General features: G+C 39.9%; 130 protein-coding genes (2 of these 130 running past the window's edge). 55 read left to right on the forward strand and 75 right to left on the reverse strand.

Annotated features, from left to right (window positions below):
- The 3 genes from CYG50_RS18515 to CYG50_RS18525 all read left to right on the forward strand — a co-directional run.
- Positions 1-864: the 3' portion of an OmpG family monomeric porin gene (locus tag CYG50_RS18515; RefSeq protein WP_102140625.1), read on the forward strand. 81 nt of this gene lie to the left of the window's left edge; only the last 864 of its 945 coding nucleotides appear in the window; the start codon falls outside the window, past its left edge; it ends in the stop codon at positions 862-864.
- Between the two features lie 424 nt (positions 865-1,288).
- Complete coding sequence (locus CYG50_RS18520; RefSeq protein ID WP_102140631.1) at positions 1,289-3,169, forward strand: glycoside hydrolase family 3 protein; 1,881 nt, start codon at positions 1,289-1,291, stop codon at positions 3,167-3,169.
- 125 nt (positions 3,170-3,294) lie between these two features.
- Positions 3,295-4,251: an OmpG family monomeric porin gene (locus CYG50_RS18525; RefSeq protein WP_004907017.1), complete on the forward strand. Its 957-nt coding sequence runs from the start codon at positions 3,295-3,297 to the stop codon at positions 4,249-4,251.
- Between the two features lie 319 nt (positions 4,252-4,570).
- Here the strand turns inward: CYG50_RS18525 and CYG50_RS18530 are convergent, their stop codons facing one another.
- The 6 genes from CYG50_RS18530 to CYG50_RS18555 form a co-directional block, all read right to left on the reverse strand.
- A complete protein-coding gene (locus CYG50_RS18530; protein WP_102140624.1) occupies positions 4,571-5,584 on the reverse strand; it encodes a sulfate ABC transporter substrate-binding protein in 1,014 nt (337 codons plus the stop codon).
- A 183-nt stretch (positions 5,585-5,767) separates the two neighbouring features.
- The gene (pfkA, locus tag CYG50_RS18535; protein ID WP_004265237.1) at positions 5,768-6,745 is read right to left on the reverse strand and encodes a 6-phosphofructokinase; all 978 of its coding nucleotides are present in this window, start codon (positions 6,743-6,745) and stop codon (positions 5,768-5,770) included.
- Between the two features lie 405 nt (positions 6,746-7,150).
- A complete protein-coding gene (locus CYG50_RS18540; protein ID WP_102140623.1) occupies positions 7,151-8,095 on the reverse strand; it encodes a phosphatidate cytidylyltransferase in 945 nt (314 codons plus the stop codon).
- The gene (locus CYG50_RS18545) at positions 8,092-8,733 is read right to left on the reverse strand and encodes a lysophospholipid acyltransferase family protein (protein WP_102140622.1); all 642 of its coding nucleotides are present in this window, start codon (positions 8,731-8,733) and stop codon (positions 8,092-8,094) included. Before CYG50_RS18545 ends, CYG50_RS18540 begins: the two co-directional genes overlap by 4 nt.
- 237 nt (positions 8,734-8,970) lie before the next feature.
- On the reverse strand, positions 8,971-9,723 hold the full coding sequence (loiP, locus tag CYG50_RS18550) for a metalloprotease LoiP (protein WP_004907010.1): 753 nt from the start codon (positions 9,721-9,723) through the stop codon (positions 8,971-8,973).
- Between the two features lie 226 nt (positions 9,724-9,949).
- Positions 9,950-10,531 carry a HutD/Ves family protein gene (locus tag CYG50_RS18555; RefSeq protein ID WP_102140620.1) on the reverse strand — a complete coding sequence of 194 codons (582 nt, stop codon included), beginning with the start codon at positions 10,529-10,531 and terminating at the stop codon, positions 9,950-9,952.
- Between the two features lie 161 nt (positions 10,532-10,692).
- Between CYG50_RS18555 and CYG50_RS18560 the strand changes: the two genes are divergently transcribed.
- From CYG50_RS18560 to CYG50_RS18570, 3 genes are all read left to right on the forward strand, one after another.
- The gene (locus tag CYG50_RS18560; protein WP_102140619.1) at positions 10,693-10,977 is read left to right on the forward strand and encodes a type II toxin-antitoxin system RelB/DinJ family antitoxin; all 285 of its coding nucleotides are present in this window, start codon (positions 10,693-10,695) and stop codon (positions 10,975-10,977) included.
- Positions 10,958-11,239: a type II toxin-antitoxin system YafQ family toxin gene (locus CYG50_RS18565; RefSeq protein WP_102140618.1), complete on the forward strand. Its 282-nt coding sequence runs from the start codon at positions 10,958-10,960 to the stop codon at positions 11,237-11,239. Before CYG50_RS18560 ends, CYG50_RS18565 begins: the two co-directional genes overlap by 20 nt.
- A 359-nt stretch (positions 11,240-11,598) precedes the next feature.
- Complete coding sequence (locus tag CYG50_RS18570; RefSeq protein ID WP_102140617.1) at positions 11,599-12,330, forward strand: hypothetical protein; 732 nt, start codon at positions 11,599-11,601, stop codon at positions 12,328-12,330.
- A 32-nt stretch (positions 12,331-12,362) separates the two neighbouring features.
- On the opposite strand, the gene CYG50_RS18575 is transcribed toward CYG50_RS18570, so the two are convergent.
- The 25 genes from CYG50_RS18575 to CYG50_RS18695 all read right to left on the reverse strand — a co-directional run bounded on the left by CYG50_RS18575 (position 12,363) and on the right by CYG50_RS18695 (position 30,156).
- Complete coding sequence (locus tag CYG50_RS18575) at positions 12,363-12,581, reverse strand: ogr/Delta-like zinc finger family protein (RefSeq protein WP_102140616.1); 219 nt, start codon at positions 12,579-12,581, stop codon at positions 12,363-12,365.
- A gap of 71 nt (positions 12,582-12,652) precedes the next feature.
- A complete protein-coding gene (locus CYG50_RS18580; protein WP_116068830.1) occupies positions 12,653-13,750 on the reverse strand; it encodes a phage late control D family tail protein in 1,098 nt (365 codons plus the stop codon).
- Positions 13,747-14,193, reverse strand: coding sequence for a phage tail protein (locus tag CYG50_RS18585; RefSeq protein WP_102140831.1), 447 nt, complete (start codon positions 14,191-14,193; stop codon positions 13,747-13,749). The genes CYG50_RS18580 and CYG50_RS18585 overlap by 4 nt, the downstream gene beginning before the upstream one ends.
- Before the next feature lie 2 nt (positions 14,194-14,195).
- Complete coding sequence (locus tag CYG50_RS18590) at positions 14,196-16,895, reverse strand: phage tail tape measure protein (RefSeq protein ID WP_116068827.1); 2,700 nt, start codon at positions 16,893-16,895, stop codon at positions 14,196-14,198.
- A complete protein-coding gene (locus CYG50_RS18595) occupies positions 16,888-17,007 on the reverse strand; it encodes a GpE family phage tail protein (protein WP_036962273.1) in 120 nt (39 codons plus the stop codon). Before CYG50_RS18595 ends, CYG50_RS18590 begins: the two co-directional genes overlap by 8 nt.
- A 14-nt stretch (positions 17,008-17,021) precedes the next feature.
- On the reverse strand, positions 17,022-17,330 hold the full coding sequence (locus CYG50_RS18600; RefSeq protein WP_036962040.1) for a phage tail assembly protein: 309 nt from the start codon (positions 17,328-17,330) through the stop codon (positions 17,022-17,024).
- A 9-nt stretch (positions 17,331-17,339) separates the two neighbouring features.
- Positions 17,340-17,855: a phage major tail tube protein gene (locus CYG50_RS18605; protein WP_036962042.1), complete on the reverse strand. Its 516-nt coding sequence runs from the start codon at positions 17,853-17,855 to the stop codon at positions 17,340-17,342.
- A 2-nt stretch (positions 17,856-17,857) separates the two neighbouring features.
- Complete coding sequence (locus CYG50_RS18610) at positions 17,858-19,030, reverse strand: phage tail sheath protein (protein ID WP_116068825.1); 1,173 nt, start codon at positions 19,028-19,030, stop codon at positions 17,858-17,860.
- A 123-nt stretch (positions 19,031-19,153) separates the two neighbouring features.
- Complete coding sequence (locus CYG50_RS18615) at positions 19,154-19,774, reverse strand: tail fiber assembly protein (protein ID WP_102140735.1); 621 nt, start codon at positions 19,772-19,774, stop codon at positions 19,154-19,156.
- A complete protein-coding gene (locus tag CYG50_RS18620) occupies positions 19,774-21,480 on the reverse strand; it encodes a phage tail-collar fiber domain-containing protein (protein WP_238706811.1) in 1,707 nt (568 codons plus the stop codon). The genes CYG50_RS18615 and CYG50_RS18620 overlap by 1 nt, the downstream gene beginning before the upstream one ends.
- A complete protein-coding gene (locus tag CYG50_RS18625; protein WP_102140736.1) occupies positions 21,477-22,088 on the reverse strand; it encodes a phage tail protein I in 612 nt (203 codons plus the stop codon). The genes CYG50_RS18620 and CYG50_RS18625 overlap by 4 nt, the downstream gene beginning before the upstream one ends.
- Positions 22,081-22,992 (reverse strand): baseplate assembly protein, encoded by a 912-nt coding sequence (locus CYG50_RS18630; protein ID WP_102140737.1) that lies wholly within the window; start codon positions 22,990-22,992, stop codon positions 22,081-22,083. The genes CYG50_RS18625 and CYG50_RS18630 overlap by 8 nt, the downstream gene beginning before the upstream one ends.
- Positions 22,993-22,994: 2 nt before the next feature.
- Positions 22,995-23,336, reverse strand: coding sequence for a GPW/gp25 family protein (locus tag CYG50_RS18635; RefSeq protein ID WP_102140738.1), 342 nt, complete (start codon positions 23,334-23,336; stop codon positions 22,995-22,997).
- Entirely contained in the window at positions 23,333-23,956 is a 624-nt protein-coding gene (locus tag CYG50_RS18640; protein WP_102140739.1) for a phage baseplate assembly protein V, read from the reverse strand. The genes CYG50_RS18635 and CYG50_RS18640 overlap by 4 nt, the downstream gene beginning before the upstream one ends.
- Before the next feature lie 3 nt (positions 23,957-23,959).
- Entirely contained in the window at positions 23,960-24,343 is a 384-nt protein-coding gene (locus CYG50_RS18645) for a hypothetical protein (protein ID WP_116068823.1), read from the reverse strand.
- 88 nt (positions 24,344-24,431) lie between these two features.
- The gene (locus tag CYG50_RS18650; protein ID WP_102140826.1) at positions 24,432-25,049 is read right to left on the reverse strand and encodes a phage virion morphogenesis protein; all 618 of its coding nucleotides are present in this window, start codon (positions 25,047-25,049) and stop codon (positions 24,432-24,434) included.
- A complete protein-coding gene (locus CYG50_RS18655) occupies positions 25,046-25,474 on the reverse strand; it encodes a phage tail protein (protein WP_102140827.1) in 429 nt (142 codons plus the stop codon). Before CYG50_RS18655 ends, CYG50_RS18650 begins: the two co-directional genes overlap by 4 nt.
- On the reverse strand, positions 25,458-26,009 hold the full coding sequence (locus tag CYG50_RS23550; protein ID WP_116068843.1) for a DUF2570 domain-containing protein: 552 nt from the start codon (positions 26,007-26,009) through the stop codon (positions 25,458-25,460). The genes CYG50_RS18655 and CYG50_RS23550 overlap by 17 nt, the downstream gene beginning before the upstream one ends.
- A 42-nt stretch (positions 26,010-26,051) precedes the next feature.
- The gene (locus tag CYG50_RS18665) at positions 26,052-26,495 is read right to left on the reverse strand and encodes a structural protein (protein WP_116068821.1); all 444 of its coding nucleotides are present in this window, start codon (positions 26,493-26,495) and stop codon (positions 26,052-26,054) included.
- The gene (locus tag CYG50_RS18670; protein ID WP_036962068.1) at positions 26,488-26,793 is read right to left on the reverse strand and encodes a phage holin family protein; all 306 of its coding nucleotides are present in this window, start codon (positions 26,791-26,793) and stop codon (positions 26,488-26,490) included. The genes CYG50_RS18665 and CYG50_RS18670 overlap by 8 nt, the downstream gene beginning before the upstream one ends.
- Before the next feature lie 3 nt (positions 26,794-26,796).
- On the reverse strand, positions 26,797-27,000 hold the full coding sequence (locus tag CYG50_RS18675; RefSeq protein WP_071548739.1) for a tail protein X: 204 nt from the start codon (positions 26,998-27,000) through the stop codon (positions 26,797-26,799).
- Positions 26,997-27,473, reverse strand: a complete 477-nt coding sequence (locus tag CYG50_RS18680; protein ID WP_116068819.1) for a head completion/stabilization protein — start codon at positions 27,471-27,473, stop codon at positions 26,997-26,999. The genes CYG50_RS18675 and CYG50_RS18680 overlap by 4 nt, the downstream gene beginning before the upstream one ends.
- A gap of 88 nt (positions 27,474-27,561) precedes the next feature.
- Positions 27,562-28,218, reverse strand: a complete 657-nt coding sequence (gene gpM, locus CYG50_RS18685) for a phage terminase small subunit (protein WP_238706812.1) — start codon at positions 28,216-28,218, stop codon at positions 27,562-27,564.
- A gap of 3 nt (positions 28,219-28,221) precedes the next feature.
- Positions 28,222-29,316: a phage major capsid protein, P2 family gene (locus tag CYG50_RS18690; RefSeq protein ID WP_116068815.1), complete on the reverse strand. Its 1,095-nt coding sequence runs from the start codon at positions 29,314-29,316 to the stop codon at positions 28,222-28,224.
- Between the two features lie 12 nt (positions 29,317-29,328).
- Positions 29,329-30,156, reverse strand: coding sequence for a GPO family capsid scaffolding protein (locus CYG50_RS18695; protein ID WP_102140817.1), 828 nt, complete (start codon positions 30,154-30,156; stop codon positions 29,329-29,331).
- Between the two features lie 158 nt (positions 30,157-30,314).
- Between CYG50_RS18695 and CYG50_RS18700 the strand changes: the two genes are divergently transcribed.
- A complete protein-coding gene (locus tag CYG50_RS18700) occupies positions 30,315-32,072 on the forward strand; it encodes a terminase ATPase subunit family protein (RefSeq protein ID WP_116068813.1) in 1,758 nt (585 codons plus the stop codon).
- Positions 32,072-33,109, forward strand: coding sequence for a phage portal protein (locus tag CYG50_RS18705; RefSeq protein ID WP_116068811.1), 1,038 nt, complete (start codon positions 32,072-32,074; stop codon positions 33,107-33,109). The genes CYG50_RS18700 and CYG50_RS18705 overlap by 1 nt, the downstream gene beginning before the upstream one ends.
- Positions 33,110-33,627: 518 nt before the next feature.
- On the opposite strand, the gene CYG50_RS18710 is transcribed toward CYG50_RS18705, so the two are convergent.
- From CYG50_RS18710 to CYG50_RS18785, 16 genes are all read right to left on the reverse strand, one after another.
- Positions 33,628-34,104, reverse strand: coding sequence for a hypothetical protein (locus tag CYG50_RS18710; protein ID WP_102140503.1), 477 nt, complete (start codon positions 34,102-34,104; stop codon positions 33,628-33,630).
- 36 nt (positions 34,105-34,140) lie between these two features.
- Positions 34,141-34,374, reverse strand: a complete 234-nt coding sequence (locus CYG50_RS23555; RefSeq protein WP_102140502.1) for a hypothetical protein — start codon at positions 34,372-34,374, stop codon at positions 34,141-34,143.
- Between the two features lies 1 nt (position 34,375).
- Positions 34,376-35,068 carry a terminase large subunit domain-containing protein gene (locus CYG50_RS18720; protein WP_102140501.1) on the reverse strand — a complete coding sequence of 231 codons (693 nt, stop codon included), beginning with the start codon at positions 35,066-35,068 and terminating at the stop codon, positions 34,376-34,378.
- An 11-nt stretch (positions 35,069-35,079) separates the two neighbouring features.
- Entirely contained in the window at positions 35,080-35,343 is a 264-nt protein-coding gene (locus CYG50_RS18725) for a hypothetical protein (RefSeq protein ID WP_102140500.1), read from the reverse strand.
- Complete coding sequence (locus CYG50_RS18730) at positions 35,330-35,566, reverse strand: hypothetical protein (protein ID WP_102140499.1); 237 nt, start codon at positions 35,564-35,566, stop codon at positions 35,330-35,332. Before CYG50_RS18730 ends, CYG50_RS18725 begins: the two co-directional genes overlap by 14 nt.
- Positions 35,563-37,959, reverse strand: coding sequence for a replication endonuclease (locus tag CYG50_RS18735; protein ID WP_102140498.1), 2,397 nt, complete (start codon positions 37,957-37,959; stop codon positions 35,563-35,565). Before CYG50_RS18735 ends, CYG50_RS18730 begins: the two co-directional genes overlap by 4 nt.
- On the reverse strand, positions 37,952-38,275 hold the full coding sequence (locus CYG50_RS18740) for a DUF5405 family protein (protein WP_102140497.1): 324 nt from the start codon (positions 38,273-38,275) through the stop codon (positions 37,952-37,954). The genes CYG50_RS18735 and CYG50_RS18740 overlap by 8 nt, the downstream gene beginning before the upstream one ends.
- Positions 38,275-39,078, reverse strand: coding sequence for a DNA adenine methylase (locus CYG50_RS18745; protein ID WP_238706813.1), 804 nt, complete (start codon positions 39,076-39,078; stop codon positions 38,275-38,277). The genes CYG50_RS18740 and CYG50_RS18745 overlap by 1 nt, the downstream gene beginning before the upstream one ends.
- Positions 39,079-39,124: 46 nt before the next feature.
- Complete coding sequence (locus tag CYG50_RS18750) at positions 39,125-39,421, reverse strand: DUF3850 domain-containing protein (RefSeq protein ID WP_048606884.1); 297 nt, start codon at positions 39,419-39,421, stop codon at positions 39,125-39,127.
- 2 nt (positions 39,422-39,423) lie between these two features.
- Positions 39,424-39,645, reverse strand: a complete 222-nt coding sequence (locus CYG50_RS18755) for a TraR/DksA family transcriptional regulator (RefSeq protein ID WP_102140495.1) — start codon at positions 39,643-39,645, stop codon at positions 39,424-39,426.
- Positions 39,638-39,940, reverse strand: a complete 303-nt coding sequence (locus CYG50_RS18760; RefSeq protein ID WP_238706814.1) for a DUF2732 family protein — start codon at positions 39,938-39,940, stop codon at positions 39,638-39,640. Before CYG50_RS18760 ends, CYG50_RS18755 begins: the two co-directional genes overlap by 8 nt.
- 69 nt (positions 39,941-40,009) lie before the next feature.
- Positions 40,010-40,429 carry a DUF5347 family protein gene (locus tag CYG50_RS18765; RefSeq protein ID WP_102140493.1) on the reverse strand — a complete coding sequence of 140 codons (420 nt, stop codon included), beginning with the start codon at positions 40,427-40,429 and terminating at the stop codon, positions 40,010-40,012.
- 16 nt (positions 40,430-40,445) lie between these two features.
- Positions 40,446-40,757, reverse strand: a complete 312-nt coding sequence (locus CYG50_RS18770) for a hypothetical protein (RefSeq protein ID WP_102140492.1) — start codon at positions 40,755-40,757, stop codon at positions 40,446-40,448.
- A 15-nt stretch (positions 40,758-40,772) separates the two neighbouring features.
- Complete coding sequence (locus tag CYG50_RS18775; protein ID WP_102140491.1) at positions 40,773-40,934, reverse strand: TetR family transcriptional regulator; 162 nt, start codon at positions 40,932-40,934, stop codon at positions 40,773-40,775.
- Between the two features lie 4 nt (positions 40,935-40,938).
- Entirely contained in the window at positions 40,939-41,157 is a 219-nt protein-coding gene (locus CYG50_RS18780; protein ID WP_102140490.1) for a hypothetical protein, read from the reverse strand.
- A gap of 1 nt (position 41,158) precedes the next feature.
- The gene (locus CYG50_RS18785) at positions 41,159-41,449 is read right to left on the reverse strand and encodes a Cox family DNA-binding protein (protein WP_102140489.1); all 291 of its coding nucleotides are present in this window, start codon (positions 41,447-41,449) and stop codon (positions 41,159-41,161) included.
- A gap of 122 nt (positions 41,450-41,571) precedes the next feature.
- On the opposite strand from CYG50_RS18785, the gene CYG50_RS18790 reads away from it, so the two are divergent.
- Complete coding sequence (locus tag CYG50_RS18790) at positions 41,572-41,871, forward strand: helix-turn-helix transcriptional regulator (RefSeq protein ID WP_102140488.1); 300 nt, start codon at positions 41,572-41,574, stop codon at positions 41,869-41,871.
- A 66-nt stretch (positions 41,872-41,937) separates the two neighbouring features.
- The gene (locus tag CYG50_RS18795; protein ID WP_102140487.1) at positions 41,938-42,909 is read left to right on the forward strand and encodes a phage integrase; all 972 of its coding nucleotides are present in this window, start codon (positions 41,938-41,940) and stop codon (positions 42,907-42,909) included.
- Between the two features lie 270 nt (positions 42,910-43,179).
- Here CYG50_RS18795 and CYG50_RS18800 read toward each other — a convergent pair whose 3' ends face one another.
- Entirely contained in the window at positions 43,180-43,764 is a 585-nt protein-coding gene (locus tag CYG50_RS18800; RefSeq protein ID WP_102140486.1) for a Spy/CpxP family protein refolding chaperone, read from the reverse strand.
- Between the two features lie 150 nt (positions 43,765-43,914).
- Here CYG50_RS18800 and cpxR point away from each other — a divergent pair, with 150 nt between their 5' ends.
- The 21 genes from cpxR (at position 43,915) to CYG50_RS18905 (ending at position 65,348) form a co-directional block, all read left to right on the forward strand.
- A complete protein-coding gene (gene cpxR / locus CYG50_RS18805; RefSeq protein ID WP_004265224.1) occupies positions 43,915-44,613 on the forward strand; it encodes an envelope stress response regulator transcription factor CpxR in 699 nt (232 codons plus the stop codon).
- On the forward strand, positions 44,610-45,980 hold the full coding sequence (cpxA, locus tag CYG50_RS18810; protein ID WP_004906999.1) for an envelope stress sensor histidine kinase CpxA: 1,371 nt from the start codon (positions 44,610-44,612) through the stop codon (positions 45,978-45,980). The genes cpxR and cpxA overlap by 4 nt, the downstream gene beginning before the upstream one ends.
- A gap of 482 nt (positions 45,981-46,462) precedes the next feature.
- A complete protein-coding gene (locus CYG50_RS18815) occupies positions 46,463-47,902 on the forward strand; it encodes a capsule assembly Wzi family protein (protein ID WP_102140485.1) in 1,440 nt (479 codons plus the stop codon).
- Positions 47,903-48,537: 635 nt separating this feature from the next.
- A complete protein-coding gene (locus tag CYG50_RS18820) occupies positions 48,538-48,792 on the forward strand; it encodes an acyl carrier protein (RefSeq protein ID WP_102140484.1) in 255 nt (84 codons plus the stop codon).
- A 5-nt stretch (positions 48,793-48,797) separates the two neighbouring features.
- Positions 48,798-50,135 (forward strand): AMP-binding protein, encoded by a 1,338-nt coding sequence (locus CYG50_RS18825; RefSeq protein ID WP_102140483.1) that lies wholly within the window; start codon positions 48,798-48,800, stop codon positions 50,133-50,135.
- A complete protein-coding gene (locus CYG50_RS18830; RefSeq protein ID WP_102140482.1) occupies positions 50,128-50,853 on the forward strand; it encodes an SDR family NAD(P)-dependent oxidoreductase in 726 nt (241 codons plus the stop codon). The genes CYG50_RS18825 and CYG50_RS18830 overlap by 8 nt, the downstream gene beginning before the upstream one ends.
- Positions 50,854-50,897: 44 nt before the next feature.
- Positions 50,898-51,461: a hypothetical protein gene (locus CYG50_RS18835; RefSeq protein ID WP_102140481.1), complete on the forward strand. Its 564-nt coding sequence runs from the start codon at positions 50,898-50,900 to the stop codon at positions 51,459-51,461.
- A 43-nt stretch (positions 51,462-51,504) separates the two neighbouring features.
- A complete protein-coding gene (gene pseB / locus CYG50_RS18840; RefSeq protein ID WP_102140480.1) occupies positions 51,505-52,518 on the forward strand; it encodes a UDP-N-acetylglucosamine 4,6-dehydratase (inverting) in 1,014 nt (337 codons plus the stop codon).
- An 8-nt stretch (positions 52,519-52,526) separates the two neighbouring features.
- The gene (pseC, locus tag CYG50_RS18845; protein WP_102140479.1) at positions 52,527-53,687 is read left to right on the forward strand and encodes a UDP-4-amino-4,6-dideoxy-N-acetyl-beta-L-altrosamine transaminase; all 1,161 of its coding nucleotides are present in this window, start codon (positions 52,527-52,529) and stop codon (positions 53,685-53,687) included.
- A gap of 3 nt (positions 53,688-53,690) precedes the next feature.
- Positions 53,691-54,389, forward strand: a complete 699-nt coding sequence (pseF, locus tag CYG50_RS18850) for a pseudaminic acid cytidylyltransferase (protein WP_102140478.1) — start codon at positions 53,691-53,693, stop codon at positions 54,387-54,389.
- A complete protein-coding gene (gene pseG / locus CYG50_RS18855) occupies positions 54,380-55,459 on the forward strand; it encodes a UDP-2,4-diacetamido-2,4,6-trideoxy-beta-L-altropyranose hydrolase (RefSeq protein ID WP_102140477.1) in 1,080 nt (359 codons plus the stop codon). The genes pseF and pseG overlap by 10 nt, the downstream gene beginning before the upstream one ends.
- A gap of 72 nt (positions 55,460-55,531) precedes the next feature.
- Complete coding sequence (locus CYG50_RS18860) at positions 55,532-56,227, forward strand: formyl transferase (protein WP_102140476.1); 696 nt, start codon at positions 55,532-55,534, stop codon at positions 56,225-56,227.
- Between the two features lies 1 nt (position 56,228).
- The gene (pseI, locus tag CYG50_RS18865; RefSeq protein ID WP_102140475.1) at positions 56,229-57,281 is read left to right on the forward strand and encodes a pseudaminic acid synthase; all 1,053 of its coding nucleotides are present in this window, start codon (positions 56,229-56,231) and stop codon (positions 57,279-57,281) included.
- Positions 57,274-57,945, forward strand: coding sequence for a PIG-L deacetylase family protein (locus CYG50_RS18870; protein ID WP_102140474.1), 672 nt, complete (start codon positions 57,274-57,276; stop codon positions 57,943-57,945). Before pseI ends, CYG50_RS18870 begins: the two co-directional genes overlap by 8 nt.
- A 138-nt stretch (positions 57,946-58,083) precedes the next feature.
- Positions 58,084-59,358 carry a lipopolysaccharide biosynthesis protein gene (locus tag CYG50_RS18875; RefSeq protein ID WP_102140473.1) on the forward strand — a complete coding sequence of 425 codons (1,275 nt, stop codon included), beginning with the start codon at positions 58,084-58,086 and terminating at the stop codon, positions 59,356-59,358.
- A 10-nt stretch (positions 59,359-59,368) separates the two neighbouring features.
- A complete protein-coding gene (locus CYG50_RS18880; protein WP_102140472.1) occupies positions 59,369-60,316 on the forward strand; it encodes a polysialyltransferase family glycosyltransferase in 948 nt (315 codons plus the stop codon).
- A gap of 305 nt (positions 60,317-60,621) precedes the next feature.
- A complete protein-coding gene (locus CYG50_RS18885) occupies positions 60,622-61,590 on the forward strand; it encodes an O-antigen ligase family protein (RefSeq protein WP_102140471.1) in 969 nt (322 codons plus the stop codon).
- A 1-nt stretch (position 61,591) separates the two neighbouring features.
- Complete coding sequence (locus CYG50_RS18890) at positions 61,592-62,524, forward strand: glycosyltransferase family 2 protein (RefSeq protein ID WP_102140470.1); 933 nt, start codon at positions 61,592-61,594, stop codon at positions 62,522-62,524.
- 22 nt (positions 62,525-62,546) lie between these two features.
- Positions 62,547-63,584 carry a glycosyltransferase gene (locus tag CYG50_RS18895; RefSeq protein WP_102140469.1) on the forward strand — a complete coding sequence of 346 codons (1,038 nt, stop codon included), beginning with the start codon at positions 62,547-62,549 and terminating at the stop codon, positions 63,582-63,584.
- Positions 63,585-63,662: 78 nt separating this feature from the next.
- Positions 63,663-64,397 carry a glycosyltransferase family 2 protein gene (locus tag CYG50_RS18900; RefSeq protein WP_375373127.1) on the forward strand — a complete coding sequence of 245 codons (735 nt, stop codon included), beginning with the start codon at positions 63,663-63,665 and terminating at the stop codon, positions 64,395-64,397.
- A gap of 3 nt (positions 64,398-64,400) precedes the next feature.
- Positions 64,401-65,348 (forward strand): NAD-dependent epimerase/dehydratase family protein, encoded by a 948-nt coding sequence (locus tag CYG50_RS18905; RefSeq protein ID WP_116068809.1) that lies wholly within the window; start codon positions 64,401-64,403, stop codon positions 65,346-65,348.
- Here the strand turns inward: CYG50_RS18905 and CYG50_RS18910 are convergent.
- Positions 65,289-65,986 (reverse strand): IS1 family transposase gene (locus CYG50_RS18910; protein ID WP_102140845.1). Its coding sequence is split into 2 segments (ribosomal slippage): positions 65,289-65,737 and positions 65,737-65,986, totalling 699 coding nucleotides; the frame shifts between segments, so codons are not numbered across the junction. The genes CYG50_RS18905 and CYG50_RS18910 overlap by 60 nt on opposite strands.
- Before the next feature lie 207 nt (positions 65,987-66,193).
- On the opposite strand from CYG50_RS18910, the gene CYG50_RS18920 reads away from it, so the two are divergent.
- The 5 genes from CYG50_RS18920 (at position 66,194) to trmL (ending at position 71,593) form a co-directional block, all read left to right on the forward strand.
- Positions 66,194-67,339 (forward strand): polysaccharide export protein, encoded by a 1,146-nt coding sequence (locus tag CYG50_RS18920; protein ID WP_102140715.1) that lies wholly within the window; start codon positions 66,194-66,196, stop codon positions 67,337-67,339.
- 5 nt (positions 67,340-67,344) lie between these two features.
- Complete coding sequence (locus CYG50_RS18925) at positions 67,345-67,773, forward strand: arsenate reductase/protein-tyrosine-phosphatase family protein (RefSeq protein ID WP_102140714.1); 429 nt, start codon at positions 67,345-67,347, stop codon at positions 67,771-67,773.
- A gap of 35 nt (positions 67,774-67,808) precedes the next feature.
- Entirely contained in the window at positions 67,809-69,887 is a 2,079-nt protein-coding gene (locus CYG50_RS18930) for a polysaccharide biosynthesis tyrosine autokinase (RefSeq protein WP_102140713.1), read from the forward strand.
- 17 nt (positions 69,888-69,904) lie between these two features.
- Positions 69,905-70,930: a UDP-glucose 4-epimerase GalE gene (gene galE / locus CYG50_RS18935; RefSeq protein ID WP_102140712.1), complete on the forward strand. Its 1,026-nt coding sequence runs from the start codon at positions 69,905-69,907 to the stop codon at positions 70,928-70,930.
- A 159-nt stretch (positions 70,931-71,089) separates the two neighbouring features.
- Complete coding sequence (gene trmL / locus CYG50_RS18940; protein ID WP_102140711.1) at positions 71,090-71,593, forward strand: tRNA (uridine(34)/cytosine(34)/5-carboxymethylaminomethyluridine(34)-2'-O)-methyltransferase TrmL; 504 nt, start codon at positions 71,090-71,092, stop codon at positions 71,591-71,593.
- A 29-nt stretch (positions 71,594-71,622) separates the two neighbouring features.
- On the opposite strand, the gene CYG50_RS18945 is transcribed toward trmL, so the two are convergent.
- The 6 genes from CYG50_RS18945 to CYG50_RS18970 form a co-directional block, all read right to left on the reverse strand.
- Entirely contained in the window at positions 71,623-71,985 is a 363-nt protein-coding gene (locus CYG50_RS18945; protein ID WP_096863621.1) for a type II toxin-antitoxin system PemK/MazF family toxin, read from the reverse strand.
- Positions 71,982-72,281: an AbrB/MazE/SpoVT family DNA-binding domain-containing protein gene (locus tag CYG50_RS18950; protein WP_047756787.1), complete on the reverse strand. Its 300-nt coding sequence runs from the start codon at positions 72,279-72,281 to the stop codon at positions 71,982-71,984. Before CYG50_RS18950 ends, CYG50_RS18945 begins: the two co-directional genes overlap by 4 nt.
- A gap of 97 nt (positions 72,282-72,378) precedes the next feature.
- Positions 72,379-73,200 (reverse strand): serine O-acetyltransferase, encoded by an 822-nt coding sequence (gene cysE, locus CYG50_RS18955; protein ID WP_004906950.1) that lies wholly within the window; start codon positions 73,198-73,200, stop codon positions 72,379-72,381.
- Between the two features lie 23 nt (positions 73,201-73,223).
- Positions 73,224-74,252 (reverse strand): NAD(P)H-dependent glycerol-3-phosphate dehydrogenase, encoded by a 1,029-nt coding sequence (gene gpsA / locus CYG50_RS18960; protein ID WP_102140710.1) that lies wholly within the window; start codon positions 74,250-74,252, stop codon positions 73,224-73,226.
- Positions 74,252-74,728 carry a protein-export chaperone SecB gene (gene secB / locus CYG50_RS18965; protein WP_004906947.1) on the reverse strand — a complete coding sequence of 159 codons (477 nt, stop codon included), beginning with the start codon at positions 74,726-74,728 and terminating at the stop codon, positions 74,252-74,254. The genes gpsA and secB overlap by 1 nt, the downstream gene beginning before the upstream one ends.
- Before the next feature lie 371 nt (positions 74,729-75,099).
- The gene (locus tag CYG50_RS18970; RefSeq protein WP_004265159.1) at positions 75,100-75,537 is read right to left on the reverse strand and encodes a rhodanese-like domain-containing protein; all 438 of its coding nucleotides are present in this window, start codon (positions 75,535-75,537) and stop codon (positions 75,100-75,102) included.
- 406 nt (positions 75,538-75,943) lie between these two features.
- On the opposite strand from CYG50_RS18970, the gene CYG50_RS18975 reads away from it, so the two are divergent.
- The 3 genes from CYG50_RS18975 (at position 75,944) to CYG50_RS18985 (ending at position 79,144) form a co-directional block, all read left to right on the forward strand.
- A protein-coding gene (locus CYG50_RS18975) for an IS1 family transposase (protein ID WP_102140845.1) occupies positions 75,944-76,641 on the forward strand; the annotation gives its coding sequence in 2 pieces (ribosomal slippage) (positions 75,944-76,193 and positions 76,193-76,641; 699 coding nt in all).
- Positions 76,642-76,765: 124 nt separating this feature from the next.
- The gene (gene envC, locus CYG50_RS18980) at positions 76,766-78,055 is read left to right on the forward strand and encodes a murein hydrolase activator EnvC (RefSeq protein WP_102140716.1); all 1,290 of its coding nucleotides are present in this window, start codon (positions 76,766-76,768) and stop codon (positions 78,053-78,055) included.
- A 30-nt stretch (positions 78,056-78,085) separates the two neighbouring features.
- Positions 78,086-79,144 carry a divergent polysaccharide deacetylase family protein gene (locus CYG50_RS18985; RefSeq protein ID WP_102140717.1) on the forward strand — a complete coding sequence of 353 codons (1,059 nt, stop codon included), beginning with the start codon at positions 78,086-78,088 and terminating at the stop codon, positions 79,142-79,144.
- A 61-nt stretch (positions 79,145-79,205) separates the two neighbouring features.
- Here the strand turns inward: CYG50_RS18985 and tdh are convergent, their stop codons facing one another.
- Both tdh and CYG50_RS18995 read right to left on the reverse strand, forming a co-directional pair.
- Positions 79,206-80,231, reverse strand: a complete 1,026-nt coding sequence (gene tdh / locus CYG50_RS18990) for an L-threonine 3-dehydrogenase (protein ID WP_102140718.1) — start codon at positions 80,229-80,231, stop codon at positions 79,206-79,208.
- Positions 80,232-80,241: 10 nt separating this feature from the next.
- Positions 80,242-81,438 carry a glycine C-acetyltransferase gene (locus tag CYG50_RS18995; RefSeq protein ID WP_102140719.1) on the reverse strand — a complete coding sequence of 399 codons (1,197 nt, stop codon included), beginning with the start codon at positions 81,436-81,438 and terminating at the stop codon, positions 80,242-80,244.
- A gap of 229 nt (positions 81,439-81,667) precedes the next feature.
- Here CYG50_RS18995 and rfaD point away from each other — a divergent pair, with 229 nt between their 5' ends.
- The 3 genes from rfaD to rfaC are packed head-to-tail and all read left to right on the forward strand — an operon-like array spanning position 81,668 to position 84,638.
- Complete coding sequence (rfaD, locus tag CYG50_RS19000) at positions 81,668-82,606, forward strand: ADP-glyceromanno-heptose 6-epimerase (RefSeq protein ID WP_102140720.1); 939 nt, start codon at positions 81,668-81,670, stop codon at positions 82,604-82,606.
- A 23-nt stretch (positions 82,607-82,629) separates the two neighbouring features.
- Positions 82,630-83,676: an ADP-heptose--LPS heptosyltransferase RfaF gene (rfaF, locus tag CYG50_RS19005; RefSeq protein ID WP_102140721.1), complete on the forward strand. Its 1,047-nt coding sequence runs from the start codon at positions 82,630-82,632 to the stop codon at positions 83,674-83,676.
- Entirely contained in the window at positions 83,676-84,638 is a 963-nt protein-coding gene (gene rfaC, locus CYG50_RS19010; RefSeq protein ID WP_102140722.1) for a lipopolysaccharide heptosyltransferase RfaC, read from the forward strand. Before rfaF ends, rfaC begins: the two co-directional genes overlap by 1 nt.
- Positions 84,639-84,905: 267 nt before the next feature.
- On the opposite strand, the gene CYG50_RS19015 is transcribed toward rfaC, so the two are convergent.
- The 4 genes from CYG50_RS19015 to waaA all read right to left on the reverse strand — a co-directional run bounded on the left by CYG50_RS19015 (position 84,906) and on the right by waaA (position 89,906).
- Positions 84,906-86,059 (reverse strand): IS3 family transposase gene (locus CYG50_RS19015; protein WP_102140835.1). Its coding sequence is split into 2 segments (ribosomal slippage): positions 84,906-85,813 and positions 85,813-86,059, totalling 1,155 coding nucleotides; the frame shifts between segments, so codons are not numbered across the junction.
- Between the two features lie 58 nt (positions 86,060-86,117).
- Positions 86,118-86,843, reverse strand: coding sequence for a glycosyltransferase family 52 (locus CYG50_RS19020; RefSeq protein WP_102140549.1), 726 nt, complete (start codon positions 86,841-86,843; stop codon positions 86,118-86,120).
- Between the two features lie 119 nt (positions 86,844-86,962).
- Positions 86,963-88,426 carry a glycosyltransferase family 39 protein gene (locus tag CYG50_RS19025; RefSeq protein WP_102140550.1) on the reverse strand — a complete coding sequence of 488 codons (1,464 nt, stop codon included), beginning with the start codon at positions 88,424-88,426 and terminating at the stop codon, positions 86,963-86,965.
- A gap of 199 nt (positions 88,427-88,625) precedes the next feature.
- Positions 88,626-89,906, reverse strand: coding sequence for a lipid IV(A) 3-deoxy-D-manno-octulosonic acid transferase (waaA, locus tag CYG50_RS19030; protein WP_102140551.1), 1,281 nt, complete (start codon positions 89,904-89,906; stop codon positions 88,626-88,628).
- A gap of 191 nt (positions 89,907-90,097) precedes the next feature.
- Between waaA and coaD the strand changes: the two genes are divergently transcribed.
- Complete coding sequence (gene coaD, locus CYG50_RS19035; protein ID WP_004906920.1) at positions 90,098-90,583, forward strand: pantetheine-phosphate adenylyltransferase; 486 nt, start codon at positions 90,098-90,100, stop codon at positions 90,581-90,583.
- 10 nt (positions 90,584-90,593) lie between these two features.
- Here coaD and mutM read toward each other — a convergent pair whose 3' ends face one another.
- Entirely contained in the window at positions 90,594-91,403 is an 810-nt protein-coding gene (mutM, locus tag CYG50_RS19040) for a bifunctional DNA-formamidopyrimidine glycosylase/DNA-(apurinic or apyrimidinic site) lyase (protein ID WP_102140552.1), read from the reverse strand.
- Between the two features lie 217 nt (positions 91,404-91,620).
- Here mutM and CYG50_RS19045 point away from each other — a divergent pair, with 217 nt between their 5' ends.
- Both CYG50_RS19045 and CYG50_RS19050 read left to right on the forward strand, forming a co-directional pair.
- The gene (locus tag CYG50_RS19045; protein WP_168222871.1) at positions 91,621-92,577 is read left to right on the forward strand and encodes a glycosyltransferase family 2 protein; all 957 of its coding nucleotides are present in this window, start codon (positions 91,621-91,623) and stop codon (positions 92,575-92,577) included.
- Between the two features lie 4 nt (positions 92,578-92,581).
- A complete protein-coding gene (locus tag CYG50_RS19050) occupies positions 92,582-93,820 on the forward strand; it encodes an O-antigen ligase family protein (RefSeq protein ID WP_102140554.1) in 1,239 nt (412 codons plus the stop codon).
- Positions 93,821-93,875: 55 nt separating this feature from the next.
- Here CYG50_RS19050 and CYG50_RS19055 read toward each other — a convergent pair whose 3' ends face one another.
- The 7 genes from CYG50_RS19055 to radC form a co-directional block, all read right to left on the reverse strand.
- Positions 93,876-94,850, reverse strand: coding sequence for a glycosyltransferase (locus CYG50_RS19055; RefSeq protein WP_102140574.1), 975 nt, complete (start codon positions 94,848-94,850; stop codon positions 93,876-93,878).
- Between the two features lie 76 nt (positions 94,851-94,926).
- Positions 94,927-95,724 carry a lipopolysaccharide core heptose(I) kinase RfaP gene (gene rfaP, locus CYG50_RS19060; RefSeq protein WP_102140555.1) on the reverse strand — a complete coding sequence of 266 codons (798 nt, stop codon included), beginning with the start codon at positions 95,722-95,724 and terminating at the stop codon, positions 94,927-94,929.
- Entirely contained in the window at positions 95,717-96,841 is a 1,125-nt protein-coding gene (locus tag CYG50_RS19065; protein ID WP_102140556.1) for a glycosyltransferase family 4 protein, read from the reverse strand. The genes rfaP and CYG50_RS19065 overlap by 8 nt, the downstream gene beginning before the upstream one ends.
- Position 96,842: 1 nt before the next feature.
- Complete coding sequence (rfaQ, locus tag CYG50_RS19070; protein ID WP_102140557.1) at positions 96,843-97,907, reverse strand: lipopolysaccharide core heptosyltransferase RfaQ; 1,065 nt, start codon at positions 97,905-97,907, stop codon at positions 96,843-96,845.
- A gap of 198 nt (positions 97,908-98,105) precedes the next feature.
- A complete protein-coding gene (rpmG, locus tag CYG50_RS19075) occupies positions 98,106-98,273 on the reverse strand; it encodes a 50S ribosomal protein L33 (RefSeq protein ID WP_004265124.1) in 168 nt (55 codons plus the stop codon).
- Between the two features lie 11 nt (positions 98,274-98,284).
- Positions 98,285-98,521, reverse strand: a complete 237-nt coding sequence (gene rpmB / locus CYG50_RS19080; RefSeq protein WP_004265123.1) for a 50S ribosomal protein L28 — start codon at positions 98,519-98,521, stop codon at positions 98,285-98,287.
- A gap of 274 nt (positions 98,522-98,795) precedes the next feature.
- Entirely contained in the window at positions 98,796-99,464 is a 669-nt protein-coding gene (gene radC / locus CYG50_RS19090; RefSeq protein ID WP_004906900.1) for a RadC family protein, read from the reverse strand.
- Positions 99,465-99,644: 180 nt separating this feature from the next.
- On the opposite strand from radC, the gene coaBC reads away from it, so the two are divergent.
- The 3 genes from coaBC (at position 99,645) to slmA (ending at position 102,115) form a co-directional block, all read left to right on the forward strand.
- Positions 99,645-100,856, forward strand: a complete 1,212-nt coding sequence (coaBC, locus tag CYG50_RS19095; RefSeq protein WP_102140558.1) for a bifunctional phosphopantothenoylcysteine decarboxylase/phosphopantothenate--cysteine ligase CoaBC — start codon at positions 99,645-99,647, stop codon at positions 100,854-100,856.
- On the forward strand, positions 100,843-101,298 hold the full coding sequence (gene dut, locus CYG50_RS19100) for a dUTP diphosphatase (RefSeq protein WP_102140559.1): 456 nt from the start codon (positions 100,843-100,845) through the stop codon (positions 101,296-101,298). Before coaBC ends, dut begins: the two co-directional genes overlap by 14 nt.
- Positions 101,299-101,515: 217 nt before the next feature.
- Positions 101,516-102,115, forward strand: a complete 600-nt coding sequence (gene slmA / locus CYG50_RS19105) for a nucleoid occlusion factor SlmA (RefSeq protein ID WP_004906897.1) — start codon at positions 101,516-101,518, stop codon at positions 102,113-102,115.
- Between the two features lie 50 nt (positions 102,116-102,165).
- On the opposite strand, the gene pyrE is transcribed toward slmA, so the two are convergent.
- Together pyrE and rph are read right to left on the reverse strand one after the other, a co-directional pair.
- A complete protein-coding gene (pyrE, locus tag CYG50_RS19110) occupies positions 102,166-102,810 on the reverse strand; it encodes an orotate phosphoribosyltransferase (protein ID WP_102140560.1) in 645 nt (214 codons plus the stop codon).
- A 112-nt stretch (positions 102,811-102,922) separates the two neighbouring features.
- Positions 102,923-103,636: a ribonuclease PH gene (rph, locus tag CYG50_RS19115; RefSeq protein WP_102140561.1), complete on the reverse strand. Its 714-nt coding sequence runs from the start codon at positions 103,634-103,636 to the stop codon at positions 102,923-102,925.
- A 123-nt stretch (positions 103,637-103,759) separates the two neighbouring features.
- Here rph and CYG50_RS19120 point away from each other — a divergent pair, with 123 nt between their 5' ends.
- The 5 genes from CYG50_RS19120 (at position 103,760) to CYG50_RS19140 (ending at position 108,668) form a co-directional block, all read left to right on the forward strand.
- Positions 103,760-104,623: a YicC/YloC family endoribonuclease gene (locus CYG50_RS19120; protein WP_102140562.1), complete on the forward strand. Its 864-nt coding sequence runs from the start codon at positions 103,760-103,762 to the stop codon at positions 104,621-104,623.
- 456 nt (positions 104,624-105,079) lie between these two features.
- Entirely contained in the window at positions 105,080-106,390 is a 1,311-nt protein-coding gene (locus CYG50_RS19125) for an MFS transporter (protein WP_102140563.1), read from the forward strand.
- Positions 106,391-106,434: 44 nt separating this feature from the next.
- Positions 106,435-107,082, forward strand: a complete 648-nt coding sequence (locus tag CYG50_RS19130) for an RraA family protein (RefSeq protein ID WP_102140564.1) — start codon at positions 106,435-106,437, stop codon at positions 107,080-107,082.
- A 9-nt stretch (positions 107,083-107,091) separates the two neighbouring features.
- On the forward strand, positions 107,092-107,883 hold the full coding sequence (locus CYG50_RS19135) for a carbon-nitrogen hydrolase family protein (RefSeq protein WP_102140565.1): 792 nt from the start codon (positions 107,092-107,094) through the stop codon (positions 107,881-107,883).
- A gap of 161 nt (positions 107,884-108,044) precedes the next feature.
- The gene (locus CYG50_RS19140) at positions 108,045-108,668 is read left to right on the forward strand and encodes a GntR family transcriptional regulator (RefSeq protein ID WP_102140566.1); all 624 of its coding nucleotides are present in this window, start codon (positions 108,045-108,047) and stop codon (positions 108,666-108,668) included.
- 75 nt (positions 108,669-108,743) lie between these two features.
- Here the strand turns inward: CYG50_RS19140 and CYG50_RS19145 are convergent, their stop codons facing one another.
- From CYG50_RS19145 to CYG50_RS19155, 3 genes are all read right to left on the reverse strand, one after another.
- On the reverse strand, positions 108,744-110,000 hold the full coding sequence (locus CYG50_RS19145) for a nucleoside permease (protein WP_102140567.1): 1,257 nt from the start codon (positions 109,998-110,000) through the stop codon (positions 108,744-108,746).
- Positions 109,997-110,914 carry a DMT family transporter gene (locus CYG50_RS23560; RefSeq protein ID WP_102140568.1) on the reverse strand — a complete coding sequence of 306 codons (918 nt, stop codon included), beginning with the start codon at positions 110,912-110,914 and terminating at the stop codon, positions 109,997-109,999. Before CYG50_RS23560 ends, CYG50_RS19145 begins: the two co-directional genes overlap by 4 nt.
- Before the next feature lie 68 nt (positions 110,915-110,982).
- Positions 110,983-111,801, reverse strand: a complete 819-nt coding sequence (locus CYG50_RS19155; protein WP_102140569.1) for a purine-nucleoside phosphorylase — start codon at positions 111,799-111,801, stop codon at positions 110,983-110,985.
- 297 nt (positions 111,802-112,098) lie between these two features.
- Between CYG50_RS19155 and CYG50_RS19160 the strand changes: the two genes are divergently transcribed.
- Both CYG50_RS19160 and thiM read left to right on the forward strand, forming a co-directional pair.
- A complete protein-coding gene (locus CYG50_RS19160) occupies positions 112,099-113,193 on the forward strand; it encodes an ROK family protein (protein WP_229597494.1) in 1,095 nt (364 codons plus the stop codon).
- Between the two features lie 77 nt (positions 113,194-113,270).
- Positions 113,271-114,041, forward strand: coding sequence for a hydroxyethylthiazole kinase (gene thiM / locus CYG50_RS19165; RefSeq protein ID WP_102140571.1), 771 nt, complete (start codon positions 113,271-113,273; stop codon positions 114,039-114,041).
- Between the two features lie 67 nt (positions 114,042-114,108).
- On the opposite strand, the gene CYG50_RS19170 is transcribed toward thiM, so the two are convergent.
- Positions 114,109-114,604, reverse strand: partial view of a lipopolysaccharide core heptose(II) kinase RfaY gene (locus CYG50_RS19170; protein WP_102140572.1) — the 3' portion only. The gene runs 209 nt beyond the window's last position; only the last 496 of its 705 coding nucleotides appear in the window; the start codon falls outside the window, past its right edge; the stop codon is at positions 114,109-114,111.

Here is a 114,604-nt window from a genome sequence, read left to right on the forward strand (position 1 = left end):
TGGCGAGTTAATACTAATATTTATTTGGAAATAGAAGAATACCAAGGTCAACGTGATTCATTTAAAAATAAAGTCTACGATAAAATCAGTACAGTTGGGCAATTAAAGCTATACAACCCTAAATCTGACTGGCGCTTCATCCTAGATCATCGTGAATCCTTAAGAAATCATGGCCGTAATTTTACAACTTCACGGGATTCTTATATTCGAAACCGCACACAAATTGATGCTATCAAAAAAATTCTCAACACCTCAAAATCAGACTTAGAACTTGGTTTTCGTTACAGAAAAGAGTCAAACGATGTCGAACCCAACACCAAAGCGCGCTCATCGAATCGCTTATATGGCTTAACCCCAGCCGGTGAATACCGCTTCAACGATGATTGGTCTTTTAATTTTTGGCTTTCTTATTTTTATTACAGTAATTATTTCAATGACAGTAGCCATGAAGCAGAAACCGAATATGGCGTGACCTATAAATACTCAGATGCACTAAAAGCAAAACTCACTGTTTATATTGATAACCAATGGGATAAAAATTTCAGTACCCGCTTTTTACAATCACAAGTTCGCGCTTACTTACCCATTACCATTAAGCCTAACTGGAAAATTACACCATATGTACGTTATTTCTTACAAGAAAATACCTATGACAAAAATAATTATTTAACACAGGAAATTAAAAATGGCTTCCGCATTGGCTCCCGCGTGGAATACAAAGCTACGCCATCCCTGACTTTATGGAGTGAACTCGCCTACGAGCCTTCAACATGGAGATCACCAAAAAAGAATGGGATCACGTCAGGGTATGATAATAAACAAACGCTATACCTCGGTAAAATTGGCGTAAAATACCAATGGTAACCTTTAATTTTCAATCAACTTATTTCTCATAAAAAAACAAGCCATATGGAATATCATGTGGCTTATATATTTTAAATCACAAAATCATTTAAATATAAGAATAAAACATTTCGAAAAGCAAATAATCAGTTTAAATATTCACTTTTAACGTTACATTGTCGATTTAAATATCATTTAATTATAATTTATACTTACGTCACATAACAAAATAATATCAAACTGAAATTATTCTAGGTTAAAATCAATTATTCTCAAAAATTTACTATTTAATATCAATTAGATAAATAAAAACCATCTCAGTATTTATTTGTACTCTATTCCTCTTACTCTAAAAGAGAGAATACTATCAACTGTGAGCACTCTCACATCATAAATATATCCAGCCACTTATTATTTTTCGAAAAATAACCTAGAGAAAATGAAAATGAAGAAATTCACTTTACTTAGTGCTTGTATTTTCAGTGCGTTTTCAATGGCTAACCCAATAACACAAGCCCAATTGAATGAATTATGGCAAGACAAACAAAAGTCTGCTCAAGAAATAGTGGATAATATGTCCGAGGCTGAGAAAATTGGTCAGCTATTCATGCTGGATTTTAGATATTGGAATAAAGACAGTAATGGGGAACCCGCACCATTTTTGGCTATGAATGATGAGGTTTCTAAGGTTATCAATCAATACCATCTCGGATCAGTGATCCTATTTAGAGAAAATCTGATTGATACACCACAAACTGTGGAGTTAATTAATAAACTTCAATCTTCCCGCAGTAACCTTCCATTATTTATTGGCACCGACCAAGAAGGCGGCTATGTCACCCGCTTACGCGTAGGCACCGAAATGCCTGGTAATATGGCTCTAGGCGCAACACGTAACCCAGCCCTTGCAGAGCTAACAGGGATGATCCACGGATATGAGCTATCCAGTCTTGGTTTTAATATCAATTTTGGTCCAGTTGTTGATGTTAATAACAATCAAAATAACCCAGTGATTGGGGTACGTTCATACTCAGATGATAAAAATTTAGTTGGAACTCTGGCCACCAGCTATATTCAAGGTATTCATAAATATAATTTATTGACGTCACTTAAACATTTCCCTGGTCACGGAAATGTTTCTGCTGACTCTCATGTTGATTTACCCGTTGTTAATTCTGACGCAAAAACATGGCGAGATACTGAACTCGTCCCATTCAAATACGCGTTATCTCATGGTGCTGATGCCGTCATGACCGCACATATTATTGTACCAGCACTGGATGACCATAAGATCACCACACTTGCCGGTAAACAAGTTGGCACCCCAGCGACGCTTTCCAAACCTATTTTGCATGATATTTTACGTGATGAGCTCAACTATGACGGCTTGATAGTGACAGATGCCATGGATATGGGGGCTATTGCAGACAATTTCGATATTAATTGGGCGGTAGAAACCTCGCTACTTGCTGGCTCAGATATTATTCTTATGCCAATCAAAATGTGGGACTCCCAAGCGGTTTCTCGTTTAGATAACATGTACCGCTATTTAGAAACACAAGCAGAAAAAAATCCAGAACTGAAGAAACGTATTGATGAATCCGCAAAACGTGTGGTGCTGAAAAAGCTTCAGCAAGAAATTACGGCACAACCTGTAGACATAGTGAAAGCGGAACAAGTCGTCGCATCAAAAGGCCATAAAGATATTGAAAATATGGTTTCTGAGCAGGCTATCACATTAATTAAGAATGAGAATGTACTGCCTTATCAATTAAAACCACTCAATCGAATTTTCACTATTTCTGATGAAAAACCACGTAATTCTTTAATTCAAAAACAGTTAAATGATATCGCACAAGAAACGGGAGTTGCGATTATTACAGGTGAAAGTGTCGTTAAATTAAATGAAAACACACTAACTCAAGATGAAGCAAAAAAACTGGTGCAAAACCAAGATTTGGTATTACTGACGACCTATAACTTAAAGGATACACCAACGAATGCTCAGCTTATCATTGATGCTGCAAACCAACTTAAAACCCCGATTGTTGTTATCTCTTCACGTAACCCCTATGACATTGCATACCTAAATAATGTCAGCGCAAATATTGCTATCTACGGTATCACTGGATTTGATATCACCAATAATAACCGCAATTCATTAGAAACCAATATTCGTAGCGGGTTACGGACATTATTTGCTAACACTCATGGCCTGCCGCTAAACCCACCTCAAGGGGTGCTACCCGTTAATATCAAAAACCCACAAGGTAACAAAGTCCTGTTCCCTTATGGTCATGGCGAAACTTACTCCACAGTCAATTAATTACACAACCTATTAATTACTTAGCAATCATTCCGCCTTTATACCTCCACGGTATAAAGGCCAGACACTAACGCCTTAAATAAAGGCATAAAAAATAAAATACATATAAAAATTAAAGGGTTAAAATGAAAACTTCACTGAATGGTTTACTTTTTGTTACGCTCACAGGATTGGCAACATCCGTTTTCGCAGCCGATCAAGTCAATAATGATTACTGGCGCGTTTCTTCCAACGTCTATATGGAACTCGAAAAATTTGAAGGGCATCATAATACCAGCGGTCGTAAGGTCTACGACAAAACCACGATGGTTGGGCAGCTATTTTTAGTGAATCCTGAATCAAAATGGAGCTTTTTTCTGGAACATAAGGAATCATTAAGAAGCTACAACCATAATTTTTCAACATCCAAAGACTCTTTTATTCGTAATCGTACACAAATTGGCGCTACTCGGAAAATGTATGCCAGCGAGATTGGCCAGTTCAATTTAAATGTCACCTATCGCAAAGAATCCAATGACTCCGCACCAGGTACACAAGCGCGCCCATCGAATACGATGTTTTGGTTAATGCCTAGCGGGACATACAATTTCAATGATAAGTGGGCGTTTAACTTTTGGGATGCGGTTTATCACTACGACAATTTCCACGCCCCCAACAGTTATGAGTGGGAATCCGAGCACGGGCTTGTTTACAAGGTCAATGATTCCGCAACCGCCAAAGTCTATCTATACACCGATTGGACATGGGATAAAGACTTTAATAAGACATGGGAACAAAACCAAATTCGCGGTTATTTTCCTATCACGTTAAACCAGGATTGGAGCGTAATGCCTTATTTTCGCTATTATTTAAATGAACATAACTACGATAGCAACAAACGTACAACTCAGAAAGTTAAAGACGGCTACCGTGTCGGAACACAGGTTTTTTATAACTTAACACCAAAACTAACGCTATGGGGCGGCTTCGCGGTTGAACCTAGTACTTGGGAAAATCCCAAAAATGCAGGTATCACCTCTGGTGGCAATAACCGTCAAACATTTTATCTTGGCCAGTTAGGTGTCAAATACCAGTGGCAATAAATTAACCTCATTCCTAGTCTGCCCCTCACAGGCTAGGAATAATACCCCATTTTAATCCTGTTTTTATTATCCCCGCCCTTAACTATCATTACTCAAAATATTTATTACACCTAAGATAATACTCTAAATAGTTCAAATTGTAGGTAGGCGGCAAACAAACGAGGCCCTAGGAGCATACACCAGTATGTGACTAGGGCGAGTGCGTGCAGCCAACACCCCTACAAATTGAAATATGACGAGTATTTAGGAGCATACACCAGTATATGACTAGGGTGAGAGCATGCAGCCAACACCCCTACAAATTGAAATATGACGAGTATTAGCGTTGAATGATTTCGTCGAACACCCCTCCATTCGCAAAATGGGTTGCTTGCGCGGCTTGCCAGCCCCCAAAGCTGCCATCAACCGTCAGCAGTTTTAGTTCAGGAAACTGTTGTTGATATTTTTTGGCCACTTCACTATTTCGTGGTCGATAATAGTTTTTAGCTGCAATTTCCTGCCCTTGCGCAGAATAGAGATGCTCTAGGTAAGCTTCTGCAACCGCCCTGCGGTCACGTTTATCGACGGTTTTATCGACAACAGCGACGGTTGGCTCAGCGAGAATCGAAATACTTGGCGTCACAATTTCAAACTGCCCGCTTTCCCCTAACTCATTGATGGCTAATAACGCTTCATTTTCCCAAGCAATTAATACATCGCCGATACCACGTTCAACAAAACTATTGGTTGCGCCACGAGCCCCTGAATCGAGGACTTCCACATTTTGATACAGCTGTTTAACAAACTGCTTCGCTTTTTCAGAGTCTTGCTGGTTTTTATCTAATGCATACCCCCACGCTGCGAGGTAATTCCAACGAGCTCCACCAGAAGTTTTCGGGTTGGGTGTCACCACAGAGACATCTTTACGGACTAAATCGTCCCAATCGTTGATGTTTTTCGGGTTATCTTTACGAACTAGAAAGACGATAGTCGATGTATAAGGAGCTGAGTTATCGGGAAGTTTTTCTATCCAGTTTTTATCTATACGGCCACTTTGTGCAATAGCATCAACATCGTAGGCTAAAGCTAACGTCACAACATCGGCTTCTAACCCATTCACCACTGATATGGCTTGCTTACCTGAGCCACCATGAGATTGACGAACAGTGACGGTATCCCCCGTTTTCTTTTGCCAATAATCACTAAATTCCTGATTATATTGCTGATAAAACTCACGAGTTGGATCATAAGACACATTCAACAATTGAATGTTTTTCGCCCATGTCCCTGTCGCTAACAGCAATAGCAATGCTGTCGTGAATTGTGATTTTTTTACCTGCCATGAACGTGTCATTTGCCTTCCCTCATTAAATTTGCGATAAGGAGAGGCTGACAGATAGCATCAATTACGGGAAATAATTAAAAAGAAAAACTTATAAGAATGAGGAATATATGAACAGAGTATTATCTGGAATACAGGATCAAACCTGCATAGCGGGAAATCACTATGCAGGAAAGATTTGCAATTATAGAGGGATTAGTACAGCTTCTTCGCTGTATCAAACCAATCCTTCTTAAAGACGCGCTTCATATTCATAACCGCATCAATAATGTCATGATGGACTAATTTTTCATTTTGAATACCCACACAGCGCCCGCCGTAGCCTTCCAACAGAAGTTGAATGGAATAAGCTCCCATGCGTGATGCTAAAATGCGGTCATAAGCAACCGGAGAACCACCGCGTTGGATATGGCCTAGAACCGTTGCACGGGTTTCGTGGTGTGTTTCCTGCTCAATATATTTCGCTAATTCACCCACATCACAAACGTGTTCGGTAATAGCGACAATCGCATGACGTTTGCCTTTTTCAATACCACGTTTGATTTCTGATAATAATTCTTCGCGGTCAAAAGCCATTTCCTGCTCAGGTAACACTAAGAACTCACAGCCCCCAGCAATCGCAGCAGATAGCGTTAAATCACCACAGTAGCGACCCATTACTTCAACAATAGAAATACGTTTATGGGACGTCGAGGTATCGCGAAGGCGGTCAATAGCCTCAACAACCGTTTCAAGTGCAGTGAAATAACCGATGGTATAGTCTGTGCCAGCAACGTCATTATCAATCGTTCCCGGTAATCCAATACATGGGAACCCAGCTTCCGTCAGTGCTTTAGCCCCCAAATAAGAACCATCACCACCAATAACAACTAATGCGTCAATATGATTTTTCTTCAGATTATCGAATGCGACTGCACGCACTTTTTCATCACGGAATTGTGGAAAACGAGCTGAGCCTAAGAAGGTACCACCACGGTTAATCATATCTGACACGCTATACCGGTCTAATTGCTTCATGCGGTTTTCATATAGGCCAAGGTACCCGTCAAAAATACCCATGACTTCTAAACCTTCACCCAATGCCGCGCGAACCACACCGCGGATCGCTGCATTCATGCCTGGCGCGTCACCACCACTCGTTAAAACCCCAATTCTTTTAATCTGCTTGACCATGATGACCTCTGATTAATGAACATAAAATTGCAAATCGATAAAACCGTTACGCTGCTAATCTTTTTAACGCTAATTACGCTGGCTTACCAGTGCTGAATTGATTCACCTAGCAGCATAATACGGCAAAGAGTGAATTATGCATCTGCTTTCCATCAAGCTTTTATGTTTTATTGTGATCCAGTTTACATAATTCTAGCCGAACACCCCAATAGGTAAATCTTTCAATGCAAAAAAAGCGCTAGAGTACCAACTAAAGCGAATTACCCTAGTTGAATCTTAGTTTGAAATAAAAATTAAGTATTGATGATAACACTTAAATTCCTTCGATGCTGTACCTATAAAACAAAAGAAAAGCACCATTTGGTGCTCTTTTAATTAACGAACAAAAACGAAAATAAAATTGGCCTATGTATAGTAATAACGCGTTAAATGGAAAAAAATAGGCGCAGCAAAACACAATGAGTCAATGCGATCCAGCATGCCCCCATGTCCTTCAATAATCGCCCCAAAATCTTTAATGCCACTATCACGCTTAATGGCTGACATACATAACCCTCCCACAAACCCCATAATAGTAATCGCTAATGACATCAGCCCCGCAACCCACCAGCTAAATGGAGTTACCCAGTAAAGGCAAACACCAATAAGTACTGAAGATAATACGCCGCCAATAAAGCCTTCAATGGTCTTGTTTGGGCTCAGCTTAGGCACAATAGGCCGTTTACCCATTAACTTACCAAAAACATACTGCAACACGTCTGAAATTTGCGTCACAATAATCAAGAAAAGTAATAATTTTACGTTTTCGCCTTCATAACCTTGAATATTCAGCATCAACAACGCGGGTACATGACTCAAACAGAAAACAGCCACCAACATTCCCCACTGAATTTTTGCTGTTCGCTCAAGAAAATGAAAGGTATCTCCCGCTAAAGCAATGCGAGTTGGCAAGAAAAGGAAGACAAAAACAGGCACAAAAATTGAAAATAACCCATACCATTCAATACCAACTAAGACATATTGCAATGGAATAAAAACAAAAAAGCACCAAAATAATGCTTCATGGTCACTGCGCCGTGTTGGCGTTAAGGTAATAAACTCTCTGAGTGCAAAGAACGATATCAGCGCAAATAAGATCACCACACCTATATTGCCAAGCACAACAGCCAGTACACAAATAATGCACATGACCCACCATGCACGAATACGCGCATTCAAATTATCAATAGTTGGGTTGCTTTTTTCACCTGAATAACGGTATGCAAGAATACCACCAATAACACTAGCAAATACCAGTATCCCAAAAACACCTGACAACAATAATACTAATTCCCTGTCCCCAATATTCATGGCATTAGCTCCTCAAGCGCTACTTTTGCTCGCTGCAAAAAGGCGATTTTATTTTCATTTTCCATAAGAGGCTCCAGAGGCTTACCAACGATAGCTGAACAAATCACCGGCACAACAAGCTTTGACCCCTTCGGTAACACACGATTTAAATTTTCCAAATAAACGGGAACAACTTCAACATCAGGGTATTTTTTCGCGAGATGGTAAAGCCCACTTTTAAATTGGCTTAAAGTTTCCCCATCACCACGCGTGCCTTCAGGAAAAAATATTAATGAATGCTTTGCCTCTAATACTGACTCTAAAGGAGCTAATGTATTATTTTGAGCTGGCTTATCACCTTTTCTATCGACCAATACCGCCCGAAAAACCTTATTAACTAAATAACGTCGAAACGGTGTTTTGACCCAATAATCTTTAGCAGCAACCGGGTGAACAAAATGACGCATTAACGGCGGTAACCCAGACCAAATAACCAAACCATCAAGATGGCTTGAATGATTGGCATAATAAATACGTGTGGTCATTGAAGGTTGGCACCCTACCCAACGAGTGCGAACACCCGTTAATAAACGGCAGGTTCCCGATAACAGCATGCCCATTCCCTTAGCTAAAAGAGAAATTCTCTGCACTTTTTCCATCTTTTTTCCTTGCTAACGTTTTATCAAACGAAAATTTGCAAAATTACGAAAAGACCTGAATATCGTTTAATTAACAAGATAGAGAGTCGGTTACAGGAGCACAACGGGATAAGTTCTGATTTGCAATATAAGAAAAGTAATATTGAGATAAATAGCAGGAAATACGTGATTGGTGTAGCAATATATCATCATATTACTACACCAAAATAACACTCAACTAACGTCAATAATTAAATATTATTTTTTGTCAGCGGCAATACGGTCACGGATGTTTTGTGCACGTTCGCTTGATGGTGGGTGAGAGTCAAACATGCTTGTCTCGCCGCTACCCATTTTCGCTAATTTTTCAAAACCAGTGACTAAACCGTCAGTTTTAACACCACGTTTTTTTAGTAAGTCATAAGAGAAGTTATCTGCTTCGCTTTCTTGGTGTTGAGAAAACTGTGAGTTAATCAGTTTTTCACCCAGAGCTGCAACTTGTGATGCACTCAGTTGTTCTACAACGCCACCCGCTGATGCTGCGGCAGTACGCGCAGCAACTGCCGCATAAGCAACTTGCATTGCTTTACGTGTATGACCTAATGCAACGTGGCCCATTTCATGACCCAGAACGCCTTCAACTTCGTTATCGTTCATCACATCCATCAGGCCGCTATATACACGCACACAACCATTTGCCATTGCCCATGCGTTGACATCGCTAGTCAGATAAACTTTATAGTTTACTGGAGTACCATCAACTTCGTTACCCAGTGCTTTTGCAATTTTGTCTAAGCGTTTCGCATACTTGCTAGACGCTGGAGCAATTTTGTTTTGCGCATCCATTTCTTTACAAGATTGGTCACTTAATTGTTTAACATCAGAGTCAGTCAGTGTCGCAGCTTGGAATAATTGCATGCCTGAGTTAGTCAACATCCCTTGGTCTAAATTTTTACAACCCGTTAAAATGACAGCAGAAACAGCAACTGCCACAAGCGCTTTCATCTTCATAGAACATTTTTCCTTTAGTATATATAGGTATTATTTTTTAATGACGCTAAAGACTATAAATTCTGCGAAAAATAACAATAGGAATAAAGCCATAATTATCCAATATATGAATTTGATAACGTTTTTATTAAAATTGCAAAATAGACAGAATATTATTCCAATAATAGGTACACATACAGATTGCATGCAAATGGCCATTAGGGCAATGGCCAAAAAATCACTCTAACTACTTAATAAATAACTCAATAACACAAAAATCATTTTCTGTATTCTTTTCAACAATAAATTGCAGAGCTTCTCGATTTTCTTTAATTAATAGAGTGTCAAATGGCTTTAAATAAAAGGAATCTGAATTAATTTTCATACTCAAACGAGGTGTAATATTAAAAATTAAGATCTCACTAGCCCCACTCACCCAAGAATTAATGAACGCAGTATTCACCCATTGTAAGCGAGCCTGATATTTTTCAGGGTTATAGATGACATTAAAATCACGAATTGCACCCTGAACGAGTTCCGCATAAACCTCGCTTTCCCCATTAAAAGCAAAAAATTCTTTTTGCTGTAATGCCACCGCCGGTTTCTTATCTACATGCAAAATAAGTCCTTCCCCTTCCAATACACCAATAATACGTTGCCGATTTTGGAAAAAGGAAAACGAGCCCGCCGTTTTAACATCTGCTATTGACACTCGCCAATCAAAATCATCTAAACCTTCACCATGGCTGCGCGCCAATTCAAGTGTCGACCCCTGGCCATTTTTCCAAGGCATATTGCGATAATCTTGCGTCGTTAATATCTGAGTCATAAGGTGAACCCTACTTTAGTAGATACATTATTTTTATAGTGAGAATGAGAAATGAAAATAGCAGACTTTCAACAAAAAAACGCCTTTTTAAAAATCAATTTCAAATTGTAGCCCATGCGTGCTACAATTCAAACATTCACCATAAGAAGAGGATAACGGTAATGGCCAGTACTCAACATAAAACAGATATTGTCAGAGCCAGAATTGAGCCTAAAGTCAGGGAAAATGCTGAAGCAGTGTTATCTGAATTAGGGATTAGCATGTCTGATGCTATTCGTATTTTCGTCAAGCAAATATCATTGCGACAAGCTTTTCCTATTGAGTTAAAAACACCAAACTCAATTACATTAGAAGCTATTAATGCACCAACTACAGACGAAACATTTGACTCTGCTGAAGATTTATTTAGCCAAGTGAGCAAGTCCGATGCTGAAAATTCGCGTTAAATCCCAATTCAAAAAAGACTTAAAAAAGTCGTTATCTGACAAAAAAAGAAATACTCAGCTATTAAAAGAGTTAATCGATAACCACCTATGCATTACTGGCTCTGTTCCAGCAGAATATTTGCCTCATCCCTTAAAAGGAAACTGGAGACCTTGCTATGAATGTCACATACAACCCGATTTTTTATTAATTTGGGATATAAACTACCAAACCAATGAAATCATATTAGTTCGCTGTGGTTCTCATTCTGAATTATTTGGCTAATTCATCACATTTCCCTACCTAAAACAATTAAATCGACGTAGGCGACCGTCCACTTACCGTCCACCTCTGCGAACTTTGATGAACTTTCATAGCCTTTTAAATATTGATAAGTTACTGTTTTTAAAGAATTGAAGATATAATTTATTAAAAAAAAAGCCCCTAAAAGGGGCTATAAAAGACAGGGATGGTGTTCATTATTTAACTGTAACTTATTGTTATTTAATACTTTACAATTCACACTGTCCACGTTACGTCCACATCGACCATTATTGACCCATCAGCCCCTCAAAATGAGGGGCTTTACTTATCATTCAAACCAGAATCTAATTTAAGCACGTCACTCACTAAAAGGAGAATTCATGGATAACTTATTTTTTATACTGACTCTTATAGCTTTAATTGCTTTTATTCTGGGGTTAATAAAGCCTAAACTAGTGCTTATGCCTAATAGGATGAAATCCTCACTTGTTTATTCCATAGCTATCCTTGTTCTACTTTCTTTATTCATTGTTTTTGCCGAGCCGTCACAAACCCAAGAGCAAGCAAAAAGCAGCCCACAAACTGAAGAACAAAAACAGCCACAAAAAAATAGTTACTTATCTAGTGACCAAGAATGCACGAAAGACAATAAAATTTATGCAACCGCAAAAGATGCTATGGAATATTTCAGTGATTATTACCCTGAAAATAACACACTCGAAATTATTAGTGAGTCACCGCTAAAAATTAGATTATCTCCGCAAGCTGTTAGTAATGATATTGTTGATGTAAAAGAGTTATTAACTAAGCGCGCTGTTGTCTATGGTGTTTACCGTGCTTTGATTAATACACCTAACGATAAAGTTACAGTAACATCCTACTTGGTAGATTTTGACGGCAAAAAGCTGAAAGACTCACCAGAATATACAACAACTATCACTAAACCACAGGCATTAGAGATCATTAAAAAATATATTCCGGTTAATAATTTGAGTGAACTAACCGATGATAGTTGCTCTTTTACTGCGCGATTCAATGAATTACGATTTGATGATAGTGGTAAAAAAGGCTTTGATACCTTTTTCAACGAATTGATTAGTGTTTCTAAGTAATATTTAGCCCCTCAATTGAGGGGCTTTAGTTTCTATAATGCTAAAGAGGGTTGCTGGTATTTGTTCGGATGCGGTTCAACAACATTAATATGTGCAGGTTTAACAACAATTTTGGTTACTGATTCGTGACTGACAAATGTGCAACCACAATTGATATTTTGGCACTGGTTATAACGTTCTTTAGTTTCGGATGAAACTTGGTAGGAACTACGTGTATGTGCAGCGTGACCGCATTCAGGACAATTCATCATGATTATGTATCCTTTGTCATGATGTTGATGTTATGTAAATTATATCATGTGTATCCATACAGTCTAAAAAATTATTCATCAGCCATATCTAAATCTGAAATTTTCACCTCTAACTCTAATGCGGTTGTAAAACCACTGTCATTCAGTGAATGAACGACTCGCGTTAATGTCCAGTCCGCGTTATCAATTTCGGGTTTAAATCCGCTGACGGTGACAGGCATTTCAGGGTAGAGTTCTGCACGACCAACCGCGAGTTGAATCGAAAATGACGCAACACCACGTTGGATTTTTTCCCAGTTGGCTTTTGCTGCTCGGGCGGCATTTTCTTTCGTGGCGTAGGTATGAGAAAGCGTGAGAACGTTCCCTTGTTCGCCAGCTAGATATTCCCCTTGTTTTTCTTTCGGTTCAGCGGGTTTTGTAGGTTGTTTGCTTTTTCGCTTACGCTTTACCGTCACTGCTTTTTTCTTTTTCGGCTCACGTGTATCAAGCCAGTTAGCGATAACGCCGGTGTATGCTCCGCGGTCAGCCAGTGTAAAACGGTGACCATCACCGACAGAGCGATTAATGTGCATCGTTTGAATCGGTTGGCCAGTTGCGGTGAGCCCTTGACCTTGTTTCATAAACAGTAAGTTTCCGTTTTTAACCGCAACAATTGCCCCCTCGGATTTAGCCACTCGTGTGAGAAATGAGCCGTCCGATTCGTTGGTTTGGTCGATATGAGCGAGTTTAATTTTATCTAATTTTTCATCAATAACCGCCTTTAACTTATTGCGTTCCGCCAAGGTGCGTACAATATCGCCCAACGATTTTTGATGGTAAGACTGCTCACGCTTGACGTTTAAAGTGTCGCGAAAGTCCGCACTACGACCACGGATCGTGAGCTTATCTGGCACGCCGCTATGTTCAACCTCATCAACCGTAAACGTCCCCTTGTAGATCAGCGGTTCGTTTTTCCAACCAAGATGCAATGACAGGGTTTCACCTCGCTTTGGTAAGGCGAGTTGTCCGTCGCTATCATCCAACTCAATATCTAATTGGTCAGCTTCAAAGCCGCGATTGTCCGTCATGGTTAATGACATTAAACGCCCCTGAATCAGGCTATTAATATTTTCACCGCCTGCCGCGAGCGCAAAAGCAGGAGTTAACTCATCTTTGGTTAAAAAACTCATAGCGGTAAGGCTCCGCGAATATCATTGAGCTGCTGACCTAGATCGCCAAACATTTGAGACAGTGATTCATCAGTGCGTTTTAATTTCAGCGTAAAATCAATTTTTCTGGCCGAGCCATCATCAAAAAAAATACTTTTCGATTGGGTGATTTCTTCAATTACAAACATACCGTAAATGGTGCCTGAGCCATCAATCAGCGACCATGCTTTTCCCGTTTCTGCCATTTGCTCTAATACCAGTAATGACAGCCTGCCGCCAGTCAGTGACGGGAATAATGAGCCACTTAATGTGATATCGTCATTATCAAGGCCGATAAATTGAACTGCGGGGCGCTTGCCGACACGATTATTCACCCCATAACGGTATTTTTGGTTAATTTGCATCATCTGGTAAGGCGTTGTATTTAATTGAAAGACAAACAAGCCTAGTGCTGCCATTGCCATAATTAATCGTCCTCGCTGTCTTGATACCGACTCAGTCGTCTTGCCTGTTCACGCCGTTGGTTTTGCTCTAATTGTCTAGCGACTTCTCTAGCAATATCGTTTGCTGACTGGCTCGGTAATGGATAAATATTGATAGTGACCGGCGCAGTATTTGCCGCGTGATTGCTTTGATTTATGGTTGTTGGCGCGGATTGATAGCTATTTGCGGGTAAAGCATAAGGATGGATGGGTTTTGCTGTCGCGGTCATAGAGCCAATAGTTAATGCCGCCGCAGCCAGTGCAGCGGTTTTTCTCCGGCTAGTGATATGAGCTGGCCCATTAACAAGCTCGGGGCCATATTCCCCCGCAATACCGAATTGTCCACGGGGAATAAATCCGCCATTGTCGAACATGCCCGCACTTTTCATACCGGCTTGAATAACGGTCACTTGTGACATGGCGCGCACAGTTTTGGTTTCATCCGAAAGCATCCAATCGGGCAAAATATTCGTGGTCATTTGCTTGAGTTCGGCAAATTGGGCTTTCAGTGATTCCCATTTTTCCAGAATGCCGTTTTTCAGGCTATCAATGATCTCACCGCCAATTTGTTTAAAGCGTTCCGGTAAACCTTTAACATCCGCGACAATCTGCTCCCACTTATCAGAAATGGTTTTCTTCACCAATGCCCACATACGAGAAGTGATAGCGACAATCTCACCCCAGTGCTGATAAACCAGCCCGACAAGCCCCCAATTCAGCACATAGGATTTAACTCCCTCCCAGAATTGGGAAAATATCTCTGTGACTCTGTTCCATAATTTTTTAGCGTACGGAACGATATCATCCCAATATTTATAAATCAGGTAAGCTGCGCCAGCGATAGCCGTGATAATTAAGATAATCGGGTTAGCTAATAGCGCACGGCCTAGCATCATAAATGCCGTTCCAATTAACTTAATAGGCTTAATCAGTAATGATAGAAAGCCGCTGCCTTTGATACCTAATACGGACAGACTTAATTTCGCCATGGCGAGTGGGCCAATTAATGCCGCAATCATCAATGTGATACCGCCACCAACGGCCAGCACCGCACCTAATCCCAACGTGATCATGGTGATTTGTTTGACCAGTTCAGGGTTTTTCTTTGCCCATTGGCCAAACTTCGAAATGAGATCAGTGACTCGTTTAGTGATATCCCGCAAAGGGCTATCCGCACCACCAAAAACTTGTATCCCCACATCTTCATAAGCCGAGGTTAAGTTTTTTAAGTCGCCATCAAGATTATCTGTCATGGTTTTGGCGACTTTTTCCGCTTCCCCTTTAGCGGCTTTGATTTCAGCAATCATGGCCTGCAACTGACCGGAGCCAGCTTGGTCAACCAATACTGAGAGGGCAGAAAATGCCTCTTCACCGGCAATATGTTTAAACAGTCCGGCACGCTCTGCCGTACCCATTTTTTTTGTTTTTTTGTCTAGCTCGGCGAGTATCTCGGTAAATTGGCGCAAATTACCTTTGGCATCACGGGTTTTAATTTTCAATTTATCAAGGGCTTCACCAGCCATTTTCGGCGGCTCTGCCAAGCGCCCTAAAATAGAGCGTAAGCCTGTACCGGCCATACTGCCTTGAATACCCGCATCACCGAGTTTACCGGCGGCAACGGCGGCGGTTTCTAAATCGACACCGAGCCCCGAAGCAACCGGCGCTACATATTTCATCGTGTCGCCAAGCATAGTGAGGTTGGTGTTAGACCGCGTAAACGTGGCAACAAGGGCATCACTGACACGGTTCATTTCATTAGAATTCAGCTTAAAGCCGGTCAAGATGTTGGAACCAATATCAGCCGTGGTGGCCAAGTCGATATCACCAGCCAATGACATGGATAAAGTGCCGGACATGGCATTTTTAATTTGTTCAGGTTTAAAACCGGCCATGGCGTAGAACGCTTGTCCTTGTGCAACTTCATTAGCGGTAAATGCGGTTGTTGCCCCGAGGTCTCGCGCTTGTTCCCTTAACATCTTGTAGTCGTCGGAATTTTTATCAAGGCGAGTTAAGGCTTGCACTTTCGACATGCCGATTTCAAAATCATAGCCTGGTACTAAGACTTTTTTAGCCGCATAACCTAACCCCACACCGGATGCAAGCATACCCGCGCCGCTACCGGCCATTTTATTACGCACTCCCATGGCATTTTGATAGCTATTTTTTGCCGCAGACATTCGCTTTTCTTGGTTGGCTACCCGTTTTAGTTGCTGCTCTTGTTGCTGTAATCGCCGGCTTGTGCTGGCAATATCACTATTTAATTTGATTTGGGCTTGGCTTAGCTGGCGTGTTGAAATCCCACTGCCTTTTAGGGCTTCCCGTTGGCGCTGCAATGAAGCACTCAGTGTGCCGGTTTCAGCTTTGAGTTTTGCGGCAGCCGCTTTTGCGCGGTCAAGCTCCCGTGATTGGGCCCTCGTGGGATTTTGAACGGTGGATAATTCACGTGCGAGCCGGCTAACTTTGGCGGTAGCCTGTTGATACGCTTGACTCGCACTATCAAGGGATTGCTTGGTTTTCTTAAACCCGTCAATTTGCTTGGCTTGGTTGTTGAGCTCTTTGAGTTGTTGTTTAGATTGGCGGAGGGTTTCCGCCAATTTTTTATTTGACGCTTGGGCGCTCTTAAACGGTTTCGTGAATTTATCAACGGCGCTTAAAATCACCTGTAAACGTAAATCTTTACTCATCTTCTACACCGCTACGTTTAAGGGCGTGATAACGCCATTCTAATAATTCGGTTAGGGAAAATTCATCGGTGACAGCCGGCGACCAGTGAAAAATAGTGGCAATATCTGCCACTAAATCATTCACGGTTAATCGTTCTGGAAATCCATAGTCACCGACTTCGGTAACAAAAAAAGCACAAGCTCTTTGGTTAAATTCAGCATATCCGCGGGGTTCATCATGATTAATTCGGGTTTCGTCAATGCTGGTGCGGTGACGCGGGGTAATACCAACATTGCCGAATCCACATCCATTTCCATCAGTGCGGCTAAACGAACACCACGCAATGCTCCAGAATTGGGTTTACGTACCACAATCTCTGTCACTGTGGTTGTTCCACGCGTGATGGGTTCATCTAGCGTGACGGTGATTTGATTTTTTTCTACGGGTTCAGTCATTTACTTTTCCTATAAACCTAATGCGGCGCGTTGTTCTTCTAGGCGGTCAACACCATCAACTTTTTCAATCATATTGAGTAAATCAATCTCAATGAGTGTTTCACCATCCCAAATGAGTTTGTAATACGTGGCATTAAAAGGCGCTTTGACTTGGGTATTTTCACCGGCCTTGCCATTACCGGAGTCAATTTCACTGAATCGACCCCGTAACACGACCTCAACGGCGGTGTATTCTTTGGTATCTTGGCGTTGATAAGCACAATTGAGGCGCAACATCACGCCATCAATTTGAGTGATCCCCCATTGCTTATAAAGCTGGGCTTCTAAGCCTCCAAATGTTAATTCGGCAGAGAGTGCATCATCTTCTAACCCCATATCAATTTTGACGCCGCCATTCATGCCGCCGCCGCGATAGGTTTCAAATTTACGGGTGATTTTCGGTAGCGTGATTTCTTCAATACGCCCCATATAGCTTTCACCCTCATTGAATAAATTTAAATCTTTAAGTTTGCGTGGTAAGGCCATGATTACCCCTTAATTTTTGAGCCAAAATCTAATAAATAGCGGTCAGTGATACGCTGACGTAACAGTAAGTTTTCCAGTGGGGGTACGGCTGTATAGTCATAATCAATGTATAATTTGCCGCTTTTCAGCTCTTCTTTGGTGTTAACGTCTGGATCGAACCAACATTCACCGCCTAACAAATAGCCTTGCGTTGTCATGCTGCGCAGTTTTGCATTGATACTTTCGATAATATCGCGAGCCAGTGAGGGATTAAGCGTACCGTCAATTGACCAGTCCAGCCCCTCGGCGATGGTATCGGATAACACCTGCGCGGTGCGGGTATAGGACTCAAAGGCAAACAACGGATCATCAGAGCAAGTACGGGAGCCCCAAAATTTGAAGCCGTTATTGCGAATGAGCGTGGTGATATCGTTTTCGTTGAGTAAGCCAGCATCAGTGGCAGGGTCTTGTAAATCCCATGACACATCGGCAGAAATGCCCGTGACACCATTAACACCCACGTTAGACAAAGTTTTATGCCAGCCAATTTCATTATCAATTTTGGCACGTAAACCCAAAGCACATGCGGTGGCGTAGATATTACTCTCTGCATTCGCGACGGTATCCCAACTTTGGAATTCAGGCCAAATCAACATTAATTCACGTTGATTAAAGTTCTTGCGGTAATCAATCGCATCCGAAATGGTTTTACTGCCATAGGCGCAAATGTAAGCCATGGCACGCATTTTTTGCGCGATACTGGCGAGCGTTGATGAAACCGCCTGTGTATCGTGAGCCGGTACGGCTAGAATGCGAGGCTTAACACCTAAACGGCCTTGCGCCACGGTTAATGCCTGCAAGCCGGTTTTACGGCCATCGGGTGTAGTACCACCAATAATATTGGATGTGGTTTCTGCTTCGCTTTCGCCTTGTTCAACACGTACAACCACGGTGACCGGTTTTGATTGGTTACCGATGGCATCCAGTGAGCGAGCAAGCGTGCCAGTTTCGCCAGCTTTACCTGCCGCATTATTCACATCTGTAATTAAAACAGGGGTATTGAGTGGAAAGGCTTTTGTGTCTGCATCATCGGCAGTACACACCATTCCGACAATGGCGGTGTTGATGGTGCGAATAGGTCGCGTGCCTTCGTTGAGTTCAATCACTCGCACGCCATGGTGATAATCTTGAGCCATTACTAGCGTCCTCTATTTTGCAATAGCTCAATTTTGGGTTGGGGTTAAGGCAAATGCACGAAATGGCGATTGTGTGAAGGATGAAACAAAGCCCCATTGGTTGGGGCTCAGAGTAGATTAATGTTATTCGGGTTTTTCAGGCCAATCAATATCTGGTGCGAGTGAAGTATCAACACGGTTTAACAAAACACGGTATGTTTTCCATGCTGTTAATTTTGCTTGGTAATTGTCATCATCAAGACCGACCTCAATCGCATCTTGTAAATATGTGATGGTGGTATTCGCTTCCTCTAATCGTTGCGCCTTTTCCTGCTCGGCTTGTGCAACCAATGCCGCTTTTTGGGCTTCAGTATCTATTACCCACTTTTTGCCATTCCACACGTCAAACTCAGTTTTGGGCTCTAAAAGAGTTAGCATATCGGGCAAATCGCCAATAAAATCAATTTCAATCGGTTGACGGGTTTCCGTACTGTAAGCCGTTTTCCCTCTGTTATCGGTGACAATTTCCCATTTAGAGCCATCCTCACTACGCACCACCGCGAAACCGGCTTTTGTGGGTAATTCAGGCGCATCAATATAAGCGCCAGCGGACACACTTACATCAAAATAAATATTCTCCATGCTTGCGTTTAAATATTCGCGCGTTTGTGGGTCTGCAATATAAACTTTAATCCAACCTGCTTTTGTTGCTAAACCATTTGCGCCAATTTCGGCTTGTTCAACCTCTAAATTATAGTTTTTCATTATGCTGCTCTCACGATATATAAAAATGCAATGTTGCGTGGACGGTTTTCATTTGCTGTTGGTACATCTCTTGAAGCATCAAAATCTAATGACCCATAGGCTCCACTTTCTGCGGATACACCTCCCCTTTCTGAAGTGTGTGCGGAGCGTATTGCTCCTGTTCCCACTTCTTCAGCTACGTTAGTCTTAAAACTCCTACCCAAAGACCCTTTAATATTACGAATAGCATCTCCTTGCGCGGATAAAACAGCTCTACCGCTGTCAATATTCCGACCAGCATCAAGACCACGAAGGAATTCTCCTCGCAAATCAGGTAAAACCCCTGTTGGGTATACTTTTGCTAAAAGTGGATAGGTTGTTTTATTGAATGATTGTCCATTACAGACTAAAAAGCCTGACGGAGCAGCAGCTTGAGGCCATGGAATAGGTGCACCTACGGGATAGTCGCTTAATCCTACTGTCCCTAACGTCTTTAAACCCCCATTGTGATCTTCTGTCACATTGAATCCAGTGTATACCTTTGCGTATTCCCAGTTTTCAGTCGTACCATTCCCTGATGTTGAAAAACCAACACACAGGTCTTTTCCTCTGACTTTATAAGCAAGCTCAAACCCACGCTTAGCGCTATAATCATTTATTCTTGTAATAATTACAGTGCCATCAATCAACGAGGAGTAAGGCGACTCAGATTTACTCATCTGCACTGAACCACGAAAACCGATATCGTACTGTGCTTTAGTGACTGTCAAGGATTGAGCGCTACCGATATCGGCAAATAAACCATTTTCACCTTTACTGATTTTTTCTGCCAACGATGCATTGACTTCATCCTTGCTGTATAAGCTTAAATTATTCCTTGCGTCACTGGCATTTTTTGCTCCCGTTCCGCCACACTCAACAGGTATCAAGCAGTTACCAACTCGACCAGTGCTATCAACAGACAATGTTATTTTATTCGTGTTGAGGTTTTTTACTGAAATCCATCCAGTATTACCTAAGTCGAATGAAGAATTATTATTTGGAGTTTTAATGGAAACATCTGTGCCGTTTATGGTAAATCTATTTCCATCCGCATAATCACCTTTTGGTTGTTTTTTGCCCAATTCAGTTGCGAGCAAGTTTAAGCTAGGAACTTTGTCATTATCATTGCCTAGAACGCCTGAAATGTTCGCCTTGTCGAATTTTTTATTTAAATCCAGTTTGGTTTGTGCTGATAGCGCATCAATTTTTTTGTCCAGCACGGTGATTTCAGTATTCACATATTCACGGGTTGCCAGTACAACTGACGGGTCAATTTTCAATGTGACCGATTCAGTGTGACTGACAATTAACACCATGCGAATCGATTGTGTACGGCCTGAGCCTTCGGTAAGTTGTGGCTTATAGGTTTCGGGGCAGTTTGCCACGGCAATTAGATTACCAGCTTTATCAAACAAGCCTATTTCACGAATAAACCAGCCGCCTTCTGATTCAGGAATAATTTGCTCTGCAATGATTTGGTTTTTATTTTTGTCATCAATAAACAGTGTATTAATGGCGGCGCGGCGCTTTTCTGCGATCAATTTGGTTTGATTGGTATCTGGCGTTGGCAAACTCCCGCCACCATCGCCCACCGCCATATGTGTTAATTCAAGTTTTGTGCCCAAGGCGGTGGCCTGAGCGAGTAAGTTCTCACCTAATTTAGTGAGCAGAGCAAAGTATTTCATTGTGGATTAATCCTCATTTCATCAATTAAGTGAATAGCCGCGCCTTGAACATCAAGGCCAGAAACTGAAATTAAAGGCGGTGTATATGCATAAACCGTCAATGAATCACCGGTATAGCTAGATGCCCCGCAATAGAATTCACCGCGGGTTTCTAGTTGAATAGTGAGCCCGACAAGGTGACGACTCGCTGGCTTGGCATCAAAAATTAACGCCTCTAACTCTTGATACATTTCCTCGGTGATACCGGTTTCAAGAACCCCGATATCAAGGCGAAACGTGCCGGCGGTTTCGTTGGTTTTCCACCATTCAATTACACGGATTAAATAACCCAACGGCTCAACTACGCGGCGCAAGGCGCCTATCGTGCCCTTGTGCTTATGAATAAACATGGCGGCTTTCACGGCATCCCGCTTGGCTTTTTCCGTCCAGTTTTTATCCCACCGGTCAACACTAAACGCCCACGCCAAATACGGCAGCAAATGCACGGGGCATAAATCAGGGTTCCATAGAATGCGGATCGGAATAGGCACGCGCTCAATCTGTGCCAATGACTCAGCCGCCGCGAGCTCTAACGGTGATGAGCCGACAGGTAATAAACGATTATTCATCTGAGCCCCCTAGTGCCACGTTAATTTGTGTGCAGAAGCTGGCCTGTGTTTTATCCAGTTTGATATCTGCAACCGGCTTTTTCAGCTCCACACGTTGCACGCCTTGCACATGTAGCGCGGCATAAATGGCACTGAGCACAATGTCACGGCCTAGTCGGTGTTGTTGTGTGGCATAGCGTTTCACTTGTTCCTCAGCTGCGGCCATAATCGGTTCGTATTCAGGGGAGGGATAACAGTAAATCACCGCATCGATTTCATAGTTAACGATGGTTGCCGATTGCACAGTCACACGGTCAGCAACCGGCCTAACATCTTCATCATTTAAAGCTACGTTCACTTTTTCAATTAAATCAGCCGGTGCGCTGCCGTTCCCCTCGCGGGATAAAACGGTAACCGTGACATGAGCCGGTAGCGGGCTAATGACAGAAGCGTCAGAAACTCGACCATCTGCGCTACGAGCGTGATATTCATAACTGCCAATCGGGCCTGCTACGCTTAACGCTTCAAAAGCGGCCGGTATACGCATACGTAAATTGGAATCAGATTCATACACCGGTGCAATCGGTGGAATGGCACTTTCATCACCCGCAGATAACATCAAGCGTTTCACGTTGTTATTGGCCGCAAGTTGGTCAAGGTCGGCACCCGTAGCAAAGGCCACCATACTTGCGCGAGCCGCTTCATTAACGCGCTGACGTAAAATCAATTCACGGTAGCAGCTCTCTTGCAATAATTTGGTTAACGGCTCAGATTCCAATTCTAAGGTGCGGGTGATGGCTTCCCGTTGTTCTGCTGGCATCGCACCAATTAGTGCGGCTTTGCGTTCGGCAAATAGCACCTCATAATCTAACGTTTCGACCACATCCGGTGCCGGTAATAAACTTAAATCAATACTGGCTGCCATCGTTACCTCACATTGACCGAAAAATTAAATGACTGATTGGTGTCTTGGTTTGTGGCTTCAATATCAATCACCATCTGCGCGGTCTCGGTGCTGCTTAAATTAATACGCGTTAACAAAATGCGCGGCTCCCACTTTATGAGCGCGGTATAACAGGCTGACATCAGTTGTAATTTCAGGGCTGGATTTTGGGGTTGGTCAATAAGTTCTGATAATAGCGAGCCATAATTTCGCCGTGCGATGCGCGAGCCGATAGGGGTGATCAGAATATCGCGTACGGATTGGCGTATATGCTCAATATCGGAAATGATTTTTCCATCCATTCGATTCATGCCGCAATATCTCATTGAGGACCATCCGTGCGACTTCCGCCACGCTCAACACCACCATGATCGTGATCATCCAGAACAACCCCATTTGATGAAAACGTCCCATTTTTATGAACAATATCTCCCGTCATTTCGCCGCCCTCGGTGACATTGAGTGTGGCGCAGGTCAGGTTTTGTGAGCAAATCACCGTTGGAGTGGTGAGGTTAATTTGCTTGCTCGCATTGACGATAACCACTTTTGTGGTGGCGTTGATTTGCTCACTGGCCTCAATCGTAGCCGTTTTAATCCCTGTTGCGATTAATGCACCAGTGGCGGGTTCATATTCAATGATTGCCCCATCTGAATAGGTTCGGTGGTCTGCTGTGAGTGAACTGGTCGGCTCGGCATGTTCATTGGAAAAGATACCGGTTAGCACAAATGCCGTGGTAAGTTCGCCGCCTAAAGCAAGGATAAGAACTTGCTCACCCACGCTAGGTGCATTCATGGTGCGAGTATTACCAGCACGCAAGGTGATCCAATTTAGCCAGTCGGTTTCTAGCTCACCAGTTTTAACACGACATCCTTTTTGTGCATCAACATTAGTCACAGTGCCTGTGCGGATCAGGTTTTTGATTAGGCGACGAATCTCGGCAGACATAGTTTATTTACTCGCTGCCTTGACTGCCGACAAAAGCACACCGCGAGCCAACCCCTGCCAAAAACACCAAAATACAAAGAATGGCACGACAACCCACTGACTTGTTATGAATAGGATAATCACACCGATCGCTGTCAATAAAATCACCGTTCGATAAATCCATTCATCAAGCGGTATGAGAAGCTTTTCGAAGCCCTCAAAGGTATATTCATAATCTTTATTGGATAAAAAAGGCGTGAGAGTAAAAAATAATTTAAAGCCGTGAAGTGAAATGTACGTATTGATGATCACCACAGAAATATAGTTACCTACGCCCGTATCACAAAAGATAACCAGTGAGTAAATAATGATAAATAGAGTAGGAATTAGCGGAATGTATTTGCGCATGGCAACCTCAAAAAAATGATTTTCTTAAGCGTGCCATTGATAGTGTATTGATTGCAGCTACTGCCTTTTGTGCAGTCGGTGATACACATTATCGAGAGAGGAAATCAATAATCTGACTTTCAATATGCCTGATTTCTTGCGGAGTGAGCCCTAACAACTGGCGTGATGGATAGGTTATTTTTGCATTACCAATACGCTCTGTTAAACCGAATTGGTGTACACCGGCGATGTTTGCTGCTGAAGGCAAAAAGTAAATGACGGCTTCTTTATCGCCACTGTATGCACGTAAAAAACGGGCAGTGGCGAGCTTTTTAAACATGCGGGTTTGCTTGGTTTTACGCGCTGTACTGATTTTATCTTTCTTGATGCTGATATAGCGCTGAATATCTGATTTACGAAATGAGCGCTGCGCTTTTTTATTCGCGTCTTGGCCAGTGATTGTTTTGCTATTACCACGCCAATTCCGTAAGGTACGTTTTTGGCCATGCCACATAAATTGGATTTCACGTTGTACCGTGATGAAATTCGCTTTACGTTTGGTATATGGGCTGCCATCCGGATTTTTTTGTTGTGAAATGCGCTTAATTTGAGAACGGCGTAAATCGCGAGTGATTTCTTTGGCGAGCTGCCGGCGCTGGCCTTGCGACATGCGATTTAATAAATGCGTTAATTCACTGTCAAGTTGACGCAAAGTATCATCATTCATTGTGTGGTGCGCCATTCATCAAAAGGGTTTGCAGGCTCAGGGGTGGCCTCAATCACATATTTTCCGTCTTTATCAATCGCTAATACGCGCTCAGTGAGATTTAAATCAATACTAATGTGGGCGGTTTTATTATCTAAAATCACCGCTTCAAATCTAAAATCTTGTTGCCGCTTAGCAGGGTTCGCCGAAATATCAGACTGATTTTTTCTTAGCCAGTCATTGACTACGGCAATTAAGACATTCTGATCACCTGAATAACGTTCAATAATGATATTGGCGGTGTATTCATATTCAAAACTGGGCGTTTCTTCCAAGGTGGAAATAATCCGCCCATTTTCAACAAATAAATACAGGTTTTCAGGGTTATCTTTGAGAAACGGAATTTTACTGTCTAAGTACGCCCGTAAGCTAGTGAGTTTTTTCACCGTTCCGCTCCTCATCAAATAATTCGATCGCACCCAATTGAATATTGGTGGTTTCTAAGGCCGCGAGTAAAGGGTCAACCATCAAAGCCAAATCGCAATAAGTTAGAACCCGTCCGGTAGCGGTGGGGGTACTTGCTGGGTTAGTGTTTTCGGAATGGGAACGCATTGCGTTTGCACGGATACGGTAGGCGTTGTCGAGCACCCGATCAGCAAGATACTTAGGCACAGGTAAATCACACGTTGGCTCGTTTTTAAGAAGGGTTTTATATTCAATTTTTCTTTCCTCGGCGGCGGCACGTTGAATAATACCGCGACGATAGGCATCACCCGCGATTTGATTTGCACGGTGAAAACTTAATGATTGCTCAGAGATCAGCGCGGATTTTTTATCAACGTCTAACGAAAGTTGTTGGTTTTCTGCCGTGAGTATGCCGACTCGTTCATTAAGCCGATCTATTTTTTTGAGACCTTGCCAGCCGGCGAATATGACACCGGCGACAAGGAATAATGCGAAAGCGATTACCCACTTTTTCATATTAAACATAAGCTTTTCGTCTCGCATTATTGGGTTCAAACATCACAACATCGCCCACCCTTTTTCAAACTGCTCATCACTGTATGGCTGCTGACCGTTTTCAACATGAACTATCGCTTTAGCGATTTTGAATGCCGTTTCTTTGTCATAAACATCAAGGCAATCATGACGACCAAAGCCCGTTTCTTTACAGACACGATTAATATAACCCTCTGTATTATTACGGTCTTTTGCCGGCGCCCAACGTTCAATAATTTCTTCCACCGTATCAATTTTGCCGCAACCAACCCCTTGTTTTCCTGCATAGGTTGAATAGGTTCGCAAAAGCTTGAATAATGCGCGAATACCGTATTCAGGTTTCTCAAAACGGCTATGACGGGGCTCAATGCTAGGGTCAAAGGCCAGCTCCCCTCGCCATGGGTTTCTCGGGTTATAATCAATATTGCCCGGATTATTGTTGCGTATGCCGCGTGGTACGTTAGACATGTTTTCCTCCAGTAAAGCGTGACCATAAATAGGAAAGTCCGATACTTCCCATCGCACCAAATACACCGGTGGTGAATAGGGTGATATAAATGCTCTGATTTCCCTCAATACAGAGCAATCCGCCTAACAACCCGACAAAGCCGGAAACGACCATTTGCATAAAAGCCGCAAACCAGCTCCACGGGGCATTATTCGTTTTAACGTCAATGATGTATCTCACAACACCTCCCCACATTGAAATGAAGAGCATTAATAACCACTGTGCGATACCGAAACTGTTCGGATCTTTATCAAACATGTATCAATCCCATAGCTGTATAAGTGGCTGTACCGGCTCTTCGGTAATTTCAGGTAACTCAATCAATAGCCCCGCAGGTAGCACGGCACCATGTTCGGCAAGATTGGGATTCGCTAACAAAACAGCCTCGGTCATGCCTGTCGTTCTGCCGTAAAATCGCCAACATATCCCGTCTATGGTGTCACCTTTTATCGTTCTGATTTTCATATCAATTCAACAATATTGTGTGTCGTTCCCTTGATGCGCTGAATTGCCCAGATAGCATCACGCTGTAAATCATCAATATTCGGCTCTAAGGCATCGGCTTTTTTGCTGCCGTTTGGTGTGGTATCTATATCGCGGTAACGCTCGATTAAGTTTGCTTTTGCCGCGCTGAATACGGCACGGCGATAAAGGACCACTAATTCCGATACGTCAATCTCCCCATGCGTAATTTTGCTGGCCGGAACTGCGCCTAACGTTGTATAGCCCAAGTGGATTTCTTGCTGTTGAAAGCGGGATAATTCACGGTTGGTTTCGATGATGGCGTTTTTTAAGGCTTCAATTAATCGACTTTGGGTGACCGTACCGTCAACTCGCATTGATTCCCGAAATGCACGGGTATTAATCGCAGGCCAAAAATCACCACTGGTGATCGTTTCGTCTTTTTCGTTAGCGGGTTCGGGTGAAACAAAATCCATAAGGTCACCTTAAAAATAGGTAGGCGGTGGGCGAGAGTCCGAAAAATAGATTTCTTATCTCGCGCCGCCTTGCGCGTTGGCACGTTCTTTATTCATCAGCCCTGTTTTTTGCTGACAAAAACTTTTCAATATTCTTAATGTCTTGCTTAACCCCACTGCGCTCATTGAGCTCAAGGGCACGCATTAATTCACATAAGGCTGGCTGTGGAAAATCGTTGTCTCGCAAGCTGTAACCGAGCCATTTATGCAGTTCACCACGCACTTTATCGGGCATATCTTCATGCTCAATCAATGACATGGTGCGCTGCAATATATCCAATGGAATGGGATTTTTTGCGGTATAGGCTTCTTTGGCTCTATCTCCCATTTCTTCGGCAATAGCACAACCGGTTGTGCGGGATTGGCCTGATGGCATGGCGAGCTTGTGTTTTAATGCATACTCTGCAATATCGAGCCCTTGCACATAGACACCCGCGTCAAAACTCCACAACATGAGGTACATCAACACATCATCTTGAACGCCTGAATTGCCTTTTAATGTTTCAGTGATCCACGTTTCGTATAGCGGTAAGGCTTTACGTTTGTACGCAGCTTTGCGTTCAAATGATTGGGTTTTACCTAGATCCCGCATATGTTGGCGCAACATCAATTTGACTTGTGTTGCTGCCGAGGGGTCAGCAAGAACGCCATAGGCGCTGACGTTCTTGGCTTCAACCTGCATGCGTTTTCGTTCCCACGGATTCACAGCTTATTCTCCGGTTGGCGCGTCTTTTACTTCGTCCGGCTCAGTAGGCTCCGCCGGTTTTCCAGACGTCAGCTCAATGTTTTCAATCAACGCCACACAGTCGTAATCTTCAACAATGTAATCTTCATTCACTGATTCGTAGTTTTCGATACGGTCACGTTTGGCATTGTCCACCACTTGACGGCGGCGTGATTCGATTTGCCAGTAGATAGATAAATTATCTAATCGTGTGATAAGCATTCCATTTTTCGGGAAATAAGGAACACGTACCGCCGGCAATCCACCGAGGCGTTTTTGGCTGATAATCACATCGGCAGCTAACGCCTCGGTATTGGCTTGATCACGATTGACGATAGGGAAATATTTATCGGCTAAAAGTGAGCGGCCACAGATAACCACTAAATCAGTATCATCGGCATAGACTTCAGAAATGGCGTGGTCAACGGCTTGCATAACCAGTGCATCAAGGTTTTCATGCTCTTCACCTTTACCCACTTTGATAGGCTCAGGGGTGATTTGGTTGGTGTCTTTATCGGTTGAAGAACCTAAAACATGTTCAGGGGCTTCAAGGCGAATTTTATGTAACCAACCGATGTTGACGTCCTGTAGCATTTTGTTGACTGTACGGTTTGAAGTTGCCGCGCGGCTCGTACCGTTAAAGCCAATCATGATACGGTCAAGGGCTTGACGCTGAATAATGGCATCGCGGATACGGCGCTGAAAATCTTCAAACATCGCCCACATGTCCAGTTTTTCATAACGAATAGCGGTATCGAAATTCGTTTGGCGGCAGTGATAACCTTGTTTGGCTAATTGTGTCGGGTCAGTCGGTTCGCGGTCTTGTTTGGTGGTGTCCGTCGTGCCGGCAACCGTTGAGCCAATGCCGAGGCCGATTTTTTCGCCCACCTGGTCTTTAACAGGCACAATATTAATTTTGGTCAGAAAGACGGCGCTTAACTGAATTTTGCTTTCCAGTTTTTGGGCTGCCGAAGGCTCAATTTCCACTTTTGAATCTGTGAATTCGTGTGGCTGAACACCGTAAATCTCACCTAGACGGGTCATGTAACCGTTAAATTTAACTTTTGTTTCTTTTCTCATTGTTTTTCCCGTTTAGCAATCAGTCAGGTTTTCAGTGTTGGTTGTATTGCCACCAAAAGACGTGGGGCGGTGTTGCTGATTATCTTGCTGGCTCAAATCTTTTTTGAGTTGGTCCAGCTCACTGCGCAGGGTTTCATTTTCTTGCTTGATACCCGATAACGCTTTAACTTGTGTTTCAAGCAGAGTCAGCTTTTGTGCAGTTTCGGTTTGCTCTTCCGCGCAAAGCTCTACTGCTTGGTGAATGTCATTCAGTTCGGAGTCATTGCGCTGACGTTCACGACTGAATTTCGCCATGATGCGATCTTTCAAGCTGGGTTTTTCTGGTTTGTTTTCTTCTTCGGTAAATTCAATTACCGTTTCTTCCGCCGCTGTAAAGACGTTATCTTTATCTTGCTTGCGTTCTGAGAAAGTGGCGGTTTTATCTGCACCCGCGCTAAATTCCAACATGCTCGTGCCAAGGCTGGCAGGGTTATCCGTGACGGCTACGCCCACCAAGTAAGCACCGTTCATATCAGAGAAATTTGGATTGATTTCAACAGACGTGTAAACTTTCTGACGTTTTTTATTCATTTCGACCAACTCAGGTGTTGGTGTTAACACGCCATATAGTGCTAGCTTTCCTGCTAATGCTCCCTCGCTGATTTCCTCGGTATAGACCGACTCAACATCACCGAAGCGCGGCATAAAAGAATAATTCCAATGCTCCATATTGATGCGGGCACCATAAACATTTTTATCGTAATTTTTGGCGATTTCCGTCAACCATTGGCGTTGCACTTTGCGCCCATCGGTTGTGGCTCCCTCAACACAAAGGCGCACCGGTTTAGATTTTTTTGTCATTGCTCAGGCTCCGGCAATTAAATTTAATGCGTAGTTAAAAAATTGATGAGCCTATGTTTTCAGGGATGGGGGCTAAGAAACAATGCTTTGCCATTGTGTGGGAAATGGCACAACGGCAGCTCGGGGTGATTGGGCGTGTGAGCCAGTAATCTGGCGGCATGAAAACATTACACGATTTTGACCCAAGAAAACGCGCGATGCACCTGTATTTTAACGGGTACCGAATTGCGCGTATTGCTGAAATCCTCAAAGAAAAAGCTGCCACTATCCACAGCTGGAAACGGCGCGACAAATGGGATGAGATTACCCCCGTTGAGCGCGTGGAAATGACGCTAGAAATGCGACTTTGTACGCTAATTAGCAAAGAAAATAAAGAGGGTAAAGACTTTAAAGAAATTGACTTGCTTTACCGGCAAGTCGAACGACACGCCAAAATTCACAAGTATCAAAACGGTGGCAATGAGGTTGATTTAAATCCGAAACTGGCTAATCGCAATAAAGGTGAACGCCGCGCCCCTGAAAAGAATCTGTTTAGCGAAGAGCAGATCGAAAAGCTGGAAGAAATCTTTCGTGAAAATATGTTTGCCTACCAAAAGGTTTGGTACGGCGCAGGCCATCAACACCGCATTCGTAATATCTTAAAATCACGCCAAATCGGGGCGACTTACTTTTTCGCTCGTGAGGCCTTTATGGATGCGCTCATTACAGGGCGTAACCAGATTTTTTTATCGGCCAGTAAAGCCCAAGCGCACGTATTCAAAGGCTACATTATTGATATGGCGCGAGAGGTTGATGTTGACTTAAAAGGTGATCCGATAGTTTTGCCTAATGGCGCAACACTGTATTTTCTTGGCACCAATGCCCGTACCGCGCAGAGTTACCACGGTAATTTGTATCTTGATGAGTATTTCTGGATACCCAAATTCCAAGAATTACGCAAAGTCGCCTCCGGTATGGCCATGCACAAAAAATGGCGTCAAACCTACTTTTCGACCCCATCCGCATTAACACACAGCGCGTATCCGTTCTGGTCTGGAAAGCTCTTTAATCGTGGTCGTCGTAAAGCCGATCACGTTGAGGTCGATATCAGCCATCAAGCGTTAGTGAATGGCATGATGTGTGGTGATGGCCAGTGGCGACAAATTGTCACCATTGAGGATGCCATGCGCGGCGGCTGTAATTTATTTGATATTGACCAGCTCTATTTAGAATATAGCCCTGATGAATTTGAAAACTTGTTGATGTGTGAGTTTGTCGATGATATTGCGTCCATCTTCAACTTGCAGTTAATGCAAAAATGCATGGTGGACAGTTGGGAAATATGGGACGACGTTCAACCATTAATGATACGCCCATACGCCTATCACCCTGTTTGGATTGGTTATGACCCCGCGAAAGGTACTCAAAACGGAGATAGTGCGGGTTGCGTGGTTATTGCGCCACCGCTACACAAAGGCGGTAAGTTTCGCATACTTGAGCATCATCAATGGCGTGGCATGGATTTTCGCGCGCAATCGGACGCGATAAAAGAACTCACCGAGCGTTACAACGTGCAATACATCGGGATTGATTCCACAGGTATTGGCCATGGTGTCCTGCAAAATGTGCGGGAATTTTTCCCTGCTGCAAAAGAATTTGTCTATAACCCTGCCTTAAAAAATGCATTGGTGCTTAAGGCTTATGACGTGATTAGCCATGACCGGTTGGAATATGACGCGGGTAGTAATGATATCACGCAATCTTTTATGGCCATTCGCCGTGCTACTACCGCCAGTGGTAACCGCCCAACTTATGAAGCTGACCGCAGCGAAGAAGCCAGCCACGCAGATTTAGCATGGGCAACCATGCACGCCCTTTATAACGAACCGATCACCGGTGAAAATCACAATCAACATAATATCGTCGAGGTCTTTTAATGAGCCGTAAAAATAAAAAACGCCAATCACACACACTGGCGCAAAAAACCGACAGCGCATCAATGGAAGCATTCACTTTCGGTGACCCAATCCCTGTGCTTGATAAGCGTGAAATTTTTGATTATTTGGAATGTGTGCAAATTGATAATTACTATGAGCCGCCAATTAGTTTTAACGGCCTTGCGCGCACGTTCCGTGCAGCCCCACACCATAGCAGCGCAATTTATGTAAAACGTAATATTCTCACCAGCACATTTATACCCAATAAATATTTAAGTCGTCAGACGTTTGATAGCTGGGCATTAGATTTTTTACTGTTTGGTAATGGGTATCTTGAAGAACGAAATAACCGGTTAGGACAATCACTGAATTTTAAACATTCGCCGGCTAAGTTTACCCGCCGCGGTGTTGACTTAGAAACTTACTGGTTTGTGCAATATGGCTACGATATTAAACCGTATGAATTTCAAACGGGTAAAGTGTTTCACTTGATTGAGCCGGATATTAACCAAGAGTTATACGGCTTGCCGGAATATCTTGCGGCGATCCCCTCCGTACTGCTCAATGAATCGGCAACACTATTTCGCCGTAAATATTATCTCAATGGCTCGCATGCCGGTTATATCTTGTATATCAGTGATGCAGCACAAAAAACCGATGATGTTGATAAAATTCGTGAAGCACTCAAAAGCAGTAAAGGACCAGGGAATTTTCGCAATTTATTTTTGTACGCACCAGGGGGAAAGAAAGACGGTATCCAAACTATTCCGCTTTCCGAAGCTGCCGCAAAAGATGAATTCCTTAATATTAAAAATGTAAGTCGTGACGATATGTTAGCGGCACACCGCGTGCCACCACAAATCATGGGGATCATTCCTGAAAATGTGGGCGGCTTTGGTGATGTTGAGAAAGCGGCAAAAGTATTTGTGCGCAATGAGTTGATGCCGTTACAAAGTAAGATGATGCAATTGAATGATTGGTTTGGTGGGGAGATTATAAAGTTTGATAAGTACTCGCTGGACTTAGACGACGAATAATATTACTAGTTAATTCAATGATACCGCCCACTGAGGCGGTATTTTTCTGCCTGCAAGTAGGTGATCTCGACGCCCTAAATAATAATAAGACCCCACTGTATTATACCAAACCTAGCTCACCAAGACGAATCCGCAATAAATTGCCTCCATCAAATAGCGATTTAAACGCACCACACGCCACCACAAAGCGTGCAAAAATAATTGCTATATAGTTATATAAATTTGATTTTAACGCTGTGACGGCTCGGAGATTTTGCGGACGGATATTTAACAATAAACACCTCGCCGCGCAATCGTAGCCCCGCCACGCCTGCCCACTAAATAGGTCGGTTTTCATGCACCTGCAAGAGATCGTCTGAACCGCGCCAGTGGTGGCACTTTACGCAGGTAACGATCCTTTTTTGATCTTGCGGATTTGTTCGGAAAATTGCATTTTTTGTGCAGTTAAGAACATAAAACAAAAAAGCCCCTAGTTGTTGGTCATTCAACTTTGGGGCTGGCTTTATTTATAGTTGGAATTATCTCGGAATTTGAGAATTTATGAGTGAAATAATGCCTTGTTTTATTGCGGTTGTGGCTTCGATAAATTGACCGCTGATAGGTTCTATAGGCGTTATTATTGGGGTGCTATTTTCCATTAAGTAAATAAAGACATCACTTTGCTCTATTTTTATACTGACTTGAATATCGACATAATTTACATAAGCAGGTTCATCATTTACTGCTGTTCTTATAAAAAAATTGATTGCATAGTCCTGATCAAGCGATAACATCCCAATTGTACAAGGTGTTAATTTTCCATACTGCTCAACATAAGTGTCAACGTAAGGTTTTTTTCTTCCTTCGTCATCAGTAAAGTATGGATTAATTAATTTAAGAGAGTCGGTGTATGCAGTGACTAAAGCATGAGCTAATTTTCTTAAAGTCGCTGTGCGTTTAGCTGCTTCAATAGTTAGATTGCTTGATGCTTGTTTTATGTCTTGGTAAGTTAACATAGTTTCTCACTTAATTTTTTAGGAGAGGTTTCTCCATTATACATTATGGTTTCTTGGGGGGGGTAAATTTACTTTAATTTCTGTCAGTGTCATTTCATCAAGTGCCTGATGTTTAGCCAGAATAATACCGAAACACCGTAATACCTCAATAACCTTGAGTTCCTCTTTTATTATTAAATTATCAACTTGATTTATGAAATTCATTAACTCTTTTCTTTTGGCACTGGCTAAAAGTTCTTGGTGTTGCTTTTTGGGTTGATAACCTAACATGTCAACCCCCGTTGAATTTACAGAGAAACATTTCACCGAAAGCATCAGGGTGGTACTTTTCAGCCTCCTCTTTCATTTTTTTGATAATCCATACCTTATCAAGTGTTGACTCAAATAAATTAACCCTATCAATAAACGCTTTTTCATTAATGCAATTAACTATACCTTGCTGGCTTGCAGGCTCTAACCTAGAACGAGTGGAATAAAATGTTCTACGCCATTTGTTGTGATTCGCTATGCCTTTTGCTAAAAATAGAACGTTTGATGGTCTGTTATTCCACGACCATTCAGGGACATATACATCCCCTACAATATTGGCAACAGCAGGGCACTTTGTAGAAATAAAATAAATTTTTGCGCCATTATTTAACTGAATCATCAACCTGTCATTTTCTTTAAAATAATCCATAAAATCTTCATGTTTCATTTGATTTGCATGATGGCACAAATATTGGATTTCATTTTGAATAAGCAGGGCATCGCCTATAAATATTTTATTTCTTCCAGTTAAACAGGCGTCATTTAGTGCCTCTAATGAGAAATACCATGATGAACCTATCTGTCTTGCCTTTTCCAGCACTCTATTTCTATGGAATTGGTTATGGTTCCATCTTGCCTGCCAAACATTTAAATCAACATGTATTTTATAGGCTAACTCTATTAATAATTCATTTGTTACATTTATTTTAAACATGATAAAAGCTCCTACTTATCAAAACGAACAAAATTAATTATTTTTTCATTTTTGAAATCAATATCAGCGGCAATTACGCCATTATCAATTAGCCCATTGATGACACCCAGTAAGCCCATAGCAAATATTTCTGCCTTTTTACCGCATACAAAAGAACAGTCTGAGTGCGCTAGTTTTTCACTCACTTCTACATATCTACTAAATAATTCGTAGGTTGCTTTTGGGTCTAATTCATTTAACTCATTTAATTTAATAATCACTTTATCTATATTCATTATTATCATCCTCATTAGTAAAATATTTATTGTCAATCCATAACGCTAATAGAAGTAATAGCGCCATAATTAATGCAGCAAACCAAAAAATAATAATCAGAATCGTTGCCCAAATAGGTAATTTATCGTTTGGGTTCCTTTTGTAATGCCAAATAATGGATGCACAAAAAAACAAAGCACCTATCCCCCAAACGATTAAAGAAATAATTATCCCATCACTCATTTGTTTTCCTCTCTCAACTTATTAATTCGCATTAACGCATTGGTATATCGTTGCCTGTACTTTTCACTAATGGTTTCTTTTTGAGCCGTTAATTCCATTTTTTGCAGCTCTTTCCCACTCTCGTTTAAGCTCAATCTCAGCCGTTCCCCATCGACTTTTATAAAATGCAGCTCATCACTCACGCCTAAACCGTTAATGAACATGGTTTCAATCTGTGGAATATCGAAATTAATGCCGACTTCGTTGGCAAAATTGATAATTTCCGACTGAATTTCCTTATCGATCTCACTTACTTCAATGTTTGAAATCTGTCTTTGTTGATTTCTCTGTAATATTTCGCTCTCAGTGGCGTTTTGAGCATCGGTTTCTATAAACGCGAAACCGTATTCTCTAATGTTGCATACTTCACCTGAGCCGTGCTCAGGCTCGTAAAATTGCACATCTGATAGATTGGATGTGATCCGCGATCTACAGTTATTGACAGGACTCCGAGGCGCTCCGCTGTCGCTTCTTAAAAGATTAAGGTCAACGTCAACGGCGCTTTTCTTGACGATTTGATACTTTCTGTCGCGGGTTTTAATAACTGGGGCACCGGCTTTTAATTGGTTGTAGATACCAACAACTTTCTGAACATCTTCACCGTAAACATTTACGTCACTGATCTCACGAGCGACACGTATTGTTTCTTCACTCCGGCGAATACATGGGCCACCTTGCGACATAACATATTCAAAGAAATCACCACCATCGGCAGCGGCGCGAACTCGTTCAGCAACATCACCTAGTTGATCAGCAATAGAAACGCCTCGCGGAAGCCGACGACATTCGCGATAAGCGCCTTTTGATGGGAGTTTATAGAAATGAAATTGTGGTATACGCCAAGTTGAAGCCCACGCAGTAACAGCCGCCGCCATACTTTTTAAATCTTTACCGGTTTCGTGGTCTATCTCACCATCAAGGGCGTAACCGTCGATATTTTTAGCGATATATTTTGCGATATAGCCTACTGCACCACCGCGGTTCATGTGTTTACATTCAAAACGGTATTTATGTGCGCCGACCTCGTCACCATCTTCTTTTAATGCACGCTTGCGCATAATATCAATGGCATCAGCCCTGCTTGCCTTATCAACAAAAAGTAGCATGTGCCAATGTGGTGTACCGTCATGATGCGGTTCGACAACCCGAACACCATAAACATTAATGTTATTGTCATTAAATGCCGAACGAATACGCGACCAAACTTTGACTAAGTACTGTTGCCCGTCCTTTGGTGTGTAGGCCTCATTTTTCCATTTGCTGTTAAGTACTGCGATCACGTCTTTTTTGCGTTTACGTAGCTTTGTTGGGTGATATTTTGACGGGCAAGTCATAGTGATAAACATTCCAATATCACCACGTTCTTTCGCTACGCGTTCAATCCCCGCCATTTGAGCCATAAGTTCCATGCGGCGAATTTCAGGATTTGAAACACTCGCCATCACTTTATCGAACAGATCAAAGCGTTCACCGGTTTCAACATCCTGAATATCCATGCCTTGTAGGTATTGCATATTAGACAAACGCTGCGCTTGCACTGCGCGAATAGCCTGTTTACTAGCGTATGGATTGCGATTCTGGCACACATCCATATTGGCAATCATTAAAGCTTCTAGCCATTGAGTGCGATGGGCTTTTAACTTCCGACACCAAAAGTCCGAATTAACCAAGCGCTGTACAGCCGCTATTACTTTTCTAATTTCTAGATTTTGTTTACCTTTGCCTTTTTTGCGATTTTTCAAAACTCGGCAGTAGGCTTTATAATGAAGCGGGGCAACATGTAGCCCTTTCACCAACTCAGCCAAACGCGCGTAAATTTCTGTTTGTATTGAATCTTGATAGATAACTTCACGCTCACCGTTATTCTGTTCTGTAAACTTATCGCAATAGATTTCATACAAATTAGAGAAACCAACAGCAATAATTTCAGCCAGCTTTTTCACCGATTTATCATTCAAATCAAACAACCGGTTATATTGGCTAACATCAGGCGATAAACGAGTTGATATTGTTAATAATGCTTTTGTTTCAATTTCATAACGTGCATTGATAACAAGCAATCTTTGCCATATCTGCTGATGGAAACGGTAATATAAAAAGTCGTAGGCTTTACGTAGCCCACTTTCTTTTAATAAATTGTCATAGTGTTTTTGATAGCGATAGCGCAGAACACGCGGCAAGGTTTGAATATCACTTAAAATCGCTTGCCCCTGAACAATTTGTTCACGGGTAAGCGGTCTTTCTATATCAGATTTATAGTAATCATTATCTTTTGGCTTATTCCACGGATAAGGAAATGCCATATCCGCGGTATAAGTCAGCGGTAACGTGGTGAAATCTAATACCTTAGACATTAAGCGCCCCGCCTAATGTTTCTGGTCGTAATGCGTTGATAGCCGTTTCACAGCGGCGAGAAATGATATCAACTGTTTTACGGTAAACATCTAATGATTTGATGCCTTTACCTTTAACACGGTTAACATGATAAGACGTTAATTCAATCGCAAGTAGCCACGGATCTGAATGGCAACAAACCAACTCATAGCAACGAGCCATTTTATTGATTTGCAATAGTCGCCATTGAACCGCTTTAGAATCTTCGTCAACATGACGTTGAATAGCAAAAGCGGTCCCGCTGATGTATACGCCGTCTTTAGGGTCGAGAATCATTAATTAACCCCCGCTAAAACAGCAATAATTTCTTTAGCCGGCATTCTCTTTCCATTACCAGCAATGGTGCGCGGTGCTTCGATTTCATGGATAGTAAAGCCTAGGTCAGCATAAAGCGCCTTTGCTTCTGGTGAATTAGAAACGGTGATCGGGTTACCTTGGATATCATTAATATCTTTTAGAGCTATTGCTAATGCTTCGTGGTCTGCATCGGTAAAGCCGGCTGTGTGATATTGAGAAAAGTTATTACCCATGTATGGTGGGTCGCAATAAACGCCGTCATTGTCTTCAACTAATGAAAGTGTATCTTGCCACTCAAGATTTACTATTTCAGCCCTATAGGCTTTATGATAAAAAGCAATAATTTCGTTTTCAGGAAAATACGGCTTTTTGTATTTTCCAAATGGTACATTGAAGTAGCCTTTTGAGTTATAACGACAAAGCCCGTTATAACAATGTCGATTGAGATATAAAAATAATCCTGCTTTATTGCGTTCAACTGCCTTATTATAATCTTCTATTGATTCAAATAGCTGAGCATCAGCCTCTTTATCACGGCGATTGAAAATTTCTCGCCGTTGATAAAATAATGTTTCATCATTTCCTTGAATAAAAAAATCTATTAATGATGGAACAAACCCGAAATCATCCGCCTTTACTTGTTTATAAAGCCTAATCAAATCTATATTTGCATCAGCAATTAAATACTGCTCATAGTCAGTATTCATCATCACTGCACATGACCCAGCGAACGGCTCAACTAAGCGTTTAGTTTTTGGTAAGTGTGGACGTAATTGCTCCATGATACGAACTTTAGAGCCAGCCCACTTGAGGATAGTTTTATTTGATTTAGCCACGATAATTATCCTCAATTCGAATAACTGAAAATGAAATCATCACAAAAGGAGGTAATGCCCTTAACTCTGGGTAAACCTCATTAATTTTTGTGATATCAGTGATGAGACATGAGATAGCATTGCCGGTGTAACTGGCATAAGGTCTATTGATTGAATTGAATTCACGTAAAAATAGTTCATCACCTACCTGAAAATCTCTATCAGCACGGCGAAACTCGGCTGTTTTCAAACCATCTTGAACGAGATGAAAGTAATGAGGAGCTAGCTTGAGCTCATGTTTTCTTTTCATCGTCACACGCTCCGATAATGTTTACTTTTAAGCTCAAAAATCGTTTGGCAATCAATGCAGCGAGTGCAACCCTGTGATGCAATGCGGCGTGCTTCTGAAATAGGCTTGTCGCAGTCTTCACATTCAAAAGCGGAAACACTGACTAAACGATTAGTAATGGTTTTGATTTGTTGCTCACGCATGAGCATTTCGTGGTCACTGGCGCGGTCAATTTCTTTAGACATGATCTAACTCCGCAGCCAGATTTGAGTAATGCTCAGACTCACCAACTAATAACTGGTGAATTTGTTCATCATTTAACTTTTCGTTGATAATCTTGCAGGCTATGGCATCAAAGCGAGATGAAAATTTGTCATACATGATTTTGCGTTCATCTTCACGAATAGCTTTAATACTGATAACAACAGCGGAGTAATCACGCTCTTTTGTCGCAGGGTCAAAGCCGATTAAAGGTAACTCAGTGGTTTTACCCATACTTCGCCCTTTAATAACTATTTTTCTTTTCTCTATATTTTTCATACTCAAAACCTCGAATTTAGAATGTAAAAATCCCTGACGCGCTAACGTCATTAATTTTGTTTCTTTACCTTAAATAGGCATGGCGATATGTTTAGGGAATAGCGCCGTAAGTGCTTTAATTTGATTTATTGCTGAAATAATTGATTGCATTTCCTCTTTATTAAATTCTTCAAAACCTAAATGATGTTTATCACTATTAATTTCGGCTAAATAAAGAATCATATTAAGCATTCTCTCATCACTTAATCTTAGATACTCAATAAATCCGGAAAGCTCTTTATTATCTGGACATTCTTTATTTGAATGAAAAACGGTTGTCCTTAATTGAGCAGCTTTATTCAACTCATTCACGCGATATTCTAAGCTGTCACCGTGATTTTCGTAGTGCCTAGTTGTTACATTCTTTACTGGCACATCATCAGTTTTCACATTATCGAGTGATTCAATAAGCTTTTTTGTTTTAACTAACTCAATTGCCGTAGTTCCCATGTTCTATATCAACCCCCTAAAATGGGATGTTATCATCCATTGGAATATCACTCATGCAGTGTATACCTTTGCCTCTTGTCCCCAATACACTTTCATTGCAAGCCTCTCTTATGTCACTACTTAGCTCACAGATAATAAAATCAACATCTAGAGGACTTAAACCATATGTAACCATGGCTTTATTCATGACGGATATAATATCTTGCTTAATATCATGCTTTGCTGCTGATAACGCACGTAGTCTTTTAAGAATACTAAACTCATCAGAGCATGCAGTTTTTGTTTTATTAAATTCTTTTGGTTCTGACATTTCTATTTTGATTTCCATTTTTAACCCTCACTATTATTTAATAGCTGCCGAGAATAAATATAAAAAGAATAAAACACCGCCAATCATTAAAATTTTATCCATTAACGATAATTGGCGTTTTTTATTTCGTTTGTGTTCATTAAATGATGAACTCGTTAATTTATGTTTGTGTTGCTGAAATTGTAATTGAGTCATTTTATTAACCCTTTATTAGTGGATAGAATGGCAATTCATCGATAATTACAAATAATGAATCTATATATTTCTTTGCATCACTCATTGAATCAAATAAACCGAATGAATCATCATTTCGTTGAACGTGATAGCGGGTTACTGGATTCATCGTTTTAGCCGGTAACTTAACGATTAGAAAACCACGATATTTAAAACTGTGAGTTGAGATTTGTTCAGCTTTCATATTACAAGCCCACCCAAAGCAACCATGCATCCCTTTGCTCTTTTGGTCTATTCAAAAATGCATCACGCATTGCGCGGTTGAATTCAGGAATATAAACCCAGTTTTCACCACGCGTTTTAACATCCCCGTCACTGTCTGGATTTTGCCAAACAATCAATGGCAGTTTGTTTCTATCAACCATGTTTTTTACCGCAGCTTCACTTTTCCCTATTAAATCAGCGAATTTTTTATAAGGAACCGCATCAACTGGATAATGAACTTGCAAATACTTTTCTAATTCTTTACCGCTCATATGGCATAATCCCCTCTTGTGGATGCTTATAGTCGCTTACCTAGGCAATTATAAGCCTTACTTCACTTTCACGGTAGCAATTGCTACCCCTTGCAATCGATAATAGGGTAATAGGTACAACCATGTCAATATCATTAGGTGAAAAAATCAGGATGATTAGAGAGGCTGAAAACTTAACTCGTGCAGATTTTTGCTCTTTAACAGGTATTCCGGAAGGCACGCAAAAATTTTATGAAACTGGAAGACAAGAAATTAGTGGAAAGACACTACCTAAAATAACAACTCACCCCAGATTTGAAAAATATATCATGTGGTTAATGGCTGATAAAACAAACGAGGCGTTAGGACAAATTAGTCCAACTCTCTCCCCTGATGGGCAAGATGTTCAAACATTACCCCGCTCAGATCGGAAAACTGGCTAACAATACATACTGATTTACTTGATTGGATTGATAACAATTCAATATGCCACATCGGAGGGCTGCAATATGCCAATTAAAAAAACCGATGATGGTCGATATATGGTGGACATTAGACCTCTTGGACGGAAAGGAAACCGGATCAGGAAAACATTTGATAAAAAATCAGAAGCGATTGCCTTTGAACGTTACACAATGGCAAATGCTAAAAAAGCGGGAACGAAAGCAGATAGGCGGCTTTTAAGTGATCTATTGGAACTTTGGTGGCTTTATCATGGCCAAACAACTGAAAATGGTTCGATAGAGAAAAGACAACTTAAAAAAACAATTAAGTTTCTTGGTGACCCCGCAATTAACAGATTGAATAAACAAGTATTACTTGAGCATCGTAGTGATAGGTTACTAAGTGGAACAAGTGCGGCGACTATTAATCGCGATATGTATCGTTTATCAGGCATGATTTCTACACTCAAAAAGCTTGAGGTGTTTAATGCAGATAATCCACTTAACGGCTTGCCACCACTCAAAGAAACACCACCAGAAATGGCTTTCTTAACTCATGATGAAATTAGTTTATTGCTATCCCAGCTATCATCAGAAGAAAAGAAAATCGCAATATTTTGTATGAGCACAGGCGCAAGGTGGGGAGAGGCAGCAACACTACAGAGTAAACAAGTAAAAAATGGGCGAGTTACTTTTCTAAAAACTAAAAATGGGAAATCACGCATAGTTCCTATTTCTGAGGAATTAGAAAAGGAGATAAAAACTAAGCAAACCGGCTTATTGTTTGATGTTGATTACGAAAGTTTCAGGCTGAAACTAAAAGCTGTTAAACCTGATTTGCCAGACGGTCAAGCTACGCACGTTCTTAGGCATACTTTCGCAAGTCACTTTATGATGAATGGTGGCAATATTGTTGCGCTGCAACAAATATTAGGTCACGCCAATATTCAACAAACAATGGCTTATGCTCACTTAGCCCCTGATTATTTGCAATTTGCTATTACCTTAAATCCATTAAATGGGGGTATTAGTATTTAAGCATCAATAGGCGTTCAAAGTGTCCACGGACTGTCCACACTTATGATTTTTCGTGACTTTTATGAACGCCTAATAAAAATATTATCACACTGATAAATAAAGAATTTATTTATTTTTGAGATAAAAAAAAGCCCCTAACAGGGGCTATAAAAGACAGGGATGGTGTCTATGGCAAGGAAAAACTTCACTTATTGCTACTTCACTACTTACTATGGAACTCAGGATATAAAATTAACTAACTTGCATTACTACAGGTACTAACAACTAAACTTATTGAAACTGCATCGCTTGAAATTCCGCCATTTTATGCTGACTCATTTCTTGTTGGTGAATGTGCTCAAGCTCTGTTTTCTGTTCTGGCGTTAACAACTGGTACAATTCATGGTGAATTCGAGCCATTTCAACACGTTGTTCCAGTTCTTTTTGCATTCGTTTTTCAAGTTGTTCGCGAACCGCTTTGTCATCAAAGTTATCCGCTATAATTAATTTGTGCAGTGCTTCACGTTCTTTAACTAAAGCAGAGTTATCAACATGATAATGACGCTGTGTTGCCATTAAATCACGCAATTGCTGACGCTGTTTTTCATTTAACGTGATACCATTAAACATAAAGGTACTGGCACGTTCTTCACTGCTAAATAACTCATGATGTTGAAAGGGCACAACCGCATTGCCTGTTGGCGTAGTTGGCTCGGACTGCATCTGTAACATCAAAGGTGTTGAACTTTCATTTGCAGCACTTTGTGGCTCTTCTGCAAAAGCAACCGCTGGTCCGAACACAAACGCAGAAGCTAAAACTAACATTGCGGTTTTATGTACTGTATTATGTACTTTGCTATGTGTTGTTCTCAGCATTTGACACCTTGTCTCCGAACTGTGCTCGTGATTCAATGTGAACAAATATACACCTGTGGCTGCAAACTAGCGTCAGAGCATGTAAAAGAACGTAAAGTCATGGAATCGTACAGATTGTTATCGTATTTTGGCAGTTGGAGGACTTAAAAAATGCATAAAATCCTATTAGTTGATGACGACCGTGAACTCACGTCGCTGTTAAAAGAACTGCTGGAAATGGAAGGTTTCAATGTTGTCATCGCCTATGATGGTGAACAGGCATTACAGCAAATTGACTCATCCATTGACCTGTTACTACTTGATGTCATGATGCCGAAAAAAAATGGTATTGAGACATTGAAAGAACTGCGCCAAATCCATCAGACCCCCGTTATCATGTTAACGGCTCGCGGTAGTGAGTTAGATAAGGTTCTGGGCCTAGAACTCGGTGCAGACGACTATCTACCTAAACCGTTCAATGACCGTGAACTGGTAGCACGTATTCGTGCTTTATTACGCCGTTCTAACTGGAGCGAGCAAACTCAAGGCGACAATAGCAATACCCCTGTTTTACAAGTTGATAAACTGCAACTTAACCCAGGTCGCCAAGAAGCCAGCTTTGATGATGAAATTTTGGACTTAACAGGAACAGAATTTACGTTGTTATATCTACTCGCACAGCACCTAGGCCAAGTGGTTTCTCGTGAACACCTTAGCCAAGAAGTTCTTGGGAAGCGCTTAACGCCGTTTGACCGTGCTATTGATATGCATATTTCAAACTTACGCCGCAAACTTCCAGAACGCACTGATGGCCAGCCGTGGTTTAAAACTCTACGTGGCCGCGGATACTTAATGGTTTCTGCCACATGATCAACAGCTTAACCGCAAGGATCTTTGCGATCTTCTGGTTTACCCTCGCACTAGTATTAATGCTAGTGCTGATGGTGCCCAAGCTCGACTCTCGGCAAATCACCGTCCTGATGGAAAGTGAACAACGCCAAGGGGAGATGCTTGAGCAGCATATTGAAGCCGAACTCGCACAAGCTCCGATGAATGACCTACTTTGGTGGCGGCGTATTTCTAACGCCATCAAAAAATGGGCACCTCCCGGCCAACGGTTGATTATCGTCACCAGTGAAGGCCGTGTGATTGGTGCAATGCCAAGTGAAATGCAGGTAATACGTAACTTTATTGGGCAGTCTGATAACGCGGATCACCCGAAAAAGAAAAAATATGGACGAGCCGAAATTCTCGGTCCTTTCTCCATTCGTGATGGGGAAGACCACTACCAACTGTATTTAGTTCGCCCAGCAAGCAGCCCACAATCTGACTTTATTAATTTATTGTTTGATAGGCCTTTCTTATTACTGATTGCCACCATGCTGATCAGCGCTCCACTACTATTATGGTTATCTTGGAGTCTCGCCCGCCCTGCCCGTAAATTAAAAATGGCGGCAGACGATGTGGCGAAAGGGAATTTACGGCCACACCCAGAGCTAGAAGCCGGTCCGCAAGAGTTCTTATCTGCGGGAAATAGCTTTAACCAAATGATCAGTGCCCTTGATGGTATGGTTAGCGCACAGCAACGCTTAATCTCTGATATTTCTCATGAATTACGCACTCCATTGACTCGTTTGCAACTGGCAACCGCCTTATTACGCCGTCGCCATGGGGAAAGTAAAGAGCTAGAACGCATCGAAACCGAGACCCATCGCCTAGATAGCATGATTAACGATTTACTGGTGTTATCCCGCAGCCAGCATAAAAACGAAATCTTGCGTGAAAATATCAAAGCCGATGAACTTTGGGGCGATATCTTAGATGATGCTAGCTTTGAAGCTGAGCAAATGAACAAAACGCTCGAAGTCACTTCTCACCCTGGGCCTTGGCCGTTATATTGCAACCCTTCTGCCGTCGGTAGTGCATTTGAAAATATTGTGCGTAACGCATTACGTTATTCGCATACACACATTGCCGTTGATTTCAAAGAAGAAAATAACGGTATTCTCATCACCGTCGATGATGATGGCCCCGGTGTTAGCCCTGCTGACCGCGAGCACATTTTCCGCCCATTCTACCGCACTGATGAAGCTCGAGACCGAGAAACTGGTGGTACTGGTTTAGGTCTTGCAATTGTTGAAACCGCCATAACACAACATAAAGGTTGGGTGAAAGCGGATGATAGCCCATTAGGTGGTTTAAGGTTACAAATCTGGCTACCTGAACACGGCCGATAAATTAACTTTATTCATTACCAATAACCCCTTTCTCTTAATTAAAGAAGGGGGTTATTTTTTTCAATCAAGATATATCTATCGCGATTAAATAGAGAATAATCCTATATTGGCTCTAATAACAACAATTCCTAAATACCCGACCAATATAAAATTCTATTTTAATGCTACTTACCCTCCAAAAAAAGAACAATGAAGAAGGATACTTAAAATTAACCATGTAGTAATCCAACAAAAAGCATATCGTTTTATATCTTAATATGTTACTAACTTCTACACCGACTATATTAATCTGATATTCTGTTTTACTTAGTTAAAGTGTGATAATTGATATTAATAGAAAGCACAGAAGCCCAACTCAATGCAAATTAAGATACTTATAATGTGGGCTGATAATAATCATATTTTAACTTTATTTAATTTACAGGTTTTCCCTTATTAACCTGTTCAATATTAGGCGAACTCAACTTCAAATGGATTTATCAATGAAAAAATTCAAGCTCACTAAGCTAGCCATACTTGCTGTGTTCGGCGCCATAAGTGCACAAAGCGTTGCGGGGGGATTAGTTCTACCCGATAACAACTTACGCAGCGACCTTGCTTGGCTTTCTGAACGTAACGTCATCCAAATTAGCTTATCAACTTGGCCACTATCCCAAGAAGAAATCACACGTTCTTTAAATAATGCAAATATTACTAATAGCGAACAAGAAGCCATTATTCAGCGCATTAAAAAGAACCTTGACCGTAAGAAAAACAGTGTTCAACTAGAAACTCACCTTGCATCTAGCCACAACTCTATGCCACAGGGCTTTGCCCAGAGTGAATATAGTGATATTCGCTATACCGTTTCAGGTAACTACAGCACTGACGACGTAGACTTAAACCTCACTGCAAATGGCGAACGTGCTTTACGCGTTGAAAATGGTTCTGACTACAACCTCAATGGCTCATATGGTGGTGTAAAAATTTGGAACCAGTGGGTATCCTTTGGTGAAATTCCACAATGGTGGGGACCGGGCCACGATGGTAGCTTAATTCGTACCGATGCGGCTCGCCCTGTTACTGGCTTCTTAATTCAACGTGCTGACCAAAGCCCATTTGAAACTCCATGGCTTTCTTGGATTGGTTCGTGGCAATACCAGCTCACCGCAGGGCAAATCAAACAATATTCTTCCCAACCCAACACTAAACTGATTGGTTTACGTATGACCATGAACCCAACTGACTTCTTCGAACTCGGTGGTTCTCGCGTGGTCATGTGGGGAGGCGATGGCCGCCCTAATAACTGGAATTCTTTCTGGAATGCTATGGGCGGTAGGGATAATACTGGCGACTATAACGATGACCCGGGTAACCAACTGGCAGGTTTAGACTTCAAACTGAAACTTTACCCATTAATCGACCTACCTGTCAGCCTATATGGCCAAATGGTCGGTGAAGATGAAGCTGGGCTATTCCCATCGAAAAACGCCTTTATGGGCGGTATCGAAGGTTATCACACACTATGGGGGCAACCTTTAAATTGGTATATTGAAGGCGCGAATACCCATACTGAGTGGGACAAAGACGGCGTAATGTATCGCCACTTTATCTACAAAAATGGTTATTACCAACAAGGTGCATCGCTAGGCCACGCGATGGGCGGCGACGGGCGCATGCTCACTACCAAAGTGGAATACACTCTCGATGATGACAACCGCGTCAGTTCTCGCTTGATGTACGCAAAAGTGAATAAATCTAACTTTGATGGCAACAAGTTGTTCCCTAAATCAGAAACCATCAAAGGCGTTGATTTCGGTTGGTGGCATAACTTTGACAATGACGTCAGCACGGATGCGAAAGTTTGGGTATCTAAAACTGATTACGAAACACGCAATGATTTAGGCGCCGCCGTTACGGTAAACGTGCCATTTAAGTGGTAGTTAGCAGATATTAAGCATATTTTATCAAAAACGGGTTATGTTTTTAGCATAATCCGTTTTTTATCCCTCAAACATTATTGTTCTAGTCCAAAATACACTATTCATATAACTCCATCCGACAGCCAAGTTAATTAATATAATCAATTAAGCATTTTATTAATCTATTCCTACGCGGAATTCGGATAAATATAGAAATATTAGGATCTGGCTTTCATTGAACACACACTAAAAGCAATGATATACAAGGAATAACTTAACTTAAATATTTAATCGCGTAGAAAGCGTAAGAATAGGATTATAACCTAATAATTTAAAATAACTTATTCTATTGGTGATTGTGTTAGGACTATTCTCTAACGCTATCGCAGTGATAGTCAGTAACTAGCTTTAATGGTATTATTAAGCGCTTTTTACTTGACCAAATAAATGCTGAGGCATACCCTTTGGCGGTCAAAAAACAATAAGCTTTGCTTATCAATTGAGCGAATTAGCAAAAAATGCAATGTTTTCAATTGATAAGTATGCATTTACAAATTCAATGGTGCTCTGGGGCCCGACAACCCAGTGCGGTAGCTATGGGTTGTTTACTGCCTCTGCCATACATCATATTTAATAATAGGATATAGGAGAATAAAATGTCTGATTTACGTACTCTAATTATAGAGCTATATCATGAAGCTCTTGAAGCTACAGATGCCACATTAATTGGTGAGCTTGGTGATGATACTATTTTACTAGAGAGCGGTCTCGATTCTTTAGGCTTTGCTATTTTAGTTGCTAGATTAGAAGAAGAATTAAATTATGACCCTTTTTCTATAATGGAGAATGCAGTTTACCCAAATACATTTAAAGAATTTGTTGATATTTATATAAAAAACAAACCGGAATAAAATTAATGGCATTATTTGACTATATAAATAATTTTGATGACGATAAAGAATTATTTAAAACCCCAAATAAAACTGAAACTATTCTTTCTTTAAAGAAAGAAAGAGAGTTATTAAAATCATTTCTATATAAAATACGAAATAAAAAAATAGCTTTAAATTTTAATGACGATCTAAATATTGCAAAGTGGTTATTTTTCCTAGATGGTATTGTTTCAAGAATCACTATTCTACCGTATGAATCAGTTTTAGATAAACAAAGTGATTTTATTAAAAAAACCGAAACAGATTTTTTAATAACTGAATCTGATGATAGTGGAAAAAATGTTATAAATATAAATCTACTTGGCGAGTATAGTAATGAATCATTCGATTTCGATCAAAACATTGATACCGAATGGGTTATTACAACATCAGGTACGACAGGAACACCTAAACTAGTAAAGCATACACTATCGAGTCTAACTGCAACTGTAAAAAATAGTGATTCAAAAGAAAATACAAATATTTGGGGATTACTCTATGGCTTGCAACGCTTTGCTGGTATTCAAGTTTATTTGCAGTCTGTAATATCAGGTAATTTATTAGTTATTCCTCAGCACCTATCACTTCCTGATGAAATTAACTTTTTCAATCAAAATAATGTTACATGTTTATCTGCTACCCCAACATTATGGCGTAAATTATTAATGCTCCCTGAAGCACGACTACTACCATTAAGAGTTATTACGTTAGGTGGGGAAATAGCTGACAGCAATATATTAAAAGCGTTATCTGTACAATTCCCAAACGCTAAAATACGACATATTTATGCATCCACAGAAGCAGGAGTTGGCTTTTCCGTTACTGATGGCCAAGCTGGATTCCCAATAAATTATTTTGAAAAAATGTCATTAAAAATTAGCAATGAAAATACCTTGCTGATTAAATCAAACTCTACGTATTCCGGCTATATTGGCTCTGAAAAAACAGAAGAAAATAATGGGTTTATAGATACTGGTGATTTAGTAGAAATAAGAAATAATCGTTGTTATTTCTTAGGTCGAGCCAACGGCAGCATTAATATTGGTGGAAATAAGGTACAACCAGAACAAATTGAGAGAATAATACTGTCTTTTCCTGGAGTACTACTTGTTAGTGTCTCAGCTAAAAAAAGCTCCATAATGGGAAGTTTAGTGCAAGCTAGCCTAGTCGTTGACCCATCAATTGAAGACACTAAAAACTTTATTTCTAACTTAAAAAATTATTGCAAAGCTAATTTAGAAGATTTTATGGTACCCACATTCTTTAAGATTGTTAATGATTTAAAAATAAATGCAACAGGCAAGGTATTAAGAAATGAATAAATTAGTTTTGGTTACTGGCGCAACTAGGGGATTAGGTTTGGGCATTGTACAAACTTTGCTAGAATCTAATTATAAAGTTATCGCGACGGGAAGAAAGAAAACAGCTGAGATTGATAGCCTTTTAATAAATAATCCTGACAATTTTAATTTCGAAAGCTTTGACCTCTCACAGACATCTGAGATTAAAAATTTTATATCCGATATAGTCAAAAAATATGGGCGTCTCTATGGATTAGTTAATAATGCAGCACTAGGTCATGACGGTGTACTTGCAACAATGCATGAGAGCCAGATAAGTGAACTGCTCAAAGTTAATGTAGAGGCCCCTATTTTATTAGCTAAATATTCTAGTAGGGGGATGTTAATAAATCAGGTAGGAAGAATAGTTAACATTTCATCTATTATTGCAACTACTGGATTTAATGGTTTATCTGTTTATGGTGCATCTAAATCAGCACTAAATGGATTTACTAAATCGCTATCTCGTGAATTAGGTAAAGCAAATATTACCGTGAATTGTGTCTCCCCCGGATATATGTCAACAGATATGACTAATTCTCTTCAAGGTGATAAGTTAGCTTCCATAGTACGCCGTAGTCCTATGAAGAAATTAGCAGGTACAGATGATGTAGCTAGAGCAGTTTTATTTCTTATGGATGAGAATTCAAATATGATCACAGGCACAACAATTACTGTTGATGCCGGAAGCACGGCTTAATGAGCTAAATGATAATAAGCTAATATTAAAACTGGCGATGTTTTATGACACTAAAATTAGAACGTTTTTCAACAGAAAATACTGACTTAGTTCTTTCATGGCGAAACCTACAGGAAGTTAGAAATAACTTTTTAGATGATCACATCATCAGTAAAGAAGAGCATTTAAGTTTTTTAGAGCTATTAAAAAACAATGAAAAAAAGCATTACTTTGTATTAAAAATTAACGAAATGCCTATTTCTGTTATGTATATTGAACTTATTGATGACAGAAGTAGTATCTATTGGGGATGTTATATTGGTAATAGGGAAGCTATTGTCCCTGGTCTTTTTCCTATAATGATAGCAATATGCAGTAAATTTGCATTTCAGAAATACAAGTGTGAGAAAATAAAAAGTGACGTTTTAAGCCATAACTTAGCGCCACAGCATATGAACAAATTTCTAGGTATTAAAAAGATAAATGAACGTATGCTTGAATCTAATAAATTATGTTTTGAATATGAAATATCTAAAAAAGACTGGGAAGCTATAGAAGAAAAAATCAATAAAATTATAACGAAACAACAACAAAAAATGCTTGACGATTTAGATATTTCTTTAATTTAATTTATAGTCTATTTATCAAAAACAATATATTTACGGTGAAAAAATGTTAAACAATAAAAGTGTGCTTATTACTGGTGGAACAGGATCATTCGGGAAACAATTTATAAAAACTATTCTTCAAAGATACCCTAACGTAAAAAAAATTATCATTTTTTCGCGTGATGAGCTAAAACAGTTTGAATTAAAGCAACAGTATCCTGCAGCTATCTATCCACAGTTACGTTTTTTCATTGGTGATGTACGTGATCGTAATCGTATGATTCAAGCATGTGAAGGTGTTGATGTTATCATCCATGCTGCTGCTATCAAACAGGTTGATACTGCTGAATATAACCCTACAGAATGTATCCGTACTAACATTGATGGTGCAGAGAATGTAATTCAAGCAGCACTTCAGTGTGGCGTAAAAAATGTTGTTGCTCTCTCAACAGATAAAGCTTGTGCTCCTATCAATCTTTATGGTGCAACCAAATTAGCTTCAGATAAATTATTTACCGCAGCAAATAATATCAAAGGCTCGAAAGACATTAAGTTCAGTGTAGTTCGTTACGGAAATGTAATGGGTTCTCGTGGCTCTGTTATTCCATTTTTCTTAAGCAAATGCAAGGAAGGTGTACTTCCAATTACTCATGAAGAGATGACCAGATTCAATATTTCTCTTCAAGATGGCGTAAATATGGTCATGTATGCATTAGAAAATCATTTAGGTGGTGAAATTTTTGTTCCTAAAATTCCATCATATAGAATACTTGATATCGCTAAAGCAATTGCTCCTGATTGCAAAATTGAGGTTGTTGGTATTCGCCCTGGCGAAAAATTGCATGAGGAAATGATAACAGATACTGACGCATTAAATACTATCGATTTTGGTAAATATTATGCGATTCTTCCTTCTGTATCATTTACTTATAGTGAAGATGAATATCTGACTCACCATAAGGCTCAAAAAGTACCATTCGGTTTCAAATATAATTCAGGAACAAATGCTGAGTGGGAATCGATTGAAAGCCTAAGAGAATTAATTAAAACTCATGTCGATCCCAATTTCACTGTGTGAGAAATAATATGATCCCTTATGGTAAACAAGAAATAACTCAACAAGATATTGATTCGGTTGTTGATGTATTAAAATCAGATTTTTTGACGCAAGGCCCTCAAGTACCTTTGTTCGAGAAAAAACTAATAGAACATACGAATGCAAAATATGCACTAGCGGTGAATAGTGCAACCTCAGCCTTGCATATTGCATGCCTGGCTGTAGGATTAGGCGAGGGTGACTGGTTATGGACATCACCGATCACTTTTGTAGCATCGTCTAATTGTGGGCTGTATTGTGGGGCACAAGTAGATTTTATAGATATAGACTCAAAAACCTATAATTTATGCCCTAAAAAGCTTGAGGAAAAATTAATTATAGCTGAGCAAAATGGCACCTTACCAAAGGTTATAATACCTGTACACTTATGTGGCCAGCCATGTGATATGAAAGCTATTCATAAACTTGCTCAAAAATATGGTTTTTATATTATTGAAGATGCATCCCATGCTATCGGAGGGAAGTACCACAACAAACCTATCGGAAATTGTGAATACTCAGACATTACTATTTTTAGCTTCCACCCTGTTAAAATAATTACAACCGCTGAAGGCGGAGCAGCAGTAACTAATAGTAAAGAACTCGCCGATAAAATGTCTTTATTACGTAGTCATGGCATTACGCGTGAAGCATCTATGATGGAAGGTGAATCCCACGGAGATTGGTACTACCAGCAAATTGACTTAGGTTTTAATTACCGGATGACTGAGTTACAAGCCGCTTTAGGGGTCAGCCAAATCCAAAAGCTAGAGCACTTCGTTGAAAAGCGGCATCAATTAGCTAACAGATATAATACTCTTTTAGCTGATTTACCTATAACTTTGCCATATCAATTAGAAGATACTTATTCAGGATTACATCTTTATGTTATTCGATTAAATCTAAACAAAATAGCATTAACTCACAAAGCTGTTTTTGACGCTTTACGGGCAAAAGGAATCGGTGTCAACCTACACTATATTCCTATATACACACAACCATATTATAAAAAAATGGGTTTTAAGCTCGAAGATTTTCCTGAATCAGAACAATATTATCGAGAAGCAATATCGTTACCGATGTTTCATTCTATGACTGAAGAGCAGCAAGATATGGTGGTGCAAACATTGTCCAACATACTGAATGGGTAACATATGAACATAGCCATTATTCCAGCTCGTGGCGGTAGTAAAAGAATACCTCGAAAAAATATTAAGCTTTTTCATGGCAAACCTATAATCGCCTATTCAATCGAAGCAGCAAAAAATTCTAACTGTTTTGATAGGATTATAGTTTCTACCGATGATAATGAAATTGCTAATGTTGCCAAGCATTATGGCGCCGAAGTACCTTTCATGCGTTCTAAAGATTTATCTGATGACTTTACAGGAACTAGCGCTGTAGTTGCCGATAGCATGAAGCGTTTGGATATCAGCCATGGAAGTGTATGTTGCATCTATGCAACTGCGCCATTTATTACACCTAAAACCATCAATAACGGCTTAAATAAATTAATTGACAATGATGCTGATTTTTCTGTGACTGTAACATCATTTCCCTTTCCTATCCAAAGAGCAATGAAAATCAACCAAGATGGTATGCTGCTTTTTAATGAGCCAAATCACTTAATGACTCGCTCACAAGATTTGCCTGAAATGTACCATGATGCAGGGCAAATTTATTGGGGAAAAGCTCAGGCATTCTTAGAAAATAGAGCCGTATTTTCAGGAACAACCATACCAATCATACTGCCTCGGTATTTAGTTCAAGATATTGATACCCTTGAAGACTGGGCTCGCGCTGAGGCTATGTATCAAGTATTAAATTCTCAGGGAGTGTTTGAGTGCAAATAGTGATACGCGCAGATTCTGGTTTCGAAATCGGTACTGGACATATGATGCGCTGTTTAACATTAGCAAATGCTTTGCGTAATAATGGCCACGATATTTTTTTTGTTAGCAAACCTCACACTGGGAATATAATCGACAAAGTTAAACAAAATAATTTTGATTATGCAACGCTTACCATAAATGATACTCCATATGATGACCTCTATCATTCTCGTTGGCTAGGCAGCAGCCAAATGGATGATGCAACGCAGACAGTTGGAATTATAAATCAATGTATTAAAAAGTCGGTTGATTTAATTATTGTTGATCATTACGCAATTGATCACCGGTGGGAAGAAATACTTAAACAACATACAAAAAAAATACTAGTCATTGATGACCTTGCTGACAGAAAACATAATTGTGATTACCTGCTTGATCAAACATTTATGCGTACTAAACAAGATTATCAGTCACTTTTACCTAAAAATTGCCAATTAATGTTAGGCTCTCAATTTGCGCTTTTAAGACCAGAATTTATTAAACCATTAGAATTAATTCAACAAATAAGATTAAAATCTAAGAGCCAAATGGCAACGCATATTTTAGTCATGATGGGGGGAACGGACCCCTTAAATGTTAGTGCTAAAGTACTTGATGCCTTACTTCTAGATAAAAAAAATAAAAAAATTACCGTAGTTCTTGGTCCTACAGCCCCCCATTACGATTCAGTCAAAGCATATTGTGAGCATGATAAACGTATTACAATTATGTCTGATATTTCAAATGTTGCAGAATTAATGCTTAGTCATGATATTTGTATTGGCGCAGCTGGAACAACGTCATTGGAAAGATGTTCTATGGGACTTCCTAGCATCTTAGTCGCATTCGCTGAAAACCAAATACCGATTTTAACAATGCTTGGGAACTTTGGCGCAGTAATAGTATTTACCTTAGAAGATTCTCATGAGCAAATACTCAGTAAGCTTAATTATTTAAGAACCCCAGAAAACTACCAAAGAATGACTGAAAGGTGTCTTGAAGTTTGTGATGGTAAAGGTGTAAAAAAAGTCATTGATATATTAATAACATAATCACACAAAAGCTTATTGAAATCCTCCAAACTTATATCAGCATAAACTATATAAACCCGAGATATACTGAGTATGAACCAAAATAATTATGTAATTGCGACGATAAAATCTTGGAATATAGATTATTTCAATAAAGTAAAAGAAACCCTTCCTGGTGTTTGGCACTTAGTTACGGATGTTCAAGAACTTTCTGTCGAATATTTAGAGAAAATAAATCCTCGTTACATTTTCTTTCCACATTGGAGCTGGATAGTTCCTAGTACAATCTTAGAACGGTGGGAATGTGTTTGCTTTCATATGGCAGATGTTCCTTATGGTCGAGGTGGAAGCCCGTTACAGAATCTAATTATTCGCGGACATAAAGAAACTAAGTTAAGTGCATTACGAATGGTAAATGAACTTGATGCCGGCCCTGTTTATAAAAAAATCCCTCTTTCACTTGATGGCAGTGCACAAGAAATTTTTAATCGTGCATTACCATTAGCATTTGACTTAATTAAAGATATCGCAATAGCTGAACTAACTCCTCAAGAACAAATCGGAGATATTGTTCTATTCAAAAGAAGAACACCAGCTCAAAGCGAACTTCCGTCCAGTGGAGAATTAACTAAAGTATATGATCATATCCGTATGCTTGATGCTGAAACTTACCCAAAAGCATTTTTAATGTACGGTGATTTCAAATTAGAATTTGAACATGCAAAATTAAATGAGCATGGGCAATTAATAGCACAAGTAAAATTCATTGCTAATGAACAGAGCAAATAATATGAAAGAAATTTATATCGATGGCCGTGCAATTGGCCCAAATCACAAGCCGTATATCATTGCAGAGCTTTCAGCAAACCACAATGGTTCTATTGATAGAGCGCTTGAAACTATAGTAATGGCTAAGAACGCAGGAGCCGATGCAATTAAATTGCAAACCTACACACCTGACACAATGACGCTGAATTGTAATAACCCTGATTTTCAAATCGAGGGAGGGCTGTGGGATGGTTACAATCTATATGATTTATATAAATGGGCTCATACTCCTTACGACTGGCACAAGGCAATGTTTGCAAAAGCACGAGAAATAGGAATCACGGTATTCTCAACGCCGTTTGACGAAAGTGCAGTTGACCTTCTTGAAGAACTTAATGCTCCCGCTTATAAGATCGCGTCATTTGAACTTACGGATTTACCACTAATCAAGCGTGTTGCCCAAACAGGTAAACCAATGATTATGTCAACCGGAATGGCAAATTATGAAGAAATCTCAGAGGCTGTAAAAACCGCTCGTGAAAATGGTTGTAATGAACTCGTAGTACTACATTGCATTAGTGGGTACCCTGCTCCTGTAGATCAAGCAAACCTTGCAACAATTCCAGACATACAAAGTAAATTTAATTGTATCGTCGGTCTTTCCGATCATACTTTAGGCACAGCTGTATCCGTTGCCTCCGTTGTATTAGGTGCTAGTTTGATTGAAAAACATGTAACACTTAGCCGAGAAGATAAAGGCCCCGATTCCGCGTTCTCTTTAGAACCTCATGAATTAAAAACACTCTGTGAGGACACAAAATCTGCCTGGGAAGCAATTGGGAAAGCAAGCTATGAATGTAAACCAGCTGAAGTTGCCAATACAAAATATCGCCGTTCAATATATTTTGTCAATCCACTTAAAGCTGGTGATACCATTACTGAATCTGATATCCGAAGAGTCAGACCTGGCTTTGGCCTGCCACCTAAATACTTTGAAGAACTCATCGGAAAACAAGTTAAAATTGATGTCGAATTTGGTACGGCAACCTCATGGGATATAATAAAACATGACTAAAACTGTTTTAGTAGTTGCAGCTCATTCCGATGATGAAGCCCTTGGTTGTGGTGGTACTATCGCTAAACACGTTGATAATGGTGATAATGTATACGTTATTTTCATGACAAATGGCGTTGCATCAAGAATATCAACTAGCACTAATGATATAGACAACCGTTTCCTCGCTTCAGAAAAAGCACTTGAAGTGCTTGGTGTAAAGGATGTTTTTCGATTTGATTTTCCTGATAACAAAATGGATTCAATCCCTTTATTAGATATCGCGCAAAAAATTGAGTCGATAATAGCCAAAATTTCACCAACAATTGTTTATACTCATTTTTCTGGGGATTTAAACATTGATCACCAAGTAACAAATAAAGCAGTCTTAACTGCTTGTCGTCCCCAAGCATGGTGCCCAGTAAAAGAAATTTACTGTTTTGAGGTTTTATCCTCAACGGAATGGAATAGTAAATCCATGAGCGCATTTTTACCGCAAAAGATTGTAGATATATCTGAGCAATGGCAAAGAAAAAAATTATCACTAGAATGTTATCAAGAGGAAATGCGCTCAGCTCCTCATAGCCGTAGTTTTGAATCTGTCGAAGCTTTGGCATTATTAAGAGGAGCAACTCATGGCTTACATTATGCAGAAGCATTCTATATTGAAAGGGTTATAAGTTAATTATTGTTAAATCATTTAATATTTATAAAACAAAAATACCCTCATTACATAATATGAGGGTATTTTTAGAATAGAAAAATTTCAACTTTTTAAATTTAGCCAATCGATTTATTCTAAATATAAAGTTCAACCAATAAAATGAGTTTAGCAAAAAACACATCAATATATCTTGTTTCCAATATATTAAATGCAGCAATACCTTTTATATTACTACCAATATTAACAAGATATCTAACACCTTCTGAATATGGCCAAATAGCCATGTTTCAAGTCCTTTTGTCTGCATTAACTACATTTATTGGTCTAAATTCAGTTGGGGCAGCCAATAGAAAATTTTATGACAATGATACTGACGACCAAATATTAAAAAGTTTTAATGGTAGCTGCATTCAGATCCTTATAATCACTACTCTACTCACTATTTTCCCGATGCTTTTTATTGGTGAGATAATTAGCGAATTTTTATCTATTCCTTTAAATTGGATTATAATTGCAATATTGATAAGTACATTAACATTTGTTATAACACTTCGTCTGGGGCAGTGGCAAATAAGGAACCAAGCAACACTTTTTGGAATACTTCAAGTTAGCAACAGTCTTATTAACATGCTGTTATCTTTACTCCTAGTTATTGGAATGAAACTAGGAGCTTCAGGCAGGATTGATGCACAACTAATCACTGCATTGTTCATAGCAATCACTTCTCTTTTCCTTCTCTATAAAGATAAACTATTAAAAATATTTACTTGGAAGCCAGCCCAAATAAAAGAAATTTTATTATTTGGTATCCCCTTAATACCTCATCATATAGGATTTTTTTTACTTAGTTCTGTAGATCGTTTTTTTATCAATAAAGAGATAGGCTTAGCTGAAGCAGGTATTTATATGGTAGCAATTCAATTGAGCTCAGCACTTGCTATTATATTTGATGCTATCAACAAAGCTTTTGTTCCATGGCTATTTAGCAAGTTGAAAGAAAATATATATTCAGAGAAACTAAAAATAGTCAAATATACTTATTTATATTTTTTTACACTAACAATTATTGCATTATTAGCTTTCTTAATCGGACCTACACTATTTATTTTCATAGCTGGTGACAAATATTCTCATGGTAGAGAATTAATAGGTTGGCTATGTTTAGGGCAAATTTTTGGTGGAATGTATTTAATGGTGACAAATTATATTTTCTATAGTAAGAAAACTGGCAAATTAGCATTAACTACAATTATAACAGGTATGATAAACGTTATACTATTGGTTGTATTTATTCCTTTATTTGGATTGATCGGTGCAGCTTATGCTTTTACAATCTCAAAATTCTGTCAATTTATCTGTACCTGGCTCATATCGATGAAAGCAGTTGATATGCCTTGGTTAACACCCTTACGTATTTTTCATCAATCAAGGTAATTAAATAGAAATGAGAGCATTAGTTGGCATTAACATAACATCTCCTTATCAATTACTATCATTTATTAGCTATTATGAAGAAAATAAAGCAAAATATAGTAAATTTATTATTTTTAAATATGACTACTGGGGACACAATCAAATTTACAAAAGATATTTAGATTATTTCATCAAAATTGGCGGGGAAATAATTGAAAACATCACAAATTTAAATAGTATAATTAATTATTTAAATCATGAAATTAATCAATTTAATTTTGATTTTATATCAGTCAATCAACCCTTAATTCAGCTAAAGTACCGATTTAAAAAATCTAATTTAATTGTAATTTCTGATGGACTTGGCTACTATGGTGATTACTCTTCTCTGATCTCTAGCTTGAAGAGAGAGCGGCGATCATTTATATCACAATGGTCATTGTCCACCATAAAAATAAAGTATTTACTAAAAAAAATATTATTTAAAACTATTAAATTCGAAGAATATACATTACTTAGATATAGTGACTTATCACCGAATAAAAATTTTATTGATAATTTTAAAAACACAGTACTAAAATTAAATGGGAACAGTCATATTGAAACTCCTTCTCTTGTGTTTTTAGATCAACCTCTAGTTGAACTTGGCTTTTTGAGTGAAAATGAGTATAGCTTATTAATTAGATCAATATATAATTACTCGAAGTCATTAGGACTAAACTTCTTTATTAAAATGCATCCATCTTCAGTCAAGGAAAGTGCAGAATATAATACTCTTAAGTTTGACGGAATACTCGAAGAATTATGTATTTTAAATAAAAATATTAAGCATGTTATATCATATTCATCAACAGGATTATTTAATATTTTATACTTATCCGATGATATTAAGGTTGAAAAAGTAAATAGCGATGCAGTAATGAGTAAAAAACAAAATAAAATTTTCGAGAAAATACATTGCTTCACTCCAAAATACTAAATACTAAATACTAAATACTAAATACTAAATACTAAATACTAAATACTAAATACTAAATACTAAATACTAAATACTAAATACTAAATACTAAATACTAAATACTAAATACTAAATACTAAATACTAAATACTAAATACTGCGAGTTACTTTAACCAATGACCAGAAATAATTTTAGTAATAATTACCTTTTTTTAGTGCTGTGCTGTGCATTTATCAGCTTTAATTTCATTCCAGTTAACCTTATCTATATTCTAGGTTTTCTCCTAACAATTATAGGGATTATAAGTCTATTAAAATCGTTAAAAATGAATAGAATAACAAGCGTTTACATCCTTTTTTCAACTCTATTTTTAACATTTCAATTCATTGGACTATATTCTGAAAATAACCATAACCTCGACTCAAAAAACATTTTATCTCCTCTACTTTTTTATTTTTCTTGGCTAATATCTATATTTATACCAAAATTTCTTCCGAATACTAAGAGAGAAGAGCGAAAAATCACTTATAAAAAATCAATAAATTTAGCTATTATTTTTTTATTTATTGAATTATTAACTCGCTTGACTCTATATAATCCAAGTAGGGGTTTTATATATGCACTTAAAAGTAGCTATTTTTACTTTGATTCAAATTTCTCCGGTTTAATTATAGCATCATTAATTTCATTTTCATTATATCTAAAATTGAGGCTTGGTTTAAAATTAACGCATCAACTAATAGCTTTAACTGTACTATTATTTTTAACCTTTTCAAGAGGAGCTATTCTTACTACATTTATTGTTTACATTACATTTTATAGCATTAAATATTTTAAAATTCGAGCTTATATCACACTATTCGCCACAGTAGTATTTTTCTGCTATATGACTTATCAATATTTATTTCTTGATATGAATTTTCAAAGTATAGATGGTAGTTTTAACTCTAAGTTTTATATATTCAAATTAGCATATGATTTATTTCCAGAACTTTCATTAAATAATAAACTCTTTGGAATAGGTCTAGGAAACACAGAACTGTATTTAGGTTTTTTTGCACATAACATTTTCGTTACTTTCTTCTTAGAATTTGGAATTTTAGGCTCATTTTTATTTTTGCTATTTGTCACATATACAATCATAAAATCAAATAGCTTTACTTTATTTATATGGTTACCAACTCTTATTGGTGGAGTATCTTTATTTGGTGCTTATTCTCCATACATATTTATTTTAGCAACCATTATTTTATCTGAGGAAATTAGTTTTAAATTTAATAGGATTGACTCTTAATATGAACATAATTAATCCACTAGTCTCTATTATCATGCCTGCTTATAATGTTGAAAAATGGATCGAAAAATCCATAAAAAGCATTATAAACCAAACATATGAAAACTTTGAATTAATCATCATTGATGATTGCTCTACTGATAGTACATTTAATATTATAAAAAGAATGTCTACATTAGATAATAGAATTAAATACGCTAGAAATAAAGAAAACTCCAAGATTTGCAAAACATTAAACCATGGACTAGATATTAGCACTGGTGATTATATTGCTCGATTTGATGCAGATGATATTGCAACCCCTGATAGACTAGAAAAGCAAATGGCCAAATTGATTGAAGATAATCTTGATTTAATTGGTTGCCAGATGATAACAATTGATGAGAGTGAAAATGAGTTATCTTCAGCTCAGCGCCCTATAGGAGAGAGTTTAATAAACAAAACAAAATTATTAATATCACCTATTTCGCATATTTGGCTATGTAAGAAAGATATATACATAAAGCTCAATAATTACCGAGAAATTCCATATGCTGAAGATTATGACTTTATATTACGAGCAATAGACCATGGCTATAAATGTGATAATCATCCATTACCCTTAATGTATATAAGACACCGAGAGGGTAATACATCAACTACAGCAAGCTTACTACAACGAAAAACTCATAATTACGTAGTAAAATTAGCTAAAGAAAGACGTAGAAATAAATCTTTAACCGATAGCTTTTCTGAAGATGAACTCAAAAAATACATATCTTTTTATAAAATAACAAATTTTTTCCATAAGTTGTCAACTAAAAATCTAAATTTAGCTCATAAAACTAAATCTTATCCACTTAAAATAATTTATTTATTATTTGCATGTTCTTCGTCATATTATAATTCCCAATATTTAATTGAAAGATTAATATTTAAATATAAAAATAAGTAACGAAATATTTATAGTAGGATATATGAAAAAAATTTACCTTGTTATTGAAGATATAACAAATTTTGGTGGAACAGAACGAGTTACATCTATATTGTGTAATGAATTAACTGATAGTGGCTATAATGTATTTTTATGTACTTTAAAATCTCAAGGAAATAAACTAAATTTTAGTATATCACCATCAGTAACCATATTAAATTTCTCCCATAAAAATAGATATATAGCGATTACCTCTATACTTTTTAAAGCAAAAAAGAGCAAATCACCAGTTATTACTATTTCTATGGGAAGGTTATCTGCAGAAACAGCCTTACTTTCTCTATGTTTCCCATCATCAAAAATGATTTTATCTGAGCATTCATCATTTGAATCTTTTAGTGAAATAAAAAAAATAATCAAAAGAATTTCTTATTATATAGCCAACAAAGTTATTGTTCTAACAGAGCATGATAAATATATAATAGCAAAAGATAATCATAAATTTTCAGCGATAAGTAATATAAACCCATACTATAAATCTGACATAAAAATAACACCTTTTATAGATAGAGAAAACATTGCTATTGCAGTAGGAAGATTTGGATATCAAAAAAATTTTGAAAGATTAATATCTATTTGGAAAAGAGCAAAAATAAAGAATTGGAAGTTAATTATTATAGGTAGCGAATGCTTCAACTTATCTCCTTATATAGATGATAATGATAACATAATAATATCCCCCCCAACAAAGGATATTGACCATTATTACAACAATGCAAAGCTAATGCTTATGACTTCTCGCTATGAAGGTTTACCTATGGTTTTGATCGAGGCACAACATTTCGGCATACCAACAATTTCTTTTGACTGCAAAACTGGGCCGAAAGAAATAATACATGAAGATAAAAATGGCTATGTTATAAACTATAGTGATGATGATGGTTTTTTAAGTAAACTTAAAAAACTTACTAGCAATGATTCATTGCTATATGAAATGCATATTAATGCAATTAAAAACGCATCAAATTATAGTTCAAAAAAAATAATTAAAAAATGGTTAGATGTAATTGAATCAATATAATTTTTAAGTGGCTAACCTAAAATAATCACTTATGAAAATATTCTATAATCCTATAAAAAGAGACAAACACAATTGAAATTGAATAGTGAAATATTCTCTATAATTATGCCTGCATACAATGCAGAAAAAACGATAAAAGAAAGTATTCTTTCTATATTAGAACAAAGCTTTGAGAACTTCATAATTTATATAATAAATGATGCCTCTTCTGATAAAACAAAAGAAATAGTATTATCCATAGATGACAAAAGAATAGTCTATATTGAGAATAAAATAAATTTAGGCGTAGCAGAAAGCCGAAATAGAGGATTAAAAATTGCTAAAGGTAAATACATTTCATTTTTAGATAGTGATGACTTATGGCTACCTAATAAGTTGGCACTACAATATAAGATATTAAACAGTGGGTGGGATGTTGTTTGTTCTAATTACATCCCTTTCTCATCTTTTACTACATATAAAATAAGAAAATCACCAAAAATCATCAATTACACAGATCTATTAAAGTCTAATTTCATTGGAAATCTGACAGGGGTATACAATAGCAATAAGCTAGGTGTTTTCTTACAAAAAAAAACAGGCCATGAAGACTATATTATGTGGCTAAAGATATTAAAGAAATCGCAACGAGCTTTTTGTATTCAAGAACCGCTGGCAAGATATAGAATTTCTGAAAATTCACTATCTAGTAATAAATTAAAAGCTATGGCTTGGCAATGGTCTATTTATAGAAATGAAGTTAAATTATCTATATTACAATCATCATACTATTTCTCACATTATATTTTAAATGCCTTAAAAAAAAGAAGATAAACTATGTTAACTATTATCGGTGGTTCCGGTTTTATCGGCACCCGACTCTCTAATCAATTAAAATCGCAAAATATTGACTTTAAAATTGTTGATATTCAAAAAAGTGAAGCTCATCCTGAAAAATGGGAATTTGGTGATGTGACCAAACCTGAAACACTTATTGAGCCATTAAAAGGCAGTGATGTTATTATTAATTTATCTGCTCAACATAAAGATAACGTGCACCCAATTAGCCTTTACTATGAAGTGAATGTGGATGGCGCTAAAAATGTCTGTGATGTGGCTGAACAACTTGGCATTAAACATATTGTATTTACCTCTTCTGTCGCTGTTTATGGCTTTGTTGAAAAAGAAACCGGCGAAGATGGTGAATACCATCCGTTTAATGACTACGGCAAATCAAAACTTGAAGCCGAATATGTCTATGATGCATGGCAAGCCAAGTCAGCGGATAATGTTTTAGTCACCATACGCCCAACAGTTGTTTTTGGTGAAAATAACCGTGGTAACGTTTATAATTTATTCCGCCAAATTGCTTCCGGTCGTTTCTTAATGATCGGTGCAGGGAATAACCAAAAATCGATGGCTTATGTTGAAAATATCGCCGCATTTATTTATTTTTCGACTACGTTTACAACTGGAAAACATGTTTTCAATTATATTGATAAGCCTGACTTTACCATGAATGAACTAACCACTGTAATTTGTAGTTCATTAGGTAAACCCAAATCAAATATTAGGATACCTTACCCCATCGGAATGCTAGGCGGATACTGTTTTGATTTTTTATCAAAAATTACAGGAAGAGAATTCCCTATAAGTAGTATTAGAGTGAAAAAGTTCTGCTCTTGTTCACAGTTTAGGTCACGTATCCAAAGGGTTGATGGCATTTCAAACGTAATACTCTCGCTCAATGAAAGTCCCAATGATCTTGTCATGCATGCCGGATGATTTTGAATACCCTAACGTCTTGCGATTAAGTCGTTTCAATCGGTTACGCAACGTCAGATTTTCACGCTCAATTCGCTGTGTATATAGCTTTCCTAAAATGTGTTTTTCGCTAGGGAGTGTCTCTTTGTACGCCCTGTAACCATCCGTACACCAAAAAGCGATACGGAACCCAGACAGCAGTTTTAACAATTTCCCCAGTGTTTTCTTGCTTCGGGAACCAAATACATGAGCGATAATCCGCTTTAAGCGAGGCTCCCATGCATACCACAACCAACGCTGACTTTTTTTGTTACCGATAAATGACCACATCTCATCGACCTCACAAATGAGCTGAATTTGTAGGTTATCTAGGGGCAGTGTTGTTACATTCCGTGGCGAGAGTTTTTTAAAGTGCGGACGACGGCATTGATACTGATATGTAATGCCCTAGCGGTGTCACGAATACCCGCATTATTCATGGCAAGCTCAACCACTTGCTCTTTGATGCCGGGCTGACAAGCGTTGTAGGTATAATCGAGTTGAAAAGTGCGGCAACAGGCCTGACAGCGATAACGGGGATGACCTCCATTGCCGGTGCCATGTTTTTTAACAGGGTCGGTTAACCCACAGAATCGGCATTTTACTGAAATGGTAGCCATACTAAACCTCAACAGAAAAGCTCAGTTTACCCCATTATCAACTCATTGAATACTCGACCACAGTTTAAATCAAACTTTATTTTAAATACCTCTTTCACTCCTCCTGTAACACTGGAAAAAGGTATTGCTAATACAGTTCAAAATGAATTCAAATAAATAAAATAGGCGAGTGCCTTTAACCATTTACTATAGGGATAGAGTGTATTTATGAAGCGTCTTTCTATTACTGTACTTATACTAACCGCATTAACGGGTTGTACCGTCGCCCCCGGTGCCTATATGTCAACGTCAGGCAAAAATGTGGTTGATACGGGTGACCGTGATATTACTAAATTGGTTGATATCTATCCAATTTCACCAAAATTGTTGGATGATATGTATACCGCACCCACCATTGCTAAACCGAATGCACAGTTAGAAAAGCAACTGACTCACTATGAATACCGCGTGGGTGCCGGTGATGTATTAACCATTACGGTTTGGGACCACCCTGAACTGACTATTCCTGCGGGTTCATACCGTAGTGCGCAAGACTCCGGTAACTGGGTTCACTCTGACGGCACTATCTACTACCCGTATATTGGTAAAGTCAAAGTAATCGGTAAAACCGTCACTGAAATCCGTACCCTGATCAGCAACCGCTTAGCCACTTATATTGAATCCCCACAAGTGGATGTCAGTATTGCTGCCTTCCGCTCACAAAAAATGTATGTGTCGGGTGAAGTCGCCAAACCGGGCACATTACCTATCACTAACGTTCCACTAACTATCTTAGAAGCCTTTAATAATGCTGGTGGCTTAACCGAAAAAGCCGATTGGGATAATGTGGTTCTTACCCGTAATGGCAAAGAAATTAAAGTATCATTACAAGATTTAGTTCAGTACGGCGATTTAACCCAAAACTACCTGATGCTACCGGGTGACGTGCTGTATGTTCCACGTAATGATAGCCAAAAAGTATTTGTGATGGGTGAAGTGGGTCAACCAACGACATTAACCATTGACCGTGCAGGTATGAGTATTACTGAAGCCCTAAGCAAAGCGAGTGGGATAGACCAAAATACTGCCAATGCAACCGGTGTATTCGTTATTCGCCCAATTAAAAACCAGCCTACAGAAGATAAAGAACTGGAAGCATTGTTACCGAAAAAAATGGCCGCGGTATATCAACTAGACTTATCGGATGCCACATCACTTGTGATGGGTACTGAATTTAAACTGCAGCCTTATGACTTAGTATATGTTACCGCTGCGCCTGTGGTACGTTGGAACCGCTTGATTACCCAACTGTTACCAACTATCGCTTCATATAACCAGTTAACTGAAGGCGTGAAGCGAGTTCACGACTGGTAATCGATATGTTTAATAATATTCTCGTTGTTTGTATGGGAAATATCTGCCGCTCTCCTACGGGGGAGCGTTTATTACAGCACTATTTTCCCGAAAAAACTGTCCACTCTGCAGGCATTATTGCTAAAAATGACATACCCGCTTATGACAGTGCCATCCGGATTGCCGAGCAACATCAGCTTTCCCTTAAAAACCATCAATCACGTCGATTAACCAGCGAAATATGCCATAAAGCAGACTTAATCCTAGTGATGGAAAACGATCATATTGCTAAAATCCACCAACAGTTTCCTGAAACACGCGGTAAAGTGATGTTATTTGGGCAATGGATCAATAAAACCGAAATCCCTGACCCCCACAAACGCAGCGATGAAATGTTTGAACATGTTTACCAGTTGATGGAAAAGGCCGCGCTTGCTTGGCAAGGCAAAATTTAATTTTATTTATTGGATGACTTAACATTTAACCTATTATGAACACAACAAAAAATAGCTCCTCTGCCTCAGATGAAATCGATCTGCTCGCTCTGTTTAAAGTTTTGAAATCCAACACCATTAAAATTGGGTTTTTTACTGTTATTTTTGCGGCTATCGCCATCGCATACAGTTTATTAGCAACCCCCATATACCAAGCCAATGCGACCTTACAGTATGACAAATTAGGTCAGGTTTCATTACTCGACCAAATGAGTGATGTCATGCCATTTGGTAACAGCAATAACCAAGTCGACTCTGAAATTGAAGTCATCAAGTCCCGCATGGTGTTAGGTAAAACCGTTGCAGACTTGAACTTAGACACTCAAGCAGCCCCTGAAGGCTTTGTTAGTAAGTTACTTGGTGAAGTGGCTCCCATCCATATTGCCCTATTTCAATTACCTGAAAACTTAATTGGTAAGCCATTGACCCTGACGTATTTGGGGGATAATAATTATTCTCTCAATGTGGATGGCCAAGTCTTGCAAGGTAAAGTGGGTGAAGTGCTCAAACAAGGTGAAATCAACTTATTAATTTCCAGTTTCGCAGCTGAAACTGGCGAAGAGTTTTCATTAATCAAAAATGCCCGTTACTCCACTATTGAAAATTTACGTAATACCTTAACCATCGCGGAAGTGGGTAAAGGTACTGGTATTATCAGTTTAGCCATTAAAGGTGCGGATCAAGTAGAGAATGTTAACATCCTCAACAGTGTTATCCAAAACTATGTAGACCAAAATACCGAGCGTAAAAAAGAAGTCACCAACAATACACTCGTGTTCTTAGATGGCTACTTACCTACTATTAAAAAGAAATTAGATAACTACGAAAACCAGCTCAATGCATTTCGTAAAAAGAATGAATCGATTGACCTTTCTTTAGAAGCCAAAGCGGCTTTAGATACTGCTTTGCAGGTCGAAGAGAAACTTAATGAATTGACCTTCAAAGAAGTGGAAATTCAACAGTTATATACCCGTAACCACCCCGCTTACCAGTCTTTATTAGACAAGCGCCAGCAACTGTTACGCGAAAAAGAAAAAATCAGCAAAAACATTCAAAAATTACCGAATACCCAACAAGAAATCGTCCGTTTAACCCGTGATGTTGAAGCGGAACAAGCGATTTACGCTCAATTAGTCGCAAAACAGCAAGAGCTCAGTGTATTAAACTCCGGTATTACAGCAGATGTACGTATTATTGATTCCGCGGAGTCACAACCAAACGCGGTGGCCCCAAAGAAATCACTGATTGTCGTTCTCGCCACTATTCTTGGCTTTATTATCGGCTGTGCGTATGTGATTGCTCGCGAGTTCTTTAATAATAAAATTAAGAGCACGGAAGATATCGATGCATTGGGTGTCAACGTCTACGCCACCATACCTTTCTCTGCCTATGAGAAAAAACTGATTGAGGCAGGCAATAAAAGCCCATTAGCGATAGAAAACCCAGCTGATACCGCCGTTGAAGCTATCCGTTCATTACGTACCAGTGTTTATTTCTCGGTAATGAATCAAGGTAACAATCTGGTGATGGTGACCAGTGCGTCGCCAGGTGTGGGGAAAAGTTTTGTTACCTCCAATATGGCGGTGGTACTAGCTAACGCAGGTAAGAAAGTGTTATTAATTGACACTGACTTACGTAAAGGTCGCTTACATAAAGCCTTTGGGTTAAACAATAAAGCAGGCTTATCTGACTACTTATCACAGCAAAGTTTAGAATCACCCACTATTCATCCCAACGTAATTGAAAACCTCGATGTGATTTGCCGTGGTAAAAATGTTACTCACTCCTCTGAATTATTAATGGGTGAGCGCTTTAAGCAGTTACTGGATAAAGTCAAAAACCAATACGATATTGTGGTGATCGATACCGCACCAATTTTAGCGATTACTGACTCAGCGATTATTGGTAAATATGTCGGTACTTCATTACTGATTGCTTTCTACGGGGTAAATACCGTGAAAGATGTCGACTTATCACTGAAACGCTTTAAGCAAAATGATATCGAAATTACGGGTGTGATCTTGAATGGTATTGATGCAAGATCTGACGATTATAACTACCATTACGAATATTAAGACTCAGGAATATTGAGATGAATAATCAACACGTTCTCGTTACTGGTGGTCTTGGCTACATTAGTAGCCATACCTGTGTACAGATGATCCAGCAAGGGATGCAACCGGTTATTTTAGATAACTTGCATAATGCTAACCTTGAAGTGCTTAACCGTATTGAAACTATCACAGGTGTTAAGCCGGTCTTTTACCAAGGTGATGTACGTGATGGCCAAATTTTAGAATCTATTTTTGCTAATCATCAAATTCATTCCGTCATTCACTTTGCCGGGTTAAAAGCCGTTGGTGAATCGGTACAGAAACCGATTGAATACTATGATGTTAACGTCAATGGCACGCTGGTATTAGTGGAAAGCATGAAAAAAGCGGGTGTTAAAAGCCTGATTTTTAGTTCATCGGCAACCGTATATGGCGATCCTGAAGAAGTGCCATTAACAGAAAATTCCAAAGTCGGTGGGACCACCAACCCATATGGAACCAGTAAGTATATGGTTGAGCGTATCCTTTCGGATTTATATACTGCGGAAGATGATTGGTCACTGACATTACTACGTTACTTTAACCCTGTTGGTGCACACCCATCCGGAACCATGGGCGAAGACCCGCAAGGTATTCCAAATAACTTGGCACCGTTTGTTTCACAAGTCGCTGTAGGCCGCCGCCCACAAGTCATGGTCTTTGGTAATGATTACCCAACACCAGATGGCACTGGCGTTCGTGATTATATTCACGTGATGGATTTGGCTGATGGCCATATTGCTGCACTGAATAAAGTTAGCCAGCAAGCAGGATTACATGTTTACAATCTTGGTACAGGAACTGGTACAAGTGTACTGGAAATTATTACTGCTTTTGAAAAAGCGGCAGGTAAACCAATTAAATATGAGATTGTAGCAAGACGCCCCGGTGATATTGCGGAATGTTGGTCTAGCCCAGACAAAGCATTCAAAGACCTAGGCTGGAAGGCGCAGTATTCTATTCAAGATATGGTGAATGATAGCTGGCGTTGGCAGTCCATGAACCCTAATGGTTATAACAGCTAGTCTTAACAAGTGATTTCACAAGCGAGCCTTTATGGCTCGTTTTTTGTTTTCAGAGTGCGAATAATTTTTACGGTACAAATAAAAGTTCCACATGAAAACAAACCCATTTGCGCGTAAACTCTTCTCATCATTTCTTATCAAAAATATCAACTTAACGTTATGCCACACATTGTTTTATTCGAACCGGAAATACCGCCAAATACTGGCAATATCATTCGTCTTTGTGCTAATACTGGCTTTGATTTGCATCTTATTCACCCTCTTGGCTTTACATGGGATGATAAACGCCTACGCCGTGCGGGTTTAGACTATAGCGAATTTGCCGATATCAAGCACCATCATGATTATTTTGCTTTTTTAAAAAGTGAAGGGCTAAACCCGGATAATAACCAATCTGAAAGTGGGGCTCGCGTGTTTGCTTTAACCACTAAAGGTAAGCCAAGTCACAGCAATGTCAGCTACCAACAAAATGACTATTTGATGTTTGGCCCTGAAACTCGCGGCTTACCACCTTATGTGCTCGATAACATGCCAATGGAGCAGAAAATTCGTATTCCTATGTTGGCAGATAGCCGCAGTATGAATTTATCCAACTCTGTGGCAGTGGTTGTGTTTGAAGCATGGAGGCAGTTGGGGTATTCAGGGGCGCTGCTAAAGGACTAGACTATAAAAGGAGCTCAGTTTGAGTTCCTTTAGTTTGAATCAATAAAAAAATGCTCTCCACCAATTAATGGGATCAACCTTGCGAGCACACCATCAAGAACCCCCTCATCAGCAACTACCCCAAACTTCATACTTCTATCTTTCCAAGATAGTGTTTGAATAAGGTTCGCCGCAGCAACACACGGAGTATCAAGATTATTTATCCCTACTTCTGTTATGTGCCCTCTAATGCTTGTGCTAATAGGACAACAAATTACCAAGCCTGATTTTTTATTATATTCCACACTGGATAAAACGAGTGCAGGCCGATATTTTCCTATTTCTTTTCCTTTCGTTGGGTCAAAATCTAACCAAATAATATCATTTCGCCTTGGTATGTAACTTTTACTCATTCACCAATTTCCATATCATTAATTTGAGCAAGTTCATCTGAATGACTATTATATTCATTCATATTGTCAAGCAAATAAGCTTCAGAAAACATCCTTATCTTCTTTTTGGGAGAAAGAACCAAATTACCGTTATTAACAGAAATATCAAGACGTTGACCAACCTCAATACCTAATTGTTTTAAGATAGCTGATGGGATAACAATGCCTTGGCTATTTCCCCATTTTTTTATAGCAACGCTCATTTCTCTTACCCCATACTTATTTTTGAGTATATTAGTTTCTAAATGTATAAACATTGTATAACTTCATTGAGGTTAAAGCAAATTTTCGGTCAATTTATATACAGATGAGGGAAATCAAAAATGAAAGCGATCGAACTAGAACCCTCACAACTCAAATCCCATCCCCATCTTCAAAACCCCAAATACTGCCATTAAAGTTTTGATCCATTTCTAAGGACGGTTTATCGCTGGTGGGTTTACCGACAATGCGTGCTGGAACCCCTGCCACTGTGGTATGCGGTGGAACTGGATGAAGCACGACTGAACCTGCGCCAATTTTTGCGCCGCGGCCAATTTCAATATTACCGAGTATTTTTGCCCCTGCGCCAATCATCACCCCTTCCCTCACTTTCGGGTGGCGGTCACCACAGGTTTTCCCAGTACCACCGAGTGTGACGGATTGTAGGATTGATACATCATTTTCCACAATTGCAGTTTCCCCAATCACGATGCCTGTTGCGTGGTCAAGCATGATGCCACAACCAATACGGGCGGCTGGGTGGATATCGACCCCAAATGAAACGGAGATTTGATTTTGTAGGTAAACTGCCAGCGCTTGGCGGCCTTCTTTCCACAGCCAATTACCGATACGATAGGCTTGCAAGGCGTGGAAACCTTTCAAATACAATAATGGAGTGGAATATTTATCAACGGCGGGGTCACGTAGGCGAACCGCGGCTAAGTCCATTGCTGCAGAGAAAATCATGCCTTCGTCATTGCGATAAGCTTCTTCAACAATTTCACGCACTTCAAGCGCTGGCATAATCGGCGAGCTCAGTTTATTGGCTAGCATATAGCTGAGCGCACTGCCTAAATTGTCGTGTTTTAACAATGTCGCGTTAAAAAAGCTGGCGAGGAGTGGTTCGCAGTCCGCAAGAGACTTCGCTTCATCTTTAATGAAACCCCAAATTCTATCCAGTTCTTCACGCGACATAATCACTCACCTATCTATTTTTATTAATCATGCAGCTTTGGCATATCGGCAATTTCATCTTTCGTCGCACGCCCCAGTAGTGCTTGCGCCGCCTCTAACACATTTTTATGACGGTAAAGGATTTGATAAATTTGCTCAGTAATTGGCATTTCAACACCTGCTCGCTCAGCTAGTGCGCGAACTTCCTTGGTATTACGATAGCCTTCAACGACTTGGCCAATCTCTTTTTCTGCATCTTCAACGCTAACGCCATCACCTAGCATCATGCCAAAACGGCGGTTACGGGATTGGTTATCTGTACACGTTAACACAAGGTCACCTAAACCTGCCATCCCCATAAAAGTTGCAGGGTCTGCTCCCAAAGCTGCACCTAAGCGACTCATTTCAGCTAAACCGCGGGTAATCAATGCAGTACGTGCATTGGCACCAAAGCCCATGCCATCAGAAATACCGGCGCCAATAGCAATCACGTTTTTCACTGCACCGCCCAGTTGCACCCCAACCATATCCGGGTTTTTATAGACGCGAAAACTCTTGCCGCAATGGAATAACTTTTGTAAGTCATCACCAAATTGGCTATCGCTTGCGGCAACAGAAATTGCTGTTGGTAAACCTGCGGCAAGTTCTTTTGCAAACGTTGGGCCAGACAACACAGCCAGAGGAATTTCATTACCTAATACCTCACGTGCCACTTCTTGCAACAAACGGCCAGTATCCCTTTCTAAGCCTTTAGTCGCCCAAATAATACGGGAGTCTGCGCGTAAGTATGGCTGGATTTGTTTTAGTACATCACCAAAAACATGGCTCGGTACCACAATCAAGATATTGGGGCTCGCCTCAACGGCGCGTTTTAAGTCCGTTTCGAGAGATAAACTATCAGGAAAAGAAACGCCAGGCAAAAATGCCTGATTGCTGCGATCTCGTTCTAGTTGATGAATGTGTTTTGGGTCATGGCCCCATAACACAACCTGATGTGCATTACGTGCAAGCGTAATGGCTAAAGCGGTGCCGTACGAGCCGGCACCGATCACTGTCATTGAAGCAGTATTCATTAAGCGTCCTGTTGAGCTTCTGAGTTCTGCGCTTGTTCACCTTGTTGCTGCTGTAAATAGTTCATGAACAGTGCATCAAAGTTAACTGGCGCTAAGTTCAATTGTGGGAATGTACCACGGCCCACTAAGCTAGTGATCGCTTCACGTGCATATGGGAACAGGATGTTCGGGCAATATGCACCTAAGCAATGTGCCATTTGAGTACCTTCAATACCTTCGATAGAGAAAACACCTGCTTGCTGAACTTCACACAGGAAAGCGGTTTCTTCACCTAAAGTTGCTGTCGTAGTGACGCGTAAAACAACTTCATAAACACCTTCAGACAGCTGAGTTGAAGAAGTATCTAAATCTAATTTGATTTCTGGCTGCCACTCGTGTTGAAAGATGTGTGGTGCGTTAGGTGCTTCAAATGAAACGTCTTTTGCATAAATGCGTTGAATTTGAAAAACCATTTCTGAGTTGTTTTGTTCTGACATAGTTTATGTACCTTTAACTTCCATATGAATTTTCCCTGTCATTCTTTGAGCTACAGGGGTGTTCGCTGCATTGCGCTACCCAAGTCACATACTGATGTATGCTCCTTGGATATCTTCACTTGCTGCCTACCTGTAGCCCAAATAATTTAAGGGAAACCCTGCTATTCTGAGCTACTAGAGTGTTCGCTGCATTGCACTACCCAAGTCACATACTGATGTATGCTCCTTGGATATCTTCACTTGCTGCCTACCTGTAGCCCAAATAATTTAAGGGAAACCCTGTTATTCTGAGCTACTAGAGTGTTCGCTGCATTACGCTACCCAAGTCACATACTGTGAATATAACTTGGGAGCAAATACATGCTGGATAACTACTTCTTACCACGAGCTAGCGGAAGGTTTTCACCTGCCCAGCCAGAGATCCCTTCTTTCAGGACAAAGACTTTTTCAAAACCGTGTTGTGCCAGCTGTTCAGCAGGTTTACCTGATTCCATACCACTCGCAGAAACGATAATCACTGGTTTCTGTTTGTGTTTTTCTAATTCACCTAAATTATTCTCTTTAATTTCAGACGGTGTTAAGTTAATAGAATCAATAATGTGCCCTTTACGGAAATCATCGCGAGAACGTAAATCGACAACAACCGCCTCTTCTTTATTAATCAGTGTAATCGCTTGTGAACGAGCAATCACTTTCGTTTTAGAGAAAAGGCCTTTAAAGGTCATAACAACCACAGCAACTAATAGCGCTATCCAAACCAGACTCAATAACATGTTCCGGCTTACAAATTGCATGATTTCTTGGATCATGGGGGGCAATCACTCCCGTTAGTTAAAAACGAATATCAAAGGGTTCTGAGTATACCTTTGTGTTGAGCTAATTACAGCCAATTCCCGCAAACTAGCTTATTTTTTTTGCGCTAAGGCACGCAAAATTAACACCGTTCACTGAAAAATCGCTTTTCTGTTTCGAAGCGGTACGCAAATATTTTATCATAAACGTGCGAAACAGGTCTAAATCGTGCTTCAAATAGGCAGTGAATAAGAAAAAAGTATTGAATACTGGCTATACAAAATAAATCAGTGATAATAAAACTGTGTTATTTGACTTAATATAGTTCTGATTCAGGGCAAAAGTCCGAATTTATAAATGTTTTGGTCGAGTATTCAATGAGTTGATAATGGGGTAAACTGAGCTTTTCTGTTGAGGTTTAGTATGGCTACCATTTCAGTAAAATGCCGATTCTGTGGGTTAACCGACCCTGTTAAAAAACATGGCACCGGCAATGGAGGTCATCCCCGTTATCGCTGTCAGGCCTGTTGCCGCACTTTTCAACTCGATTATACCTACAACGCTTGTCAGCCCGGCATCAAAGAGCAAGTGGTTGAGCTTGCCATGAATAATGCGGGTATTCGTGACACCGCTAGGGCATTACATATCAGTATCAATGCCGTCGTCCGCACTTTAAAAAACTCTCGCCACGGAATGTAACAACACTGCCCCTAGATAACCTACAAATTCAGCTCATTTGTGAGGTCGATGAGATGTGGTCATTTATCGGTAACAAAAAAAGTCAGCGTTGGTTGTGGTATGCATGGGAGCCTCGCTTAAAGCGGATTATCGCTCATGTATTTGGTTCCCGAAGCAAGAAAACACTGGGGAAATTGTTAAAACTGCTGTCTGGGTTCCGTATCGCTTTTTGGTGTACGGATGGTTACAGGGCGTACAAAGAGACACTCCCTAGCGAAAAACACATTTTAGGAAAGCTATATACACAGCGAATTGAGCGTGAAAATCTGACGTTGCGTAACCGATTGAAACGACTTAATCGCAAGACGTTAGGGTATTCAAAATCATCCGGCATGCATGACAAGATCATTGGGACTTTCATTGAGCGAGAGTATTACGTTTGAAATGCCATCAACCCTTTGGATACGTGACCAAATGTTTTCAATACTATTTGTTAGACAGTGCTGGAAACCATCACTTGCAGATGAAATAATCAGTTATTGCATTTAATTGAGGTGATTTATCACGATGGCCAATACACATCATCGAATGAAAGTTTCATTTATTCGTCAGGCTATTAGCGCTCTCTTTGGGTTAGGGTTGCTTGTGCTCGCCCCAACACAAGCTGTGTTTGCCAACCAGATCACTGAAAATAAAGGGCAATTACATGATTTACTCAAAAGTATTGCTGAAAAAGAAAAAAGCGTAAAAGAACAACAAGCCAAGCGCTCAGCGCTGCTTGAGCAACTTAAACAACAAGAGCAAAGTATTTCCGCCGCAGGGCGTAGCCTGCATGAAACTCAAAATCAGCTAAAACAATTAGATAAAGAAATTGTTTCCTTAAATAGCAATATCAAGCAGCTACAAACCAAAAAACAACAACAAGAAAAATTATTAGCTGACCAACTAGACGCTGCCTTCCGGTTAGGTAAACACCAAGGGTTAACCCTCATTTTCAAAGGTGAAGAAGGCCAGCGAGAAGAACGTATTTTGGCCTATTACAGCTATTTAAATCAGGCACGCGAAAAAAATATTGCCGCTTTAGAAGAAACCACTAAAGAGCTACAAGAACAAAAACAACTCGAACAAAAAAAACAAGCCGAACAAAAAACAACGCTAGCTCGCCAACAACAAGAGAAACGAAAGTTGGATAATGCACGCTCTTCGCGGCAAAAAACCTTAAACGCTCTTGAAAGTACATTAAAAGAAGACCAAAAAAATCTTGCTGTTCTAAAACAAAACGAAGCGAGATTACGCGACAAAATTGCTCGCGCCGAACGTGAAGCTAAGGCCAGAGCAGAGCGAGAGGCCAAAGAAGCTGCACGTATTCGCGCACAAGTCGCTGAAAAAGAACGTCAAGCCAAACAGAAAGGCTCAACCTATAAACCGTCAGAGAGCGAACGTTCTCTGATGTCCCGTACTGGTGGTTTAGGGCGCCCTGCAGGGCAAGCTATTTGGCCAGTTCGCGGCTCATTGCTCCATAACTATGGTGATGTCATTTCCAGCGAACTGCGTTGGAAAGGCATGGTTATCGCCGCTAATGAAGGAACGCAAGTCAAGGCCATCGCCGATGGGCGCGTGTTACTGGCTGACTGGTTACAAGGCTATGGGCTCGTTGTCGTCGTTGAACACGGTAAAGGGGATATGAGCCTGTATGGTTATAACCAAAGTGCCTTAGTGAATGTTGGCCAAGAGGTTAGAGCAGGCCAACCTATCGCCTTAGTGGGTAGCAGTGGCGGCCAAGAACGTCCGGCCCTCTATTTTGAAATTCGCAGACAAGGTAAAACCGTGAACCCTCGTCCATGGTTAGGACGATAAATTTTAAATTCAATTAATTAGGATAACGTTATGTTGAAGCACCTACCCTTTCGGCCACTCATTCTCTTCTCATTATTAATGATGTGTCTACCGGTGAGTGCTGCAAAATTAGCGATTGTGATTGACGATTTCGGATATCGCGTCAAGGAAGATAACCAAATTTTAGCCTTACCCCCAGCGGTGACTATTGCCATTTTGCCAAGCTCTCCTCATGGTCGTGAAGTCGCAGAAAAAGCGCACCAGCAAGGACGCGATATTCTTATCCATATGCCAATGAAACCATTGAGCAAGCAACCATTAGAGAAAGACACATTAGCCCCATCGATGAGTGCAGAGGAAATTGACCGTATTATTAAGAATGCGATAAGCCGGGTTCCCTATGCAAAAGGCATGAATAACCACATGGGAAGTGAGATGACGTCTAACTTGGCAGGAATGCGCCATGTGATGCACAGCCTGTCAAAATCAAACTTATTTTTCCTCGATAGCGTGACTATTGGCAATACCCAAGCAGGTAATGCCGCCAAGGAATACGGCGTTCCCACGTTACGTCGCCATATTTTTATTGATAACCACCAATCGGAAGAAGAAACGCGCACTCAGTTGAATAAAGCCGTTGCTTATGCACGTAAACACGGCAGTGCGGTTGCCATTGGTCATCCGCACCCATCTACCGTTCGGACCTTGCAAAAATACCTTGCCCAACTTCCTGCTGATGTTGAATTAGTTGCCGTTAGTGCTCTGCTGAGCCCTCAATCTAAAACTAAACAACCAACATCGTTAAGAATGTTATCTGAGGAAGCGAAGAAGGCACAGCCTCAGTCCGAACAATCAATGCAAAATGAAATAAAAACAGCGCCAATCGAAGAAGCTGTTATTGGGCAACCTGAGACCGTTAGCCAACCAGAAAATGTAATTATTCCGCAAGAGCTTGGTATATGTGAGTTTACATTACCAACCTCTAAGAGACAGGGAATTGATTTTATTATGTTTGTTGTTGAGAGTATTTATAACGATAAGGCTTTACAACCCCTGCTGGTTTCGGGCGATAAAGCGCAAAAACGCCCGCTTTTCAAGCAACAGCAGTAAGCCATTTGTATTCCCCCTTCTTAGTGCAAAAGCCAAGAAGGGGACTGGATATGATAAAAATTTAATCCCAGTTTAAAATCACTTTACCAGATTGGCCTGAACGCATGATATCAAAGCCTCTTTGGAACTCATCAATGGGGAATTGATGAGTGATAATTGGTGATAAATCTAAACCAGATTGAATGAGTGTCGCCATTTTGTACCATGTTTCGAACATTTCTCGGCCGTAGATCCCTTTAATAAATAACCCTTTAAAGATCACTTGGCTCCAATCCGTTGCCATTGAGGCAGGCGGAATCCCTAATAGGGCGATTCTGCCACCGTGGTTCATGGTGTCTAACATGGTCTGAAAAGCGGCTCGCGCACCAGAAACTTCTAATGCAACATCAAAACCTTCTTTCATTCCCAATTCGTTCATCACGTCTTTTAAATTTTCACGACTGACGTTCACGGCACGGGAAACCCCCATTTTTTTCGCGAGTTCAAGTCGATAATCATTCACATCCGTGATAACAACATGGCGTGCTCCCACATGTCGGCACACTGCGGCTGCCATGATACCAATAGGCCCAGCGCCGGAAACCAGCACATCTTCCCCCACTAAATCAAAAGAAAGTGCCGTATGAACTGCATTACCAAATGGGTCAAAAATCGCCGCTATTTCATCAGGAATGTTATCGGGAATTTTAAAAGCATTAAATGCGGGGATCACCAAATATTCAGCAAAACACCCTTCTCGGTTAACCCCAACTCCAATTGTATTGCGGCAAAGATGGGTACGCCCGCCGCGACAATTTCGACAATGGCCACAAGTAATATGCCCTTCCCCTGACACTCGGTCACCAATTTTAAAGCCTTTGACTTCCTGCCCAATTGCAACAATTTCCCCTATATACTCATGACCGACAACCATTGGGACAGGAATAGTTTTTTGTGACCATTCATCCCAGTTATAGATATGTACATCCGTACCACAAATTGCCGTTTTGCGAATTTTGATCATCACATCATTGTGCCCGAGTTCCGGTTTCGGAACATCCGTCATCCATATACCTGGTTCAGCTTTCAGTTTGGACAGTGCTTTCATAAAAGACCTTTTATTTGATTATTTTTAGTTTTCTACCAATGCGGGTGAATGCATCAACAGCGTGTAAAATATCCTCCTCACTATGCGCTGCAGACATTTGAGTGCGAATACGTGCCAGACCTTGCGGCACAACAGGATAGAAAAAGCCCGTGACATAAATACCTTCATCAAGTAGCTCTTTTGCAAAAATTTGGGCGAGTTTAGCTTCGCCTAACATGACTGGGATGATGGCATGGTCTGCTCCAGCCAAGCTGAAACCCGCTGCTGTCATTTTTTCCCTAAATAACACAGCATTACGCCATAACTTCTCACGTAATGAGTGACCTTCTTTCATCATATCGATCACTTTGATAGATGCGGCTACAATTGCAGGAGCGAGTGAGTTCGAAAATAAATAAGGTCGAGAACGCTGACGCAGCCATTCAACAACCTCTTTTTTCGCTGCCGTATAACCACCAGATGCACCGCCAAGGGCTTTACCTAATGTCCCCGTGATAATATCAATACGCCCCATCACATCGCAGTACTCATGGCTACCACGGCCATTTTCCCCAACAAAACCAACAGCATGTGAATCATCCACCATCACCAATGCTTGGTATTCGTCGGCAAGGTCACAAATGGATTTTAAATCCGCGATGACACCATCCATCGAGAACACACCATCTGTGGCAATCAAAATATGGCGAGCCCCTGCCGTTTTGGCTTCCTCTAAACGTGCTTTTAATTCCACCATATTATTATTGCTGTAACGGTAACGTTTAGCCTTGCTTAACCTAACCCCATCAATAATTGACGCATGATTTAATGCATCTGAAATAATGGCATCTTCAGGGCCTAACAACGTTTCGAACAACCCTCCGTTCGCATCAAAACAGGAAGAGTAAAGAATGGCATCTTCCATCCCAAGAAAGTCAGCAATTTTGCTTTCTAGTACTTTGTGGCTATCTTGAGTCCCGCAAATAAACCTTACCGATGCCATGCCAAAGCCATGGCTATCCATTCCTTGCTTTGCTGCCTCAATCAATGCCGGATGGTTTGCAAGCCCTAGGTAATTGTTAGCACAGAAATTAATAACCCGTTGACCGCCAACAATTTCAATGTCAGCATCTTGTGACGAAGTAATAATGCGTTCATTTTTGAATAACCCGTCGGCTTCAATTTGCACCAATTGCTCTTGGATCTGCTGATAAAATCTTTCTGACATGATTTCTTCCTGTGAAGTGGCTATTAATAGAGTTTAATAATAGTCTCTACAAGTGGCGATATTCACAGCATAAATAAGTCAAGTTTGCTGCCAAGATCACGATATTTCCCTTGTTCTCATTTAAGTGTCAGCTCAATTCTCTTCTATCAATGCTACCGTCTGCGCCAAGAGATGTTATTATAGTCACCAATTACGATTCTATTTTCTTAACCCATTTGAGGTATACCCAATGATCATAGTCACTGGCGGAGCTGGTTTTATTGGTAGCAATATTATTAAAGCCCTAAATGCAATCGGCCGTACAGATATCCTAGTCGTTGATAATCTGAAAGACGGGACTAAATTCGCTAACCTTGTTGACCTTGATATTGCGGATTATGCAGATAAAGAAGATTTTATTGGCAGTATCATTGCGGGTGACGATTTCGGTGATGTCGATGCGGTATTCCATGAAGGTGCTTGCTCGTCAACCACGGAGTGGGATGGCAAGTATATGATGGACAATAACTATCAGTATTCGAAAGAGTTACTACACTATTGTTTAGATCGCGAAATCCCATTCTTGTATGCTTCTTCTGCAGCAACCTATGGTGGTCGTAGCGATAACTTTATTGAAGAGCGCCAATTCGAAAAACCATTAAATGTCTATGGTTATTCGAAATTCCAATTTGACCAATATGTGCGTGAAATCCTGCCAGAAACTAACTCACAAGTCTGTGGTTTCCGCTATTTCAATGTCTATGGGCCAAATGAAGACCATAAAGGCAGCATGGCAAGCGTTGCTTATCATTTAAATAAACAAATTAATGAAGGGCAAAGTCCAAAACTGTTCGAAGGGAGCGATACTTTCCGCCGTGATTTTATTTATGTGGGTGATGTGGCCGCGGTAAACTTATGGTTCTGGGAAAATAATGTCTCAGGTATTTTTAACTGCGGAACAGGGCGTGCGGAATCTTTCCAAGCCGTTGCTGATGCAGTCACTGAATTTCATAAAGATAAAAATGTGGCCATCGAATACATTGAATTCCCTGAAAAATTAAAAGGTCGCTACCAAAGCTTCACACAAGCTGACCTCACTAAGCTACGTGCCGCCGGCTATACTGCCCCCTTTAAAACGGTTGCAGAAGGTGTCACCGAATATATGCATTTGCTCAATAAAGACGCATAACGCTTATTTCTGAAGAATCATTTATGAAAATATTGGTGATCGGCCCCTCATGGGTAGGGGATATGATGATGTCACAAAGCCTTTATCGTACGATCAAGGCCTTACATCCCCATGCACAGATTGATGTGATGGCACCACAATGGTGCCGTCCTTTACTCGCCAAAATGCCCGAGGTTAACGAAGCCATTCCTATGCCTCTCGGACATGGTGCTTTGGAAATTGGGGAACGTCGTCGATTAGGTAAGAGTTTGCGGGCAAATGGCTATGATCAAGCTATTGTGTTACCAAATTCCTTAAAGTCTGCATTTGTGCCTTTCTTTGCAAAAATCCCTAAAAGAACGGGATGGCGTGGAGAAATGCGCTATGGCCTACTCAATGATATTCGTCCACTAAATAAAGAAGCTTTTCCTTTAATGGTGCAGAGATATGTTGCTCTTGCTTATGATAAGCAAACTATTAAATCAGCTTCCGATATTCCGACACCCATTTTACCGCCTAAACTAGTGACGGTGCCGCAAGAAGTTACTAACACCCTGCAAACTTTTGGGGTTGATGGTTCTCGCCCTATTATTGGTTTTTGCCCAGGCGCAGAGTTCGGCCCCGCCAAACGTTGGCCTCACTATCACTACTCCTCTCTTGCTCAAACACTGATTAGCCAAAAAGGCTATCAAGTACTGCTATTTGGTTCACAAAAAGACCACGAGGCAGGTGAAGCCATCCGTTTAGAGCTGACCGATGATGCGAAATTACATTGCCATAATTTTTCAGGAAAAACATCTTTAGAACAAGCCGTTAATCTAATTGATGCCTGTACTGCAGTTGTCAGTAATGACTCTGGTTTGATGCATGTCGCGGCAGCGCTAGGTAAACCGCTTGTCGCCCTGTATGGCCCAAGTAGCCCTGATTTTACCCCGCCATTATCAGATAAAGCAGAAGTAATCCGCCTAATTACGGGGTATCACAAAGTGCGTAAAGGTGACGGTGAAAGTGGTTATCACCAAAGTTTAATTGATATCCAACCTCAATTAGTTATCGATGCGTTAGCTCGGTTAAATATAGGTATTGAATGATGAGAGTATTATTAGTCAAGACATCTTCAATGGGAGATGTTTTACACTCATTACCTGCACTGACCGATGCACAGCAAGCCATATCGGGTATTCAATTCGATTGGGTCGTTGAGGAAGGCTTTGCGCAAATTCCAACATGGCACAGCGCTATTAACCGAGTGATCCCTGTGGCCATTCGCCGCTGGCGAAAAAATTGGTTTTCTGCGCCGATCAGAGCCGAACGTGCTGAATTTCGCAAGAAATTACAAGCAACACATTATGATGCTGTCATTGATGCACAAGGGTTATTAAAGAGCGCTTTTCTTGTCACCCGCTTAGCGCATGGCGATAAACATGGCTATGACCGCCATAGTATTCGCGAACCATTAGCCAGCTTCTTTTATGACCATCGTTATGCAATCAGCAAACAACAACATGCCGTTGAACGTATTCGCCAGTTATTTGCCAAAAGCCTTGGTTACACTTGCCCAACACAACAAGGCGATTACGCGATTGCTCGACACTTTTTACAGTCAGCAGAAGAGCATCAAAGCCCTTATGTCATTTTTTTGCATTCAACTACCCGTGATGATAAACATTGGCCTGAAGAAAATTGGCGAGAACTTATTGGACTGATGGCTGAAAGTGGTATCAAAATTAAATTGCCCTGGGGAGCACCTCATGAGCAGCAACGAGCAGAACGATTAGCAAAAGGCTTTGATTTTGTTGAGGTCTTACCTAAACTCACATTAGCTGAAGTTGCAAAGCAAATTGCAAACGCTAAAGCGGTGGTTTCTGTCGATACTGGGCTTAGCCATTTAACAGCGGCACTTGATAAACCTAATTTTACCCTGTTTGGGCCTACTGACCCCGGCTTGATTGGGGGATATGGGCAAGGGCAGCATGAAATTAGGTCAGTTGATAATTCGATGGCAAGTATTGCTGCTGATAAGGTGTATCAGCAACTCACTGGCTTACTTTGAAAGATCTATTGACGTAAAACCGAATAAATATTGTGACAATTCTAACTCTACCTGTCTGTACTCTTCAGTCATACCTGAAAATTGCAAACTATAGCTTTTGACTGCATTACTTGAGCTGAGAATACACTGAACTGTACTGGAAAACCCGTACAACTCAATTGAATACCCATCTTCAATTAAAGTCATAATTTCATCTTCGGCGGAAAGATTTGTTGTTATGACTTTTATTTCTCGCAATTCAGTTGCCGTATCTCTGATCTGGTCAAGCTAGGCCGCACACTTTTTCCTTACACTTTCAAACTCAATTGGCGACATATCATTTAATGAAGTATGAAGCCGAACTGAGTTGTAGTATTTGATGTATTTCTCTACATCAGTTTTCATGCTTTCTCTGGTTAAATGGTAAACATTTAATAGCCATTCATTTTTCAAGCTGCCGAAAAACCTTTCAACCACAGCATTATCTAAACATGCTCCACAACCACTCATTGATGGCGTAATTCGATTGCTCCATAGCAATGATTGAAAACGCTTACTGGTGTATTGTGAGCCTCTGTCGCTATGGAAGATCAAGCCTGCTTTGGGTTGACGCAGGTTGATAGCCATTTGCATCGCTCTCATGGTTAAATCAACCGTCATGCGTTTACTCAACGCCCAGCCAATAATACGGCGAGAATGCAAATCCATCACAACAGCTAGGTACATCCAGCCTTGATGCGTTCTTAGATAGGTGATATCACCCGCCCACGCCTGATTTGCTCTGGCTGGATTGAATTGGCGCTTCAATAAGTTATCAGCAACCGCATGGCTATGTTTGCGCATAGTCGTCACTTTATAAGCCACTCGCTGTTTAACGACTAAACCGAGCTTTTTCATCAAGCTCTTAACCCGACAAATACCAATTTTAAAGCCTTCTTTGCGTAGCAACTTCATTAAGGTTCTGGCACCAGCACTACTGCGGCTATCATCAAATAACCTCTTCATGCGACGATAAAGCATTAACTCTTCAACACTAATAATCTTGGCTGGTCGCCTCAGCCATGCGTAATAGGCTGACCGACTCACTTCTAGAACCTCGCACAAAACGCTAATTGGAAAGCGCCATTGCTGCTCTTTAATATATTCGAACTTTATTTCATTTCTTTCGCAAAGAAGGCACTCGCCTTTTTTAAGATCTCACGCTCCATCTGTAAGCGTTTATTCTCTTTTCTGAGCTTAACCAGTTCAGCTCTCTCATCTTTGCTTAATGCTTCGCCTGAAGTTTGCTTGGCTAGTTTGTCTTTCCAGTTGTAAAGCAGCTTAGTTGTTATGCCTAATGATTTGGCTGCTTCAGTAACACTGTAACCTTGTTCAGTGACTAGCTTTACAGCTTCTTCTCTGAACTCATCAGTATATTTTCTAGGTTTTCTTCGTTGGGTCATTTTCACACCTTTGTTGTTGGACTAATTATCCTTCACAAAAGTGTGCGGTGCCATTAAATCAGATCACCCTAGGATGAGGAATATACAAACCAATCCTTCTCTCTCGAATCAACCGATTAAGTTGTTCAACTAACTCTTCCTGTGCGGTATCACTAGCACAAATTTCACTATACACAGTTCCAAGTAATATACCGATAGCACCTTGTTCATTCCCTTTTTTAGACGGTGTCGGGGCAAGCTCAATATACTCAGTATTATCAATAATATTTTGTAAGTTATTAAAAATCGTGTAGTGCTTTACAGACTCTTTTAGAACTCTATCCGTATGATATTTCCGTCCCGATATTGAGCGTGCTAACCGTTTAGATAAATTAATATTTTTAACTTTTTCTAATCGCTTAGATGAACATAAATTGTATAAACCATCATCAAAAGTTACTAATTGTCTAAACTGTATAGAAGACAAGATATGATGCGCTAAAGGAAGTTCAACACAAGCAAGGTAGACCTGTTGAAAAGTTACGGATGGTAATAACTGAATAATATTTTTAGTGAGTCGGCTACGCCTTATCGTTTTAAATGGCTTTCTTACGTTGATTTGTTGGTCATTATATAAAATACATCTACATTTTGGCTTAATCAACGTGTTAAGGTAATACACAACTTTCGGGCTTTCAGTATCACCGATGAACAAAACAACTGCATTTATAGGGTCATCTATTTTTTCTAAAAGCTTATTAACAATTCTAATATGAAGAATTGTTGTACAAATAAATAAGTACATATCCTATTTTTCACTTTCTAACTTTTCCGCACATATTAGCATAGAAAGTAAAAAAGCCATTTCAAAATAAATGGCCCTTTCCTTCCTATATTCACTATGTTTCTTTGTATATTGTATAACTAGGGTTTTTCCGGCGCAATAAACCCAAAGCACATGGTTTCAGGGGCGGCATCCGGTTCAGAACGATAAATCACATCTTCTTTTTCTATCGTAAACTGCGGCCAGAACTTACGCACCTTGGCAAAGTTTTCATGGGCGCAATCATCGTATTTCTTGCCCAGCAATAATGCACCATGTTGACGAATTTCGGCTTCAGTAATATCCCGGTTGTACACATTTGGCGGCATATGTTTTTCCATTGACCAAGGTTGGATCACATGCGGCCTATCTTTCCCATAAATAATAAACCATTGATATTGGTTATCTTCGCCGCCAACATATTTAACCGGTGTGCCATAGCGCTGGTACCAACGTTGTTCCCCGTCTGCTATCAAGGTTTTTACGCCAATAAATTTTTGCCCTGCTCCACGGATATTCGCAGCCTGAACCGTGATATAACCAACCACTACTAAAACACCAAAAATGGCAAAACCAACTAATGACTTCTTAAACGGTTTTCTTGGCATCACGGTTATTGAGCCAACAAATAAAGGCGCACTAATAGCCATAAATGGCTGCAACCATTCAGTTATTCGACCACCATCGTGGAAAGAGAACCAGCCGTATATCACAACCAGTGGAAAAAGAAGAATAAAGTTAGCCATGCGGTTAGGCAATGCTTTAGGCCACCCTAACTTTCCACCACTGCAATAAACAATAATCGCAGCAATCACTAACGGATAAAACACGCTAAGTGCTGCTTGTGTAGTGTGAAGATTAAACCCAGGGTCGATTTGTGAATCTACCCATTTGAAAGCCGAAAAATCCGTTGCCATCAACCAAAAGAAATTTGGCAATACCAAAGCAAACCATAAAGCAATTGCAAGGTAAAAAACAGGATGACGATAGCTTTGGCGAACTTGTTTTACAAATAGGGTCAATAAGAAAACAGACCCAACTAGCGCCAAGGTTGAGTATTTCCCCATAGTTGCAAGACCAGCAAATAAGGCAAATGGTAACCACCATGCAGGGTTATCATCAACAGCACGTAAAAAGAAATAGATAACCCAAGGCCATAATGTCACTAAAATATAGTTATCATTATAAGGAATAATATCGAAATTAATGACACCAGATAAATTCAACATTAGCATTGCAAACCAAGCGAAATCACGACGCCCAGTCAAACGAAAGGCTAGTTTCCATACCCCAAGTAAACCAAATGCAATACCCACAAAATGGCTAAAATACCAATAAAAGCTGTAGGAAATATCGAGGTAAATTGCAGGCCACATCATCACGCCAACAAACCATGGGTTTTTAGGTGATCCCCACTCCCCATTCATTCCCCAGTTCACTGCTTCTACTGTGTCATAAGGTACGGTTGGGTCGAAATAAAAACTCGCTAAGATCCAAACGATGGCATAGCTTATGACCCATAAATAAACATATTTATTTGAAATTGATTGATTAGTGGCTGGCATATAGTCTTAGAAAGATAAGCAAAAGTTCCAACATTCCATTTGGATACTACCCTTATAGTAATAAACCAAATCGAATGACTCTATAATAAACGACGCAGTCTACTATAGTTTAAATGCAATACTAGGATGTGCCATAAAATATTCGCAATTCATTGCTGTAATGTTCAAGTTAATACTCAAAAAAAGACATTACTTAGCTTTATTGCTCTCTCGGAGGTAAATAGGGTTGCAACAGTTTTAATAATCGTTGAAGAGCACCTTGGTTCTCATGAAGAACCTCGGCGGCATGACGCCCATAATATAACCGGTAATCTTCATCAGAAAGTAAACTGGTCACGGCTTGGACCATTGATTCACTGTCTGTCACCGTAATTAAGCCATCTGCTTGAGTTAATTTTCCACAAATATCTTTGAAATTAAATGTGTGAGGCCCCATTAACACGGGTAGCGCATGAGCAGCCGCTTCGAGCGGGTTGTGCCCCCCAGTTTCGACCAAGCTTCCCCCGACAAAAGCAATGTCTGCAATTCCATATAACAGCATCAGTTCACCCATGGTATCACCAATCACCACTTGAACATCTGCGGACGGAATCGTATTCGCACTGCGACGAATAAAGGTTAAACCGGCTTTTTGAGTTAGTTCTTCTGCTTTGGCAAAGCGTTCTGGATGGCGAGGGACTAAAATTAACAATAAATCAGGAAAACGAGATAATAATTTTTGATGTGTTTCTAAGACAATCGCTTCTTCACCCTCGTGAGTACTGGTCGCTATCCAAACGGGGCGATGCGCCGCCCATTGGCGCCGTAAAGTTATTGCCCTAACAGCTAATTCAGGCGTCACAGAGATATCAAACTTCAGGCTCCCCGTGACACTCAATTGCATTCGCCGCAACCCTAATTGAACGAAACGTTCACCATCTTCCTGATGCTGTGCTGCGACCATAGTGACATTACGAAGCATTCGTTTCACAAAGCTACCCAGCTTTTGATACCCTGCAGCAGAACGCTCAGAAAGTCTTGCATTTGCAATAACCAATGGAATTTTACGTTTATGCAATTGGTTAATCATGTTTGGCCATAGCTCAGTTTCCATTATGATCACAAGTTTTGGGTCAACTTGTTTCAGGAAGCGGTGCATTGAGCCAGGAAGGTCATAGGGTAAATAAACGTGGTCGACGTCGTCACCAAATGCAGAAAGCACACGCTCTGAGCCTGTTGGCGTCATCGTGGTTACTGTTATTGGCAAAGACGGATAATGATGGCGAAGTGCGCGGACTAGTGGAACGGCTGCGAGGGTTTCCCCGACAGAAACTGAATGTAATAAAATGCCTTGAGGTTTTACTTTTCCCGCACAAAAGCCGTATCGCTCACCCCAGCGTTTACGATACGCAGGCGCTTTACGGCTGCGCAGCAATAGGCGAACCCATATAAATGGTTGGATAAGATAAAGAAGTACCTGATATAGACGCAGCAATAACATTCGATCTGATTCACTTACCAAAATTGGCGCTATCTTATCATAAAGCGCAAATAAAAGTGTGTAGAATATGCACCTAAAAATAGCAGTAAAATCTCATCTACAGTTGCAACCCTACTAGATAGCCGATACTGTTAACGCTTATTCATGCTATTTTTTCGAATAGATAATACAAACAACGAGATACTATCATCATGATACACAAGGCTATTTACCCTGGTACGTTCGACCCAGTAACATCAGGACATGTTGATATTGTTACCCGAGCAGCAGCAATGTTTGACCATGTCCTGTTGGCTATTGCTAATAGCCAACGAAAAAACCCGATGTTTTCCCTTGATGAACGCGTCGCTCTTGCTAAAGAAGTGACTTCTCACCTTGATAATGTTGAAGTTGTTGGGTTTTCTGAGCTTATGGCTAATTTTGCGCAAAAAAATGGCGCCAATATTCTTATTCGTGGCGTTCGTTCTGTCGCAGATTTTGAATATGAATGGCAACTGGCGAATATGAACCGCCATTTTGTGCCTGACTTGGAAACCGTATTTTTATTACCATCGCAAAGTTTATCCTTTGTTTCTTCTTCATTAATCAAGGATGTTGCACTTCACGATGGTGATATTTCGTCTTTCCTACCCCCAGTGGTTGCTGAGGCAATGCTAAAGAAACTCAATAAAAAATAGCAAGATTTCACTATTTTTGACATTGTGGACAAAAGAAGGTGCTACGTTGCCCCTGTTTAATGCTTTCTATTGGCGTGCCACACATTGAGCAAGGTTCACCCTTTTTTCCATAGACAAACAATTCTTGGGCAAAGTAGCCCGGTTTACCATCCGACTGTAAAAAATCTTTTAGTGTCGTACCACCTTGTTCAATAGAGCGCTGTAACACCTTTTTGATCTGCAACACTAGTTCAGTAATTTCAGTTAACGTTAAGGTATTTGTAATTTTTTCAGGTGATATTTTTGTCGCAAATAATGCTTCATTAGCATAAATATTACCCACACCAACAACCACTTTGTTATCCATTAACCATGGCTTAATGGCCACTTTTTTCTTTTGCGCTAATTCATAAAGATATTGCGGGTTAAAGGCGTCTGATAATGGCTCAGGCCCTAAGTGTGCAAGTACCGAACTGTTTTCTAAATCATCACACCAGAGCCAAGCGCCAAACCGGCGAGGATCCGTATAGCGCAAAACCTTACCGTCTCGCATGACTAAATCCACATGGTCATGCTTTTCTTCAGGCAATTCTTCGGTCAGAATACGCACACTACCAGACATTCCCAAGTGAACAATAATCCAACCTTTTTGCAATTCAATCAGCAAATATTTGGCTCGACGTTGGACACTTAAAACCGCTTCATCTGATAAACTTTTAATTTGTTCACTAACCGGCCAACGTAAACGACCGTTACGCACAATGGCGTAAGAGATTGTATTACCGACTAAATGTGGCTCTATCCCACGGCGACTGGTTTCAACTTCGGGTAGTTCTGGCATTATCTATTCCCAGCTATTTATGCTACTCATAATAAATTTATGTTACTAAACCACGGCTATGTTATAAATTCAAATATAATGCAGACTGGCTGATAACACATTTGTATCATCACCAATAGGAACAAATGATAAGATACGTATTTACATTTAAGCACCTTTCCATCAATATAATTGATATTTGACCATAGCACTAAGTTTAAAAACTGGTATGTTTTTTATGACAAATATTAAGTTATCTATCGTTGTACCCTGCTATAACTCAGAAAAATATATTGAGGCATGTTTGGCCTCTGTATTATCATTTATGGATAACAGCGTTGAATTAATAATTATTAATGATGGTTCAACGGATAGTAGCGAAAATATCATTCATAATATATTACATAAATATGATAATAAGAATATTCACTACATTAAAAGAGAAAATGGCGGGCTATCTAAAGCCAGAAATCACGGTATCTCTGTTGCTTCTGGTGAATATATTGCATTTTTAGATGCAGATGACTATTTTGATGACAATTTTTATCAAAATATATCCCCCATTATCTCACACTCTATTTATGATATTATTGAATTTGATACTGTAAAGTTCGAAGATAGCGAGCCATCTAAAACAAAAATCATTTCAACCACTCACTATTGTGGGGCAACAACAATAAACTGTGTTCAAGACTTATACCCCGTCTTCAAAAATAAAAAATGGTTTGCTTGGTCTAGAATATATAAAAGTGATTTATTTAAACTCATTGGCATACACTATCCTGATAGAGTTCTCTATGAAGATATGGCAACAACCCCAAAGCTTTACCTAAAAAGCAAAAATATTTATAGCATTAACAAAACATTAATTCATTATCGTGTTAATGAAACTAGTATTACCCAAACGTTTAGGCGAAGTGATATTAATAGCCTCATTTATGTAATGGCAGAGCTTTCCTTTATTGCGCTTATTTATGGTGATGAAGTAACGAAAATGTTGAGCAAAACACTGTCCGAAACGTTACACTTACTGAAAAAATCTATATCCAGAAATACAGCAACACTTCTTACTCATGAAGAGATATACCAAATAAAACAAGCAACGTGTATTTTCAAAAAATATTTAAAATTAAAAGATAGACTTCAATTAGCTTTTTTAAAACAATATTGTCAGTTTCGTACCAAAAATAGGTAATGTCGTGAAAAATAACAGTTATGCTGTGGCTCAACTCCCTTTTTTACTGCTTTCTCTAGTCATACTAGGGATGTTTACCAATGATACTCAAGGGGTATTGAATGTTTCCGCGGTCATATTACTACTATATACTATCTACACCGCTGTCAAAAATAAAATCAACCCTTGGCATGACATACTCACTATAGTTAAAACACGAAAAACGTTGTTTCTCTTTGGTGCCTGGGGGCTATTTTGTGCACTATTTTTCACATATGCTGATTTTACATTAGCTGCATTAAAAGTTTTTTTTAATGACTGGCGTTACGTCGTTATTATTTCTTTATTCTTAGTGGTATTTAAAAGCACCACACAAAAGTCAAGTAAAACAATTACCTATGCTCTGATCTGCACCCTCGCTTTCACACTTTTTGTTATCCCAATATTAAAGCAATTTAAAGATAGTGATTTGCCTCTATATTTACAACTTAGGTTTGGCTTTGCTCACTATATGACATTGTTATTTCCATTTACATTTAGTGCTTTGTTTCTTTTTAAACAAAAATCATTAAAAATCGTAATGTTATTACTCTCACTCTTAGCTTTTATTTTTCTATTATATACAGGCAGCCGAGGTGGGGTTCTTTCTGTAGTGATTGAGTCTATTATAATTTTATTATTGTTATCAAAAAGTTATAAAAGACTCCTTATAAGCATGATTAGCTTTGGTGCTTTAGCATCGATAATATTAACAGCAACATACTTAACAATTCCCCAAGTTAAAAATAAAATAAATCAATCGTTATACTCAGAAAACATTACTTCCAAACGCGATAAAATTATTGAAACTCGTTATCCCATTTTTATGAACTCAATCTCCAATCAACTCGTTGGTATTGGGTATGGTTCTGTCGCATACAATCAATTTTTGCTTGATAATAATGCACCAAAGAACCAAGGTGGCATGGGCTATTCACAGAAGAGAAAAACTTACCATTACAATAATGATGAGCCTTTTTTCTTAAATATCACTTACAATATCGGTTTTATAGGGTTAGCCTTATTCCTAATTGCATTTTTTATTAACATGAAAGATTTATTCAAAGATATTAGGATAGAAAAAAATATACTTAATGTAGGTATATTTGTATCATCTATTGGCTATTTTTTAGTTTACTGCTTGTTTGAATTTATTTTTATCGACATCTTCATCTTGTACAATATATTAACTGCTATTTTGATTAAAAAAGTATTATCTAGATAGTATGAAGCCTCGTATTCTGAACAATTACGAGGCTTTATCAATACGGTATTACAGATTATTTAGTGATTTTTTTCACTAAATATTTTATTGTGGTAATTATAAACCCGATATAGTCGCCATTTTTTCTTAAATGTGATTTTTTACGAGATAATTGTTTATACCCTTCAGGTTTCATTAATGGTACATTTTTCCATGGAGAATGAGCTCTAGCTACTTCAAAAAAAGCATATTCTTGGTAAAAATTAGCCCATTCATGAAATGGTTTGGTTAAGCCAACAAAATGAATAAAGACGACTTCATCTGGTATTTTGGTAATATGCCCTTTACTAGTAATATACCAATCAAGCGAGAACATGAAATTAAAGTTTTCACTAATATTGACAAGCTTATTATTTAGTAAAATATTCAATGCATCTTGATCTGGATGTGTAAAGTCATTTTCACTTACCAATTCAATAACACGATTAGGAATATTATTTTCCGCCATCCGTTTAATTGACATATACAGAAATCCGGAATTAAAATATTTATCCATATCCATTGGTAGTGTTTTTTTATCGCTAATAAATTTATCCTTTACTGCATACAAGAAAACATCATTATTAAATTCTAATTCTTTTAAAGAAGATAAATTTCCTTTACAAATAATATCTGCATCTAAATAAAGAAGTTTGTCAATTTTTGTCGATAAAAACGAGATAATTACTAATCTAAAATAAATTGCATGACTCCAAGCTTGCGAAGGAAGTGGCAACTTTTTAAACTTTTCGTTATCTATTAAGTAAATAGTGATTTTATGTTGGCTATTTGCAACTAGTCCACGAAAAAGATTTTCATCTTTTAAATTATCGACAAAGATATGAAAATGGAAATGAGTATCCTGATTATTAATCATCACCGATGAAATCGACGTTCCTACTCCATAGAGAAATTTATCATCAACACCATACGCTATATGAAAATAGTTGTCTTCACTCACATCATTTTCATTAATCTTAATTTGAGTTCTGATCATTTCGTGGTTTATCATTTTTCGTTTTCCTTTACCAACTTCAATCATCTAAATGATAAGTAATAGTTTTATATTCATGTAACCCATACACTAGTTATAAACGATACTTTTCACTTCTTTTTTCGATTCGTTTAGCCTTGTAGCCCGCTTTGTGGATTAAACGTTTTTCCTGTTGCAAAATAACTCGCAGCGATAAACCAAAATAGATTTTCATAAAACGAAGAATATCACGCTGAGTAAGCCCAATATTTAATGATGAGTAATATAAACCAATTAAATCTTTATCGCGCCAACGGGTTGGAACCGAATTTCTGAGTTGTGCTCGGTGCAAATCAATTACTGATATTTTTAACTGTTCTTCATTTCCCGTAAATGGCAAATGCAGTAAAAAATGGCAAATATAACAATCACGATGGTTAATACCCGTTGCGTGCATTTTGCGCACCATCTTCGCAACTCGACGAATAATCATTTGTTTGGTACTAAAAGTTGGCGGGTTATCTAGCCAATTTGCACAATAATCTTCCAAACTCACCGTCGGAGTCAAATCTTCAGTAATAATAAAGGAGTGGCGACGAAGAGGGTTAATCCCTTTTTGCCCAAAAGCTCGACCATTCATCGTGTCAACTCCCACTTGAGTCAGCTGATGAATAGCATTCCACTCTCTGTCAGCGCCTAATACCGGCAACCGAAAAGAAAATAGATTTTTAAGAACTTCCTTTAGTGTCGTCCCATAATGAATTTTCACAAAATAACTGCGCCCCTCAAGTTCAAAACGCAGAGTTTTACGCGATTCTAACGCACGAAAAACTTCACCTTGTAGCTTATCCGCCTCGATAAATGGATCTTTATTCTTCCACAATTCACTGAAAGGGGGTTTTAACTCAATCATTCGCTTCCCCTAAAATAATATCTGCGGCTTTTTCTGGTAAACTATACAAATCTTCTGTATCAGCAAAATATCGCGCATTACTTGCCCATTGTGCTAATTGAGCCGGATTTTTTAAACTATCTTTTAGAGCCAAGTTCAGAACCGTTTGTTCAAAGGGCTCATTTACCACAATACCGCATTTGGCTTGGCTAATAAATGAAGCATATCCACACACTTCTGTGACAATAATCGGTAAACCCGCGGTAATTGCCTCTAATAACACAATACCCGCAGCTTCTTGATAAGCCGGATGCATTAATATATCGGCTGCAGCCATTAATTCTGCAATATCATTACGTCCACTAAAGAAAGAGACTTGTGAGCCGATTCCTAACGTTTTCGCTAACTGTTGGTATTTCACCGGTTTATCTTGGCCGACTACCATCAATAGCGTGTTTTTCTTAATGTCATCGGGCAATGCCGCAATGGCTTTTATGGTACGGTCAACACCTTTACGTTTGAAGTCAGAGCCCACCTGCAATACTAAAAATGCAGATTCAGGTATTTGATTTTTTTCACGATAAACTTTTTTAGCATCTGCAATTTGTTTATCATACTTTCTATCTTGGGCAATGCCGGGAGGCAGCATATGAAAACGTCCTTCTTCAGTTCCATAATGCTTTTTGAAATGACGAATTTGATGTGGCGTTAACATGAGTAATTGTGTCGGTTTTCCCACTGCAAAAACAGCTTTTTCAAATGCGGCATAGTGTTTGTAACGAGGCGTCAGCTTATAAAAAAAACCTTTTTCTTCAGCGACTTTCTGGGCATAGCAGACATCTGCTGCATAATACACATCCAGCCCTGGCATTTTATTGAAACCAATTACCCGCTCAGCAGGATGCTGCTTTAAATGTGCCAACACCCAGTCACAATATTGTGCATTTCGCCCATGATTCGTTTTTGATGTCACCGGCACGATAATAATTTCAAAGCCGCTAGGCTTATCACCATCCCATGATTGGGTATAGACACGTACTTGATGCCCACGTGATTGGCATTCCGTTGCAATACGTAGAAAATCCCGCTGTAACCCACCAAACGGAAAGTATTTATATAAGCAAAATGCCAGATTCATGTTAATACCTTGTCATCATAGAGCGAATATTCATCGGCAATATTTTCTCTGTGGCTTTAATTACATCGGATGCAGGGACAATAGATAAATACTTTTTACTGCGGTCAAGTTCATCTCGCGGAGGCATAGGTTCATAGTCTCCAGCCCAGAATTGCACACTATTCTCACTCCAAGGCCGCCAAAAAACATGATTTGTCGCACCGAAAAGGCACACAATTGGTGTTTTGACTGCAGCAGCAATGTGCATCGGAGCTGAATCAACACCGATGAATAAAGCGGCATGGGCAATCAGTGCGCCTAATTCTGGAAATGAAGTCTTTCCTGCAAGCTCAGTAACAGGCGTTGTTTGGCAGCCATTTGCAATATCACTGATACATTCTAAATCTTCTTTACTCGGCCCCGAAGTTAAAACTACTTGATAACCACGAGACTGCAATGCATCAATGACCGCTGAAAACTTTTCATTATCCCAACACTTAAAAGCTTGGCGCGCTGTTGGTTGAATAACGACATAGCTGCTATGGACACCTAAGCTTAGTAACCTTTCATCAATATTTTTCCAATCCTGCTCTGAATAAGACATCGTTAGATGTGTTTTTAATTCTTTTATTTCTAACGGCTTGAGCACTGATAGGTTATTCAGAACAACGTGTTCGCCTTCAGGTTCTGTCAAATGCGTAAAACTATTACGCCAGTATTTAGAATCTCGATGGGTAAATTGATGGGAAATTTTTGTGTCAGCAGGAATAGCCCGAACTAATACACTCACCATCCACTGATCTGCGAGGTTAACAACTAAATCGTATTTATTTTTACGCAGCTTTAGCAGTAGCTTAATAAAATTACATGCTTTACTTAGGCCACTACTTTTTTTCCCCGCCATGCCGTATAAAGCGTTAATTTCAGTATTTTCAGAGAGAATCGGGATAGTATCCTGATAAAGCAAAACGTCAATTTTAGCATCAGGATATCGGTGTTTTAATGAGCTGATAACGGGTGTTGTCAGCAACATGTCCCCATGAAACCTCATCTTGATCACAAGAATTTTTTTAAACTGTTTTTTCACCAGGCACTCTTAATCAAGTCTATATGTAAAAGACAATAGTCATTCGACAACAAATATCATTATTAATTCAATGAATACTCACTATGTTACTACTTTCATAATCATGGTCATAGCTTCGAATGCGCATATCCGCGACAGCCCAAATTTTAGGTAAAAAAAAACTCAGCCGAAGCTGAGTTTTTAACGCAGAAAGCAAAATTATTTGATTTTTGCTTCTTTGTAGATCACATGCTTACGAACAACTGGATCGAATTTTTTCAGTTCCAGTTTTTCTGGCATTGTGCGCTTGTTCTTCGTAGTGGTATAGAAATGACCTGTACCTTCAGAAGAGACTAGCTTGATTTTCTCGCGAATACCTTTAGCCATTTTTTAGCTCCTTAGTACTTCTCACCACGGGTACGCAGTTCAGCAAGAACAGCATCAATACCCTTTTTATCGATAACACGCATACCTTTAGCAGATACACGCAGTGTTACGAAACGTTTCTCAGACTCAACCCAGAAACGGTGAGAGTGCAGGTTTGGCAAAAAACGACGTTTGGTCGCGTTTAATGCGTGTGAACGGTTGTTACCGCTCATTGGACGCTTGCCAGTAACTTGGCAGACTCGTGACATGTCTATTCTCCAAAAATCTAATCAGCTCGAGCTTTTTTGTTCTGGGTATGGCCGCCTCGTCAGGCTTAGGAGCCCATCTCAGCAAACTTTCATTGACTGAAAAAACCGTTGATACCTAAATAAAGATTTACTTTACTAAAACGTAAAAATTTACTGAGATAGGCCCTTCTCGCCAAACCCAAGATCCTTAAAGGTGGCGTAGTATACGCTTTCCATCGTTTTCACTCAAGCCCAACGCAAAGAAAGTTGTCATTTTTTAGGCAAAAAAATAATTTTATAGCCATCCTCGCTCCACAAATGACACACATTGCTTATGGCCAACGACAAAATGGTCAAGCAGTTTAATCCCCATAATAGTACAAGCACGTTGGATACGCTCTGTCACTTGCCTGTCTGCTACGCTTGGTTCCGGGTTACCTGATGGATGGTTATGGGCGAGTATAATCCCGTTTGCGTTCATTTTTATGGCAAAGCGAATGATTTCTCTGGGGTGAACTTCAACTTTGTTTAAAGTACCTTTAAACAACTCTTCATGACAAATAATTTGATTTTTATTATTTAAAAATATCACGACAAAAACTTCACGCTCTTGCCCTGCAAATAAATCCAACAACTTTGCTTTCAACTGCTCAGGCCCAGTCATCACATCTTCATGTAAAAATTGTTCAGAGAAAAAACGGCGAGCTAATTCACTCACCGCCTGTAATTGGGTAAATTTACAACTCCCCATTCCTTTACATTGCTTGAGTTTTTCGTAGTCTGCTTGTAGAAGCAAATATACTGAACCAAACTCCTGTATTAAACGCTTCGCAAGCTGTAAAACGGGTTCGCCTTGACTCCCTGTACGCAGAAAAATAGCGAGCAGCTCAGCATCAGATAACGCAGCAGCCCCGTATGCGAGTAGCTTTTCTCTTGGTGGTAGGTCTAGATGTTCACTCATCATATTCTTTGTCCCTAAATCTCTTGCTTCCTTTTTATCTAGGCTAAAAAACATTCACAACCGCTCTCATAAGGGTTTGCGTAGCGCTTCGCAAAAATAGTACTGTGATGAAAAATCGAGCGCGCCACCTCGCGCTTCTCTGTGGTAATATGCCTCCCATGTTGACCGAATTGGATAAAAATAATGAATCAACTGTCACTATTAGGTAAGCAGATAGTTATTGGCATTAGTGGGGGCATTGCTGCGTACAAAATCCCTGAACTCACCCGCCGTTTGCGCGATAAAGGTGCGATTGTGCGTATTGTGATGACTCAAGGTGCAAAAGCCTTTATTACGCCTTTAACCTTGCAAGCCGTTTCAGGACATCCTGTTTCTGATGACCTGCTAGACCCAGCCGCTGAGGCGGCTATGGGACATATTGAACTCGCTAAATGGGCTGACCTTATTATTCTAGCGCCTGCTACTGCGGATTTAATTGCTCGCCTCAGTGCAGGAATGGCAAATGACTTACTCACAACAGTTTGCCTTGCTTCCGCAGCACCGATTGCACTTGTGCCAGCAATGAACCAACAAATGTACCGAGCAAAAGCAACTCAAGAAAATTTAATCAAACTGCAACAACGCCAATGTATGATTTGGGGGCCAGATGCAGGCAGCCAAGCCTGTGGTGATATTGGCCCTGGTCGCATGATTGACCCACTAGAAATTGTTCGTCTAGCCAGTGAGTTTTTTACCCCTAAACTCGACTTACAAGGCATCAAATTAATGATCACTGCTGGCCCAACAAGGGAAGCGCTAGACCCAGTTCGCTTTATTAGTAACCATAGTTCGGGGAAAATGGGTTTTGCCATTGCTAAAGCAGCCAGCCAACGTGGTGCCGACGTCACTTTGATTGCGGGCCCTGTAAATATTGAAACACCAGAAGGGGTTAACCGGATTGATGTCATGAGTGGCTTAGAGATGTATGAACAAGTGCATCAAACCATTGCTGAACAAAATATTTTTATTGGTTGCGCTGCAGTTGCAGATTATCGCGCAAAAAACATTGCTGAAAATAAAATAAAAAAACAAGGTGATGAAGTTTCGATTACACTTTTCAAAAATCCAGATATCGTGGCTAGTGTCGGAAGCCTAAAACACAATAGGCCATATGTTGTTGGGTTTGCAGCTGAAACCCAAAATGTGGAAGAATATGCACGCCAAAAACGACAACAAAAGCAACTCGACCTCATTTGTGCCAATGACGTCTCACTAGCAGACAACGGGTTTAATAGCGATAACAACGCGTTACATCTTTTTGATGCTAACGGTGATATCCGTTTGCCTCACTGTAATAAAAACGAATTAAGCCACTATTTACTTGACGAGATACTTCAACGTTATGAAAAAAATTGACCTAAAAATCCTTGATAGCCGTATCGGTAATGAATTTCCTCTACCAGCCTATGCCACCACTGGTTCTGCTGGTTTAGACCTACGTGCATGCCTTGATGCACCAATCGATTTGGCACCAGGTCAAACAGAGCTTATTCCAACAGGTTTAGCCATTCACATTGCAGATGAAAGTCTTGCTGCGGTCATCTTACCTCGTTCCGGTTTAGGTCATAAACATGGCGTTGTACTGGGCAACCTCGTTGGCCTCATTGATTCTGATTATCAAGGCCAGCTCATGGTGTCTGTCTGGAACCGGAGTGACAAAGCTTTTACCATTGAACCTGGCGAACGCATGGCACAAATGGTGTTTGTCCCAGTTGTTCAGACGGAATTTAATATTGTTGATGATTTTGACGCAACTGAGCGTGGAGCTGGCGGTTTCGGTCATTCTGGCCGTCAATAAATAGAACATCCTGATAACTAATATGCTAGATAGAACCTAAATTAGGTTCTATCTTTATGAATAAAAACAATCAGCCGCATATTTTCTTTCAGGAAGCTTGCTCAACATTACTTATATTTTAAACATTTTTTAAATCCATTTTGCTTCGAAACTCTCTTTACTAAGAGCAAAATTTTGGATAGTTTGTTTTGCTGTTTTAGCAGGGGTCTTATTAGACATGGCAGAAAAAGCGATAACACAAAAACGTAACAGACGTGATGAGATTTTACAGGCTCTTGCGTTAATGTTAGAAAGTAGTGATGGCAGCCAACGTATTACAACAGCAAAACTTGCTGCTACGGTTGGTGTATCAGAAGCTGCGCTATATCGTCATTTTCCGAGTAAAATGAAAATGTTCGATAGCCTTATTGGGTTTATTGAAGACTCATTGGTTTCGCGTATTAATCTGATTTTAACTGATGAAAAAGATACGATAATTAGAATTAAACTAATACTTGCCCTAATACTTGGGTTTTCTGAGAAAAACCCTGGGCTAACGCGTATAATGACAGGCCATGCTCTAATGTTTGAGCAAGATAGGCTGCAAGATCGTATTAACCAATTATTTGAACGTATAGAATCACAATTACGGCAGGTGTTAAAAGAGAAAAAAATACGTGATGGCCATGGGTTTATTCATGATGAGTCATTACTTGCTTCTCAGTTACTAGCCTTTTGTGAAGGGATGCTCTCTCGTTTTGTGCGTTCTGAGTTTCGTTATCGGCCAACCGTCGAGTTTGAATCGCGCTGGCCTTTAATTCTAGCTCAGTTACAATAACCGATTATTTATACTACTCACCCCGCCCATCATTGGGCGAGGGCTTTTTTTTATTCAATTCCGTATTGTTCGCGATAAGCCTTCATAGCCGCTAAATGTTCCTGCATACCTTCCTTTTCAGCAAGATAGGTGATTAAATCGTTCATGGTAATAATTGAGTAAACTTTACAACCATAATCACGCTCAACCTCTTGTACTGCTGAAATTTCACCTTTCCCTTTTTCTTGGCGATCAAGGCATAGCAGAACACCATTCAACGTGGCTTGTTGTTGTTTAATAATTTCCATTGATTCACGAATTGCCGTCCCTGCGGTAATCACATCATCAACTACTACAACACGCCCTTGTAAAGGACTTCCTACTAACACGCCGCCTTCCCCATGGTCTTTAGCTTCTTTGCGGTTGAAGCAGTAAGGCATATCGATGTCATGGTGCTCAGAAAGTGCTACCGCTGTCGTCGTTGCGATGGGGATCCCTTTATACGCTGGACCAAAAATGACATCACACTCAATTGCGCTATCTTGTAATGCTTGTGCATAAAAACGACCGACAAGTGCCAGATCACGCCCTGTATTAAATAACCCCGCATTAAAAAAGTAAGGGCTTTTACGACCTGATTTCAGCGTAAACTCACCAAATTTAAGTACCTGTTTTTTCATGGCAAGTTCAATAAAATCGCGCTGATAGGCTTTCATTGGTCATTCTCCTCGTTGATGATTATTTATCTATTCTCAAAGCTGGCACACTCGTTGATGAACCAGCAGGCATAAAAAAGGCGACTTTTCAGCCGCCTAATTAATGATTAACTTACTTCAGCGCTTCTCGCTGAGCTTCAAAAATGGTATTTAAACCTGTTTTAGCTAACGCCAATAAGGCTAATAACTCTTCATGACTAAACGGTTCGCCTTCTGCAGTGCCCTGCACTTCAATCATTCGGCCATCATCCATCATGACAACATTCATATCGGTTTCCGCTGCAGAATCTTCAATATACTCAAGGTCACATAGAGCCTCTTGGTTTACAATTCCAACCGAAACGGCAGCAACCATTGATTTTAGTGGGCTTTTTGCAATTTTACCTTGTTCAACCATGTTATTCAGCGCATCAACAAGTGCCACACAAGCACCAGAAATCGCGGCTGTACGTGTACCGCCATCCGCTTGAATAACATCACAGTCTAAAGTAATGGTGTATTCACCTAATTTTTTAAGGTCAACCGCTGCACGCAAAGAACGAGCAATTAACCGTTGGATTTCCATCGTACGGCCTGTTTGTTTTCCTCGTGCAGCTTCACGCTGATTACGTGAGTTTGTTGCGCGCGGTAACATGCCATACTCCGCTGTAACCCAACCTTGCCCCTGCCCTTTTAAAAAGCGAGGAACCCCTTCTTCAACAGTTGCATTACATAACACCTTCGTGTCGCCAAACTCAATAAGAACAGAGCCTTCTGCATGCTTAGTATAGTTGCGCGTGATGGTAATCGGGCGCATTTGGTCTGCTTGTCTATCTGCTGGGCGCATGGTGTTATCTCCATTATCAACTCAAATTGGGACGCATTATACGTTGTTCAAGCGATAATGCCTATCCTGTCATCCTGCATAGCGTTATAATCCCCTAAATCTTTACGATAATGGGAACGAATTATGATCCGTAGTATGACCGCTTTTGCCCGTCGGGATATCAAGGGTGAATGGGGGAATGCGGCCTGGGAGCTGCGTTCCGTGAACCAACGTTATTTAGAAACGTATATTCGCTTACCTGAGCAATTCAGAAGCCTTGAGCCCGTCATTCGCGAACGTCTGCGTTCTCGCCTAACACGTGGAAAGGTAGAATGTAGTCTACGCTTTGAGTTAGACGGTGCAAATCGTGGTGAATTAATCCTAAATGAACAATTAGCACGCCAATTAATCAGTGCTGCGAATTGGGTTAAAAATTACAGCCATGAAGGTGAAATAAACCCATTAGAAATTTTGCGTTGGCCGGGTGTGATGTCAGCAGGCGAACAAGATTTAGATATCATCAGCGAGCAATTACTGGCGGGCTTAGATGAAGCTATTGATGCTTTCATTCAAAGCCGTGAAGCTGAAGGTGCTTCATTGCATACACTCATCGAACAGCGCCTTGATGGCGTCTTAGTTGAAGTCGCAAAAGTACGTCAACATATGCCAGAAATTTTACAGTGGCAACGCGAACGCTTACAAAATAAGTTAGAAGAAGCTGATATTCAAGTGGATAACAACCGCCTGGAACAAGAACTTATTCTATTGGCTCAACGTGTTGATGTTGCAGAAGAACTGGATAGACTAGAAGCTCATGTTAAAGAAACGCGTAACATCTTGAAGAAAAAAGAGGCAACTGGTCGCCGCCTTGACTTTATGATGCAAGAATTCAACCGCGAAGCTAATACGCTAGCGTCAAAATCAATTAATAGCGAAGTTACAACCTCTGCAGTTGAACTCAAAGTATTAATCGAGCAAATGAGAGAACAAATTCAAAATATTGAATAATCACTCTTTGATGATTTTAATCCATAAAAAGCCAATCGACCTTAATTATCGTTTGGCTTTTTTTTTTGGAGATATTCTCAAATTAACTCGAAATAGGTGCTAGTTATCACGATTTTTGAAGCTATATTCCACAACACCCCTTCGAAGATATTAAAAAATTTTTACCGAAGCAGTATTAATTATTCTTTCTCAAATAATTAGTAACGTCGATTAAATCGTTTCCCATGAAATCATAACATCTTGATTTTTAATCATAAAATTTATTACCTATCTATTTTCCTAAAAATAAGATCTCGCTCATAAATCAATCAAATGTTTTGAGTTCAGTCACAGATAACAAAACAGATCTTTGACACCTCAATAACTGCTTATTAACATCCATCTTGTATACAAGTTGAATTCAATATAAATACAATAAAGTTGATTACCTCGACAAACCAATAAAAAGGTAACTCTATGTCACATAATGATTCTGTTGTAACACCAACAACGAAAGACTCACCAGGGCGTTTACGTTGGGGATTAGCAGCAATATTTTTTATTATCGGTTTGATTGCATATATGGACCGCGCAAATATTTCCATTGTTGCCGAACATATGATGACCGATTTAGGAATGAGCAAAGTTCAATTTGGCTTTTTGGGTGCGCTATTTTCACTTGGCTATGCGCTTGCCCAAATTCCAAGCGGCATACTTGCAGAACGGTTTGGTAGCAGGCTTATCGCAACTATTAGCCTTTACATTTGGTCCGCATTCACAATATTAACGGTCGTTGCCCCTACCTATATTTGGTTATGCATCGTACGCTTCCTATTTGGTGTTGGAGAAGCGCCGCTCTACCCTGCAAATGCCGTCTTTAATACATGGTGGTTTCGCCAAAATGAAAAGGCACGGGCAGCTAGTTTCTTACTTGCTGGTTCCTATTTTGGGCCTGTGATTGCCCCTACCCTTACCGTATTTATTATGATTTCATTCGGGTGGCATGCCGTTTTCTATATCTTCGGTGTGATTGGTATTCTTATCGGTATGGTTTGGTATTTCTTTGCCAGAAATAAACCTGAACAACATCCTAAAATTTCTCAAAGTGAAATTGCGTTTATCCAAGGAGGCCGAACAATTAGTGAGCAAGGCGGTGCTGATGTTAAAGCCCCTTGGCGAAAATTTATGAAAGAACGTCCGTTCTGGGCGGTTGGTTTCCAATACTTTTTTGTCGCCTATATGACCACCTTATTTATGATTTGGCTCCCCACCTACTTACAAGAGGCTCGTGGCTTCTCATTAACCGAAATGGGTATTGCTGCCAGCTTTCCTTGGTTAGCAATTTGTATCGCAGTACTCACTGCAGGTTCAATTTCTGATTGGTTACTCAACAAAGGATACTCACAGTTAGTCGCGAGGGGATATATCGCCATTACCGGTTTTATTCTATTTATCGTGGGTATTTGCGGTGCGGCTCAAACTGAAAGTGCCATTGCAAGTGTTGCATGGCTCACCCTCGCACTCGGTTCTCTAGGATTGCCAGTTGTGACCTCTTGGGCAATCGCTGCGGATAAGGGCCGCCAATATGCAGGCTCTGTCAGTGGATGGATGAATTTATGGGGCAATCTCGGTGGTGTTATTTCCCCCATTCTATGTGGCTGGCTTGCACAGCATTTTGGTTGGACCGTCGCTTTACTTTTCAATGTGATACCTATCAGTTTAGCGATTATTTGCTGGTTTTTTATTCAGCCAGATAAACCTTTAGCAGCTGCTGTTAACCCTGACTAATTTTCACCCAAAGCACATTATATTCAATAAATAAAGGTGTCCCTATGTTTACATTAAATCCTCGTGTTGCCTGTTTTAGCCCTGAAATTATCGAAAGTTGCCGTGATGTTTGCCCGTCAACTATCGGACATATGACTGACTTCGGTTTTCTCAAAACATTACGCCCACAAATTGAACAATGCCAATTTATTGGTAATGCTGTAACAGTACGTATTCCACATATGGACTCATCTGCTGTACATAAGGTGTTCGACATCGTGCAAGAAGGCGACGTTGTCTGTATCGATATGTCAGGGGATTATGATCGCGCTTGTTGGGGCGAGATGGTTTCTTATATGGCACGGGCAAAGAAAATTGCCGGCGCGGTTATTGATGGTTGTGTCACCGATATCAAAGCATTACGTGAGATTGGCGTTCCTATTTATGCACGTAAAGTGAGTCCGTTAACAACGCGAATTTTAGGTATTGAAGGCGCAATTAATGTGCCGATTAGTATAGACGGCGTAACGATCCATCCTGGTAATTTAATCATTGCAGATGGCGATGGCATTTTAGTCGCTGATGAAGTGACTCTGCAAGAGTATCGCCAACGAGCCCTTAATGCTCAACATGCTGAAATTGATGTTAAAAAGCGCATTGATGCTGGTGAAACATTAGCGGCAATTTCAGGTGCTGCGAAATTTTTTGAATAAGGAGACTCTATGAAGATTGCAATTGCTCAGCTAGCCAGTAGTCCAGATAAAGCTCAAAATTTAAAAAAAGCATGCGAAGCTATACAAAAAGCCGCTCAAGGTGGTGCCGACCTCATTCTATTGCCGGAAATGTTTATGGCTTTTGTTCCAGCAGATAGTGGTATTAGCTATGCTGATGTCGCAGAAGCTGTTGATGGCCCTTTTGTCTCTCAGTTGGCAAAAACTGCCCAACAATGCGGTATTTATGTGACTTGTGGAATTTATGAAAGTGCCCCGAATGAGCCGAAAAGAGCATTCAACACGACAATTATGTTGAACCGCCAAGGTGAGCTTATCTATCACTACCAAAAAACCCACCTATACGATGCCTTTTCATATCAGGAATCCCTTAATATCATTCAAAGTAATAATGAATTAAAACCTGTGGAAACTGAATTTGGCAAAATTGGCGTTTTAGTCTGTTATGAACTGCGTTTCCCTGAAGTTGCTCGAAAACTAACCTTAGCTGGCGCTGACCTTATACTCGTTCCCACAGCATGGGTAAGCGGGCCACTAAAAGAAGAGCATTACCAAACATTAGTTAAAGCACGCGCTTTGGAGAACACGATCCCTGTTTGCGCATGCGACCAAACGGGTAATATTTTTATTGGTCGCAGCCTTGTTTGTGATGCACTTGGCGTAACTATCGCATCTGCTGGCTACGATGAGACACTATTTTTTGCTGAAATATCAACACAGCATACCGCAGAGACACGAGAGAAATTACCTTGTATGCAAAACCGACGTCCTGAGTTGTATTAGTCTAGAAACTGGCAAGGATGCCGGTTTATTCAACAAGTTAAGTTCAATTACCCACCAAAATTTAACAGCATCCTAAATAATATAAAACTAGTGTATTACTTGTATACCAATCTATTCCTTTCTATACTCACTAAAATTTCTATTGTTAACACAAGATCCTGATGAAAGATAAACCACTAAGCCAACAAGCCTATACTGCAATTAAACATAAAATTCTCAGTAAGCAATTTGGAGAGGAAAGTTATACCTCTGAAAATAGCTTAGTTGAGGAACTCGGTATGAGTCGTACTCCAATTCGCGAAGCCTTATATCAATTACAGAATGAAGGCTTAGTCAAAATTATCCCTCGTAAAGGTGTTTTTATTCAGAAACTATCGTTAAAAGAGACCAGAGATAATTATGATTTACGCTTAGCAATTGAGTCCCATGCAATTAAATTAGTTCGTGAATATTTAACTGATGAACATTTTTCTATCTTAAAGGCTATTATTGAACGGCAAGATGAATTATTGAAGGGAAATGACTATCAAGGTTGGATAAAAGAAGATGAACGATTCCACCGTTTCTTCTTGGAATTACTGGATAACTCGGTTTTCTTAGATTTAGCGGATAATATTCGCCAGCGAGTCTATTTTCAGCCTGACCCTATTTATCGCAATGAATATTATTATGAGTCTACACGCCAACATCAGCAATTAATTGAACAACTCAAAGCAAAAGAATTTACCCTTGCGGAAGAAACGCTAACTGAGCATATTTTGCGCGGCAAACGTAATTATGTTTAGCGTTAAAACCCAAAAAAAGAGAAAACCAAATTGATGGTTTTCCCTTAAATTGAATGTTATTTCTAACGACTTATCTTAGCTAGATTTGGCTTCTTTCAATGCTGCGTCTTTATCGTGGTGATAATGGAACGTAAATTGGAAAATTATTGCTAAGACTACGGTATAAGAAGCAAAAACTAACCAAATCATTTGCCAATCTTTAATACCATCCACCGTATAATAGTCGACAACCAACCCACTAAGTATCGCACCGAAATAGGCACCAACACCGTTAACCATCGTCATAAATAAGCCCTGGGCACTCGCGCGCATACGCGTATCCACTTCTCTTTCAATAAAGATGGAACCTGAAATATTAAAGAAATCAAATGCGCAGCCATAAACAATCATCGACATGATCAAGAACATCAGCCCGATGGCAGACGGGTCACCAAATGCAAAGAAGCCAAATCGTAGTGTCCATGCGAACATGCTTAATAACATGACAGTTTTAATGCCATAGCGTTTCAAGAAAAATGGAATTGCTAAAATAAAACATACTTCTGCCATCTGAGAAATCGATAACAGTATCGATGGATACTGAACCACCAAGCTATCTTGGTATAACGGGTTCAGACCGAAGTCATGCAAGAATGGGTTACCAAACGTATTGGTAATTTGTAAAACCGCGCCAAGTAACATAGCGAATAAGAAAAACACTGCCATAATGGGCTTTTTGAATAACACTAAAGCGTCTAAACCGAGCTTACTGATCCAACTACTTGAAATTGCTTTTTTATTCACATCAATTTTTGGCAAAGTTAATGAATAAAGCGCTAAAAGTAATGAGCTACCACCTGCAATATAAAGTTGCATACTACTTAGCTCAAATTTCAATAAGCTAATACTCCACATTGCAACAATAAAGCCAACCGTACCAAATACCCGGATAGGTGGGAAGTTACTCACTGAGTCGAGCTGATATTGGCTTAATGATGAATAGCTGATGCTATTTGAAAGCGCAATCGTTGGCATAAAGGCCATTGCATTAATTAACATCACCCAGAACATAACGGTTGAACTCGTGACTGTTGCGGCATAAAACAATGCAGCAGCCCCAATTAAATGGCAAATCATATATAAACGATTTGCTGGAATATATTTATCTGCAATGATTCCGATAAGCCCGGGCATTAGAATGGCAGCAATACCCTTTGAGCTATACACCATACCGACTTCTGCACCTGAAAAACTCAATGTTTTCATCATGTAGGAACCGAGTGTGACTAACCAACTTCCCCAAACAAAATATTGCAGGAAAAGCATGATTTTCAAGCGGGATTTAATGTTCATACAAAGCTCCGTTTGGAGTTATATTTATTTGTTTTTATTTTCAACTCAGCAATGGCAACACCCATGAGGATGACAGCAACACCAACAAACTGAATTAATTCAAGGGGTAACTGCAATACTGTCACGGATAATAAAATCGTGACGGGCAGCTGCATTGAGCTAACAATGGTCGCTAAGCTGGTACCGATCAGCGGGGTTCCTTTAGCAAACATCCACATGCCAAAGAAAGAACCAAAGAAAGCCAGAGGTAATCCATATGAGAAAAATAGAGATTGAAACGTTGATGCACTCAGTAAGAATGTTGGCGGAACGACAATTGATGTCAAAATTGCGCCTCCTGTTACCATGATTGCAGAACGCATCATAGGATCTGTTTTAACCGCTAATGCACCACTGACATAAACACGAATAGCATTTGATAACGCTGCAGATAATCCTAATAACACACCAAGCCAGTGAAATACGATCTCGGAACTATTTAACAAACCTGTCGCTAATACTGTTCCGATTAATATCACCACAACAGATACCATGGTCATCACGGGGGGTATTTGGCGACTAATAAATGCGTTAATTGCAACCCCCATCCATGTAAATTGCAAAAATAAGACAACACCAAGTGCCGGAGACAAATACTGCAATGATGCATAATACAAAAGCCCGGTTAACCCTGTTGTCGTCCCAGTGAGTAACATTAATAGGCCTTGCCTGCGTGTTGGCCATACTAGACGCGCTTTTTTAACCAATGCACCCGTAACAACAAAAAACCACAGTAAAATCGCACCTAATACTGTCTGGCTACCGATGACATCATTCAAGGAATACCCTGCACGATAAGCCAACACCACAAGCGTTGAAAGAATGCCATAACTACAAGCGCCTAAAGAAACTAAAATCAGACCTTTAAATTTCATCTCAATATTCACCTTACTTTAGCGTTATGGACATCTTTATATTATTTTGAGAAAAAGAACTTATAAAACTAGAAACGAGCAATCACGCCAGTCACTAGTTTCAAGAAAGTCGCTTTAACTTTTTCTGCTGTTTCAATAACTTCGTCATGGCTAAGTGGCTGCTCTAAAATACCGCAAGCCATATTGGTTAAACAGGAAATACCGACGATTTTAATTTGTGAATGGTGGGCAACTAGCGCTTCTGGCACAGTAGACATACCGACAGCGTCTGCGCCTAAGGTTCTGATCATACGAATTTCAGCAGGGGTTTCATACGTTGGGCCAGTCCACCATGCATAAACACCTTCACGAACCGAGACACCTTGTTCAGCCGCTACATCTTTGATTGTTTGGCGTAATTCTTTGTTATACACCTCACTAACATCTAAGAAACGAACACCTAATTCAGGGTTGTTTGGCCCCATCAATGGATTATTTGCCGTTAAATTAATATGATCGGTAATAATCATCAGGTCACCCGGGTTGAAGTCAGTATTTACTGCACCGCAGGCGTTGGTGATAATCAATTTTTCGACACCCAATGCTTTCATCAAACGCACAGGGAAAGTGACTTGGTCAAGGGAAAAGCCTTCGTAGTAGTGAAAACGGCCTTTCATGGCAACCACATTTTTACCTGCGATAGTGCCGATCACCAATTCATTGGCATGCCCTACGGCTTCAGATTTGGCAAAATGTGGAATTTCACTATAAGGAATATGGACGGCATTTTCTAATGTATCCGCGAACGGGCCTAGTCCTGAGCCTAAAATAATACCCACTGTTGGTTTAATACCTGTGCGAGACTGAATAAAGCTCAAGCTTTCTAGAATATCTTTTGTATGATGCATGGTTGTCTCCAAATTGACATCGGCTAAAAATTGTTAAAATCGATCATAAAGCAATTTAAAAACAGAACAGCGATCTTAATCTCATTTTAAGAAAAAGATTTTAGCTATGATGTGTCACAAGAAGCAGAATCTTATGCGTATATTTGCTAATCTTTAGCGCAAGAATCGGAATGAAAAGGAGTGAGGCGCTTGTTACATACACTATTAAATGAATTTCGCACCTCAAAAAATTCAAAAACACAAAAACTGAAAACTCTTTACCGGTTAATTTTAAACCACGGCCCCATTAGGGCAGAAATGCTGACATCACTTGCCAGCATGAAACCTGCAACTTGCGCTCGGTTACTTGATGAACTGGGAAAAAACCACTTAATTTCGACCTCTGAACTCGGGGAGTCGACAGGAGGTCGTAAACCTATCCTCTACAGCATTAATGCTGCGGATGGTTACCTGATTGGCATTGAAATGAGTGATATATACTCAACGATTGTTTTACAAAACCTAAAGTTAGATATTTTAGGGATAGTAAAAGTGAAATATGAGCACCTAGAAACCGCAGAAAACATGGTGGACCATCTGCTTAATAAATTAGACGTTTTATTAGCTGAACATGGACTTAACGTAAAAAGTTTGTTGGGTATAGGAATCGCCATCGACCATATTTTAGAACGTGATAAACTGCCATATCATCAATATCACTCACGAATAAAAGAACTTCACGACTATATTTCCAATAAAGTCCCTTGTTTTGTATTACTCGGGAGCGGGATTAGTTTTGCCGCTTTTGCTGAGTATCGTTTACGCTATACTTCTGATAGCCAACGGTTTTTATTCACAACCTGTGATACTGATATTCGCAGTTGTACCATCATCAACAACCAATACGCTCCGGCTCCCATTAGTACTGCTCAAGCCTTTGGCCATACGACAATTGATATAAATGGCCAACGCTGCGAATGTGGGTCATTTGGCTGTTTAAAGCAATATAGTTCACTGTCTGCGATTAAGTCACGCGTGATCCAGCAACTTAGATTGGGTAAGAGCTCAATAATCAATGAATTAGTTAATAATGAGTCTGAAATTAGTTACCATACTATTTTCCAAGCACTTACATTGAACGATGCCTTGTGTCTCGAAGCACTTGGCGAAGCGGCCTATTATTATGGTATCGCCATCGCGAATGCTATCTTAACTACCCAAGCAGATGTGGTGGTATGCGGTGGAACTCTAACCCCTAAAAATCACTTTTTTGAGATGACCAAAAAGTCTATTGAGGAAAAACTCTCTATTTTTCCTCATATTAAGACACGTATTTATCCCGCCAATGATTCATACGAAATTGTTGCTCAAGGAGCCGGAGGAATGGTCATGGAGAAATACCTCGCAGATTAAGCCATTCTTTCATTAAAGCGGATAGAGTGTAGAATAAATCAACGAATCTATACTCTATCACTATCAATGAGGGGATCATGTTAGAATTTGAACACATCAGCAACACGACGAAATCACTGGTACTACAGCAACTTGCATCTCAATCCCCTCTGGTTCATTGCATGACAAACGACGTTGTTCAGACCTTCACTGCCAATGTCCTGTTAGCACTCGGCTGCTCCCCAGCCATGGTCATTGAACCTGAAGAAGCGGAGCAGTTTGCCGCTATCGCCCATGGCTTACTAATTAATGTCGGCACATTAACCACTGAGCGCCGATATGCGATGAAATGTGCGGTTAACAGTGCGGAGCAGGCGAAAAAACCTTGGGTACTTGACCCTGTTGCCGCAGGTGCACTCAGCTTTCGCACCCATTTTTGCCATGAATTGCTGGCTCTCAAGCCTGCTGCTATTCGCGGTAATGCCTCTGAAATTATGGCATTGGCAGGAAGCAGTGCTGGCGGCAGAGGCGTTGATTCCCTTAACTCCACTGATGACGCCCTTCCCGCAGCACAATTATTAGCGAGACAAGCTAAGACAATTGTTGCGATAAGCGGGGAAGTGGATTACATCACTGATGGAACACGCACCTTCGCGGTTACTGGCGGCCATATTTTAATGACTCGAGTGGTCGGTACGGGATGCGCTCTTTCCGCGGTGGTTGCTGCATGTTGCACTCTACCGGGTGATAGGCTGCAGAATGTTGCCGCGGCTTGCGCTATCATGAAACAAGCCGGAGAAGCCGCAACCCAGCGTTGCCATGGGACGGGCAGTTTTATCCCTGAATTTTTAGATGCGCTTTATCAATAGTTTTGTTGTGATCGATAGCTTTTGCTGTTTCGATAACTTTATTGTAATGAAAACTTGGCATAACACACTAGAGCCGAGTTTTCTTCCCTCTTACTTTTCTTGACCAATGACGGAAGTTATCTCTGAAACGAATAAATCGATAAGCAAAATTTTTACTATCGGGTTCGATATCGTAAAAACGCTGTAATGCAATTAAATCATTCGCTTTGCAAATAGCAAAATTACCATAGTCTGATAAATCAATAACCTTAAGCCCTTCATTGGTTATAACAAAATTCCCTGCATGGATATCATTAGAAGATAAACCATATCTATGTAATTGGTTTATAATGGCTTTCATCTCTGTATAGTAAGGCTTGATATCATCAATTTCAGATAAAACAGTTCCTTCTACATACTCAGCAATAATCCATGTTTCTACTGACTCACGACCGACCATTTTTTCAGCAACGAAATAGATGTCATTGGTTACCACACAGCCTTTGTTTTGAGCAGAGACTAATCGCATTAATAACTGTGAATAAAAAGGGCCTGAAATAATACGCATCAACCGTTTTTCAAAA

The organism is Providencia huaxiensis, from assembly GCF_002843235.3.
GTDB lineage: Bacteria > Pseudomonadota > Gammaproteobacteria > Enterobacterales > Enterobacteriaceae > Providencia > Providencia huaxiensis.

Bases quoted from the DNA above. Each gene is read 5' to 3' on its own strand.
- CYG50_RS18730 (WP_102140499.1), bottom strand. From the start codon at position 35,566: ATGAGTGATGGGATAATTATTTCTTTAATCGTTTGGGGGATAGGTGCT.
- rfaP (WP_102140555.1), bottom strand. From the start codon at position 95,724: ATGATTGAGTTAAAACCCCCTTTCAGTGAATTGTGGAAGAATAAAGAT.
- CYG50_RS18680 (WP_116068819.1), bottom strand. From the start codon at position 27,473: ATGGATTTTGTTTCACCCGAACCCGCTAACGAAAAAGACGAAACGATC.
- radC (WP_004906900.1), bottom strand. From the start codon at position 99,464: ATGATGAGTGAACATCTAGACCTACCACCAAGAGAAAAGCTACTCGCA.
- pseF (WP_102140478.1), top strand. From the start codon at position 53,691: ATGAACATAGCCATTATTCCAGCTCGTGGCGGTAGTAAAAGAATACCT.
- CYG50_RS18540 (WP_102140623.1), bottom strand. From the start codon at position 8,095: ATGAATATTGGGGACAGGGAATTAGTATTATTGTTGTCAGGTGTTTTT.
- CYG50_RS18575 (WP_102140616.1), bottom strand. From the start codon at position 12,581: ATGATGAATTGTCCTGAATGCGGTCACGCTGCACATACACGTAGTTCC.
- CYG50_RS18775 (WP_102140491.1), bottom strand. From the start codon at position 40,934: ATGACTCAATTACAATTTCAGCAACACAAACATAAATTAACGAGTTCA.
- CYG50_RS18920 (WP_102140715.1), top strand. From the start codon at position 66,194: ATGAAGCGTCTTTCTATTACTGTACTTATACTAACCGCATTAACGGGT.
- CYG50_RS19020 (WP_102140549.1), bottom strand. From the start codon at position 86,843: ATGTACTTATTTATTTGTACAACAATTCTTCATATTAGAATTGTTAAT.
- CYG50_RS18560 (WP_102140619.1), top strand. From the start codon at position 10,693: ATGGCCAGTACTCAACATAAAACAGATATTGTCAGAGCCAGAATTGAG.
- CYG50_RS18605 (WP_036962042.1), bottom strand. From the start codon at position 17,855: ATGGCCTTACCACGCAAACTTAAAGATTTAAATTTATTCAATGAGGGT.
- CYG50_RS18675 (WP_071548739.1), bottom strand. From the start codon at position 27,000: ATGAAAATCAGAACGATAAAAGGTGACACCATAGACGGGATATGTTGG.
- CYG50_RS18830 (WP_102140482.1), top strand. From the start codon at position 50,128: ATGAATAAATTAGTTTTGGTTACTGGCGCAACTAGGGGATTAGGTTTG.
- CYG50_RS18640 (WP_102140739.1), bottom strand. From the start codon at position 23,956: ATGTCTGCCGAGATTCGTCGCCTAATCAAAAACCTGATCCGCACAGGC.
- pfkA (WP_004265237.1), bottom strand. From the start codon at position 6,745: ATGGTCAAGCAGATTAAAAGAATTGGGGTTTTAACGAGTGGTGGTGAC.
- CYG50_RS18525 (WP_004907017.1), top strand. From the start codon at position 3,295: ATGAAAACTTCACTGAATGGTTTACTTTTTGTTACGCTCACAGGATTG.
- cysE (WP_004906950.1), bottom strand. From the start codon at position 73,200: ATGTCGCGTGAAGAACTGGATAGAATTTGGGGTTTCATTAAAGATGAA.
- rph (WP_102140561.1), bottom strand. From the start codon at position 103,636: ATGCGCCCAGCAGATAGACAAGCAGACCAAATGCGCCCGATTACCATC.
- CYG50_RS18820 (WP_102140484.1), top strand. From the start codon at position 48,538: ATGTCTGATTTACGTACTCTAATTATAGAGCTATATCATGAAGCTCTT.
- CYG50_RS19145 (WP_102140567.1), bottom strand. From the start codon at position 110,000: ATGAACATTAAATCCCGCTTGAAAATCATGCTTTTCCTGCAATATTTT.
- CYG50_RS18755 (WP_102140495.1), bottom strand. From the start codon at position 39,645: ATGTCTAAAGAAATTGACCGCGCCAGTGACCACGAAATGCTCATGCGT.
- CYG50_RS19055 (WP_102140574.1), bottom strand. From the start codon at position 94,850: ATGATAAACCACGAAATGATCAGAACTCAAATTAAGATTAATGAAAAT.
- CYG50_RS18695 (WP_102140817.1), bottom strand. From the start codon at position 30,156: ATGACAAAAAAATCTAAACCGGTGCGCCTTTGTGTTGAGGGAGCCACA.
- CYG50_RS18880 (WP_102140472.1), top strand. From the start codon at position 59,369: ATGAGAGCATTAGTTGGCATTAACATAACATCTCCTTATCAATTACTA.
- CYG50_RS18765 (WP_102140493.1), bottom strand. From the start codon at position 40,429: ATGGGAACTACGGCAATTGAGTTAGTTAAAACAAAAAAGCTTATTGAA.
- thiM (WP_102140571.1), top strand. From the start codon at position 113,271: ATGTTAGAATTTGAACACATCAGCAACACGACGAAATCACTGGTACTA.
- CYG50_RS18600 (WP_036962040.1), bottom strand. From the start codon at position 17,330: ATGACTGAACCCGTAGAAAAAAATCAAATCACCGTCACGCTAGATGAA.
- CYG50_RS18690 (WP_116068815.1), bottom strand. From the start codon at position 29,316: ATGAGAAAAGAAACAAAAGTTAAATTTAACGGTTACATGACCCGTCTA.
- CYG50_RS18945 (WP_096863621.1), bottom strand. From the start codon at position 71,985: ATGAGTAAAAGTTACATACCAAGGCGAAATGATATTATTTGGTTAGAT.
- slmA (WP_004906897.1), top strand. From the start codon at position 101,516: ATGGCAGAAAAAGCGATAACACAAAAACGTAACAGACGTGATGAGATT.
- pseI (WP_102140475.1), top strand. From the start codon at position 56,229: ATGAAAGAAATTTATATCGATGGCCGTGCAATTGGCCCAAATCACAAG.
- coaBC (WP_102140558.1), top strand. From the start codon at position 99,645: ATGAATCAACTGTCACTATTAGGTAAGCAGATAGTTATTGGCATTAGT.
- CYG50_RS19135 (WP_102140565.1), top strand. From the start codon at position 107,092: ATGAAGATTGCAATTGCTCAGCTAGCCAGTAGTCCAGATAAAGCTCAA.
- CYG50_RS18545 (WP_102140622.1), bottom strand. From the start codon at position 8,733: ATGGAAAAAGTGCAGAGAATTTCTCTTTTAGCTAAGGGAATGGGCATG.
- CYG50_RS18835 (WP_102140481.1), top strand. From the start codon at position 50,898: ATGACACTAAAATTAGAACGTTTTTCAACAGAAAATACTGACTTAGTT.
- CYG50_RS18625 (WP_102140736.1), bottom strand. From the start codon at position 22,088: ATGAATAATCGTTTATTACCTGTCGGCTCATCACCGTTAGAGCTCGCG.
- CYG50_RS18645 (WP_116068823.1), bottom strand. From the start codon at position 24,343: ATGCGCAAATACATTCCGCTAATTCCTACTCTATTTATCATTATTTAC.
- secB (WP_004906947.1), bottom strand. From the start codon at position 74,728: ATGTCAGAACAAAACAACTCAGAAATGGTTTTTCAAATTCAACGCATT.
- pseB (WP_102140480.1), top strand. From the start codon at position 51,505: ATGTTAAACAATAAAAGTGTGCTTATTACTGGTGGAACAGGATCATTC.
- CYG50_RS23555 (WP_102140502.1), bottom strand. From the start codon at position 34,374: ATGTTAGGTTATCAACCCAAAAAGCAACACCAAGAACTTTTAGCCAGT.
- CYG50_RS18745 (WP_238706813.1), bottom strand. From the start codon at position 39,078: ATGGAGCAATTACGTCCACACTTACCAAAAACTAAACGCTTAGTTGAG.
- CYG50_RS19125 (WP_102140563.1), top strand. From the start codon at position 105,080: ATGTCACATAATGATTCTGTTGTAACACCAACAACGAAAGACTCACCA.
- CYG50_RS19130 (WP_102140564.1), top strand. From the start codon at position 106,435: ATGTTTACATTAAATCCTCGTGTTGCCTGTTTTAGCCCTGAAATTATC.
- CYG50_RS18630 (WP_102140737.1), bottom strand. From the start codon at position 22,992: ATGGCAGCCAGTATTGATTTAAGTTTATTACCGGCACCGGATGTGGTC.
- CYG50_RS19155 (WP_102140569.1), bottom strand. From the start codon at position 111,801: ATGCATCATACAAAAGATATTCTAGAAAGCTTGAGCTTTATTCAGTCT.
- CYG50_RS19025 (WP_102140550.1), bottom strand. From the start codon at position 88,426: ATGCCAGCCACTAATCAATCAATTTCAAATAAATATGTTTATTTATGG.
- CYG50_RS18750 (WP_048606884.1), bottom strand. From the start codon at position 39,421: ATGAAAAGAAAACATGAGCTCAAGCTAGCTCCTCATTACTTTCATCTC.
- CYG50_RS18815 (WP_102140485.1), top strand. From the start codon at position 46,463: ATGAAAAAATTCAAGCTCACTAAGCTAGCCATACTTGCTGTGTTCGGC.
- CYG50_RS18930 (WP_102140713.1), top strand. From the start codon at position 67,809: ATGAACACAACAAAAAATAGCTCCTCTGCCTCAGATGAAATCGATCTG.
- CYG50_RS18790 (WP_102140488.1), top strand. From the start codon at position 41,572: ATGTCAATATCATTAGGTGAAAAAATCAGGATGATTAGAGAGGCTGAA.
- CYG50_RS18635 (WP_102140738.1), bottom strand. From the start codon at position 23,336: ATGAGATATTGCGGCATGAATCGAATGGATGGAAAAATCATTTCCGAT.
- CYG50_RS18700 (WP_116068813.1), top strand. From the start codon at position 30,315: ATGAAAACATTACACGATTTTGACCCAAGAAAACGCGCGATGCACCTG.
- waaA (WP_102140551.1), bottom strand. From the start codon at position 89,906: ATGTTATTGCTGCGTCTATATCAGGTACTTCTTTATCTTATCCAACCA.
- CYG50_RS18925 (WP_102140714.1), top strand. From the start codon at position 67,345: ATGTTTAATAATATTCTCGTTGTTTGTATGGGAAATATCTGCCGCTCT.
- CYG50_RS18870 (WP_102140474.1), top strand. From the start codon at position 57,274: ATGACTAAAACTGTTTTAGTAGTTGCAGCTCATTCCGATGATGAAGCC.
- pyrE (WP_102140560.1), bottom strand. From the start codon at position 102,810: ATGAAAGCCTATCAGCGCGATTTTATTGAACTTGCCATGAAAAAACAG.
- CYG50_RS18895 (WP_102140469.1), top strand. From the start codon at position 62,547: ATGAAAAAAATTTACCTTGTTATTGAAGATATAACAAATTTTGGTGGA.
- CYG50_RS18995 (WP_102140719.1), bottom strand. From the start codon at position 81,438: ATGTCAGAAAGATTTTATCAGCAGATCCAAGAGCAATTGGTGCAAATT.
- CYG50_RS18795 (WP_102140487.1), top strand. From the start codon at position 41,938: ATGCCAATTAAAAAAACCGATGATGGTCGATATATGGTGGACATTAGA.
- CYG50_RS18950 (WP_047756787.1), bottom strand. From the start codon at position 72,281: ATGTTTATACATTTAGAAACTAATATACTCAAAAATAAGTATGGGGTA.
- CYG50_RS18890 (WP_102140470.1), top strand. From the start codon at position 61,592: ATGAACATAATTAATCCACTAGTCTCTATTATCATGCCTGCTTATAAT.
- tdh (WP_102140718.1), bottom strand. From the start codon at position 80,231: ATGAAAGCACTGTCCAAACTGAAAGCTGAACCAGGTATATGGATGACG.
- CYG50_RS18970 (WP_004265159.1), bottom strand. From the start codon at position 75,537: ATGATCCAAGAAATCATGCAATTTGTAAGCCGGAACATGTTATTGAGT.
- CYG50_RS18530 (WP_102140624.1), bottom strand. From the start codon at position 5,584: ATGACACGTTCATGGCAGGTAAAAAAATCACAATTCACGACAGCATTG.
- CYG50_RS19120 (WP_102140562.1), top strand. From the start codon at position 103,760: ATGATCCGTAGTATGACCGCTTTTGCCCGTCGGGATATCAAGGGTGAA.
- cpxR (WP_004265224.1), top strand. From the start codon at position 43,915: ATGCATAAAATCCTATTAGTTGATGACGACCGTGAACTCACGTCGCTG.
- CYG50_RS18720 (WP_102140501.1), bottom strand. From the start codon at position 35,068: ATGTTTAAAATAAATGTAACAAATGAATTATTAATAGAGTTAGCCTAT.
- CYG50_RS18665 (WP_116068821.1), bottom strand. From the start codon at position 26,495: ATGTCTAACGTACCACGCGGCATACGCAACAATAATCCGGGCAATATT.
- pseC (WP_102140479.1), top strand. From the start codon at position 52,527: ATGATCCCTTATGGTAAACAAGAAATAACTCAACAAGATATTGATTCG.
- CYG50_RS18905 (WP_116068809.1), top strand. From the start codon at position 64,401: ATGTTAACTATTATCGGTGGTTCCGGTTTTATCGGCACCCGACTCTCT.
- CYG50_RS18710 (WP_102140503.1), bottom strand. From the start codon at position 34,104: ATGTTAACTTACCAAGACATAAAACAAGCATCAAGCAATCTAACTATT.
- CYG50_RS19140 (WP_102140566.1), top strand. From the start codon at position 108,045: ATGAAAGATAAACCACTAAGCCAACAAGCCTATACTGCAATTAAACAT.
- CYG50_RS18520 (WP_102140631.1), top strand. From the start codon at position 1,289: ATGAAGAAATTCACTTTACTTAGTGCTTGTATTTTCAGTGCGTTTTCA.
- CYG50_RS19160 (WP_229597494.1), top strand. From the start codon at position 112,099: ATGCTGACATCACTTGCCAGCATGAAACCTGCAACTTGCGCTCGGTTA.
- CYG50_RS23560 (WP_102140568.1), bottom strand. From the start codon at position 110,914: ATGAAATTTAAAGGTCTGATTTTAGTTTCTTTAGGCGCTTGTAGTTAT.
- CYG50_RS18825 (WP_102140483.1), top strand. From the start codon at position 48,798: ATGGCATTATTTGACTATATAAATAATTTTGATGACGATAAAGAATTA.
- CYG50_RS18620 (WP_238706811.1), bottom strand. From the start codon at position 21,480: ATGAAATACTTTGCTCTGCTCACTAAATTAGGTGAGAACTTACTCGCT.
- CYG50_RS18735 (WP_102140498.1), bottom strand. From the start codon at position 37,959: ATGTCTAAGGTATTAGATTTCACCACGTTACCGCTGACTTATACCGCG.
- CYG50_RS18725 (WP_102140500.1), bottom strand. From the start codon at position 35,343: ATGAATATAGATAAAGTGATTATTAAATTAAATGAGTTAAATGAATTA.
- coaD (WP_004906920.1), top strand. From the start codon at position 90,098: ATGATACACAAGGCTATTTACCCTGGTACGTTCGACCCAGTAACATCA.
- CYG50_RS18770 (WP_102140492.1), bottom strand. From the start codon at position 40,757: ATGGAAATCAAAATAGAAATGTCAGAACCAAAAGAATTTAATAAAACA.
- rpmB (WP_004265123.1), bottom strand. From the start codon at position 98,521: ATGTCACGAGTCTGCCAAGTTACTGGCAAGCGTCCAATGAGCGGTAAC.
- cpxA (WP_004906999.1), top strand. From the start codon at position 44,610: ATGATCAACAGCTTAACCGCAAGGATCTTTGCGATCTTCTGGTTTACC.
- CYG50_RS18580 (WP_116068830.1), bottom strand. From the start codon at position 13,750: ATGAGTTTTTTAACCAAAGATGAGTTAACTCCTGCTTTTGCGCTCGCG.
- CYG50_RS18985 (WP_102140717.1), top strand. From the start codon at position 78,086: ATGTTGAAGCACCTACCCTTTCGGCCACTCATTCTCTTCTCATTATTA.
- CYG50_RS18590 (WP_116068827.1), bottom strand. From the start codon at position 16,895: ATGAGTAAAGATTTACGTTTACAGGTGATTTTAAGCGCCGTTGATAAA.
- CYG50_RS18800 (WP_102140486.1), bottom strand. From the start codon at position 43,764: ATGCTGAGAACAACACATAGCAAAGTACATAATACAGTACATAAAACC.
- CYG50_RS23550 (WP_116068843.1), bottom strand. From the start codon at position 26,009: ATGAAAAAGTGGGTAATCGCTTTCGCATTATTCCTTGTCGCCGGTGTC.
- mutM (WP_102140552.1), bottom strand. From the start codon at position 91,403: ATGCCAGAACTACCCGAAGTTGAAACCAGTCGCCGTGGGATAGAGCCA.
- CYG50_RS18610 (WP_116068825.1), bottom strand. From the start codon at position 19,030: ATGGCTCAAGATTATCACCATGGCGTGCGAGTGATTGAACTCAACGAA.
- CYG50_RS18740 (WP_102140497.1), bottom strand. From the start codon at position 38,275: ATGATTCTCGACCCTAAAGACGGCGTATACATCAGCGGGACCGCTTTT.
- CYG50_RS18650 (WP_102140826.1), bottom strand. From the start codon at position 25,049: ATGAATGATGATACTTTGCGTCAACTTGACAGTGAATTAACGCATTTA.
- CYG50_RS18860 (WP_102140476.1), top strand. From the start codon at position 55,532: ATGAACCAAAATAATTATGTAATTGCGACGATAAAATCTTGGAATATA.
- CYG50_RS19045 (WP_168222871.1), top strand. From the start codon at position 91,621: ATGACAAATATTAAGTTATCTATCGTTGTACCCTGCTATAACTCAGAA.
- CYG50_RS18875 (WP_102140473.1), top strand. From the start codon at position 58,084: ATGAGTTTAGCAAAAAACACATCAATATATCTTGTTTCCAATATATTA.
- dut (WP_102140559.1), top strand. From the start codon at position 100,843: ATGAAAAAAATTGACCTAAAAATCCTTGATAGCCGTATCGGTAATGAA.
- rpmG (WP_004265124.1), bottom strand. From the start codon at position 98,273: ATGGCTAAAGGTATTCGCGAGAAAATCAAGCTAGTCTCTTCTGAAGGT.
- CYG50_RS18555 (WP_102140620.1), bottom strand. From the start codon at position 10,531: ATGACTCAGATATTAACGACGCAAGATTATCGCAATATGCCTTGGAAA.
- CYG50_RS19065 (WP_102140556.1), bottom strand. From the start codon at position 96,841: ATGAATCTGGCATTTTGCTTATATAAATACTTTCCGTTTGGTGGGTTA.
- CYG50_RS18615 (WP_102140735.1), bottom strand. From the start codon at position 19,774: ATGAAAAACTATAATTTAGAGGTTGAACAAGCCGAAATTGGCGCAAAT.
- galE (WP_102140712.1), top strand. From the start codon at position 69,905: ATGAATAATCAACACGTTCTCGTTACTGGTGGTCTTGGCTACATTAGT.
- CYG50_RS18785 (WP_102140489.1), bottom strand. From the start codon at position 41,449: ATGAGCGGTAAAGAATTAGAAAAGTATTTGCAAGTTCATTATCCAGTT.
- CYG50_RS18570 (WP_102140617.1), top strand. From the start codon at position 11,599: ATGGATAACTTATTTTTTATACTGACTCTTATAGCTTTAATTGCTTTT.
- CYG50_RS18585 (WP_102140831.1), bottom strand. From the start codon at position 14,193: ATGGCAATGGCAGCACTAGGCTTGTTTGTCTTTCAATTAAATACAACG.
- rfaC (WP_102140722.1), top strand. From the start codon at position 83,676: ATGAGAGTATTATTAGTCAAGACATCTTCAATGGGAGATGTTTTACAC.
- CYG50_RS18670 (WP_036962068.1), bottom strand. From the start codon at position 26,793: ATGTTTGATAAAGATCCGAACAGTTTCGGTATCGCACAGTGGTTATTA.
- CYG50_RS18565 (WP_102140618.1), top strand. From the start codon at position 10,958: ATGCTGAAAATTCGCGTTAAATCCCAATTCAAAAAAGACTTAAAAAAG.
- rfaF (WP_102140721.1), top strand. From the start codon at position 82,630: ATGAAAATATTGGTGATCGGCCCCTCATGGGTAGGGGATATGATGATG.
- envC (WP_102140716.1), top strand. From the start codon at position 76,766: ATGGCCAATACACATCATCGAATGAAAGTTTCATTTATTCGTCAGGCT.
- loiP (WP_004907010.1), bottom strand. From the start codon at position 9,723: ATGAAGATGAAAGCGCTTGTGGCAGTTGCTGTTTCTGCTGTCATTTTA.
- CYG50_RS18705 (WP_116068811.1), top strand. From the start codon at position 32,072: ATGAGCCGTAAAAATAAAAAACGCCAATCACACACACTGGCGCAAAAA.
- rfaD (WP_102140720.1), top strand. From the start codon at position 81,668: ATGATCATAGTCACTGGCGGAGCTGGTTTTATTGGTAGCAATATTATT.
- CYG50_RS18780 (WP_102140490.1), bottom strand. From the start codon at position 41,157: ATGAAAGCTGAACAAATCTCAACTCACAGTTTTAAATATCGTGGTTTT.
- CYG50_RS18760 (WP_238706814.1), bottom strand. From the start codon at position 39,940: ATGAAAAATATAGAGAAAAGAAAAATAGTTATTAAAGGGCGAAGTATG.
- gpsA (WP_102140710.1), bottom strand. From the start codon at position 74,252: ATGAATACTGCTTCAATGACAGTGATCGGTGCCGGCTCGTACGGCACC.
- CYG50_RS18885 (WP_102140471.1), top strand. From the start codon at position 60,622: ATGAATAGAATAACAAGCGTTTACATCCTTTTTTCAACTCTATTTTTA.
- trmL (WP_102140711.1), top strand. From the start codon at position 71,090: ATGCCACACATTGTTTTATTCGAACCGGAAATACCGCCAAATACTGGC.